This is a genomic window from Acinetobacter bereziniae (assembly GCF_016576965.1).
Classification (GTDB): domain Bacteria; phylum Pseudomonadota; class Gammaproteobacteria; order Pseudomonadales; family Moraxellaceae; genus Acinetobacter; species Acinetobacter bereziniae.
On record NZ_CP066119.1, the window covers coordinates 1 to 115,343 of the forward strand.

General features: G+C 38.3%; 97 protein-coding genes, 2 tRNA genes and 3 rRNA genes (1 of these 102 running past the window's edge). 58 read left to right on the top strand and 44 right to left on the bottom strand.

Translation table 11 applies throughout. The annotated features are described in order from the left end of the window. From dnaA to gyrB, 4 genes are all read left to right on the top strand, one after another. Positions 1 to 1,395: a chromosomal replication initiator protein DnaA gene (dnaA, locus tag I9192_RS00005; RefSeq protein ID WP_004823982.1), complete on the top strand. Its 1,395-nt coding sequence runs from the start codon at positions 1 to 3 to the stop codon at positions 1,393 to 1,395. Between the two features lie 110 nt (positions 1,396 to 1,505). Beyond that, positions 1,506 to 2,654, top strand: a complete 1,149-nt coding sequence (gene dnaN / locus I9192_RS00010; protein ID WP_004823980.1) for a DNA polymerase III subunit beta — start codon at positions 1,506 to 1,508, stop codon at positions 2,652 to 2,654. A 26-nt stretch (positions 2,655 to 2,680) separates the two neighbouring features. Then, a complete protein-coding gene (recF, locus tag I9192_RS00015; RefSeq protein ID WP_200150042.1) occupies positions 2,681 to 3,763 on the top strand; it encodes a DNA replication/repair protein RecF in 1,083 nt (360 codons plus the stop codon). A gap of 52 nt (positions 3,764 to 3,815) precedes the next feature. Then, entirely contained in the window at positions 3,816 to 6,284 is a 2,469-nt protein-coding gene (gyrB, locus tag I9192_RS00020) for a DNA topoisomerase (ATP-hydrolyzing) subunit B (protein WP_004823977.1), read from the top strand. A 162-nt stretch (positions 6,285 to 6,446) separates the two neighbouring features. Here the strand turns inward: gyrB and I9192_RS00025 are convergent, their stop codons facing one another. Continuing rightward, positions 6,447 to 7,454, bottom strand: coding sequence for a putative solute-binding protein (locus I9192_RS00025; RefSeq protein ID WP_004823975.1), 1,008 nt, complete (start codon positions 7,452 to 7,454; stop codon positions 6,447 to 6,449). A gap of 957 nt (positions 7,455 to 8,411) precedes the next feature. After that, positions 8,412 to 10,346: an ATP-binding cassette domain-containing protein gene (locus I9192_RS00030; protein ID WP_100884260.1), complete on the bottom strand. Its 1,935-nt coding sequence runs from the start codon at positions 10,344 to 10,346 to the stop codon at positions 8,412 to 8,414. A gap of 423 nt (positions 10,347 to 10,769) precedes the next feature. On the opposite strand from I9192_RS00030, the gene I9192_RS00035 reads away from it, so the two are divergent. After that, complete coding sequence (locus I9192_RS00035) at positions 10,770 to 11,774, top strand: putative solute-binding protein (protein ID WP_370469253.1); 1,005 nt, start codon at positions 10,770 to 10,772, stop codon at positions 11,772 to 11,774. 62 nt (positions 11,775 to 11,836) lie between these two features. Here I9192_RS00035 and tyrS read toward each other — a convergent pair whose 3' ends face one another. Then, positions 11,837 to 13,051 (bottom strand): tyrosine--tRNA ligase, encoded by a 1,215-nt coding sequence (gene tyrS, locus I9192_RS00040; protein WP_151714494.1) that lies wholly within the window; start codon positions 13,049 to 13,051, stop codon positions 11,837 to 11,839. An 82-nt stretch (positions 13,052 to 13,133) separates the two neighbouring features. Here tyrS and I9192_RS00045 point away from each other — a divergent pair, with 82 nt between their 5' ends. Next, complete coding sequence (locus I9192_RS00045) at positions 13,134 to 14,261, top strand: anhydro-N-acetylmuramic acid kinase (protein ID WP_010591402.1); 1,128 nt, start codon at positions 13,134 to 13,136, stop codon at positions 14,259 to 14,261. A 249-nt stretch (positions 14,262 to 14,510) separates the two neighbouring features. Further along, positions 14,511 to 15,353: an alpha/beta fold hydrolase gene (locus I9192_RS00050; RefSeq protein WP_200026450.1), complete on the top strand. Its 843-nt coding sequence runs from the start codon at positions 14,511 to 14,513 to the stop codon at positions 15,351 to 15,353. Between the two features lie 70 nt (positions 15,354 to 15,423). Here I9192_RS00050 and erpA read toward each other — a convergent pair whose 3' ends face one another. The 3 genes from erpA to I9192_RS00065 form a co-directional block, all read right to left on the bottom strand. Continuing rightward, positions 15,424 to 15,759: an iron-sulfur cluster insertion protein ErpA gene (gene erpA / locus I9192_RS00055; RefSeq protein WP_004823963.1), complete on the bottom strand. Its 336-nt coding sequence runs from the start codon at positions 15,757 to 15,759 to the stop codon at positions 15,424 to 15,426. Between the two features lie 129 nt (positions 15,760 to 15,888). Next, positions 15,889 to 16,893 carry a putative solute-binding protein gene (locus tag I9192_RS00060; RefSeq protein WP_004823961.1) on the bottom strand — a complete coding sequence of 335 codons (1,005 nt, stop codon included), beginning with the start codon at positions 16,891 to 16,893 and terminating at the stop codon, positions 15,889 to 15,891. Between the two features lie 333 nt (positions 16,894 to 17,226). Then, positions 17,227 to 17,682: a hypothetical protein gene (locus I9192_RS00065; RefSeq protein ID WP_009584738.1), complete on the bottom strand. Its 456-nt coding sequence runs from the start codon at positions 17,680 to 17,682 to the stop codon at positions 17,227 to 17,229. Positions 17,683 to 17,884: 202 nt separating this feature from the next. Between I9192_RS00065 and I9192_RS00070 the strand changes: the two genes are divergently transcribed. The 9 genes from I9192_RS00070 (at position 17,885) to I9192_RS00110 (ending at position 26,503) form a co-directional block, all read left to right on the top strand. Continuing rightward, positions 17,885 to 18,952 carry an alpha/beta hydrolase gene (locus I9192_RS00070; RefSeq protein ID WP_139420896.1) on the top strand — a complete coding sequence of 356 codons (1,068 nt, stop codon included), beginning with the start codon at positions 17,885 to 17,887 and terminating at the stop codon, positions 18,950 to 18,952. Positions 18,953 to 19,244: 292 nt separating this feature from the next. Then, positions 19,245 to 19,811 (top strand): peptidylprolyl isomerase, encoded by a 567-nt coding sequence (locus I9192_RS00075; protein ID WP_058971402.1) that lies wholly within the window; start codon positions 19,245 to 19,247, stop codon positions 19,809 to 19,811. Between the two features lie 423 nt (positions 19,812 to 20,234). Beyond that, positions 20,235 to 21,773 (top strand): 16S ribosomal RNA (locus tag I9192_RS00080). Between the two features lie 59 nt (positions 21,774 to 21,832). Beyond that, positions 21,833 to 21,909: transfer RNA gene (locus I9192_RS00085), tRNA-Ile, on the top strand. A gap of 44 nt (positions 21,910 to 21,953) precedes the next feature. Continuing rightward, positions 21,954 to 22,029: transfer RNA gene (locus tag I9192_RS00090), tRNA-Ala, on the top strand. Positions 22,030 to 22,386: 357 nt separating this feature from the next. Continuing rightward, positions 22,387 to 25,277: ribosomal RNA gene (locus I9192_RS00095) — 23S ribosomal RNA — on the top strand. Positions 25,278 to 25,447: 170 nt separating this feature from the next. Further along, a 5S ribosomal RNA gene (gene rrf / locus I9192_RS00100) occupies positions 25,448 to 25,562 on the top strand. The 16S, 23S and 5S rRNA genes sit together here with 2 tRNA genes alongside, the layout of an rRNA operon. A 132-nt stretch (positions 25,563 to 25,694) precedes the next feature. Then, positions 25,695 to 26,114, top strand: coding sequence for a hypothetical protein (locus tag I9192_RS00105; RefSeq protein WP_200150043.1), 420 nt, complete (start codon positions 25,695 to 25,697; stop codon positions 26,112 to 26,114). A 77-nt stretch (positions 26,115 to 26,191) separates the two neighbouring features. After that, complete coding sequence (locus I9192_RS00110) at positions 26,192 to 26,503, top strand: ankyrin repeat domain-containing protein (protein WP_005034797.1); 312 nt, start codon at positions 26,192 to 26,194, stop codon at positions 26,501 to 26,503. Between the two features lie 247 nt (positions 26,504 to 26,750). Here the strand turns inward: I9192_RS00110 and I9192_RS00115 are convergent, their stop codons facing one another. From I9192_RS00115 to tssH, 6 genes are read right to left on the bottom strand one after another with little or no spacing between them, the layout of a single operon-like run. Then, the gene (locus I9192_RS00115; protein WP_004832269.1) at positions 26,751 to 27,734 is read right to left on the bottom strand and encodes a M15 family metallopeptidase; all 984 of its coding nucleotides are present in this window, start codon (positions 27,732 to 27,734) and stop codon (positions 26,751 to 26,753) included. Next, positions 27,731 to 28,309, bottom strand: coding sequence for a hypothetical protein (locus I9192_RS00120; protein ID WP_005034793.1), 579 nt, complete (start codon positions 28,307 to 28,309; stop codon positions 27,731 to 27,733). Before I9192_RS00120 ends, I9192_RS00115 begins: the two co-directional genes overlap by 4 nt. A 10-nt stretch (positions 28,310 to 28,319) precedes the next feature. After that, positions 28,320 to 29,123 carry a type IVB secretion system protein IcmH/DotU gene (gene icmH, locus I9192_RS00125; RefSeq protein WP_004832265.1) on the bottom strand — a complete coding sequence of 268 codons (804 nt, stop codon included), beginning with the start codon at positions 29,121 to 29,123 and terminating at the stop codon, positions 28,320 to 28,322. Positions 29,124 to 29,135: 12 nt separating this feature from the next. Then, the gene (gene tssK, locus I9192_RS00130) at positions 29,136 to 30,500 is read right to left on the bottom strand and encodes a type VI secretion system baseplate subunit TssK (protein ID WP_004832262.1); all 1,365 of its coding nucleotides are present in this window, start codon (positions 30,498 to 30,500) and stop codon (positions 29,136 to 29,138) included. Positions 30,501 to 30,506: 6 nt separating this feature from the next. Further along, positions 30,507 to 31,616: a type VI secretion system protein TssA gene (tssA, locus tag I9192_RS00135; RefSeq protein WP_005034788.1), complete on the bottom strand. Its 1,110-nt coding sequence runs from the start codon at positions 31,614 to 31,616 to the stop codon at positions 30,507 to 30,509. Between the two features lie 17 nt (positions 31,617 to 31,633). Further along, positions 31,634 to 34,312, bottom strand: coding sequence for a type VI secretion system ATPase TssH (tssH, locus tag I9192_RS00140; RefSeq protein ID WP_005034785.1), 2,679 nt, complete (start codon positions 34,310 to 34,312; stop codon positions 31,634 to 31,636). A gap of 475 nt (positions 34,313 to 34,787) precedes the next feature. Here tssH and I9192_RS00145 point away from each other — a divergent pair, with 475 nt between their 5' ends. The 12 genes from I9192_RS00145 to I9192_RS00200 all read left to right on the top strand — a co-directional run bounded on the left by I9192_RS00145 (position 34,788) and on the right by I9192_RS00200 (position 48,579). After that, on the top strand, positions 34,788 to 35,330 hold the full coding sequence (locus I9192_RS00145) for a hypothetical protein (protein WP_227549028.1): 543 nt from the start codon (positions 34,788 to 34,790) through the stop codon (positions 35,328 to 35,330). Between the two features lie 30 nt (positions 35,331 to 35,360). Next, positions 35,361 to 35,870: a type VI secretion system contractile sheath small subunit gene (gene tssB, locus I9192_RS00150; protein WP_004832255.1), complete on the top strand. Its 510-nt coding sequence runs from the start codon at positions 35,361 to 35,363 to the stop codon at positions 35,868 to 35,870. Beyond that, positions 35,863 to 37,344 (top strand): type VI secretion system contractile sheath large subunit, encoded by a 1,482-nt coding sequence (tssC, locus tag I9192_RS00155; protein ID WP_004832253.1) that lies wholly within the window; start codon positions 35,863 to 35,865, stop codon positions 37,342 to 37,344. Before tssB ends, tssC begins: the two co-directional genes overlap by 8 nt. 47 nt (positions 37,345 to 37,391) lie before the next feature. Continuing rightward, positions 37,392 to 37,895, top strand: a complete 504-nt coding sequence (locus tag I9192_RS00160; RefSeq protein WP_004723558.1) for an Hcp family type VI secretion system effector — start codon at positions 37,392 to 37,394, stop codon at positions 37,893 to 37,895. Positions 37,896 to 37,960: 65 nt separating this feature from the next. Further along, positions 37,961 to 38,434: a type VI secretion system baseplate subunit TssE gene (tssE, locus tag I9192_RS00165; protein ID WP_004832251.1), complete on the top strand. Its 474-nt coding sequence runs from the start codon at positions 37,961 to 37,963 to the stop codon at positions 38,432 to 38,434. A gap of 15 nt (positions 38,435 to 38,449) precedes the next feature. After that, on the top strand, positions 38,450 to 40,258 hold the full coding sequence (tssF, locus tag I9192_RS00170; RefSeq protein WP_005034780.1) for a type VI secretion system baseplate subunit TssF: 1,809 nt from the start codon (positions 38,450 to 38,452) through the stop codon (positions 40,256 to 40,258). Beyond that, entirely contained in the window at positions 40,222 to 41,214 is a 993-nt protein-coding gene (gene tssG, locus I9192_RS00175) for a type VI secretion system baseplate subunit TssG (protein WP_004832247.1), read from the top strand. The genes tssF and tssG overlap by 37 nt, the downstream gene beginning before the upstream one ends. Continuing rightward, on the top strand, positions 41,215 to 42,600 hold the full coding sequence (locus I9192_RS00180; protein WP_200150044.1) for a hypothetical protein: 1,386 nt from the start codon (positions 41,215 to 41,217) through the stop codon (positions 42,598 to 42,600). It begins immediately after the preceding gene. A gap of 37 nt (positions 42,601 to 42,637) precedes the next feature. After that, a complete protein-coding gene (gene tssM, locus I9192_RS00185; protein WP_171067121.1) occupies positions 42,638 to 46,510 on the top strand; it encodes a type VI secretion system membrane subunit TssM in 3,873 nt (1,290 codons plus the stop codon). Between the two features lie 34 nt (positions 46,511 to 46,544). Continuing rightward, positions 46,545 to 47,504 (top strand): type VI secretion system-associated protein TagF, encoded by a 960-nt coding sequence (gene tagF, locus I9192_RS00190; protein WP_004832239.1) that lies wholly within the window; start codon positions 46,545 to 46,547, stop codon positions 47,502 to 47,504. 4 nt (positions 47,505 to 47,508) lie between these two features. Further along, on the top strand, positions 47,509 to 48,273 hold the full coding sequence (locus I9192_RS00195) for an OmpA family protein (protein WP_009584266.1): 765 nt from the start codon (positions 47,509 to 47,511) through the stop codon (positions 48,271 to 48,273). Between the two features lie 39 nt (positions 48,274 to 48,312). Further along, entirely contained in the window at positions 48,313 to 48,579 is a 267-nt protein-coding gene (locus I9192_RS00200; protein ID WP_004832234.1) for a PAAR domain-containing protein, read from the top strand. Between the two features lie 228 nt (positions 48,580 to 48,807). On the opposite strand, the gene I9192_RS00205 is transcribed toward I9192_RS00200, so the two are convergent. Beyond that, complete coding sequence (locus tag I9192_RS00205; RefSeq protein WP_005034773.1) at positions 48,808 to 49,350, bottom strand: NADPH-dependent FMN reductase; 543 nt, start codon at positions 49,348 to 49,350, stop codon at positions 48,808 to 48,810. 180 nt (positions 49,351 to 49,530) lie between these two features. Here I9192_RS00205 and I9192_RS00210 point away from each other — a divergent pair, with 180 nt between their 5' ends. Beyond that, positions 49,531 to 50,097 carry a phosphorylase family protein gene (locus I9192_RS00210; protein ID WP_005034771.1) on the top strand — a complete coding sequence of 189 codons (567 nt, stop codon included), beginning with the start codon at positions 49,531 to 49,533 and terminating at the stop codon, positions 50,095 to 50,097. Between the two features lie 103 nt (positions 50,098 to 50,200). Here the strand turns inward: I9192_RS00210 and I9192_RS00215 are convergent, their stop codons facing one another. From I9192_RS00215 to ubiG, 14 genes are all read right to left on the bottom strand, one after another. Next, positions 50,201 to 50,815, bottom strand: coding sequence for a TetR/AcrR family transcriptional regulator (locus tag I9192_RS00215; protein ID WP_004832227.1), 615 nt, complete (start codon positions 50,813 to 50,815; stop codon positions 50,201 to 50,203). Between the two features lie 499 nt (positions 50,816 to 51,314). Then, positions 51,315 to 52,112, bottom strand: coding sequence for an ATP-binding cassette domain-containing protein (locus tag I9192_RS00220; protein ID WP_005034769.1), 798 nt, complete (start codon positions 52,110 to 52,112; stop codon positions 51,315 to 51,317). Between the two features lie 9 nt (positions 52,113 to 52,121). After that, positions 52,122 to 52,943 (bottom strand): aliphatic sulfonate ABC transporter permease SsuC, encoded by an 822-nt coding sequence (gene ssuC / locus I9192_RS00225; RefSeq protein WP_005034767.1) that lies wholly within the window; start codon positions 52,941 to 52,943, stop codon positions 52,122 to 52,124. Next, the gene (ssuD, locus tag I9192_RS00230) at positions 52,940 to 54,109 is read right to left on the bottom strand and encodes an FMNH2-dependent alkanesulfonate monooxygenase (protein ID WP_005034766.1); all 1,170 of its coding nucleotides are present in this window, start codon (positions 54,107 to 54,109) and stop codon (positions 52,940 to 52,942) included. Before ssuD ends, ssuC begins: the two co-directional genes overlap by 4 nt. A gap of 28 nt (positions 54,110 to 54,137) precedes the next feature. Next, positions 54,138 to 55,070, bottom strand: coding sequence for a sulfonate ABC transporter substrate-binding protein (locus tag I9192_RS00235; protein WP_227561129.1), 933 nt, complete (start codon positions 55,068 to 55,070; stop codon positions 54,138 to 54,140). A gap of 93 nt (positions 55,071 to 55,163) precedes the next feature. Continuing rightward, positions 55,164 to 56,123: a sulfonate ABC transporter substrate-binding protein gene (locus I9192_RS00240; protein ID WP_005034761.1), complete on the bottom strand. Its 960-nt coding sequence runs from the start codon at positions 56,121 to 56,123 to the stop codon at positions 55,164 to 55,166. A gap of 329 nt (positions 56,124 to 56,452) precedes the next feature. Beyond that, positions 56,453 to 57,808, bottom strand: coding sequence for an amino-acid N-acetyltransferase (gene argA, locus I9192_RS00245; protein WP_005034759.1), 1,356 nt, complete (start codon positions 57,806 to 57,808; stop codon positions 56,453 to 56,455). A gap of 376 nt (positions 57,809 to 58,184) precedes the next feature. Continuing rightward, entirely contained in the window at positions 58,185 to 58,547 is a 363-nt protein-coding gene (locus I9192_RS00250) for an RcnB family protein (protein WP_005034758.1), read from the bottom strand. Positions 58,548 to 58,914: 367 nt separating this feature from the next. After that, the gene (locus I9192_RS00255; RefSeq protein ID WP_005034756.1) at positions 58,915 to 59,211 is read right to left on the bottom strand and encodes an RcnB family protein; all 297 of its coding nucleotides are present in this window, start codon (positions 59,209 to 59,211) and stop codon (positions 58,915 to 58,917) included. A 219-nt stretch (positions 59,212 to 59,430) separates the two neighbouring features. Continuing rightward, positions 59,431 to 59,826 carry an RcnB family protein gene (locus tag I9192_RS00260; RefSeq protein WP_004832208.1) on the bottom strand — a complete coding sequence of 132 codons (396 nt, stop codon included), beginning with the start codon at positions 59,824 to 59,826 and terminating at the stop codon, positions 59,431 to 59,433. A 279-nt stretch (positions 59,827 to 60,105) separates the two neighbouring features. Further along, positions 60,106 to 60,261, bottom strand: coding sequence for a hypothetical protein (locus tag I9192_RS00265; protein ID WP_004832203.1), 156 nt, complete (start codon positions 60,259 to 60,261; stop codon positions 60,106 to 60,108). 204 nt (positions 60,262 to 60,465) lie between these two features. Further along, complete coding sequence (locus I9192_RS00270; protein WP_004832201.1) at positions 60,466 to 61,212, bottom strand: YciK family oxidoreductase; 747 nt, start codon at positions 61,210 to 61,212, stop codon at positions 60,466 to 60,468. Positions 61,213 to 61,339: 127 nt separating this feature from the next. Next, positions 61,340 to 62,014, bottom strand: coding sequence for an HAD family hydrolase (locus tag I9192_RS00275; protein ID WP_167539474.1), 675 nt, complete (start codon positions 62,012 to 62,014; stop codon positions 61,340 to 61,342). After that, positions 62,011 to 62,724 carry a bifunctional 2-polyprenyl-6-hydroxyphenol methylase/3-demethylubiquinol 3-O-methyltransferase UbiG gene (ubiG, locus tag I9192_RS00280; protein WP_005034753.1) on the bottom strand — a complete coding sequence of 238 codons (714 nt, stop codon included), beginning with the start codon at positions 62,722 to 62,724 and terminating at the stop codon, positions 62,011 to 62,013. Before ubiG ends, I9192_RS00275 begins: the two co-directional genes overlap by 4 nt. 449 nt (positions 62,725 to 63,173) lie before the next feature. Between ubiG and I9192_RS00285 the strand changes: the two genes are divergently transcribed. Further along, a complete protein-coding gene (locus I9192_RS00285; protein ID WP_005034751.1) occupies positions 63,174 to 63,791 on the top strand; it encodes a thiol:disulfide interchange protein DsbA/DsbL in 618 nt (205 codons plus the stop codon). Positions 63,792 to 63,858: 67 nt separating this feature from the next. On the opposite strand, the gene I9192_RS00290 is transcribed toward I9192_RS00285, so the two are convergent. From I9192_RS00290 to I9192_RS00300, 3 genes are all read right to left on the bottom strand, one after another. Continuing rightward, positions 63,859 to 65,070 (bottom strand): MFS transporter, encoded by a 1,212-nt coding sequence (locus tag I9192_RS00290; RefSeq protein ID WP_005034750.1) that lies wholly within the window; start codon positions 65,068 to 65,070, stop codon positions 63,859 to 63,861. Between the two features lie 258 nt (positions 65,071 to 65,328). Further along, a complete protein-coding gene (locus I9192_RS00295; protein ID WP_005034749.1) occupies positions 65,329 to 65,910 on the bottom strand; it encodes a TetR/AcrR family transcriptional regulator in 582 nt (193 codons plus the stop codon). Between the two features lie 90 nt (positions 65,911 to 66,000). After that, positions 66,001 to 66,645, bottom strand: coding sequence for a TetR family transcriptional regulator (locus tag I9192_RS00300; RefSeq protein WP_004832185.1), 645 nt, complete (start codon positions 66,643 to 66,645; stop codon positions 66,001 to 66,003). A 174-nt stretch (positions 66,646 to 66,819) separates the two neighbouring features. Between I9192_RS00300 and I9192_RS00305 the strand changes: the two genes are divergently transcribed. Together I9192_RS00305 and I9192_RS00310 are read left to right on the top strand one after the other, a co-directional pair. Next, complete coding sequence (locus I9192_RS00305) at positions 66,820 to 67,842, top strand: flavin reductase family protein (RefSeq protein WP_005034748.1); 1,023 nt, start codon at positions 66,820 to 66,822, stop codon at positions 67,840 to 67,842. A 129-nt stretch (positions 67,843 to 67,971) separates the two neighbouring features. Then, complete coding sequence (locus tag I9192_RS00310; RefSeq protein WP_005034747.1) at positions 67,972 to 69,111, top strand: fatty acid desaturase family protein; 1,140 nt, start codon at positions 67,972 to 67,974, stop codon at positions 69,109 to 69,111. 119 nt (positions 69,112 to 69,230) lie between these two features. On the opposite strand, the gene I9192_RS00315 is transcribed toward I9192_RS00310, so the two are convergent. Then, positions 69,231 to 70,001, bottom strand: coding sequence for an AraC family transcriptional regulator (locus I9192_RS00315; protein WP_005034746.1), 771 nt, complete (start codon positions 69,999 to 70,001; stop codon positions 69,231 to 69,233). Positions 70,002 to 70,104: 103 nt separating this feature from the next. Here I9192_RS00315 and I9192_RS00320 point away from each other — a divergent pair, with 103 nt between their 5' ends. The 5 genes from I9192_RS00320 to I9192_RS00335 all read left to right on the top strand — a co-directional run bounded on the left by I9192_RS00320 (position 70,105) and on the right by I9192_RS00335 (position 75,044). Continuing rightward, the gene (locus I9192_RS00320) at positions 70,105 to 71,241 is read left to right on the top strand and encodes a Bcr/CflA family efflux MFS transporter (protein WP_005034745.1); all 1,137 of its coding nucleotides are present in this window, start codon (positions 70,105 to 70,107) and stop codon (positions 71,239 to 71,241) included. Positions 71,242 to 71,425: 184 nt separating this feature from the next. Continuing rightward, entirely contained in the window at positions 71,426 to 72,142 is a 717-nt protein-coding gene (gene rph, locus I9192_RS00325; protein WP_005034744.1) for a ribonuclease PH, read from the top strand. Positions 72,143 to 72,310: 168 nt separating this feature from the next. Beyond that, complete coding sequence (locus tag I9192_RS22440) at positions 72,311 to 72,439, top strand: hypothetical protein (RefSeq protein ID WP_257790579.1); 129 nt, start codon at positions 72,311 to 72,313, stop codon at positions 72,437 to 72,439. A 21-nt stretch (positions 72,440 to 72,460) separates the two neighbouring features. Next, positions 72,461 to 74,641, top strand: a complete 2,181-nt coding sequence (locus I9192_RS00330) for a phosphocholine-specific phospholipase C (RefSeq protein WP_005034742.1) — start codon at positions 72,461 to 72,463, stop codon at positions 74,639 to 74,641. A gap of 238 nt (positions 74,642 to 74,879) precedes the next feature. Beyond that, on the top strand, positions 74,880 to 75,044 hold the full coding sequence (locus I9192_RS00335) for an ABZJ_00068 family colistin stress protein (RefSeq protein WP_005034741.1): 165 nt from the start codon (positions 74,880 to 74,882) through the stop codon (positions 75,042 to 75,044). A gap of 8 nt (positions 75,045 to 75,052) precedes the next feature. Here the strand turns inward: I9192_RS00335 and I9192_RS00340 are convergent, their stop codons facing one another. The 3 genes from I9192_RS00340 to nadC form a co-directional block, all read right to left on the bottom strand. Continuing rightward, the gene (locus tag I9192_RS00340) at positions 75,053 to 76,927 is read right to left on the bottom strand and encodes an LTA synthase family protein (RefSeq protein ID WP_005034739.1); all 1,875 of its coding nucleotides are present in this window, start codon (positions 76,925 to 76,927) and stop codon (positions 75,053 to 75,055) included. Positions 76,928 to 77,099: 172 nt separating this feature from the next. Further along, entirely contained in the window at positions 77,100 to 78,263 is a 1,164-nt protein-coding gene (locus I9192_RS00345) for a tetratricopeptide repeat protein (RefSeq protein WP_005034738.1), read from the bottom strand. Between the two features lie 149 nt (positions 78,264 to 78,412). After that, positions 78,413 to 79,258, bottom strand: coding sequence for a carboxylating nicotinate-nucleotide diphosphorylase (nadC, locus tag I9192_RS00350; RefSeq protein ID WP_005034737.1), 846 nt, complete (start codon positions 79,256 to 79,258; stop codon positions 78,413 to 78,415). Positions 79,259 to 79,411: 153 nt separating this feature from the next. On the opposite strand from nadC, the gene ampD reads away from it, so the two are divergent. Both ampD and murJ read left to right on the top strand, forming a co-directional pair. Then, on the top strand, positions 79,412 to 79,999 hold the full coding sequence (gene ampD, locus I9192_RS00355; protein WP_005034734.1) for a 1,6-anhydro-N-acetylmuramyl-L-alanine amidase AmpD: 588 nt from the start codon (positions 79,412 to 79,414) through the stop codon (positions 79,997 to 79,999). A 75-nt stretch (positions 80,000 to 80,074) separates the two neighbouring features. Further along, on the top strand, positions 80,075 to 81,625 hold the full coding sequence (gene murJ / locus I9192_RS00360; RefSeq protein WP_171067104.1) for a murein biosynthesis integral membrane protein MurJ: 1,551 nt from the start codon (positions 80,075 to 80,077) through the stop codon (positions 81,623 to 81,625). A gap of 76 nt (positions 81,626 to 81,701) precedes the next feature. Here murJ and I9192_RS00365 read toward each other — a convergent pair whose 3' ends face one another. The 5 genes from I9192_RS00365 to I9192_RS00385 all read right to left on the bottom strand — a co-directional run bounded on the left by I9192_RS00365 (position 81,702) and on the right by I9192_RS00385 (position 87,086). Further along, positions 81,702 to 82,391 carry an FKBP-type peptidyl-prolyl cis-trans isomerase gene (locus I9192_RS00365; protein WP_005034729.1) on the bottom strand — a complete coding sequence of 230 codons (690 nt, stop codon included), beginning with the start codon at positions 82,389 to 82,391 and terminating at the stop codon, positions 81,702 to 81,704. A gap of 47 nt (positions 82,392 to 82,438) precedes the next feature. After that, positions 82,439 to 83,149, bottom strand: a complete 711-nt coding sequence (locus tag I9192_RS00370) for an FKBP-type peptidyl-prolyl cis-trans isomerase (RefSeq protein ID WP_058972003.1) — start codon at positions 83,147 to 83,149, stop codon at positions 82,439 to 82,441. Between the two features lie 189 nt (positions 83,150 to 83,338). Beyond that, positions 83,339 to 85,534: a polysaccharide biosynthesis tyrosine autokinase gene (locus I9192_RS00375; RefSeq protein WP_005034723.1), complete on the bottom strand. Its 2,196-nt coding sequence runs from the start codon at positions 85,532 to 85,534 to the stop codon at positions 83,339 to 83,341. A 21-nt stretch (positions 85,535 to 85,555) separates the two neighbouring features. Continuing rightward, positions 85,556 to 85,984: a low molecular weight protein-tyrosine-phosphatase gene (locus tag I9192_RS00380; RefSeq protein ID WP_005034721.1), complete on the bottom strand. Its 429-nt coding sequence runs from the start codon at positions 85,982 to 85,984 to the stop codon at positions 85,556 to 85,558. 1 nt (position 85,985) lies between these two features. Further along, positions 85,986 to 87,086 carry a polysaccharide biosynthesis/export family protein gene (locus I9192_RS00385; RefSeq protein ID WP_005034719.1) on the bottom strand — a complete coding sequence of 367 codons (1,101 nt, stop codon included), beginning with the start codon at positions 87,084 to 87,086 and terminating at the stop codon, positions 85,986 to 85,988. A 389-nt stretch (positions 87,087 to 87,475) separates the two neighbouring features. Between I9192_RS00385 and rfbB the strand changes: the two genes are divergently transcribed. From rfbB to galE, 16 genes are all read left to right on the top strand, one after another. Beyond that, positions 87,476 to 88,546, top strand: a complete 1,071-nt coding sequence (gene rfbB / locus I9192_RS00390) for a dTDP-glucose 4,6-dehydratase (protein ID WP_005034717.1) — start codon at positions 87,476 to 87,478, stop codon at positions 88,544 to 88,546. Positions 88,547 to 88,561: 15 nt separating this feature from the next. After that, complete coding sequence (gene rfbD, locus I9192_RS00395; RefSeq protein WP_010590917.1) at positions 88,562 to 89,470, top strand: dTDP-4-dehydrorhamnose reductase; 909 nt, start codon at positions 88,562 to 88,564, stop codon at positions 89,468 to 89,470. After that, positions 89,467 to 90,369: a glucose-1-phosphate thymidylyltransferase RfbA gene (gene rfbA / locus I9192_RS00400; RefSeq protein WP_005034713.1), complete on the top strand. Its 903-nt coding sequence runs from the start codon at positions 89,467 to 89,469 to the stop codon at positions 90,367 to 90,369. Before rfbD ends, rfbA begins: the two co-directional genes overlap by 4 nt. A gap of 36 nt (positions 90,370 to 90,405) precedes the next feature. Continuing rightward, complete coding sequence (rfbC, locus tag I9192_RS00405) at positions 90,406 to 90,978, top strand: dTDP-4-dehydrorhamnose 3,5-epimerase (RefSeq protein ID WP_005034711.1); 573 nt, start codon at positions 90,406 to 90,408, stop codon at positions 90,976 to 90,978. Positions 90,979 to 91,030: 52 nt separating this feature from the next. Continuing rightward, the gene (locus tag I9192_RS00410) at positions 91,031 to 92,293 is read left to right on the top strand and encodes a flippase (RefSeq protein WP_005034708.1); all 1,263 of its coding nucleotides are present in this window, start codon (positions 91,031 to 91,033) and stop codon (positions 92,291 to 92,293) included. Further along, the gene (gene wecB / locus I9192_RS00415; protein WP_005034706.1) at positions 92,290 to 93,426 is read left to right on the top strand and encodes a non-hydrolyzing UDP-N-acetylglucosamine 2-epimerase; all 1,137 of its coding nucleotides are present in this window, start codon (positions 92,290 to 92,292) and stop codon (positions 93,424 to 93,426) included. Before I9192_RS00410 ends, wecB begins: the two co-directional genes overlap by 4 nt. 10 nt (positions 93,427 to 93,436) lie before the next feature. Then, positions 93,437 to 94,483, top strand: coding sequence for a glycosyltransferase (locus I9192_RS00420; RefSeq protein ID WP_005034703.1), 1,047 nt, complete (start codon positions 93,437 to 93,439; stop codon positions 94,481 to 94,483). Positions 94,484 to 94,578: 95 nt separating this feature from the next. Beyond that, the gene (locus I9192_RS00425) at positions 94,579 to 95,418 is read left to right on the top strand and encodes a DUF707 domain-containing protein (protein WP_005034701.1); all 840 of its coding nucleotides are present in this window, start codon (positions 94,579 to 94,581) and stop codon (positions 95,416 to 95,418) included. A gap of 27 nt (positions 95,419 to 95,445) precedes the next feature. Then, positions 95,446 to 96,489 carry an EpsG family protein gene (locus I9192_RS00430; protein ID WP_005034698.1) on the top strand — a complete coding sequence of 348 codons (1,044 nt, stop codon included), beginning with the start codon at positions 95,446 to 95,448 and terminating at the stop codon, positions 96,487 to 96,489. Position 96,490: 1 nt separating this feature from the next. After that, positions 96,491 to 97,300, top strand: a complete 810-nt coding sequence (locus tag I9192_RS00435) for a beta-1,6-N-acetylglucosaminyltransferase (RefSeq protein ID WP_005034695.1) — start codon at positions 96,491 to 96,493, stop codon at positions 97,298 to 97,300. Positions 97,301 to 97,312: 12 nt separating this feature from the next. Beyond that, the gene (locus I9192_RS00440) at positions 97,313 to 98,143 is read left to right on the top strand and encodes a glycosyltransferase (RefSeq protein WP_010590919.1); all 831 of its coding nucleotides are present in this window, start codon (positions 97,313 to 97,315) and stop codon (positions 98,141 to 98,143) included. Positions 98,144 to 98,159: 16 nt separating this feature from the next. Next, complete coding sequence (locus I9192_RS00445; RefSeq protein WP_005034690.1) at positions 98,160 to 98,780, top strand: sugar transferase; 621 nt, start codon at positions 98,160 to 98,162, stop codon at positions 98,778 to 98,780. A gap of 24 nt (positions 98,781 to 98,804) precedes the next feature. Continuing rightward, positions 98,805 to 99,680, top strand: coding sequence for a UTP--glucose-1-phosphate uridylyltransferase GalU (gene galU / locus I9192_RS00450; protein WP_005034689.1), 876 nt, complete (start codon positions 98,805 to 98,807; stop codon positions 99,678 to 99,680). Positions 99,681 to 99,695: 15 nt separating this feature from the next. Then, entirely contained in the window at positions 99,696 to 100,955 is a 1,260-nt protein-coding gene (locus tag I9192_RS00455; protein WP_005034687.1) for a UDP binding domain-containing protein, read from the top strand. Between the two features lie 17 nt (positions 100,956 to 100,972). Next, positions 100,973 to 102,583, top strand: coding sequence for a glucose-6-phosphate isomerase (gene pgi, locus I9192_RS00460; protein WP_010590920.1), 1,611 nt, complete (start codon positions 100,973 to 100,975; stop codon positions 102,581 to 102,583). A 10-nt stretch (positions 102,584 to 102,593) separates the two neighbouring features. Beyond that, positions 102,594 to 103,613, top strand: coding sequence for a UDP-glucose 4-epimerase GalE (gene galE / locus I9192_RS00465; RefSeq protein WP_005034682.1), 1,020 nt, complete (start codon positions 102,594 to 102,596; stop codon positions 103,611 to 103,613). A 52-nt stretch (positions 103,614 to 103,665) separates the two neighbouring features. On the opposite strand, the gene I9192_RS00470 is transcribed toward galE, so the two are convergent. Further along, on the bottom strand, positions 103,666 to 105,036 hold the full coding sequence (locus I9192_RS00470) for a phosphohexomutase domain-containing protein (protein WP_010590921.1): 1,371 nt from the start codon (positions 105,034 to 105,036) through the stop codon (positions 103,666 to 103,668). 414 nt (positions 105,037 to 105,450) lie between these two features. On the opposite strand from I9192_RS00470, the gene I9192_RS00475 reads away from it, so the two are divergent. Genes I9192_RS00475 through I9192_RS00485 form a run of 3 tightly spaced genes read left to right on the top strand, consistent with a single transcriptional unit; the run spans position 105,451 to position 110,395 of the window. Continuing rightward, a complete protein-coding gene (locus tag I9192_RS00475; protein ID WP_005034677.1) occupies positions 105,451 to 107,004 on the top strand; it encodes a TolC family protein in 1,554 nt (517 codons plus the stop codon). Then, a complete protein-coding gene (locus tag I9192_RS00480) occupies positions 107,001 to 109,136 on the top strand; it encodes a type I secretion system permease/ATPase (RefSeq protein ID WP_005033558.1) in 2,136 nt (711 codons plus the stop codon). Before I9192_RS00475 ends, I9192_RS00480 begins: the two co-directional genes overlap by 4 nt. Further along, positions 109,133 to 110,395, top strand: a complete 1,263-nt coding sequence (locus tag I9192_RS00485) for an HlyD family type I secretion periplasmic adaptor subunit (RefSeq protein WP_005033560.1) — start codon at positions 109,133 to 109,135, stop codon at positions 110,393 to 110,395. The genes I9192_RS00480 and I9192_RS00485 overlap by 4 nt, the downstream gene beginning before the upstream one ends. Before the next feature lie 207 nt (positions 110,396 to 110,602). Here the strand turns inward: I9192_RS00485 and I9192_RS00490 are convergent, their stop codons facing one another. The 4 genes in view from I9192_RS00490 to I9192_RS00505 are tightly spaced (at most 26 nt apart) and all read right to left on the bottom strand, a layout consistent with a single transcriptional unit that may run on beyond the window. Then, positions 110,603 to 111,940, bottom strand: coding sequence for an MFS transporter (locus I9192_RS00490; RefSeq protein ID WP_005034674.1), 1,338 nt, complete (start codon positions 111,938 to 111,940; stop codon positions 110,603 to 110,605). A 26-nt stretch (positions 111,941 to 111,966) separates the two neighbouring features. Next, positions 111,967 to 113,424, bottom strand: coding sequence for an NAD-dependent succinate-semialdehyde dehydrogenase (locus I9192_RS00495; protein WP_200150045.1), 1,458 nt, complete (start codon positions 113,422 to 113,424; stop codon positions 111,967 to 111,969). Between the two features lie 6 nt (positions 113,425 to 113,430). Then, complete coding sequence (locus tag I9192_RS00500; protein WP_227567308.1) at positions 113,431 to 114,867, bottom strand: sigma-54 interaction domain-containing protein; 1,437 nt, start codon at positions 114,865 to 114,867, stop codon at positions 113,431 to 113,433. A 2-nt stretch (positions 114,868 to 114,869) separates the two neighbouring features. Continuing rightward, positions 114,870 to 115,343, bottom strand: the 3' end of a protein-coding gene (locus I9192_RS00505; protein ID WP_005034669.1) for an iron-containing alcohol dehydrogenase. Its footprint extends 681 nt past the window's final position; only the last 474 of its 1,155 coding nucleotides appear in the window; the start codon falls outside the window, past its right edge; its stop codon occupies positions 114,870 to 114,872.

The following is a 115,343-nucleotide window of genomic DNA, read 5'->3' on the forward strand; positions in this document are numbered from 1 at the left end:
ATGCTTTGGACGGACTGCTTAACTCGCTTGCGACAAGAGCTCTCTGATAATGTCTTTGCCATGTGGATTCGTCCGTTGGTTGCAGAAGAAGTCGAAGATACTTTAAAACTGTATGCACCTAATCCATATTGGACACGCTACATTCAAGAGCATCATTTAGAATTGATTTCAATCTTGGCAGAGCAATTATCTGAAGGTCGTATACGTAAAGTTGAAATTTTGGTTGATTCACGTCCAGGTGCAATCCTCTCTGCTGCTGAACAACCAGCAACGACTACTGCTGCTTTAGAACAACATACCAGCCCAACTATAGCATCGCCAAAAGTAAAAAAAGACAAAGAGCAAGACGTTGTTTCTGCAAAAAATGTGAAAAAGAGACAACTTAACCCATTGTTTAATTTTGCTTTATTTGTAGAGGGGCGTTCCAACCAAATGGCGGCAGAAACTTGTCGTAAAGTTTTGACTCAATTGGGTGAATCTCAGCATAATCCGCTGTTTCTTTATGGTCCAACAGGTCTCGGTAAAACACATTTAATGCAAGCGGTTGGAAATGCTTTATTACAGGCAAAACCAAATGCGCGCGTGATGTATATGACTGCTGAAAGTTTTGTCCAAGATTTTGTCAGCTCTTTGCAAAAAGGCAAGGTTGAGGAATTTAAAAAGAATTGTCGTTCTTTAGATTTATTATTGGTCGATGATATTCATCTATTGGCGGGTAAAGAAGCCAGTTTGGTTGAATTTTTCTATACATTCAATGCTTTATTAGATGAGTCTAAACAAATTATCTTAACTTCGGATCGCTATCCAAAAGAGTTAACAGAACTTGATCCACGTCTAGTCTCACGCTTTTCTTGGGGGTTGTCTGTTGGTGTAGAACCGCCTGATATCGAAACTCGAATCGAAATTTTACTGAAAAAAGCTGAAAGTAGTGGGATTGATCTCCCGCGAAATTGCGCATTGTTTATTGCTCAACAAGTGGTTGCCAATGTTCGTGAGCTTGAAGGCGCATTGAATAAAGTCGTCGCAATATCCCGTTTTAAAGGTGCTGCGATTGATTTGGAAGTGGTGCGTGAATCACTGAAAGACGTTTTGGCCATTCGTGCGCGGACGATCAGTACAGAAAATATTCAACGCGTGGTGAGTGAGTATTTCCGCATTCCATTGAAAGAATTAGTGGGTCCGAAAAGAACCCGTATTTATGCTCGACCGCGCCAATTGGCTATGGGCTTGGCTCGTGAATTAACTGGGGATAGCTTCCCGGAAATTGGTATGGCATTTGGTGGTCGCGATCATAGTACGGTCATGCATGCTTGTGAAAAAGTGCAGAGCTTACGTGATGAAGACCCAATTTTTAATGAGGATTATAAAAACCTCATGCGTCTGTTACAAAGCTAAAATTTGTACAAATTATACGCTTGCAATGCGGCATAAACTGCCGCATAGTACGTCATTAAAAAAATTTATTATCTGTCTTTTCTGTCAAATTTAGTTAGAGGATTTCCACCGTGCGTTTGAAAATCGCGAAAGAGAGCTTACTCAATGTTTTATCCCATGTGGTTGGAGCTGTTGAACGTCGCCATACTTTGAATATTCTTTCAAACGTGAAAATTCAAGCTACAAATCAAGCGCTTACCATTACTGGTTCAGACTTGGAAGTCGAGTTGGTTGCCAGCACAACCTTAGCGGATGGTGCATGTTTACAAGCTGGGGAAACAACTGTTCCTGCGCGTAAATTGGTGGATATCTGCAAATCCTTACCATCGGCTGCATTGATTGATTTACAGATTACTGAAGACCAGCGTTGTATTTTAAAATCAGGAAATAGCCGCTTTGTTTTGGGAACTTTGCCAGCAGAAGATTATCCATTATTGACCAATGAGCATAGTCAAGGCACACAAGTTCAAGTGACTGAACGTGAATTAAAGCGTTTATTTGAAAAAACCTCTTTTGCCATGGCTGTGCAAGATGTGCGTTTTTATCTGACTGGAACTTTATTGGAAATTGATGAAAATCAATTGCGTGCTGTGACGACTGATGGACACCGTTTGGCACTGTGCGAAACCTTAGCATCATCAACTGCAACCCAGTTGGTACAAGCGATTGTTCCACGTAAAGCGGTAGGGGAACTACAACGCCTTCTCAGCATCGAAGATGAACAATTGACCTTGTTGATTGGTCGCGAACTGTTGAATGTGACCATTCAAACACCAAGCCGTGATAAAGAGCAAGGTGACATTACTGTACGTTTCACGACAAAATTAATCGATGGTAAGTTCCCAGACTATCGTCGTGTGATTCCGCGTGGTGGCGATAAAGTGGTTCATATCCCGCATGATGTGTTCAAGCAATCATTACAACGTGTTGCGATTTTAAGTAATGAGAAATTACGTGGTGTGTTTTTGAATTTTAATGCAGATTCTTTGCAATTGCGTGCAAACAACCCTGAACAAGATGAGGCGATTGAGGATCTAGCCATTCAATACGCCAATGCACCTATGGAAATGTCATTTAATGCGCAATATATTTTAGATGTATTGAGTGTTTTAGATGGTGATGATGTTGCGATGACCATGTCTGAAGCAAATCAGTCGGTATTGGTTCAAGATCCAACCCAATCCAATCAAACCTATGTTGTCATGCCAATGCGTGTTTAATTGATTTATTTTTTAAATCATTTGTTATGCATATTACGCGTTTAAATATACAACGTGTTCGAAATCTTAAGACGGTTGCTCTCCAAGAGTTGCAACCGTTTAATGTTTTTTATGGACAAAATGGATCTGGAAAAACCTCGATTTTAGAAGCCATTCATCTATTGGCAACTGGACGTTCCTTTCGAACTCATATTCCTAAAAATTACATTCAAAACAATCAAGCTGATGCGATTGTCTTTGCGCAATCTATGACTGAAAAAATCGGTATGCAGAAACTACAGAGTGGTGAGCAACTGATTAAAGTCAATGGCGATACTGTGGCAACACAAGGGCAACTTGCCAAAATTCTACCTTTGCAACTGATTGATCCTTTAAGTACCGATATCATTGACCATGGCGCAAAGCCACGGCGACAATTGCTTGATTGGTTGATGTTTCACGTGGAACCAGATTTTTATCATGCATGGCAATATTATTCGCGAGCTTTGAAACAACGCAATACGTTGCTGAAATCGCAACGCAATCTGTCTTTGCAAGATTTGGAACCGTGGAACAAAATGCTCAGTGATTATGGTGAAATGTTGCATTCTCAGCGCGTCGAAATAGTTGATCGTTGGAAACAATATTTACAAGAAGATTTGGCGCAATTACTTCCAGATTTAAGCATTGATATGGAGTATAACACAGGGTTCCATGTGGAACATGGCTTAGCCAATGACCTCATTCAATATCATCAAAAAGATGTTGATCGTCGCTATACTGAATACGGTCCGCACCGTGCTGACATCCGACTAAAAACCTCAATGGGGGATGCTGATGTGGTACTGTCCAGAGGGCAAAAAAAGTTACTCATAATGGCGTTAAAACTCTCACAAATTGCCATGTTACATGCCTGTAATAAGGAAACTGTGGTATTATTAGATGATGTAACAGCAGAATTAGATTTAAGTGCACAACAACGTTTAATTGAGCGATTGAGCCAACTTGGTAGTCAAGTTTTTATTACCACACTAGACCATGAATCAGTAAAAAAACATTTGCATGATTTGTCTATTTCCTACCAGTTATTTCAGGTGGATCAAGGTCAGGTAAGTGTTGTTGCAACATGATTTTAGATTTTAACCAATTTTGGAAAGACCTATTTTTCACTAGGGAGAAACCATGAGTTCAGAAGATCAAATCGCTTCTCAGACAGAACAAACCAATGAAAAGGCTTATGATTCCTCTAGTATCAAAGTATTACGTGGTCTAGATGCAGTTCGTAAACGTCCAGGTATGTATATTGGTGATACTGATGATGGTTCAGGTTTACACCATATGGTTTTCGAAGTCGTCGATAATGCGATTGATGAAGCCTTAGCAGGTCACTGTGATGAAATTTTAGTGACGATTCATGAAGATGAATCTGTCAGTGTTGCAGATAATGGGCGTGGTATTCCTACTGATATTCATCCAGAGGAAGGTGTTTCTGCGGCAGAAGTAATTCTGACCATTCTACACGCTGGCGGTAAGTTTGATGATAACAGCTATAAAGTATCAGGTGGTTTGCATGGTGTAGGTGTTTCGGTCGTAAATGCACTATCGAGCAAACTTGAATTAACGATCCACCGTGCTGGGCATATTCACCAACAAGAATACAAACATGGTGATCCTGTATATCCCTTGAAAGTGATCGGTGATATTGAAACAACAGGAACCACTGTGCGTTTCTGGCCAAGTGCAGAAACCTTCAGTCAAACGATTTTTAATGTGGATATTTTGGCACGTCGTTTACGTGAGCTGTCATTCTTAAATGCTGGTGTACGTATTGTTCTTCGTGACGAACGTGTCGCTTTAGAGCATATCTTCGATTTTGAAGGTGGTTTATCTGAATTTGTAAAATACATCAATCAAGGTAAAACGCATCTGAATGAAATCTTCCATTTTACTACGCAAGCTGAAAATGGAATTGGTGTTGAAGTCGCATTACAGTGGAACGATACTTATCAGGAAAATGTGCGTTGTTTCACCAATAACATTCCACAAAAAGATGGTGGAACGCATTTGGCTGGTTTCCGTGCAGCATTAACACGTGGCTTAAACAGCTACATGGAAAATGAAAACTTACTCAAAAAAGAGAAAGTTGCCGTAACTGGTGATGATGCTCGTGAAGGCTTAACAGCAATCGTTTCAGTGAAAGTGCCTGACCCTAAGTTTTCATCACAAACCAAGGAAAAATTGGTATCAAGTGAAGTAAAACCTGCGGTAGAACAGGCAATGAACAAGGCTTTCTCTGAATACTTGTTGGAGAATCCTCAAGCAGCCAAATCGATTGCAGGAAAAATTATTGATGCTGCACGTGCGCGTGATGCGGCGCGTAAAGCACGTGAAATGACGCGTCGTAAAAGTGCGCTTGATATTGCTGGTTTACCAGGTAAATTGGCAGATTGCCAAGAAAAAGATCCAGCACTTTCTGAATTATACTTGGTCGAGGGTGACTCTGCGGGCGGTTCTGCAAAGCAGGGACGTAATCGTAAGATGCAAGCCATTCTTCCATTAAAGGGTAAAATTCTCAATGTCGAGCGTGCTCGATTCGACAAGATGATTTCATCTCAAGAAGTGGGAACGCTGATTACTGCACTAGGATGTGGTATTGGGCGTGAAGAATATAATCCAGACAAATTACGCTATCATAAAATCATTATCATGACCGATGCGGACGTGGATGGTTCACATATTCGTACCTTGCTGCTGACTTTCTTCTTCCGTCAAATGCCTGAGCTTGTAGAACGTGGTTATATCTACATTGCGCAGCCTCCATTGTATAAGTTGAAGAAAGGTAAACAAGAGCAATACATCAAAGATGATGAAGCGCTTGAAACTTATCTGATTTCCAATGCAATTGATGAGTTAGAGTTGCACGTAAGTGCAGATGCACCTGCTATTCGTGGTGTGGCACTGGAAAAAGTGATCTCAGATTATCAAACTTCACAAAAAAGCTTGAATCGTTTAACGCTACGTTATCCAGCAACTTTGCTGGATGGTTTGTTAAGTTTAGATGCTTATAAACTTGATCAAAATCATGATCAAAATTATGTACAGCAATGGGCGGAAAAGCTTCAATCTGCTATTGGTGCAGCTCAACCAAGCCTTCGTCCTGAGTTGAGTCTAGAGGCATTCGATAAAGACAATGCTGACGGAACTAAAACGACAGTTTATTTCCCACGTATTACCGTATATGTGCATAACTTACCGCATAGCTATTTATTAGATGCAGGTTTATTGGCATCGAGTGAATATAAACGTTTATTGCAAAATTCTAAGAGCTGGTTCAGTTTGTTGGAAGATGGCGCTTATTTGCAAAAAGGTGAGCGTAAAATCAACGTTTCAACCTTCCACCAAGTGTGGCAACACATCTTAAGTGACTCTCGTCGCGGCATGATGATCCAACGCTATAAAGGTTTGGGTGAAATGAATGCGGAGCAGCTTTGGGAAACCACAATGGATCCTGAAAACCGTAATATGCTTCAAGTGACGATTGATGATGCAATTGAAGCAGATCGTATGTTTGCGTGTTTGATGGGTGATGACGTAGAACCACGTCGTGCTTTCATTGAAGAAAATGCACTCAATGCTGATATTGATGCTTAATTGAAGAAATGCAGTGCAAAAAAAAGGGAATAAACTTTGGTTTGTTCCCTTTTTTTGTGATTAATAATTTAAATATATGATTCTAAATTTAAAAAGAGAGCAATAAAAAACCAGTTTATGAAAACTGGTTTTTTATTGTAAATATTGAAATACTCAATTGTATTATTCACCGCCAAGGGTACATTCAAAGTTGGCTTTATCTACTGAACAGCGTGCTTTTTTCAGTACTGACATCATACCTGCATCATAAATACCTTGTTTAGTCAGTTCTAAACGACCGTCACGCATTAACTTTTGATATTTAAGTTTATCTTCAGCCGTTAAATTCATCTTGTATTTTGCTGGAATGGTTGCTTCTAAACGGTTAATCATTGCGAAGCTTTTTGGCAAGTTTTTCACAAAATAATCGCGAGATTTTTGACCAAAACCAGCTGGGAATTTCTCTGGGCGAATAACAAAGTCAGCAGTTACTTGTAGAACTGGGAAGTTAAACATCGCCCCATTTGCACCTAAACCTTTTTGAATTTCAAGTGGTTTATAAGCATATGCAGGCGCACCAACCATATCAACTTGACCATTGTTGAATTTAGCAACAAAGTTAGTGATATCTGATGGTACTGCTTGTGCACCTACGCGCTGTACCAAGATTTTTTGTGCATTATCATAGCTCAATACCGCAAACTTTTTACCAGCAGCTTTTTCGATTGAGTTGATGTTTTTATCACGTACGAAAATAAATGCTGAACCTAATGGTGCGATCCCTGCAACTTCGTATTTTTTACCACCTAGGGTTGTGGTCATTTTTGCTGCATTACGTGCATCTAAAGCAAAAGTAATGGCTTTTTGTGCAATCGCATTACTTGGTACACCACCAATTGAATCGATTGAACCTACAAATTTATTATATTGACGTGCGCGCATTGCGGTCATAAACACGCCATCACATTTACCCGCTTTAAAATCGTTATCAGCAACAGCCTCATCTTGTTTAGGGATAAGATTAATATCTGCCCCCCAACTTTTTGCTGTCAATGCCCATTCTTGAGCCATCTGGAACGATTCACCAGATTTACCCAATAAGTCGAATACACAAACATCAATAGCAGCTTGAGATGCTGAGCTCACTCCAAGTAAAGAAGTAGCGGCAATAGCGAATGCAATTTTTTTCATATTTTCGTCCTGATCTATTTGTTCATCTTGAGGAACTTTCCTTAAGCGCAATATTAATCAGCTTTGTTTGAAAAAAATAGAGTATTTACTCCATTTATTTTTATTTTTTTGATAATTATTGTGAACTAGTTGGTTCATTTTATTACATATCCTTCATTTTCATAATTAAATCAAATTTTTAAGTAAGTGGTACTGCTTTTATTACAAATTGTTTGTATGTAACAAGATTGTGTAATTTTCACTATTTTTTACTCAATTTAACTTTTTTTAAAGATTAGATACACATTAAAAAAGCGACGAATAGACAAATTTTATACTTGAATTGTGACTGATTCTTGATCAAAATATTGTTGATAAGTCTGTGGGTAATTTTGGATTTCAAACGAATTTTGACTACAGAAAGTACAAACTTTAATGCTCAAATACCATAAAAATCTTAAAAAATGGACTGTGAAAATTTTTCAACAAACAGTAATTAAATCTTAGTTATCCACAATTGTTTAATCAGAAACGCTTAAATTTGAACAAGATTATCAGGAAAACACTCTATTTCTTAATTTTGTAGTAATTCTAATATGTTCCACGCTTGTTTTTTAAATTATAAATAAAAGTTATGTATCTTTTTGAGAGATTTTAGAGGCTTTGACTTAAAAAATTATTCCAAAATGGACTGGGTATTTTGCATATTAAAAATTGATCAGATCTGATCAGAAGCATCAGTTATGTTAAATGTGCATCAAGAACACATTAAAAATGGCTTTGATCGTTGAAAATCAAAAAAAGAATTGTCGTGGGAATAAAAAGGAATGAGATTGGGCGATGTTGCAGTGAACCATGAAGGATTTCATCAAAGATTTATTGCATGATTAAAATTTTATTTTAAGTTATTGATTTATTTGTGTTTTTGTAAATAAAACTAGAGGTGGATGCCTCCACCTCTAGCTGATTCAAAAAGCATTATTCGAAAGAACTTTCTAATGTTTCAAGTTCCATCATTAACTCTAGCATTTGCTCTTCAGCTTGTTCTAGCTTTGTTTTGAGTTCAGTCTGTTCATTCATTAATTTGAGTAAATCATCTTTACGATTTGCTTCATAAAGTACTGAATCTGCTAAAGATTCCTCAATTTCAACAAGTCTAGGCTGAATTTTGCCAATTTGGCTTTCAATTTTCTCTATATTCTTGCGAATCGGGCGGCTCAGTTCACGTTGGCGTGCGGCTTCTTTCCGTTGAGCTTCCTTGTCGACTTTAGAGATGCTGGTTTTTTCAACGACTTGAGACTGAATAGGGGCACTTGGTTTTTGACCATTTTTCATCATATCAATACGTGCTTGGCGTAACCATGCTGCATAATCTTGTAAATCACCGTCAAATTCTTTGCTTTCACCTGCATGAACCAAGATCAGTTCATCACATACTGACGCAATTAATTGACGTTCGTGTGAAACCAGAACCACAGCACCTTCAAAATCTTGTAGCGCCATAGTTAAAGCATGACGCATATCTAAATCTAAATGGTTGGTTGGTTCATCAAGGATGAGCACATTGGGACGTAACCAAACAATGAGTGCTAACGCCAGACGGGCACGTTCACCACCTGAGAAACTTTCACTAGGAGTGTCCATACGTTCGCCACTGAATCCAAAGCTGCCTAAAAATGAGCGTAAGGTGGCTTCACTAATTTTCGGATCTGCGATTCGTGCAAGTTGCAGCATTGGACTTGCATTGCCATCTAAAGCATCCATTTGATGCTGTGCAAAATATCCAATATTTAATAATTCAGAATCTTTGCGGACGCCTTGTATAAGCGCTAAATCACCTACCAGAGATTTAATTAGCGTCGATTTACCCGCACCGTTCATACCTAATAAACCGATACGGCTGGTAGGCGTGATCTGTAAATTAACATTGGTCACAATTAGTTTATCACCATAACCAATATCTGCATGTTCCAATGTAAGTAGCGGAGAACTCATTTTGCTGGGTTCTCGGAAACTAAACGTAAATGGATTATCGACATGCGCAGGTGCGAGTTCCTGCATTCGTTCCAGTTGTTTAATACGGCTTTGAGCTTGTCGTGCTTTGGTGGCTTTGGCTTTAAAACGATCAATAAATTTTTGTAGATGTGCTTTGGCTTCTTGTTGCTTTTCGAAAGCTTGCTGCTGTTGTGCTAAGCGTTCCGCGCGCGTAGTTTCAAAAGTAGAGTAATTGCCTGTATATAAGGTCAAGATCTGATTTTCAATATGTAAAATATGATCCGTAATAGCATCTAAGAAATCTCGGTCATGTGAAATTAAAATCAGTGTGCCTTCATATGCTTTTAACCAATCTTCTAACCAAAGAATTGCATCTAAATCTAAATGGTTGGTTGGTTCATCGAGTAAAAGTAAATCTGAACGACTCATCAATGTACGCGCTAAATTTAAGCGCATACGCCATCCACCTGAAAAGCTCGACACTAAAAGTTCAGATTGATGCTCAAAAAAACCTAGTCCAGCCATCAATTGTGATGCTTTAGAAGATGCTGTATAACCGTGAATTTCTTCAAAACGGCTATATAGGTGTGCGAGCTCATCATTACTTAGGTTTTCTGGATGATTTAATTGATCTTGAATTTGCCAATATTCTTCATCGCCAGACAACACAAAATCGATGGCTTTCATATCGAGCGCTTTGATCTCTTGAGCCATATGGGCAACAGTCCAAATATTTGGGCGAGTCAGACTGCCACTATCAGATTCAATACCACCGAGTAATGCTGAGAAAAGGGTGGATTTACCTGCACCATTGACACCCGTTAAACCAATTTTCCAACCAGGATGAAGTTGCATTGACGCTTTTTGAAATAAAATGCGTCCACCGCGACGAATTGAAAGTTGATCTAACTGAATCATAAGAAGCTGACTGTTGCCTATTGGATGCGATATATTAAAGGATAAATCCCAGAGTTCAAAAAATGTATTGAATAAAACCGAAAACAAATTGGTTTTAGGGTGACAAATCACAAAAAGAGAAGTGAATCTGACAGCATACTTCTTCATGTTGCTTGGATTACAACAGCGGAATGTTAATTTTTAGTATATTTTAACAATATTAAAATTTTATATATTTGATATTAATAATTGAATTTTAATTCGTTTTATTTTGAAGCTAATGCTAGTGCTAACTTTCCGATCAAAAAATGATAAAAATGCTTAAATTTTGTGTAGTATGTATCACATTATTATTTATTAAATGTGTATTAAAGCAATTTATTGTGGACAGAATTGTTTACATAAATTGCAATTTATCTGTAAATAAATATGGAAGTTTAGATGATGAATAAGGCTAGATATTTACTTCTTATTGTTTCTATTTTTCTGTCACCTTGGGCACAAGCCAAGCAAAATGTTTGTGTCTTCGATTTGTTGGGAAAGGCAGGTGAGTCTTATAAATTGATGGAAGAATGGGCTTTGGCAGCAAAAGCATGGGGTGCAGACGTCAATTTAACGGTATATCAGTCAGAAGAAATGGTGGATAAAAACTTTAAGACCAATAAGTGTGATGCTGCTGCCATGACCACTATGCGCTCACGTGAGTACAATAAATTTGGGGGTTCAATTGATGCTTTAGGTGGAATTCCCAACAATGAAATTGCCAAAAAAGCGATTAATTATGCTTTGGATAAACGCAATGCCAAGCGATTGGTATCTGAAAAAAATGGCATTAAATATGAATTGGTCGCGATCACACCTATTGGGATCGCCTATATTTTTGTTCGTGATCGTTCAATCAATACCCTAGAAAAGGGTAAAGGGAAAAAATTTGCTTATCTGCATTACGATATTGCACAAAAGATTGCTGTTGAACGGGTTGGGGCGATTGGTGTGCCTTCTGATATTTTTAATTTTGTTAAAAGATTTAATGATGGTGAAGTAGATGCCATTGCTTCACCAGCTTATGCTTTCAAGCCGTTAGAAATTTATAAGGGTATAGGGGCGAATGGGGCAATGTTTACTTATCCCGTAGTCAATGTGACGGCTGACTTAATTATTAAGTCCGATCAATTTCCTGATGGTTTCGGTATGAAGTCTCGAGAATGGTCAGTTAAACAATTGAACAGTTCTTTTAAAAAAATAGAAAAAATGGAAGCTGAAATTCCTGCAAAATATAAATTAAATGTGAGCAAAGACGATGCACTTCGTTATCAGAAATTGTTACGTGATGGACGCATAGAACTGACCAAAAGAGGGATTTACGATCCTGTAATGATGTCTGTATTAAAAAGGGCACGTTGTACTGTGGATCGTACCAATTTTGAGTGTTCGCTAGCAGGAGAATAAAAGTTGCTGGAGACAAAAAAGCCATCAATATTGATGGCTTTTCAAAGCAATTTTAACTGTAATTAGTCAATGAAAGTCACTTTGGCAATGGCTTTCTTACTGGCTTGAATCACTAGAGTCACATTTTCTTTCACTGTAAAACTAGCATCGACAACTTGCCAATCTACTTTAACTGCTCCACGTGAAACAGCATCTTTAGATTGAGCTGAATTTTTAGTTAAACCCGCCGCGCGTAAAATGGAAACAATCGAAATTTCTCCATTGTACTCGCCACGTGAAATGGTTACCTCTGGTGTACCTTCAGGTAATTCACCTTCAGTAATTAAGTTACCTGCACCTTTGTGGGCATGTTCAGCAGCTTCTGCACCATGGAATCGCTCAACCAATTCAAGTGCAAGAATTTTCTTGATTTCTTGAGGATTGCGCCCATCTGCCATTTCTTTGAGAAGAACTTCAATCTCATCCATAGACTTAAAGCTAAGTAACTCAAAATAGCGTTCAATCAAGCTATCAGGCATAGACAGCACTTTTTGGTACATTGCACCCGGCGCATCAAAGACACCAATATAGTTGCCCAAGGATTTAGACATCTTGTTGACGCCATCTAAACCTTCAAGAATAGGCACAGTGATACACACTTGAGCCTCTTGATCATAACGCCCTTGTAAGGTACGACCCATAAGGAGGTTAAATGTTTGGTCTGTTCCACCCAGCTCTACATCAGCTTCAAGTGCGATCGAATCATACCCTTGTACCAATGGGTACAAGAATTCATGAATGGCGATCGGTTGGTGACTGTTATAGCGTTTTGTAAAGTCATCACGCTCTAACATACGTGCAACGGTCTGCTGTGAAGCCAATTGAATCAAATCAGCAGCAGTTTTTGTTGCAAACCATTCAGAGTTAAAACGAACTTTGGTTTTATTTGGATCAAGAATTTTAAATACTTGTTCTTGGTAAGTTTTTGCATTCTCTAAAACTTGCTCACGTGAAAGTGGTGGGCGAGTTGCACTTTTACCTGTTGGATCACCAATCATCGCAGTATAGTCACCAATCAAGAACGTGACATCATGTCCAAGATCTTGAAAAGCTTTTAACTTATTAATTAAAACTGTATGACCCAAATGTAAATCTGGTGCAGTTGGATCAAAGCCTGCTTTAATTTTTAAAGGACGATTTTCTTTCAGTTTCTTCAGAAGATCTTCTTCAGAAATAATTTCATGAGTGCCTCGGCGAATGAGGGCAAGTTGTTCTTCAGCCGGCAGGAAATTTGACATTACAAAAACCCAAATACTTCAGTTAGACTATTTGTGCGATATACTAACATTTTTTCAGCATAATGCAGGCGAAGAATATCTCATGACAACAATCTATATTGGCGTAATGACTGGAACCAGCATGGACGGCGTCGATTTTGTTGCAGCTTCATTTGATCCTTTACATGTTCATGCCACACTTACCGTCGCTTTTGATCCTGATTTAAGGGATGAATTGATGGCTTTGACTTTACCCGATGATAATGAAATTGATCGAATGGGTAAGGCCGATGTGGCGCTTGCAACCATGATTGGAAATGGTATTAATCAACTAATACAAGAAAATAACTTAGATAGAAGCCAGATCAAAGCTATTGGCTCACATGGGCAGACAATTCGACATCGTCCAGAACATGGCTTTACCTTACAAATTGGCGATCCGAATATCATCACTGAGATTACCCAGATTCCTGTAATTTCAGATTTTAGACGTCGAGATATGGCAGCAGGTGGGCAAGGTGCACCATTGGTTCCTGCATTTCATCAGGCATTGTTCCAACATGCAACGATTCATCGTGTGATTCTCAACCTAGGTGGAATCGCCAATGTCAGTATGTTGCCTGCGGGGAATGAACAAGGTGTTTATGGGTTCGATACAGGACCTGCCAATATTCTCATGGATGCATGGTGTCATCGTTATACTGGGCAACCTTATGATGAAAATGGCAATTGGGCAGCTTATGGTCAACCGATTCGTTCCTTGTTGGATCGTTTGCAGTCACATGAATATTTTTCCAAAGAACCCCCTAAAAGTACAGGTCGTGAAGACTTCAATTTAGAGTGGTTGGATGAGCAAATTTCCGATTGGCGTAATGATTTAGAATATGATGAATTAGAAGATACGCCTGAAAATGTCCAAGCGACATTAATGAAACTGACCACGCGTGCAATCAAAAAAGCCATCTATCGTTCACCTTTAGATACTGGTGAAGTCTATGTTTGTGGTGGTGGTGCATATAACTCCCATTTGTTAGAACAACTTCGTTGGCGTCTGCGTAAACATAATTGGTCTGTGCAATCGACTTCTGCCTTGGGCTTAGCACCAACATGGGTCGAAGCAACGGCTTTTGCGTGGTTAGCAATGCGTTTTGATCAGCAGTTGAGTGGAAATTTACCTGCAGTGACGGGTGCAAAAGGTTATCGTGTTTTGGGAACGATTACTGCTGTTTAAGGTTTATCATCAGTAAGGTGCGCGTTTCACCTTACTGATATGAGATTTAGATGAAAAAATATAGGTCTATGACAATGTTTTCAAAAACTTGCCGATAAATTTAAGCATCATTTATCTGTAGTAAAACCCTAAGAACAGAATTTTTGTCGAACAATCATCGACCTGTTTAGCGTCAAGAATGTCCTGTACTGCTGTTAAAAAATCGTGAGTAAACTTTCAAGATCAGTAAAAATAAAATTTGAGATGCGCATGAGCTTAGCAATAGAAAAACAACGTATTGAGTCTTTTCAAAGAGAAGGTTTAACCTTTGATGTGATTGATTCAGGTCCTTTAGATGGACAGATTTTTGTGTTATTACATGGTTTTCCTGAAACCAATAAAAGTTGGACTGAAACCGCTGAGATCTTAAATGAACAAGGCTATCGAACTTTTGCTATTAATCAGCGTGGATATAGTCTTGGGGCGCAACCAGAAAATCGTCGGGACTATCGAAGTGCAGAGTTGGTGGAAGATGTAAATGCTTTATTAGAAATGATCCAGCAACCTGTATATTTGGTCGGACATGACTGGGGTGCTGTCGTAGCTTGGGAGGTTGCCCAGCATTATCCTGAAAAAATTAAACATCTCATTACGGTTTCAGTTCCACATAAAGCCGCATTTATGCGAGCAATGCTGAGCAGTAATCAACTATTAAAATCATATTATATTGGATTATTTCAACTGCCGAAGATTCCCGAGCTGTTGTTTGAAAAAGTCCCAAAATTAGGCTTAGGTCTATTAAAAGATTCAGGAATGACTACGAAACAACTTGAAGATTTTCAACAGGACATGGTGGCTGAACAACGTTTAAGCTATGCATTAAATTGGTATCGAGGACTTCCATTTAGTTCAAACCGCCATCTTACTCAACCGATTCGCGTTCCAACTTTGTTTATTTGGGGCAAACATGATTCAGCAGTAAGTGCAAAAAGTGTCGAATTGAATCATCGTTATATTGCTGCACCTTATAGAGAAATTATTATGGATGCAACACATTGGATTCCTGTTCAAAATGCCAAAGCATTGAGTCAGTATATTTTAGAAACGATTTAATATTGATGTTCTAACCATAAAAATGCCCTCACAAGAAGAGGGCATGATTTGATTCAAAATATGCTTTGAATTAAATGGAGAATGATGAACCACAGCCACATGTGGTTGTTGCATTTGGATTTTCAACAATAAAGCGAGAGCCTTCTAGACCTTCAACATAATCTACTTTTGAGCCAACAAGATATTGGTAACTCAACGAGTCAACTAACATTTTTACATCGCCGTTGATAAATTCTGCATCATCTTCGTTCATGCTTTCAGCAAAATTAAATCCATAAGAAAAACCAGAACAGCCGCCACCCGTTACATAGACACGTAACATCAAATCTTGATTACCTTCGCTATCACGAAGTTGGCGAACTTTATTTGCAGCATTGTCGGTCAGCTCAAGTGCTTGGGCGGTCATGATATTGTTCCTCATATTTCGAATGGCTTAAACAAAAAGACCATATATTCAGTATAACATACTCAATATATGGTCAGTGAGTGAACTTTAAAGTAAATTCAGACTAAATTTATCGGATTTAATCTAGATTTATTTATAGTTCTCATCTTGTAGGGCACACTCAAAGTTTTTAGGGTCATTTTTACAACGGAATTGCCAAAGAATTTTCATCATTTGCTTATTGTAAACACCTTGCTTGGTTAAGCTGATACGCGACTCACGCATTAACTTTTGATACCCTGGTTTATCGCCTTCAGGCACCTGCATCCAGTATTTAGCAGGAATATCTGCCTTCATCTTACCAATAATACTGTTGGCACGAGGAAGCTGAGTTTTAATCCAATCACGAGACTTTTGACCATAACCAGCTGGGAATTTATCAGGGCGAATAATAATATTTCCAGTCACTTGTAAAAGTGGATAATTAACAATCGCACCTTTACTGCCTAGACCTTTATGTAACTCTAGTGGTTTAAATACAGCGGCAGGTGCACCAATAATATCAACCTGCCCATTGTTAAACTTACTCCCAAAATTGGTTACATCGGCGCTTACAGCTTGAGCACCAATTTGTTGAACCATAATCTTTTGGGCTTGGTCATAGTCAAGAACTGCAATTTTTTTCCCTGCTGCTTTGGCAACAGTATTGATGTTACGGTCATTGACCATGAGGAAAGCATCACCAACAGGAATTACCCCGACCACTTCATACTTTCCATTGGTCATGTATTTGGCAAAATTTGGACTAGCAAGTCCTTGCATGATTTTTACCGCAAGATTAAGGTCAGGAATCGCACCTATGGCATCTAAAGAGCCTGTAAAGCTATTAAATTGACGACCACGCATTCCCGTAATACTGACAGCATCACATTTACCAGCTTTAAAATCTTCAGCAATGACGGCTTCATTAGAATTTACTTTTAATTCAAGATCTGCACCCCAGTTTTTCGCTGCAAGTTGATAATCTTTCATTAATGTAAAAACGTCGCCATTTTTACCAACCAAATCAAACACACACATGACTTGTTTTGCTTGAGTAGTAGAGACAGCAGCCAAAAGACCTGTAGCAACAATGAGGGCATGAGACCATTTCATTATTTTTTTCCTTTCCATGATCAATATTATTCATGTCCAACCAAACTGGACTTTTTATCAAGAATTTAATTCAGGATATGATTTATTACACAATCAAATATTCCACTCAATTCATTCATTTCCATGGTCATAATTTGAGTGAAAGTATCATTTGACATTAGCCAAATCATTGCCTGAAATGAATGAAATCACAATGACTTAAATGACAAAATTTCAAATCAGAATATAAACCTGATCATTTGGCAAATGGTCTTGTAAAACCTTGATTTTTGTTTTTCAAAGCTTCATTGCATTTGCTAAATTGACAATAGCATTGAGGTGTAGTTTGAACCCTTAGTCTTTATTGTTGTCACGCCCTCGACGATCATCACGTTTTTTATCACGTTGATTTTGTCGGTCGTGCTGTTGCCATTGTTTTGGGTCAGCTCTATTGTCCCAGCGACGATCATGATTAGATTTGTTATTCCACTCTTGTCGACGTTGTTCCCAATGCTGTTTTCTCATTTGATCACGTTTTGCTTGTTCATATTGCCAACGTTGTCGATCATGCTGAGCTTGGCGCCGTTCTTGTTCAATCCGCATTTGTTGTATACGATAGGCACGCTCACGTTCCCAACGCTGACGGTCATTGTTGCGGTCATATCTTGAATCATAGCGTGGAGTATAGCCATAATCACGATAAATCGGTTGTCCATAACCGCGTGTGTCATAACCCTCATCGGGAAATGCAACACAACCCACAGCAATAATAGATGTTATGAGCGAAACAAATAATGCTTTGATAGCCATAAGTTGTCTCCGTGTAACAATCAAAATAGCAAAAAAAAACTGAGATATAGCAAAATAGTCAATGACAAGTCATTTTAGTCAGATTAGCGTATTTAAAATTTATATTTGTATATCGATGACGAGACTTGTATAAGATTATAGTCAGTCAATTCCTGATCATGTAGAAAATATGAAGAATTTGGACATTTAAGGAAGAAACATAATGGTTGCTTTTCAACGTAATATTCATGAGTTAGTCGAAAAGGGGCAAGGTTCAGCGGGGCGTGCTGTAGATCGTTTACCGACATTTGCACAAGAGTCTTTAAGCAAGTTATTGGGATATCCTTACCAATTCCCTCAATTGGACAGCTTTACCAAATGTTTAATGGCTGCTCAACTCAAGCAAGGTAAAGTAGGCTTTATTGGTGCAAATGTAGAACGCTCTAGAAAGCAGTTTGAATCACAAATGCAATCTATTACCAATAAACCTACCCATGTTCAGTTTGTAGAAGATATTCGTTTACCATTACAAAGTGGTAGTGTTTATGCGCGCCATTATCATCCCGCACCAAATAAAAAATTACCAATGCTTGTTTTTTACCATGGCGGTGGTTTTGTCGTGGGGAGTGTTGATACCCATGATGAAGTGTGTCGATTAATTGCAGCACATGCAAAAGTTCAAGTTTTAAGTATTGAATATCCACTCGCTCCAGAAGTTGGACCTCGCGAATTGATCCAGTCATGTGAAGATGCTCTGGCTTGGGTATATCAAAATCGCCGTCAATTTAAAATCCTAAAAAGTCGAATTGCGGTTGGTGGAGATAGTGCAGGTGGCAATATTAGTGCAGTCGTGGCACAACGAACAGTAAACTCAGTATATGCACCACAAGCTCAATTTTTAATTTATCCTGCAGTTGATTTTAAGAGTCGACATCCGTCCTTCTTTGCTTATAAAGATGGTTTGGTTTTAACAGGTTCTGATATTGATTATGTGACAGACTATTACGTCACACGTTTTAATGTTGCCTTGGATGATCCAATCATTTCACCAACCAATGGTCCTCTCAAGAAACTTGCACCAGCCTTTGTGATCACAGCAGGGCATGATGTATTGCATGATGAAGGTAAAATTTACGCCTACAAACTCAGACAAAATGGTGTCAAAGTTCATTACCATGATTATGAAGATCAAACTCACGGTTTTATCAACCTAACACCAGTATCACGAAAAGCAAAAAAATACGTCATTGAAATGAGTAAAGAGTTTCGTAAATTTTGGGATAAACAATAAAGCCGATCGCATATTGAGTATCAACAACTATTGTTTCACGTGAAACAATAGTTGTTGATCAAAAAACAATCAAGCTAAGTAGAAAGCAAAATACATAAGATAGCTAAGCTGACCATATATAAAGATACTGAATATAAAGATGCTGAGACCATTTAAACAATTCGAACTTCAACTTTATCTCTACAGATTAATGTAGAGTATTGGTAAAGGTGGTGAAATGTCATTTTTCAATCATATAAAAGCACACTAATATAAGCGCAAACTTATCAAATCAATTTAAGGAAAAAAGACAATGATTAAGAAAATCGGTATGGGTGTTGCTTTGGGCATTCTTATGCAACCCGTATTTGCCAATACAGATATGCAAATCAAAACCAACTTGGGCAACATCAATATTGAACTATATGATGATCAAGCTCCAATTTCCGTTAAGAATTTTAAGAGCTATGTAAATAGTCAATTCTATAATGGCACCATTTTCCATCGCGTTATTCCTGGCTTTATGATCCAAGGCGGTGGCTTCGATAGTAATATGAAAGAGAAAGTAACACAGGCGCCGATTCAAAACGAATCGAGTAATGGTTTAAAGAACCTTCGTGGCACTTTAGCAATGGCGAGAACCAATGCACCAAATTCAGCAACCAGTCAATTCTTTATTAACGTTGCAAATAACGACTTTTTAAATAAATCTGCGGGTAACCTAGGTTACGCCGTGTTTGGTAAAGTTACTCAAGGACTCGATATCGTAGATAAAATAGTGCAAACCCCTACAGCAACAGTCGGGATGTATCAAGATGTACCTAAACAAGCTGTAAAAATCATCAGTATTCAAACCATAAAGAGCAATGTCAAAAAATAATTAAAAAATAAAGCAGAAATATTTTGGTCATATTTCTGCTTTATTATTAAAAGCTTACGCCACAATAAGTCTAAAAATGAACCAAAATAGTGCATAAAAATACAACACTCAATAAAACAATCAGTTAAAAGCACTTGCTTGTGTAAGAAATTGCCCTATAATGAGCTCATCCCGACGCGATACAGCAAACAAACTTAGCTTAGAGGGTTAAGTTGTTGAATGTTTATTGCGTCTTATTTGTCACTGACGAAGTGGTAAATTGATCATTAAGAGAATATGAAGAACAACTTGTGTGGATTTTTACTGATTGATTAATCGAAATATTATCATTGATTGATTGGTTTAAATTACTCGAAGTTTATTTGAGAGAATTTGTCAGTACATTGATGAGCCAGAATTGTGACCTTAAGTCACTAATGATTTTAACTGAAGAGTTTGATCATGGCTCAGATTGAACGCTGGCGGCAGGCTTAACACATGCAAGTCGAGCGGGGGAGATTGCTTCGGTAATTGACCTAGCGGCGGACGGGTGAGTAATACTTAGGAATCTGCCTATTAATGGGGGACAACATCTCGAAAGGGATGCTAATACCGCATACGCCCTACGGGGGAAAGCAGGGGATCACTTGTGACCTTGCGTTAATAGATGAGCCTAAGTCGGATTAGCTAGTTGGTGGGGTAAAGGCCTACCAAGGCGACGATCTGTAGCGGGTCTGAGAGGATGATCCGCCACACTGGGACTGAGACACGGCCCAGACTCCTACGGGAGGCAGCAGTGGGGAATATTGGACAATGGGGGGAACCCTGATCCAGCCATGCCGCGTGTGTGAAGAAGGCCTTATGGTTGTAAAGCACTTTAAGCGAGGAGGAGGCTCTTTTGGTTAATACCCAAGATGAGTGGACGTTACTCGCAGAATAAGCACCGGCTAACTCTGTGCCAGCAGCCGCGGTAATACAGAGGGTGCGAGCGTTAATCGGATTTACTGGGCGTAAAGCGTGCGTAGGCGGCTTTTTAAGTCGGATGTGAAATCCCCGAGCTTAACTTGGGAATTGCATTCGATACTGGGAAGCTAGAGTATGGGAGAGGATGGTAGAATTCCAGGTGTAGCGGTGAAATGCGTAGAGATCTGGAGGAATACCGATGGCGAAGGCAGCCATCTGGCCTAATACTGACGCTGAGGTACGAAAGCATGGGGAGCAAACAGGATTAGATACCCTGGTAGTCCATGCCGTAAACGATGTCTACTAGCCGTTGGGGTCTTTGAGACTTTAGTGGCGCAGCTAACGCGATAAGTAGACCGCCTGGGGAGTACGGTCGCAAGACTAAAACTCAAATGAATTGACGGGGGCCCGCACAAGCGGTGGAGCATGTGGTTTAATTCGATGCAACGCGAAGAACCTTACCTGGTCTTGACATAGTAAGAACTTTCCAGAGATGGATTGGTGCCTTCGGGAACTTACATACAGGTGCTGCATGGCTGTCGTCAGCTCGTGTCGTGAGATGTTGGGTTAAGTCCCGCAACGAGCGCAACCCTTTTCCTTACTTGCCAGCATTTCGGATGGGAACTTTAAGGATACTGCCAGTGACAAACTGGAGGAAGGCGGGGACGACGTCAAGTCATCATGGCCCTTACGACCAGGGCTACACACGTGCTACAATGGTCGGTACAAAGGGTTGCTACCTAGCGATAGGATGCTAATCTCAAAAAGCCGATCGTAGTCCGGATTGGAGTCTGCAACTCGACTCCATGAAGTCGGAATCGCTAGTAATCGCGGATCAGAATGCCGCGGTGAATACGTTCCCGGGCCTTGTACACACCGCCCGTCACACCATGGGAGTTTGTTGCACCAGAAGTAGGTAGTCTAACCGTAAGGAGGACGCTTACCACGGTGTGGCCGATGACTGGGGTGAAGTCGTAACAAGGTAGCCGTAGGGGAACCTGCGGCTGGATCACCTCCTTAACGAAAGATTGACGATTGGTAAGAATCCACAACAAGTTGTTCTTCATTGATGTATCTGAGGGTCTGTAGCTCAGTTGGTTAGAGCACACGCTTGATAAGCGTGGGGTCACAAGTTCAAGTCTTGTCAGACCCACCAAGTCTACTGAACACAGAAGAGCAGATATATTAAGATCTTAAGCTGGGGACTTAGCTTAGTTGGTAGAGCGCCTGCTTTGCACGCAGGAGGTCAGGAGTTCGACTCTCCTAGTCTCCACCACTACTACGCAGTTACCTGATTAAAAAAGATTGATTATAGAAATTAATGAACTGAAGTTTATAGAGTTTATTAACTTCTGTGATTTATCACAGTGAACTACTTGCTGACGAGGCGGTAGTGAATCATTAACAGAATATATTTGAGTTGAAATAATTGTTTAACTCGTTTTATGAAGCTTAACAAGCAATTGTTAAAGCGGAATGAAATGAGAACTAGCGATAAAACTGAATCAAGCGTTTTGGTATATGAATTAAATTGAAGCTGTACAGTGATTAAGTTCACAAGCAACAAATAGAAGTGGTTAAATCCACATTGTTGATCCTCCTTGTAGGGATTAACGACTGTTTGGGGTTGTATAGTCAAGTAATTAAGTGCATGTGGTGGATGCCTTGGCAGTCAGAGGCGATGAAAGACGTAATAGCCTGCGATAAGCTTCGGGGAGGCGGCAAATATCCTGTGATCCGGAGATTTCTGAATGGGGAAACCCACTTACCATAAGGTAGGTATCGCATGATGAATACATAGTCATGCGAGGCGAACGAGGGGAAGTGAAACATCTCAGTACCCTTAGGAAAAGAAATCAATTGAGATTCCCTCAGTAGCGGCGAGCGAACGGGGATCAGCCCATTAAGTTATATGTGTATTAGCGGAAAGCTCTGGGAAGTGCTACCGTAGAGGGTGATAGTCCCGTACACGAAAGTGCACATATAATGATGACGAGTAGGGCGAGGCACGTGAAACCTTGTCTGAATATGGGGGGACCATCCTCCAAGGCTAAATACTCCTGACTGACCGATAGTGAACCAGTACCGTGAGGGAAAGGCGAAAAGAACCCCTGTGAGGGGAGTGAAATAGATCCTGAAACCGCATGCATACAAGCAGTGGGAGCCGACTTGTTCGGTGACTGCGTACCTTTTGTATAATGGGTCAGCGACTTATATTCAGTAGCAAGGTTAACCGTATAGGGGAGCCGTAGAGAAATCGAGTCTTAATAGGGCGTTTAGTTGCTGGGTATAGACCCGAAACCGGGTGATCTATCCATGAGCAGGTTGAAGGTTGGGTAACACTAACTGGAGGACCGAACCCACTGTCGTTGAAAAGCCAGGGGATGACTTGTGGATAGGGGTGAAAGGCTAATCAAACTCGGTGATAGCTGGTTCTCCCCGAAAGCTATTTAGGTAGCGCCTCGGACGAATACCATAGGGGGTAGAGCACTGTTTCGGCTAGGGGGTCATCCCGACTTACCAAACCGATGCAAACTCCGAATACCTATGAGTACTATCCGGGAGACAGACTGCGGGTGCTAACGTCCGTAGTCAAGAGGAAAACAATCCAGACCGCCAGCTAAGGCCCCAAAATTATAGTTAAGTGGGAAACGATGTGGGAAGGCATAGACAGCTAGGAGGTTGGCTTAGAAGCAGCCACCCTTTAAAGAAAGCGTAATAGCTCACTAGTCGAGTCGGCCTGCGCGGAAGATGTAACGGGGCTAAAACTATATGCCGAAGCTGCGGATGTATACATTGTATACGTGGTAGGGGAGCGTTCTGTAAGCCGATGAAGGTGTGTTGAGAAGCATGCTGGAGGTATCAGAAGTGCGAATGCTGACGTGAGTAACGACAAAACGGGTGAAAAACCCGTTCGCTGAAAGACCAAGGGTTCCAGTCCAACGTTAATCGGGGCTGGGTGAGTCGACCCCTAAGGCGAGGCCGAGAGGCGTAGTCGATGGGAAATTGGTTAATATTCCAATACTTCTGTGTAATGCGATGAGAGGACGGAGAAAGTTAAGTCAGCCTGGCGTTGGTTGTCCAGGTGGAAGGTTGTAGGCATGCATCTTAGGCAAATCCGGGGTGCTCTATGCTGAGAACTGATAGCAAGCGAGTTTACTCGTGAAGTGGCTGATACTATGCTTCCAGGAAAAGTCTCTAAGCTTCAGTTACACAGGAATCGTACCCGAAACCGACACAGGTGGTCAGGTCGAGTAGACCAAAGCGCTTGAGAGAACTCTGCTGAAGGAACTAGGCAAAATGGTACCGTAACTTCGGGAGAAGGTACGCTGCTGACGGTGATAGGACTTGCTCCTTGAGCTATTGGCAGCCACAGAAACCAGGCCCCTGCAACTGTTTATTAAAAACATAGCACTCTGCAAACACGAAAGTGGACGTATAGGGTGTGATGCCTGCCCGGTGCTGGAAGGTTAATTGATGGGGTTAGCGTAAGCGAAGCTCTTGATCGAAGCCCCAGTAAACGGCGGCCGTAACTATAACGGTCCTAAGGTAGCGAAATTCCTTGTCGGGTAAGTTCCGACCTGCACGAATGGCATAATGATGGGGGCGCTGTCTCCAGCAGAGGCTCAGTGAAATCGAAATCGCCGTGAAGATGCGGTGTACCCGCGGCTAGACGGAAAGACCCCGTGAACCTTTACTGCAGCTTGACATTGAACTTTGATCTTACTTGTGTAGGATAGGTGGGAGGCTTAGAAGTAGCGACGCCAGTTGCTATGGAGCCATCCTTGAAATACCACCCTGGTAATATTGAGGTTCTAACTCTGTCCCGTTATCCGGGACGAGGACCATGTCTGGTGGGTAGTTTGACTGGGGCGGTCTCCTCCTAAAGAGTAACGGAGGAGTACGAAGGTGCGCTCAGCGTGGTCGGAAATCACGCGTAGAGTATAAAGGCAAAAGCGCGCTTAACTGCGAGACCCACAAGTCGAGCAGGTACGAAAGTAGGTCTTAGTGATCCGGTGGTTCTGTATGGAAGGGCCATCGCTCAACGGATAAAAGGTACTCTGGGGATAACAGGCTGATACCGCCCAAGAGTTCATATCGACGGCGGTGTTTGGCACCTCGATGTCGGCTCATCTCATCCTGGGGCTGAAGCAGGTCCCAAGGGTATGGCTGTTCGCCATTTAAAGAGGTACGCGAGCTGGGTTTAGAACGTCGTGAGACAGTTCGGTCCCTATCTACCGTGGGCGTTGGAAATTTGAGAGGATCTGCTCCTAGTACGAGAGGACCAGAGTGGACGAACCTCTGGTGTACCGGTTGTGACGCCAGTCGCATCGCCGGGTAGCTATGTTCGGAAGGGATAACCGCTGAAAGCATCTAAGCGGGAAGCCTACCTCAAGATAAGATTTCCCTAGGACTTTATGTCCTCTAAAGAGCCGTTGAAGACTACGACGTTGATAGGTTGGATGTGGAAGTGCGGTGACGCATGAAGCTGACCAATACTAATTGCTCGTGAGGCTTGACTATACAACACCCAAGCAGTTGTATGTGAAGCATCATTTGATTCATAAAAGATCAAAGAAACTTGATTTAGTTGTAAAGCTAGTTACAATAACCAACTCAAATGTTCTTCTGTTAAACTCATTTGGAACAAAGTAAGGCATACCCATAAGACCCGAAAAAGTCCATAACAGTTTGCTGGCGACAATAGCAAGAGTGAACCACCTGATCCCTTCCCGAACTCAGAAGTGAAACCTCTTAGCGCTGATGGTAGTGTGGGGTTACCCATGTGAGAGTAAGTCATCGCCAGCTTTTAATTCTTAAAACACCCTCAACTAAAATGTTGAGGGTGTTTTTTTATGTGAAATGGAAATACATCTATCCTATTTATAAGCTTTCTATTAAAATTATTAAGAATAATTATTACAAATTAAGGGAAATCATATGGGATATTCTATTCATATTGAGCAGATTGATTCTGAACCACAAAATAAAATTACATTAGATAAATGGCTAGAATATATAGAAAATGATCCTGAAATGGATCGTAACGACCAAATTGAAATTATTGGTCCTGAAAATGAGGTTTTAAGTTTTAAAATTGAAGGATTATGTATATGGAAGGGCTATTCTAAATATCCAGAGGGGGTAAATGTTTATTTTTCTCCGTCTAAAAATAGTATTAGCGTGAAAAATCCAGATCGTGAAATTCTAGTAAAAATGTATAAAATTGCACAGTATTTTAAAGCAAGTGTTCGTGGTGATGGCGATGAGATATATAATGAAAAGGGCGAAGAAATTCAAAATACAGCACCACAAATACATCAAAATTTAAACACACAAAAGTGGTGGAAATTTTGGTAATCCTTTCAGAATAATTTAAATTTGATGTTGTCATTTAAAATTTTGCGGGTAATAATTCAGTCAAATAGGATCTTTTTATGAAACTGAACTCATTCTCTCCCATTCCTAATGATGATGAAGAACTTTATCTTCCTGAACTGGTGTATGCTGCTTCACTTGGCGATATTGAACAAGTCGAACAGCTTTTATCACAAGGGATTGATGCCAATCAAATGGATGAAGAAGGTTATAGTGCATTACAAGCCGCAGCCGAAAATAATCATTTAGACATTTTGAAGTTATTAGTGAGTCAGGGTGCTGATGTCCACTATAAAGCACAATTTACAGCCTTGGAACTGGCAGAAATGGCGAATAATAAAGAAATAGTCGAATATTTAAAGAAACTATAAATCAAAAAAATGGTATGGCTATAAAAAGAAAACCCCATCATCCTGATGGGGTTTTCTTCGTATTGGTGTGTTAGATCTGACTCCTGTCGAATCTCACGTTCCTGATGCTCAGACACTTGGTTATTGTTGTTTTGTCTGGGAAACTTCCTGTTCCCTATGACCATAGAATATAAAATTGATCACTAATCGTATAGATGACAATCGCTGTGATTGTTGTAAGCAATTTCCTACAACAATAAAATTTTCATTAATTGACCTCAATATTATTTGCCATGAGACCTTTACCTTGTGCTTCTGCAATTAAGCGTTCAGCAGATTCACGGTTTTTACGTAGCCCAGGCATTCGGAATTCAGTATGACCATAGTCATGAATTCTTGTCCAACGACCACCCCAGGTTAAACCTACTGATTCAGCGACAACACCATACAGTTGATAACCTTTCCAAGCCCATGGATCACGTTCAGAAATCACTACTTTGCCATCACGTTTAAAGGCTACATCAGCAGCTAAACCAAATTGATGATAACTTTGATAGGCTTTGGCTAAAGTGGTTGCTGTATTGCCCGATAAACGTGTTTGACGTTCAGGGCTACGATAACCTTCTAAAAGAACCATTTCATAACCGTGACGTTCTTTCATGATTTTAAAGACCATCAGCAAACGTTGCTTATAACTTGGATGCATTTTGTCCCATTTACGGTCAACCATTGCCGTATCAAAACTGCTTCTCTGATCCCCAACTCCTTCGTTATCAATCGCTGATGGATTCACACTTGGGAATTGATGATTTGGAAGTGGATTTTCTCTCTCTAGGATTTGAGCTTGCACAATTGCGGCATCAATTAAGCTGTCATCAACAGCAGGCGGAGGGCTTAAGACCTCACCATTAAGCAATGCATAGATTTGTGGATCTGTCTGTCTTAAGTATTCTGCTTCTACTTTTGTCGGGTCAATGGGTCGAGTAAAGGCAAAAACTAAAATACTGGAAAGCAGAAAAAAACCTGCAATCAAAATCCACCATTGTTGTAAATGCCAATGGGTCTGAGTTTGATGTGCAGAAGCTGCTTGGTTCATTTGCTCTGCGAAATGTTTTGCAGATGCTAGTTTTTTCTTACCCTGTGGTAGCAGTGCTTTTAAATAGTCTAAAGTTTTGTTTCTGATCTCATAAGACATTAAAAAAGTAAGACCAATCACCAAAAAGAGAAAACAAATAACAACAAACAAAATCATGGTTTGTTTTCTATCTCTTTTCTTTCTATGGTCATTTTGACAGTCGCTTCAGGAGAGATCTCTTGAACTTCTTCCTTTTTCGCTGGAGCTTCTTTTTCAGCTGCTTTTGCCTCAACTTTCGGTTTGGCTGTTGCAGCGGCTACAGGTTTTGCAGGTACAACTGGTGGTTTAGATGCTACTGCAGGAGCAGGCTTCACTTCTGGTTTGAGCATTTGTTCAAATGGTGAGCCGCTCTTTGGAACTGGTTGAGGTACAGGCTTATTTTCATGTTTGAAAATTTGATTAAAGTCTTTCTCATTAATATGTTGTTTATAAGCACCAGCGCTTTCATCATGTTGATTGTTTGTAGCTTCTTCAGTATGCGCTTGTACATCTTGTTCTTGTACAGCGGATGTTGTTTCAACTGAGTCAGTTAAAGTTTCAGGCTGGTTAAAATTGATAAAAATAAAGAAAAAGATCGCTGAAAGGATGATCCCGGTTAATAAGCCAAGTAAAAAGATTGATGATTTTCCCCAAGTTTTTTTAACAGGCTTACTTTGTAATATACGAATAGATGTTTGCTTTTCTTGTGTCATAATTTTACCGTCAAGGCAATAGAATCGTGATATGCGCTTGTTCTGCTGGCGCTGCAATTACATTATTAAATTTTGCAAGCGAAGCATCTTCATTCTTATTCAACATAATTTTTAATCCTGCAAAAGCAAGCACTGCAAATAACAACAGGAAAATTAGAATCCAAACAAAAGGTAATTCTCGATGAATAATATTTTTGATCTGATCAGGTAGCGCAGCAAAAGGTGAAAAAGCAGCTTTTTTACCTTTTAAGTAATCAATTTCATCACCGACTCGTGCGACTAAGTGATTCAAACTCTCAATAGATTCAATACGATACTTACCTTGAAAACCGAGCAATAAGCAATAATGATAAACTTCGAGTGATGCGAGTCTTTCTTTACCACGGGCACGAATCAGCTCTAAAAACTCAAAAAAACGATAACCCGCCAGTTGTGAACCGAACAGGGTCAACTGTAATGGGCTGATTAACCAATGATTTTGTAGATTGAAAAAAGAAGGATCTTGTTGGGTAACAATCGTTTCATCAAGTAAAGCGCAATAGGCATACTTTGCGTCTTGAATATCTTCTGCTGAAAACTGTAGTTTCTTGGCTTGATGTTCGAAGCGATTGAGTAAATCTAAAATCTTCTCTTTAAAGCGATCAGCATTTTCAGGAACGTACTGATTTCTTAATAAAAAGACGATATAAAAACCGTCGTGCAAAAGATCAACCAAATTGGTTGCTTGTGTATTTTTAGTCGGTTGAGGTAAAGAACCTGCCCCAATTTGTCCATCATCAAACAGTGAAGGGGCGATATTATTGTTCTGACTCATTTGCTCATCCTCTTAACCGTTCATCACTGCGATCAGCTCAATACTGATATCTTGGAAACCTGCTGGTACATAAATACAAATGGTTTCAGAATCAAGCATACGCTGATACATCTCGTGGTGTGGCTCAATTTCGAAATAGCTCACCCCTGATCGTACTGGAATGGCCGTTGGAATTTGTACCAAATGATGAATTGGAATTGCAGGAAGTGCTGCAACAACACGTTGTTCTACATCTACCGTATTACCAACTTTGAAACGTAAAGGTACGATTTGAATCAATTCGTGTGTCTGCATCATACCACTTGAGACTGCGATATAAAGTCTTGATTCTTTAGTAATTTTATCGGTTTCTAAACTGCCTACCCAATACGATGGACGAATTTCTTTCAATGCGATACTGATATAACGACTTGAAATAATCGTATCTAACAGTTCACGTAAGATTTTATCTAATTGAGTAAAACTATCTTGCAGGTTGTGATGTTGATATTGTGGTAAATGCTCAACTTCATATGCGGTAGAGAAGGTGAGCAATGAACCTGTTAAACGTAACAACTCAAAGAACAATTTCTCAGGATGAATTTGAGGATTTTGCAAAAGATGGTTTAATGTTGCATGAGCAGTATTGAGTGCATTCACCAACCAGAAAGACACAATATCTCCCGATCTAAACTCGATCAGTTTCTGTTCATTTTCACGGTTATTGGTTTGAATCATTTTGATTTTGGCACGAACAACATTTAAAGTTCGTTTCAAATTCGCCAACAGGGTTTCATTCGACTGAATATGTAAAATTGGCGGAATATATTTTGAATCAATTTCAAAATTACCTGAACTATGACGTTTGATTTTTCCAATCGCTAAATACAAAAAGCCATCTAAATCCTGATTCGGATCAGCTTGAATATCAAAAAGTTTGAATTCAGTACGACGTCTCAGAAAAGTAATTTCAGCAGGTGTTGCATCTGTAAACAGATCATGTGTTTCATTCAAATAAGAATGATAGCGCGCAGGTTGCTTATCCTGATCATCTGAAATGTTTTTCTTATTGGGTTGTAAGATCGGCAATGCTAAATAAATGAGCATTTCACCACGCAAATTCAATTCATCCAATAAGATCGGTTGTGGCAAAAGATCTTTAGCTGGTGCTTGATAAATCTCGCCATCCTGCCAAATCATATCAATGTGTTCTAAAGCCAGTACATGTGTACCCAATTGAGTTTCGTCAAAACGAAGATTTTTAATCCCATAAGGATAGGGAATAGTAGAACGAACGGTATGATTTAAACGTTGTTCTTGATAGGTATCTTGTAGTTGGAAATGCTGTGGTCTTAAAAATAAACCTTCACCCCAAAGAACTTTTTCAGCTTTAAACATATTGGATTACCACTCAGAAGATTCATTATTTTGGTTGACGCCCAGTAATTCTTGAATAGAATCAAGGGGATTATCATTTTTAATGACTTGAGTTAACCATTCGTGTAAAGGCATTTGACTCCATTTAATGGTTTTTTGCAGCATATAACTTACAGGGCTATGTGGTTCATTGGTTTGAAAATAATCAGCAATATCTTGTAAAACACGCATTGCCTGTTCACGGTTCTGTAAGTGACTTTGTGGTTGTGGCTGAAAACTTTGTGTTTGAACAACTGGAGCTGCATAGGACTCTGTAGCTGATGCAATTGGTATTTGAACTTGAGTATCTGTATTTTCCATAGGCGCTGTATTGGTGTTGCTGCCAAAAGATTCTGCTTTATAGATTTTTTTTAGATTCATTTGAATATTTTCAAGTTGAGAATCTACATTGGCAAAACTTGGCGCTTCCAACTCCATCAAAGAATCGAGCACTTGTTTAATGATATTCCAATGCTGCAAAATTTCCTGAAATTGCTGATAATTTTGATATTGAAATGTCCGAGATGTATTGAATAAAGCTTGGTTGAATTGGTCTAATTCTAGCGATGCTTCCACACTGTCAGAATCTTCAGCTTGCTTACGACGCACATTTTGTAAATGTAAAAATTTTTCGTATTGGGCAAGTGAGTAGAATGGTTGAATGTTGATGAGTGGAACATTCTTGATCAAGCCGGGTAATTGTGTTGTGAAGCCTTGTAGCAACCCGAGACGTTGATCTAAATCATCATCTTCAATTTCAGGATGGAGCTTTAACCAGAATTGCTCTAAGACGCGATGGCTCAGCTCTAGTCCTTTAATTAAACCTTCAAAACCATATAGATTTGTCCAAGCTTCGGTCAGCCAAGTCAGTAAACGGATATCCTTAGTTTTATCTGTTAATAATTGAACAGATTTTTCAGCAACAAATGACCAATCCGCTTGCTTAGGTTCAGAGATCCAATCCCCCTGATCTAATAGTGGATCATCATGTGTTCGTGCTTTTTTTATTTCATGAAACTCATTGGAAAAAGATAAATCTTCTCCACATGGATGTTCATCTGAAATAGGTTTTAGTAAGGTATCTAAATTAATATCCATTCTCTATACTCGTGAATTTAAGCTTCCACAACCTTTGGCTTCTTACTCGATTTCTTCTTTGCAGATTTGGCTTGTGGATCTAAAAGGTAAATAATTTCATCATCTTTGGTGTCGATATGAATCAATTTAGGAATTTTTTGTTCTGCTAGCGCAACCAGCATTTCTGTTGCTAATGCAGGTAAGACAGAAGCATTTAAAATATTGTCAACATTACGCGCACCACTATCCACCTCTGTGCAACGACTGAGAATTAACTCGATCAAATCATCGCTATATGTCACTTTGGTTTCGTATTGTTTTTCGAGTCGTGCAGTAATTTTGCCAATTTTATGTTCAATAATTCTGACCAGAAGATCATCATGTAATGGGAAATATGGCACAATCCGCATACGACCCAAAAATGCAGGTTTAAATTGCTTATATAAACTTGGCTTAAGTTGCTCGGTAAGCTCTTCAGCGCTTGGCCACTCTTCTACAGGCTGATTTAAACATGCCTGCATAATGGCGTTTGAACCTGTATTTGAGGTCAACAAAATCGTGGTATTTTTAAAATCAATAACTCTACCTTCACCGTCTTCAAGTGTTCCTTTGTCGAAAACTTGGTAGAACAATTCTTGAACATCGCTATGCGCTTTTTCAATCTCGTCCAGTAAAACAACACTATAAGGATTACGTCTAACAGCTTCCGTTAATACACCACCTTGACCATAACCTACATACCCTGGAGGTGCACCTTTGAGAGAGGAAACAGTATGTGCTTCTTGGTATTCAGACATATTGATGGTGATTAAATGCGATTCACCACCATAAAGCTCATTGGCAAGTGCTAAGGCGGTTTCCGTTTTACCGACACCACTTGGACCAACTAGCATGAAGACACCTTGTGGTTTATTCGGATCTTCTAAGCGTGCTTTCGATGTTTTAATCCCTTGAACCAGCTGATGTAATGCATAATCTTGTCCCATTACACGTTGTTCGAGTTTTTCTTCCAAGCTGAGAATTTGTTTAATTTCATCATTGACCATTTTCCCAACAGGAATACCAGTCCAATCTGAAATAATTTCATTGATGATTTGTGCATTTACACGTTCAAAAACCAGAGGTTCTTGACCTTGCAGTTCAGCTAAGTTGTTACGAAGTTTTAGGATTTCATCTTTATGTGATGCTTGTTCCGTATCGGTACCGCTTTCTAATACTTTGATTTGCTGAATTAAATCCAATTCAGCTTGCCATTGTTGTTCTGTTTCTTGAATTTCTTGCTCAAGTGTATCTAAAGATCGTTTAAGTTGTGCTAAGCGTTCTTCATGAATTGACTCATGCTTATGCTCATTTTCAATGATATTGAATTCTAAATTTAAATTATGTTGTTGAGCTTTGAGTTGATCCAATTTCACAGGTTGGGCATTTTGTGTGAGTGCAACTCGTGCAGCCGCTGTATCTAATACACTAATGGCTTTATCTGGGAGTTGACGCCCACTGATATAACGGTGTGATGAATGTACAGCGGTAACAATGGCTTCATCATCAATACGTAAGTTAAAGTGATTTGCCATCACAGGAATCATGGCACGTAACATATCGATAGCCACTTCTTCGGTTGGTTCTTCAACTTTAACCACTTGGAAGCGACGACTCAAAGCGGCATCTTTTTCAAAATACTGCTTATATTCCGCCCATGTTGTTGCTGCAATTGTTCTTAATTCACCACGCGCCAATGCAGGTTTTAACAAGTTTGCTGCATCATTTTGACCTGCTTGACCACCAGCACCAATCATGGTGTGAGCTTCATCAATAAACAGGATAATTGGGTGAGCTGATTGTTGCACTTCTTGGATAACTTGTTTTAATCGGTTTTCAAACTCACCTTTGACGCTTGCACCAGCTTGTAACAAGCCCATATCTAAAGAATGCAGTTGAACATTTTTAAGCGCATCGGGAACTTGGTTTTGTGAAATTTTAAGTGCTAGACCTTCAACTACAGCAGTTTTACCGACACCAGGCTCACCTGTTAAGATGGGATTGTTTTGACGACGACGCATCAAAATATCCAGCATCAAACGGATTTCGTATTCACGACCAATAACAGGGTCTATTCCACCTTTTTGAGCCTTTTCAGTGAGGTTAATAGTGAACTGATCCAGTGCCGGCGTTTTTTTAAGTGAGGCTGAATGATCACCTGAATTTACTTCAGATTTGGCTTCTTTTTCTGTGGTATTCACGGGAACATTTTCGTTACTGTTCACGCAAATTTCCAAGAATTTATGCTTCATCATATCAATCGGGAAAAGATCAAATAAGCTTGAAGCTCGAATTGCAATTTGATAGAGGTCCGAGGCAGTAAGTAACGCAACAAGTAAGTGTCCACTGCGAATCACTGAATCTTGTTCAGCTGAAGCAAGCAACCATGCTTGTTCCAGAAGTCGAACAATTGATTTTGAAAAGATTGGCGTTCGGGTATTGCCTTTCGGAAGCTGAGAAATGCATTCTAACAAATCACTTAACAATGCATCTTTTGAAATTTTGCATTTGTTTAGTAATATTTCAAGATCATTGCCATGCTGCTCAAGTAATTTGACAAAAAAATGTTCAATTTCAATTTCAAAATTTTGATGATTTACACATAGATTGGCGGATTGTTCTAAAGCTGTACGTGAAGATGCAGATAACTTTTTAATCAAAACTTTTAAATCGGTCATTTTTGTCTCTCTCAAAAACTTTACTTTGGCACAAAGTCAGTTTTTAATTTTCTAGCCTATCAATTTGGCATTTAAATTAGTATATTAAAATCAAATGTTTAATATTTTTTTAAAAATCTCAAGAAATATTTTACAGAAAAAAAAACTTTTGTGAAGATAAGATATTATTGATATTATCCAAACGCTTTAAAAAACTTTTTTTATCAATCGTTTAAAATGTTGATACGAAATTTCACTTGACTAAAAGTGTTTTTTTTAGTTTTATTTCTAAGATTTTAAACGAAGTTGCTTTAATTATATATATTTATAAAACATCAAAAGTAAATCTATTGAATAACTGAATCAAGTGAATTGAGGTTAGATTTTGAAGAATTATATCCCGTACATTTTAGTTCTTGGAGCATCATTTGCGAGCACATTTGTTAGCGCAAACGATGAGATCAAACTAAAAAGATCATGTATCAAAGACTATCCAATGGTTGAAGGCGAGACGAATCCTGAGCTTCTGGGGATTTATGCGCAATTGTGTGATAAGAAGAACAAAGACTATAAAAACAAACTGTTGGTCTCAGCTGCGGAGAAATTCCAACAGCTTGGGAAAAATGAAAAAGCGCTTCAAATTGTCAGTTATTTAGAAACTTTGAATATTCAAAGCAATGAGTTGACTGATGTTAAGTTCCTTGCTGGTCTTGGTTTGGCTTCAGATGCGCTAACCAAGATGCGTACCAGTGAAATGCGTTACTTGACAGAAGCCAAAACTTATCCAGTTGCGAAAAGTTTTACAGATGCTGTTCGACAAGCAATGCCTGCAGCAGTTTTGGTTGAAAAAAATCAGGAAACTGCGCCGAGTGTAGAGCGTAGTTCTCGCCCTCAGAAAGTGAGCCGTCCTCAGAAAGTGAACCGTACTTCGCCGACACGTTCTGCACCTTCTTCATCTAAGCCTGCATCATCTAAACCCGCTGCTACTCCAGCAAAACCGAAGCCGACACCAGCAGCTAGACCGAATTTCCCAACATAATTTATTTGCTCAAATTAATGGATAAAAAAAATGTCAAAACGTGAAAGTGTACAGAAAAAATTACAGCGAATCAGACCACCACGTGTTCAGCTGACTTATGATGTTGAAGTGGGTGATGGCAAGGAAGTTAAAGAATTACCATTTGTTGTTGGTGTGCTCGGCGATTTCTCTGCAGCTTCTGAGTTAGAAAGAACCAAGTTAAAAGACAAGAAATTTATCAATGTTGACTTAGAAAACATTGATGAAGTGATGGAATCATTATCTCCACGTGCAGCCTTCCAAGTTGAAAATACTTTGACTGAAGAAGGTGGTCGCATGTCAGTTGATTTAACATTTAAGTCAATGGAAGATTTTCGCCCTGAACAAGTTGTACAGCAAGTTGAACCACTTAAAAAGTTGGTTGAAGCGCGTGAGCGTTTAACAGACTTGAGAAATAAGATTTCTAACAGTGAGCGTTTGGAAGACTTGCTTGATGAGGTTTTACAAAATACGGATCAGATTCGTAAATTAAGTGCTGAGGCGGGTCCAGAAAATGAGTAATTTACAAACCAATACTGTACAAGATACAGCTGTAGAAGAAGTAAGTTTACTTGATTCTATTGTGGAGCGTAGCCGAATTGCACGTAATGACGAAGAACATGATCGTGCGAAAAGCTTAATTAGCGAATTGGCGAAAGAAGTCATGGCAGGAACAATTACTGTTTCTGAAAACATGTCTTTGTCTATTGATAAGCGTATTGCTGAAATTGATGCACTTATTTCGACACAACTTAGCAAAATCATGCACAACGAGCAGTTTCAAAAAATTGAATCGACTTGGCGTGGTTTGTACTATTTTTGCCAAGAGTCACCGTCTAATCCGTTGATCAAAATTCGTATGTTAAACACGACGAAAAAAGAGTTGATCAAAGACTTCCAAGGTGCAACAGATTTCGATCAAAGTACATTGTTTAAAAAAGTGTATGAAGAAGAATATGGTTCATTTGGTGGCGCACCTTATGCTACTTTGATTGGTGACTTTGAGTTCGATCGTACACCATCAGATATGTATTTGTTAGAACAAATTTCACATGTTGCAGCAGCATCACATGCACCATTCATTTCTGCTGCAAGCAGCAATATGTTAGGTCTTGAATCATTCACTGATATTGATCGTCCGCGTGATGTTTCAAAAGTGTTTGAAACAGCTGAATATGTGCAATGGCGTTCATTCCGTGAAAGCGATGATGCGCGTTATGTTGCATTGACCATGCCACGTGTTTTAGGACGCTTGCCTTATGATCCTAAAGAGGGATGGGCAACTGAAGGCTTTAACTTCGTTGAAGAAGTTTCAGGTCAAAATCACGATGAATATTTATGGATGAATGCAGCTTATGCGTTCGGTACACGTTTGACCAATGCCTTTGACTTGCATGGCTGGTGTGCGGCTATTCGTGGTGTAGAAGGTGGCGGTATGGTCGAAGGCTTACCAGTGCATACCTTTAAAACCAATGATGGTGAAGTGGTATTTAAATGCCCAACAGAAATTGCTATCACTGATCGTCGTGAAAAAGAATTAAGTGATTTGGGCTTTATTCCACTGGTGCATTGTAAGAATACAGACTATGCAGCATTCTTTGGTGCACAGTCTACGCAGAAGCCGAAAAAATATGACAGTGATACTGCGAATGCAAACTCATCACTTTCTAGCCAAATCCAATACATCATGGCAGTTTCTCGAATTGCACATTATCTAAAAGCAATGATGCGAGATAAAGTCGGAAGTTTTGCATCGGCTGGAAACGTAGAAGCATTTTTAAATGAATGGCTATCACAATATGTATTGCTTGATGATGGCGCGTCTCAAGAAGCAAAAGCACAGTATCCACTGCGTGAAGCTTCTGTAAAAGTTGTAGAGAATCCTGCAGAGCCAGGGCACTACAAGTCTGTGGTCTTTTTAAGACCGCATTTCCAGCTAGATGAGTTGTCAGTTTCTCTGCGACTTGTCACTGAGTTACCTCAGTCCTCGAATTAAAATAGAGCGTGGCTAAATAATAACTTTAAAAAATAAGGGTAAATCTAATGAAAGACATATACGTTCAATTTCAAGGCAAGTACAAAGTTGATGGTGAGTCACGTGATTCTGAGCACAAGAACTGGCTAGAAGTTAATTCTTGGTCTCACAACATCCGTCAACCAAAATCTGCTACTTCTTCAAGCGTTGGTGGTCATACTGCTGAACGTGTAGAACATTCAGACATGCTTTTCGTTAAAGATTTGGATGCGACTAGTCCAAAACTTTGGGAAGCTTGTTCTGCTGGTTATACTTTTGACGAAGTTCAAATTGATTTTTACCGTGCAAACGGTGACAAACGTATCAAGTACCTCCAAATCAAATTGAAGCATGTTCTTGTTTCAAGTGTAACACCTACTGTAAATGAAGAAGGTGTTCCAACTGAAGCATTTGGTTTGAAATATGCTGCAGTTGAGTGGACTTATAATCAACAAGATATTAACGGTTCTGCTAAAGGTGCCGTTACTAAGAAATGGTCTCTTTCTAACAATACAGCATCTTACGCTGCTTAATTGTTGGTCGAGACAGATAGGGACTGCACAGTCCCTATCTGTTTCATATCATTAGAATATCAGTTATGAACTTAGATCAACTTTATCCCTATGGGTTTCGGTCTACACTCTTTGATCGTTTGATTGTTGAAGATGATTATGTAAAAGGGCTTTCCATACACGAGCTAAGAGAGTCTGTTGCTCATGATTTGGAAGATTTGTTAAATACCCGAATCGCTAAACTAGATGTGGATATTGATGATTATGCTTTAGCCAAAAAATCGATTGTACAGTTTGGAATTATTGATTTTGTCGGGCTTTCAACTGCAAATCCCACAGATCGAGATGTTATTTGCCAGTCCATTGAGCAGTCGATCGCTGCACATGAACCACGATTAAAACAGATTAAAGTAGAAATGCAGCTAGATGATCAGAATGTTGGTTCTTTATGCTTAAGCATTCAAGCCTATTTAAATATTCATCCGCTTTATGAACCTGTAATTTTTGATGCCTTACTCAAGCCAACAACACAGCAATATGTAATCTCTGCCAGATCTTAAAAATGTAGGTATGTCGTGATAGAAGAACTTTTACCGTATTATGAAAAGCAACTACAAGAATTTGGTCAGCAGTCACGTGCATTTGCAGATAAATATCCTAAAATTGCGCAAAGATTATCTTTAAACCAAGAACAAATTGATGATCCTCATATTGAGCGCCTGATTCAGGCTTTTTCTTTAATTGCAGCACGTATTGATAAAAAATTAGCCGATAGTTATGACATATTTACTCGCTCATTATTTGAAGTGATGTTCCCGCAGTATTTGCGACATTTTCCTGCCTGTTCTGTGGTGAGCTTTGAAGATTTAAATAAACAAAAACAATTAACAGATGTTCATATTATTCCTAAAGGAACAACTTTAAAATCAAGAAGTTTTAAAGGAGTCCAATGCGAATTTAATACCAGCACTGAAGTGAAACTACTTCCCATCCAGCTGGAAAGTTTAAGTTTTCAAACCACGCCAAGTGCGCATATTCATTTGAATCAAAATGCGACACTTAGTTTAAAATTTGAGCTATTAAATCCATGTAAAAATTGGTTGAAAAATGAAAAGCTTCCTATTTATTTAGATGCGATTTCTAACTTTCCATTGCAAGTTTTAGATCATATTTTTCATCAGGATACCAGCTTTAGTCTGCGTATCAATAAAAAAGTTACAGCAATAAATAATCCTTTTGAAGTGATGGGATTCCGTGAAGATGAAAGTCTATTACCTATAGATCAACATACTCATCATGCCTATCGTTTGTTGATCGAATACTTTTGTTTTCCAGAAAAATTTAGTTATCTGAATGTAAATTTAGATTTTTTAAAATTATTAAAAGATGAAAATTTAACTTTTGAAATTCAAATTCATTTGAAGCTGAATTTAAACGATCAAGCCATTATTCGAAATTATTCAGAATTGAATGTGGCGAATTTTAAATTATTTACCAGCCCAGTGGTCAACCTATTTGAAAAACAGGCTGAACCGCAAAAAATCAATCATAAAAACTTAGAATACCCTCTCATCACAGATGCGCACCATCCTGAATTTTATCAAGTGTATTCAATACTTGAAATGAATTTGATTCGTGAAAAAAGTAATCAGGATCAAGTGGTTTATCCTATTTTACCTTTCTTCGCAATGAGTCATTATCATGGTGAAGATATTCAGTTTTTTTATGCCTTAAATCCGACTGTTTTACAAAATCAATATGTGGAAACAGGCTATTCAATTATTTCAAAACAACTCGAGCCTCAGAGTATTAAGTCGGATTTTGTCAGTTGCAGATTACTTTGTTCAAACCGTGAATTGCCGTATGAAGCTTTAGGTCAATCGAATAATGTTTTGAATTTGAATGACAGTACAGTTGCTCGCCGTGCTTTGATATTAAAAAGACCAACTGAGCCTTATCAATTTGAAATGAATAAAAATGAACAATGGCGGATTATTTCACATCTTTCTTTAAATACGCTGGCGTTAATGAAAGGGGATGCCGTCAGTCATATCAAAGAGTTACTTGAACTTTATAACTTACCAAAATCGAAAGAAAATCATTTGATTATTGATGCGATTAAACAGATCGAATTTGAAATTACCCATAAACTTGTTGAAGCAAAACCTTTCCCGATGTTTGTACGTGGCGTTAAGGTATTGATGGATGTGGATGTTCAAGTTTTCCGTGGACATAGTCTCTATATTTTCAGTGAATTGATTAGTCATATTTTCAATTTAAAAGTACAAATGAACAGCTTTGTTGATGTTTTTGTGAGAGATTTAAATACAAAACAGGAGTTATACCAATGCGTACAGAACGTTGGTGGCAAGAAGCTTCTGTAGTTGACGAGCTTTTCAAAACCCCTACAGCTTTTGAATTTGTGCAGTCAACCCGATTATTTAGACATGCACCCACCATCACCACTTTAAAAAGTTGGTCAGATGATTTTCTTTTTGAAAGTTCACTAAATCTAAATTTCCCCAAGCATGAGATTGAATCCTTAGAACAAGTTGAGGATAAGATCCATATGACCAATTTGGTAGTAGGTTTAACGGGTATGCAGGGTGCAATGCCTTATACCTATACCAATAAAGTCAAGCAAGCACCTCGTAAACAACGTGTCGAGGTACAAAAGTTCTTAGGGCTATTTAACCATAAACTTACAGCCCAATTTGTCGATGCAAGTCTGAGTTATAACCTGCCTGTACGTTATGAAATTGAAAAAGAAAATAATTACTTAGAAATTTTACATGCGTTAAATGGATATATTCGAACACAGCATCAGCAAGATGATTTAGACGATTATTTTGCTGAGTTTTCAGGATTGATGCAGGGACAAAACAATACTGCACATGCGTTGAAAACGATGTTGACCTGTGTCTTTAATCATCCTGTTGAAGTCAAAGAATATATTACTGAGAAGTTTAAGCTAGGCGATGAGCAGAGAACCAAATTAGGGGGCAAACAACCCTTTCTTTTGGGGGTAAATACTTTTTGTGGGGAAACTATTCGACAAATAGATGGAAAAATAGAAATTCAAATTGGTCCATTAACTCATGCTCAATATTTAGAGTTTTTACCGAAGAAGAAGTTAAGTAAAAAATTAAAAAAAATACTTCAGAGTTGGTGTAGTCCAACCTTATTGGTTGATTTGCGGTTGGTGCTTGCTAAAGAAGAAGTTCAGCCTTTGCAGTTGAGTTCAACAGCACAAGTCGGTTTGGCACAAGGTGCTTTTGTGATGCCGAAGATGCAAAGTGATAATGATGAAACCTGTTATGCGCTGATTGGAGCTTCATAAATGATTAAAATAATTTTAGCAACATTGATCAGTGTCATTTTACTGGTCTCAGCAATTGTCGTATTTTATTGGCGTGATATTAAATACAATCCAAGTGGACAGGATTTTGTCATTTTCTTTGGACTAATCCCTGCTGCAATTACATTGTTGCTTGTGACACCGATGTTGCTGAAGAAGTTCTATCAAAGTCGTCAAGACAAGAAAGAGCAGCAAAAACTTGAACAAGAGCAACGCTCAGAACAGCAAAATATCGTTGAAACGCCAGATGCAGAAATTGAATGGGTAAATTTAAAGGTCTATTCAACAACCAGTTTAAGTGCAATGGGTGAAAATGAAGTTCATATTGAGCAGCTGCAAGATGTGGTCAGCCCCCAACTTGATCAAGCACTCATCAATAGTTATGGTTTACCCATCTTATCATTGCGTATACAAACACTTGAAGAACAAGAAGAAGATTCATCAAGTTTATCGGGTCGTCAGAAACGGATCACAGCCTTAATTCAGCAACAGCTTGAACAGAATACCGACATGCTTCACCAAATTGCGGAGCATTTAAAGAATTCAGCACTGTTCTATGATGCTAAACTTGCACATGAATATCGTATGCATCCTGCCTGGATTAACCCGCATCAAGAATATGAAGATGAACCTGTAGAACAACAGGTTGCAGAAGCTGTACCACAATTGAATCGCTTCAATATTCATCTTATTTTGCCTGAAAATTTATTTCACACATGGGATGAAAACTCAGGTGCAGAATTGATTCAACAGTATTTTACAGAGCTTGGTATCATTGATCAGCAGTTTCATACTGAATATCATTACTGGGGGGAAACAACGGCATATCATGATTGGATGAAATTGCTGAAAAGAACACAATCATTAGATGCAGAAGTTTCGTTATTTATTGTAGTTGATTCTGAAATTGATCAAGAAACCATTGATGATCGAACATGGATGACAGAAAAATATATTCCTTCTGAATATATCAGTACCTGTTGTATGACCAATGAAAAGGTTGAATTGCAAAATTTACAGCCAACAAAGTATATTCGAATTGCACTAAATTCTGATCAGGCATCTAGGTCCTTAAAAGAGTTGAATTTGGCTCAAGTAGAACAATTTGAACAAGAACAACCTTTTGTTTTGGTTTTAGATGATCCTAAAGAGGTCAAACTGTTAAAAAGATTAGAACAGAATTTTGCAGAAACACCGATTGAAGCACATCACTATCTTTATTGTAAAAGTAGTTTAGGTCATACCCAATCATTAGCCAAAGTTTTTGGTTTTATGTTGGGTCTGCACCTTAAAGATGAGTTGTATGGCTATGTTTATAGTGCTGAACATCAGCAAACCCAAGTAATTGTTGGGACTGAGTTTGCATAGAGATTACAGACAAATTTAGAAAGAAATCGAGAAAATGATACAAACAATTTTAAGCTATGCATGGCAATACATCACAAATCCAAAGCTTGTGATTGCGCTTTCAATCCTTGTTGCGATAATTTCTTCGTACAGTGTGGTACCACGTCAGTATTTCTTTATGATGCTCGCTGCCTATATCCTTGGGTTGGTGATTTACGGAATTTACTGGTTGATTCAACGCCGTAAGCATGCTGAACAAGGTGAAGCTTTGGCTGAAGCCATTGAGCAAGACAACACAGCTGAATACGGAAAACAAAAAGACAAAGAAGAATTAAACCTGATCAACCAACAGATGAAAGAATCGATCCAATTGATTCGTAAATCTAAATTGGGTGACAAAAGCGGAAACGCTGCCCTTTATGAATTACCGTGGTATATGGTGATTGGTAACCCTGCCGCGGGGAAAAGTTCAGCAATTTATCATTCTGGTTTGAAATTCCCATTCGAAGAAACCCATCAAAAAGTGGTGTCTTCAGGGCTCAGTGGTACGCGAAACTGTGATTGGTTCTTCTCTACAGAAGGAGTGTTGCTCGATACCGCAGGGCGCTATTCTGTATATTCAGAAGATCATTCAGAATGGTTAGGTTTTTTAAATATTCTGAAAAAGAATCGCTCAAAAGCACCGATCAATGGATTGATTGTGATTGTAAGTGTGGCTGAATTGGTCAGTCAAAGCCCTGAAAAATCAATTAAATTAGCGAAAAGTTTAAGAGCGCGGATCCAAGACTTAACTGAACGCTTAGAGATCTTTGCGCCAGTGTATCTGGTTTTCTCTAAAATGGATTTGATCGCAGGCTTCACCGAGTTTTTTGAATGCTATGAGGCAGCAGAATTTGATCAAGTCTGGGGTGCGACTTTACCTTATGATCCAGAATCATCACAAAATGCAGCTGAACACTTCGAGAAACACTACAACATTTTATATGATGGCTTAAAAGGCGTAAGTACAACCCATTTAAGTCGCCGTCATGCACAAAATATTTCTCCAAGTGTGATGACTTTCCCGCTTGAATTTAAGACGTTAAAACCTGTATTAAAAACTTTTATCGGGACATTGTTTGAAGAAAATCCATACCAGTTTAAACCTGTATTCCGTGGTTTCTATTTCACCAGTGCTTTACAAGAGGGTGTGATTGAAAGTCCAATGACAGAACAAATCGTTGATGATTTTCAACTGGCTAAGATCCCCAACAGTGAACATGGTATTCCACAAAATTCAATCTCTCAGAATCATGGTTATTTCTTAAAGGGTTTATTCTCAGAAGTTATTCTGAAAGATAAGAATTTAGTTAAACAACATATTAATCCAAATACAAAACGTAAGCGCTACTTGGCATTTATCGCATCATTATTGGGTGTGTCGATTATTTTAGGCTTATGGGTTTGGTCTTATCGAAATAACCAGCAATTAATTGCAGATGTACAAGCAGATCTCAATAAAGTTGTTCAAATGGAACAAACCACAGGTCAAGAGCTTTCAACCCAAATTGATGCTTTACTGATTTTGCAACAACGGTTAGAGCAGCTAGATGACTTTGATCAGCATCGCCCTTTAAAATTCTCGTTTGGTTTATATCAAGGCAATGAGTTAAAAGAAAAATTAAAAGCGGAGTATTTAAAAGGGGTGAGACAGATTGTCTTAGCGCCGAGTCAGCAAAACATTGCGCAGTATTTGCAACGTGTTAAAGGCAATGAGCAAACACTCAAGCAAAATCATGTTAATGTGGAAATTAAACAAACCTCTTCTACACAGATTGCATCAGAGCCTTCAGACACAAATCCGCAAGATGCTTATAATGCATTGAAAGCTTATCTTATGATGAGTAATCCACAATATATGGACGCAAGTCATTTAAGTGATCAAGTTACCCGCTTCTGGCGTTCGTGGTTAGATGCCAACCGTGGACAAATGCCGCGTGGAGAAATGATTCAAAAAGCTGAAAAAATCTTGAGCTATTCAATGACATTAGCCAATGATAAAAAGTTCCCAGTTTTAGAGTCAGATGCTCAGCTCGTGGATCAAACTCGTCAAGTATTGCTCTCAGTGGTTCGAGGAATGCCAGCACGTGATCGTGTTTATAACGAAATCAAAATGCGTGCAGCCGTACGTTATCCTGCTGTCACTGTGGCACAAATTGTGGGTGAAACCAATCGTAACGTGATGTTGGGTGGTTATGCTTTACCAGGAATATTCACCCAGAAAGCTTGGGATGAATATGTTGACAAAGCCATTGAAGAAGCTGCAAACAAACCAACAGATACCAAAGATTGGGTATTGAATAGTACTCAGTCTGACGATTTAACATTTAGTGGCAGTCCAGATCAAATTCGTAAACAGCTGACGCAACTGTATAAACAAGAATATATTGCAGAATGGAAAAAGTTTATTAACGCTACCCATTATGCAAAAGGTCCTGATTTTGTTCAGCAAGCGAAGATCATGGATGTGTTGGGTGAACCACAAAACTCTCCAATCCGAACTTATATTGATCGTGTCGCGAAAGAAACCAGCTGGGATAACCCTGTGGTTCAAGCAGAGCTTGCCGCACCACAAACAGGTTTTGTTGCTTGGTTCAAACGTAAAGTACTCGGTCAGGGTAAATCGGATGAAATCCAACGCGCGTCTAACCAGACACAAGGACAAATTTCTCAACAGTTCCAAGTGTTCTATCAATTGGTACGTAAGCGTGATGATTTACAAGACAAATCCTTGCTCGACGACTATTTACAGAACATGGCTCAAGTGAGAAGTAAACTGAATGACCTTCGTAGCGCGGGTGATTTTGGTCCAAGTGCTTTGGCTTTAGCGAAACAAACAATCAATGATCAAAGTTCAGTCTTTAATGCGACCCAAAAAGTTGTCGATGAAAAACTCACAGTAGGCTTGGGCGAGCTAGATCAGCAAATGGTTCAAAAGCTTTTGGTTAGCCCACTGACGCAATCGTTCGATAGCTTATTGACCCCAGCACAAGATGAGATCAACAAACTTTGGACCTTACAAGCGTACCAACCATTTAGTCAAACACTTTCGCAAAAAGTTCCGTTTAATTCATCAGGAACAATTCAAGCGACCAGTAATGAAATTAGCCAAATTTTTGGTGACAACGGAAGTATTTCCAAGTTTGTTAAAGAGACGCTAGACCCATTCGTGATTCGTCGTGGTTATACCTTATCTTCAAAAACTTGGAAGAATATGGGTGTGGGGCTGAACCCAGAATTTGTGATGAATTTTGAGCAATATACTACACCGATCAATGGTGCATCAGCTGGTGCGGCAGGCGGTGGTGCCCCAGCAGCCAACCAATCAAACTTCCAGTTCTATCCAATTCCAAATAACAAATTGTTGTCTTATAGCATTGATATTGATGGACAGCGTTTAGTTTATGAAAATGGTATTCAACAATGGGTGAACTTTATGTGGCCAAATCCTGGAGCAATTCCGGGTGCGCGCATCACAGCAATTGATTTAGATGGTCAAACTCATACGATCTTTGAAGAACCAGGCGAGTATGGTATCAACAAATTAATTGACAGTGCACAACGTAAGCCACTCAATGGTAGTTTTGAAATGACATGGACCAGCAAACAAAACAGTGATTTGTTTGTGAAACTTCAGTTCCGTTTGATTAGTGGTAATGCTTCTAACCCAATTGGTTCAAATCGTGGTTATGTGGGCTTAAAACTGGTAGATCGAGTCACTAGCCCTAAAGCGGCATTGGTGGTTGCAGCACAGCAAGCACCTGCAACAGCATCTAATCCACAAGCTTCATCGCCATTTGGTGGCGCAGCATCATCGGCAGCAGCGCCTAAACCGCAGGCGCCTGCAGCAAATGCAGCACCGCAGCCTGCAACAAATGGGGGAGCTCAATGATCTTAGGGAACGATTTAGTGCGAGGGATGAAAGTATGCAAACATTAAAGTCTACACCATTGTATTATGGAAAATGCCCTGCGCGCGGTGACTTTTTAAAAACCAAAGGGCAATATGCATTGATCCAAGTGATTGATCAATGGATTACTGAAGCACTAGAAATGGCGATGCGGGAAGAAAATTTTAATGAAGCCTATCAATCTTTAGCACCATTAGATTTCTTTATTGCCAATCCGAAAGAAAAAATGTTTCTTGCCGCCAATATGGTGACCAGTGAAGACAGTTCAGGGCGCCAGTTTCCAATGGTTTTGAGCCAATTATTGGAAATTGAAAATCCTTTTCAAAACTTATTGTATGCGCCGTTTAAATATAAACCTGTACTGATTGATCTTTTTCAAAAGAATCGCATGTTTAGAACCATAACTGATCCTGAGTTATTGGTGAATAAACTCGGTTTGATTGATCGCGAGGTTCAGGTACTGTCTGAGCTAAAAACACAAGACTTCTTCGAACATCATACAATGCATTCATTTGCGCAAATGATGAAGATCACGCCTTATGAATTGGCGCAAAGTATGCTGGGCTTGGGTTTATTGCTGCAACCTGTACTGAAACATGGCACCAGTAAATTATCAAAAGTATTAATTTTACCCATCAATAACCAAAGTTATTGCTATGAAATTGCTGCATTTTGGGTCAATTTAATTGGACGTTTCTTGGAAAAAAACAATACAGAGATTTTGATCGGTATTTTGCACCAAGAGTCACCGATTTTATTGTTTGGATTCCAAGGTGCTGACATTACTGCATTAAGTAATATTTTTACTCAAAATATGCAAAATGATCATTGGGTGTCTTTGGTACAACCATTATGGATTGATGCTTATCTTGAACAGAATGCAGGTCTTGCAGCGCTTGAGCAATCGCTCTGCCAGCGTCAATTAAGTTTAACGCAAGGTATGAAAATTTTTCGGCAAACCTTTATAGATGAATAATGATATGAAGAATCAAAAAGTAAAAATATTGAAAAAATTTGCGATTATTTCGAGCTTATTTTATTCACTACAGGTATTTGCTGCACCGATCGTGGTTGAGGGTGTTGTACCCAATGATATGACCAAACAAGCGATTTTAGCCAAGTTAAAAGCGGTATATGGTAATGATCAGGTGGTTGATAAAATTCAAATTCGTCCTGTATCTGCGCCGAATGGCTGGAGCGATTCAGTGACCCGAGTCATCACACCGGATCTAAAAAAAATTAGCCAAGGTAAGCTTTCGGTACGAGGTACGCAAGTTGAACTGATGGGGAAAATGGGTGTTCAAACTGATATTCAACCTACCACCACATTATTTCAGTCATTGGTTCAACCGCCTTACCGACTCAATGCACAAATTACCGTGAATGCTGCGGAGCAATCGGTTATTGATAATGCATTAAAAAATCGAATTATTGAATTTGAATCTGGTAAAGCAGTTTTGACTCCAGCAGGTACACAAATCTTAGACGAGATGGTGGTTGCATTAAATAAGGTTCAGGGTAAGAATGTTAAGATTGTTGGGCATACTGATAGTCAGGGTGATCCACAAAAAAACCAAGCATTAAGCTTGCAACGTGCTGAAGCTGTAAAACAATATTTAACCACTAAAGGTATTGCACCAACTCGCCTAAGTACTGCAGGATTAGGTTCGACTAAACCTGTTGCTGACAATGCAACGGATGAGGGGCGTAGAAAGAACCGCCGTATTGAGTTTGATGTTTTATAAAATGCTTTCTGAATAACAAAACAATAAAAGGTAAAATTTATGGCACTTCCATATATTACATTAGGATCTCCAACCACAGGTGGTGGAAAAATCATTTCTGCCCAATCATCTTTTTTGATTGATGGAAAGGCAATTGCCTGTGTCGGAGACAAAGCAACATGCCCTAAGCATAAGTGTGTAGCTACGATTGTGGCAGGTGATAATCATATGTTGGTGATGGGCAAGGCTGCGGCACAACACAATTCACCTTTATCATGTGGTTGTAAATGTATTGGTGATCAATCATTAACAGTTGGGCAGAATTAACGATTCTTCAGGGATAAAAAAAGCCCCATCATCCTGACGGGGCTTTTTCGTATTGGTTCGTTAGGTAAACTCCTGTTCTACCTCACTTCCTGATGCTCAGACCGATTATTGTTGTTTTGTGTCTGGGAAACTTCCTGTTCCCTATGACTCTAGAATAGATAAATTCTTTAGATCGTCCAAGTCGTAAAATCAAACAATCATTGTAAGCTAAAGCGTACATTAATCACTTTAAACATTGGCATATTGAATCAATTTATTGACTACAGATTTTACAGCTTTCTGATCAAATTCATTACCTTTAAAAATTTCAGCTTTACCACGTTGACCAATATCACGAATTTCGATGACAGCATTGGAGTCGACCATACCAATAAAGGCACATACCTGTTTAATTTGATCAATAGAACGAGAGCCGTTGGTTCCACCATAACTCACAAACGCTGCAGGTTTGCTTTGCCATTCCTTATATACATAGTCAATTGCATTTTTCAGTACAGGGCTGTATCCATGATTATATTCTGGGGTAATGAAAATGAAGGCATCTCCCGAAGCGACTTTTTTTGCCCATTCCTGCTGCTTAGGTTGGTCATAAATACCAGATGCAGGTGAGTTTTTCCCTGCAAAGAAAGGCAAATCCCATTCTTTTAAATCTACGATTTCAACATTTAAAGTATTAAATTCAAGTTTGTTAATTTCTTTGTGTAGCCATTCTGCAACTTTGATTGCAACACGACCTTCTCGAATACTGCCCACAATGATTTGGATATTCATTTATTGTCATCTCTATTTATGTATTTCATCATTATTATGAACAATCAAAATGTAGAGTATCGTAGTGATTTGTATATGATTTTAAATTGAATGTGGTGGGCAGATTGTTTTAAAAAAGAATTAAATTGATCTAGGATAAAATTTCAATTTTAATAAGTAAAATTTTAATTTTGAACAGTGATGAAAGATAATTTAGCATTAATCATGGCTTTACCCAATGAATCTAAAGGTTTGTTTGAACAAGCAGGAATTCCCATTCACTATAGTGGAATTGGCAAAATCAATGCAGCATTCACAGCTTATGATGTCATTCAAAAAACAGGTTGCAAAACCATATTGAACCTCGGAAGTGCAGGAAGCTCAACTTTTAATGCCCATGAATTGATCGAAGTAAAAACCTTTGTACAGCGAGATATGGATGTTTCTCCACTCGGCTTTGAAGTGGGTGTGACGCCAATGGATCAGCATTTTCCTCAAGAAATTCATTTAGACTGTTATTTTCCTCATTTATCAAAAGGCATTTGTGGTACAGGGGATAGTTTTGAAACAGGGCAGCCAAAGGTCAATTGTAATTTAGTTGATATGGAAGGTTATGCATTGGCGAAAGTATGTAAAAAGCTCAACGTGCGATTAATTTCCGTGAAGTATATTACCGATGGTGCCAACGATACTGCGCATTTAGATTGGGAAGAAAATTTATTATTAGGCGCACAGAAATTATTAAAACTTTATCAGTCTTTAGATTAGAAAAACAACAAATTGAATATCTTTAGAATTTCAATTTAAGTTCAGGCGACCATAGGGAACTATGGTCGTTTGCCAAAATAACCAATATTGTTATATTGGATGATTAATTACGCGGTAAAACACCATATAAAGTCATGTGAATCGTATGTTCGATTGCACGTTGACACATACTTTTATTGCGTAAAGTTTTACCTGTAACCATTTCGATTTGAGTACTGAAATCAGCATAGTTTTGAGTCAATGCCCAAATATTGATAATCAGTAATTCAGCATCAATCTGATCTGAGATTTTACCTTGAGTTTGCCAATTCAAAATGACCTTCGCTTTGCGTTTAAATAACTTTTTAAGCGGACCTTTGAGGATGGATAAAATATGTGGCGCACCTTGAATTACTTCTAAGGCAAAAAGCTTAGAGGCTTTGGGCTGAGTTCTTGAGATTTCGATCTTTGTCATAATGTAATGTGACAAAGCCTCAGCTGGTTCCAATTCCGATTCAAGCGATTGTAATGGTGCTAACCATTTCTGCATCACGGTAGTCAGGACTTCAACGTATAAAGCTTCTTTATTTTCATAGTAATAGAAAATATTCGACTTATGCATATCTGCTAACTGCGCAATTTCGTCTAGGCTTGCACCGTTGAAACCATAGACAGAAAACACATCAAGTGCAGCACTAAGTAACTGCTGCCGTTTTTGAGCACTCTTTTTTTGTTCCATCGCATCTTTAAATCAAATAAATGATTATTAAATTGTACGGTAAAATGTTTGATTTGTGCACAGAAAGCAACATTATTTTGGTATATTTCTGATAAATAATTATGAAGTTTTATTATTAAATCAATCGTAATTCACTATTATCTAAAATTGCACTAAACTAGAGCAAAATTAATATAAAAATTATGTCAGTTATGGCTTATTATTTAAATTTTGTGACATTTTTTAGTATAAGGCTATTTTTTGAGTCACTTACAAAATAATGAACCATGAATGCTGTTATTTAATTTTAATTTAAGAAAGTCATTTTGATTTAAAAGCACTCGATTATATTTGAATGAAAAATCTCTACGGATGATTTTATTTATTTAATAATGAAGTTTTCGCCGATAAAAATGGATAAAACTTCGGTATATTGATAAAAATATAGGATTCAATCTGGAATAAGGGCACGAACTTTTATGCCCTTATATTTTATAGATAAATTTTCAGCACGCTATTTTTAAGTCGCAAGCACCGCAGCAAGCACTTGTTGTTCAAGCTCAGCAAAGGCAACTCCTTTTTGACGTGGGCGGGCTAAATCAACTTGAAACTGTTGTGCGATATGCCCTTTATCCAAAAGAATAATACGGTCTGCCAATTGCACAGCCTCACTGACATCATGGGTGACCAGAATAGTAGTAAATCCTTGTTCTAACCACAGTTTTTCGATCAGGCTTTGCATTTCTAGGCGTGTTAATGCATCCAAAGCTCCCAAAGGTTCATCAAGAAGCAATACTCGTGGTGTGTGCGACAAGGCACGTGCAAGTGCTGTTCGTTGACGTTGTCCACCTGAAAGTTGAGAAGGCCATAATCCAGACTTTTCTTTTAACCCGACTTTTTCTAATAATTGCTCAGCTTTGGGAAATTGATCTTTGGTGAGACCCAATTGCACATTTTTTAAAATGTTTTTCCAAGGTAAAAGACGCGGGTCTTGAAACATCACCCGGATATCATCTGCAATAATACCTTCACGGAAATTCAACAATGACTTAAATTTAATTTCACCGTAACTCGGTTGTTCTAAATCAGCAATTAAACGCAAGAGTGTACTTTTACCACAGCCACTGCGCCCTACGATCGCAACAAACTCTCCTGCTTCAATATGTAAGTCTAAATCTTCAAGAACTTTAACTTCACCATAGTACTTATGCAGGTGTTCAATCGAAATTTCTGCGCCAATTTTTGTCTGATCTTGTTCAATAATGTCTGGGTTTGGAAGAAGATCATTGGCATATTGGCTTATACTTAAATCGGTCATTTTAAGCTCCTATTTCTGATAACCTGCGTGCCAACGCAATAGATATTTTTCTAAGAATTGTGCGAATACATCGGCAAGCTTGCCGAGAAGGGCATACAGTAAAATACCGACAAGGACGATGTCTGTTTGTAGAAACTCACGGGCATTCATGGTCATATAACCAATTCCAGATTGAGCAGAAATAGTTTCTGCAACAATAAGTAAGACCCAAACTAAGCCCAATGAAAAGCGTAAACCAACCAAAATGGATGGCATTGCGCCTGGTAAAATAATTTCTTTATACAATTGCCAGTGATTTAAACCATAGCTTTTCCCCATCTCAATTAACTGAGGATCGACTGAGCGAATGCCATGATAGGTATTGATATAAATAGGGAAAAATACACCAACAGCCACTAGAAATAATTTTGCAGATTCATCAATACCGAACCATAAAATCACAAGCGGTATGAGTGCTAAAGCAGGAATATTTCGAATCATTTGCAAGGTCGTATCAAGTAGATTGGATGCAACTTTCGAAGAGCCATTGAGTAAGCCTAAAATCAGACCTAAGCCACCCCCAACCAATAGCCCGAGTAAGGCACGTCCTGCACTCACTTTGACATGTTGCCAAAGTTCACCGCTGACCAATAATGTCCAAAATGCCGATACAACAGCTGTAGGTGCTGGAAGAACACGACTTTCAAGTAAGCCAGTTTTCGAGGCGATTTGCCAAATGACAATGAGTAAAATTGGAACAATCCAAGGCAGCAAGCGCTGCCCAAATTGCTTTGTTCCACGTGAAACGATATGACTTTCCTTGTTAGGGTTCCGCTTGGCTATGGCATTCATGCGAGCTCCTTTAAGGGCTTTTTATTTTCCTCAGGTGTGTAGTTGTTGGCAACAATTTCCCCAAATGGTCCAGTTAAATTTGGTTGGGTGAGTTTTTTACGTGTTTCCAATGGAAGCAATGGGAATACCAACTCAGCAAAACGAATGGATTCTTCCAAATGCGGATAGCCAGAAAAGATAAATGTGTTGATACCCAAGTCTGCATATTCTTGGATACGGTCTGCAACTGTTTGTGGATCGCCCACCAATGCTGTACCTGCACCACCACGAACCAATCCAACACCTGCCCAAAGGTTTGGAGAAACTTCAAGTTTGCTACGATCACCATTGTGTAGTTCTGCCATGCGACGCTGACCGACAGAATCCATTTGTTTAAATTTCTTTTGAGCAGCTGCGATGGTTGCATCATCGACATACTGAATCAGTTCATTGGCTGCTTGCCATGCTTGTTCATTGGTTTCACGAACAATCACATGTAAACGGATACCATAACTTAACTGGCGTCCTTTGGCTTCAGCACGTGCTTTAACCACTGCAATTTTTTCTTTTACCGCAGCAGGTGGTTCACCCCAAGTTAAATAAGTATCGACTTGCTCAGCTGCCAATTCGATGGCGTCTTCAGAAGAGCCACCAAACCAAAGCGGTGGGTAAGGGGCTTGAATAGGAGGATAAAGCAGTTTGGCATCATCAACATTCAGGCGTTCACCATGAAATGTAAAAGATTCACCCGTATGTGAACGCTTTAAAATTTCACGCCAAATGGTGGTGTACTCCGCTGCTGTTTTATAGCGTGTAGCATGATCTTCATATAAACCATCACCTTTTAATTCTTGTTCATCACCACCTGTAACGAGGTTAAGTAGAACACGACCATTGGATAAACGGTCAAAAGTAGCCGCCATACGTGCTGCGAGGGCAGGTGTGGTTACACCTGGGCGCAAAGCAACCAAGAATTTTAAATTTTTAGTGGCATCAATTAAGCTTGCTGCCGTGATCCATGGATCTTCACATGAACGACCTGTTGGAATAAGTACACCTTCATAACCCAAATTATCGACTGCAACAGCAATTTGTTTCATATAGGCATGATCGACTTGTCGTGCGCCTTTGCTGGTTCCTAAATAACGACTGTCACCGTGAGTGGGAATAAACCAGAAGATTTTCATATCATGCATCCTTAAAAAAATTCAAATACTATTTCGCAGTCCAAACAGCTTGTTTAATCTCTATGCTATTTGGAATAATTTTGAGTTCGCTAAAGCGATTTGCGAGTTGTTGTTGGTCTGAAATCACTTTGGCTGAAAGTGGAGCAGCACCTGAGGGGCGAGGGCGTCGATCAATAAAAGTCTGACTGACTTGTGGTTTTAAGCCCGTGCTTTGACCAATTGATTGTGCGGTGGCAACACGGTTGGTCTGCACCCATTTATCTGCAACATTAATTTGTTGGATAATGCCTTTGACTGCTTGAGGATATTTTTTTAAAAATTCAGGTGACGCCAAGTAAAAAGTATAATTCGGACTTAAACCTTGCCCTGAAGCAAGTACACGGGCTTGATCTTCAATCTGCGCAGAAGCAAAGAATGGGTCCCAAATCGCCCAAGCATCGACGGCTCCTTTTTGGAAAGCGGCGCGTGCATCAGCAGGAGTGAGCCAAATGGGTTGAATATCCGACCATTGCAAGCCAGCTTTACGTACAGCTTGAACCAGTAAATAGTGAGCGCTCGAACCTTTTTGTAGTGCAATACGCTTACCTTTTAATTCGCCGAGTTTGGTTATTTTTGAGCTTTTCGGTACTAAAATTGCCGAAGCCAACGGTTTGGCCGCTTCATAGGCAATATAATACAAAGGCTTATTGGCTGCTTGTGCGTAGACTGGTGGCGTATCTCCTGTGACACCTACATCCAGTGAACCAACGGCAAGAGCTTCAAGAATCTGTGGTCCTGCTGGAAATTCACTCCAAGAAATCTTGGCATTGGGAAATTCCTTTTCATAGAGTTTCTGTTGTTTGGCAATTGCAAAGTTAATCGAACTTTTTTGAAAACCAATACGCAATTCTTTCACTGTTGGGTCGATTGCCCACACCGAAGTTGACCCAAGCATTGCACTACAGATCAACATTGTTGTCATTGCATGTGTAGGAGCATTGAACCATGATGATGTTTTGTGTTGTACAAAGTGTTGGGTCATTTTGATGTCCTCATTACATCGCATTGTGCGAAATTAGTGGGCTAATACAGCCGCTTGAATATTGATTTTGTTTGGAATAAGTTTTTGTTGATAAAAAGCATCAGCGACATCTTGTTGCTTTTTCACCACATCATTAGAAATCGGACTTACCCCAAAACCCATCCGTGAAATGGATGTATTGAGTACATCAAGCGGTAAGCCTGTTGGTTTTTCTAAAAGTTTTGCTGCATCAGTTTGATGTTGAGATACCCATTGTGTGGTGGTGTTCAATTCATTCACCACGACCTTTAAAACATCGGGGTGTTGTTCTGCAAATTTACGATCAGCCAAATAAAATTGATGGTTATTCACCACATTTTGACCAGTAGCAATCACTTTTGCATTGAGCTGTTTTTCAGCAGCAGCAAAGAACGGATCCCAAATAACCCACGCATCGACTGCACCTTTTTCAAAAGCAGCACGTGCATCGGCAGGCGGTAAGTAGACCACTTGGATATCATCCAATTTTAAGTGATTTGCCTCCAATACTTTGAGTAAAAGGTAATGTACGTTAGAGCCTTTGTTCAGGACCACACGTTTACCTTTGAGGTCTTGTACCGATTGAATAGGTGAATCTTTAGGGACAATCAGTGCCTCAGCCAAAGGTGCAGCAGGCTGATTGGCAACGTAGACCAGATTGGAATTTGCCGCTTGAGCAAAAATAGGAGGTGCTTCACCTGATTCGCCAAAAGATACGCTCCCCACATTTAAACCTTCTAGCAATTGTGGACCAGCAGGAAACTCAACCCATTTGACATTGACCCCTTTTTCTTTAAGTGCTTTATCTAGGTCACCACGAGCTTTGATAATCGGCAATACACCATATTTTTGAAAACCAATATTTAAAGTCGTGCTTTCTTGTGGTTTAGAACATCCAGTCAGCATCATGATGGTGGCAAGGCTTGCACTTAGAAAGGAGATTTTTTTCCATGAAGGTTGAAATAAGTGCGCCATGAGTCACGATGCCTGTGTAATGTAAAAAGAATGAGCATCAGCTTAAAAGGCTTTGTATTTTCAAAAAAATAAGTTTTTGATGATTGCTAATGAAAAAAAAAGATAAATGATTAAATGCTAAAGTTATCGTTAAATTAGAAATATAAAATTAATATTCTATAAAAATAGAAAGTTATAAGAATATGAAAAGTATAAATTTATTGTTTTTATTTAGATTAGGAATATAGATTCCATGATCATGCATAAGCAAAACATCTCAGTCATGGAATCTATTTAGATAAGTTTAGATGTAAATGTGATAATTCATAGAACTCAGTTTGTTTTGAGGATCAGGCAATCCGTTTTTTAAATACCATTGAATTACGTTGATAGTTATATAGGGCTTGCCGCGCTTCTGGTAAGTCATCCACATTCGCCAAGTCAAAACCATGCTCTAAGAACCAGTGTGCTGTTCGTGTAGTGAGAACAAACAGTTGTTGAATGCTTTGCTGGCGTGCATGTTCTTCTAGGAAATGGAGAATTTGACTGCCTCGATTCGATTTACGATAGCCAGGATGGACAGCAACGCAGGCGATTTCAGCGGAGCTTACTTCATCATTTGAAGCAGGAATTGGGTAGAGTGCGGCACACGCTAAAATTGTACCGTCTCGCTCGATGACAGCAAATTTATCAATTTCAGTTTCAAGTCGTTCGCGTGAACGATAGACCAAAATCCCTTCTTCTTCTAATGGGCGTAATAAATTGATTAAACCACCTACGTCACCGATATTTGCCATACGCACTTCTTCATAATGTGCATCTGTGATCATGGTGCCATGCCCATCTCGGGTAAAGAGTTCTTCAATTAAAGCGCCATCATATGCATATGAAAGGAGGTGCACGCGATTGACCCCTTTTAAGGATGCCTGTTTGGCATTGTGTAAATGCAATGCAATTTCAAAATTTGAATCTTGATATTTTTCAATGTGTCTATCAAGTTGGTGTGGGGTAATTTCACGTTTTAATTGACCGTACTCATCCATCAAGCCTTGTTGACTACCCAAGAAAATCAACTTATCCGCTTGCATGTGAATGGCGGTTTTTGTTGCCACTTCTTCTGCGAGTAAATTAAACACTTCACCAGTGGTTGAATAGCCTGTTGGACCTAATAGCACAATATTTTGATTGTCTAGATGACGTTGAATCGCCTCAGTATCAATGGTTCGAACCTCACCAGTGAGCTGAAAATCAATCCCATCTCGAATACCGTAAGGTTTTGCCGTCACGAAGTTACCCGATACAACATCAATGCGAGCACCAAACATCGGTGAGTTGGCGAGCCCCATAGACAATAAGGCTTCAATTTGTAGTCGAATCGAACCTACAGCACTCATCACACAGGGTAAAGAAGCACGTGTGGTAATGCGACGATTGATATGAATCGGACTCTGAATTTTATTTTGGAGCAAATTTGCATTGATTTGCGGGCGCGCGCCGTGGACCAAAATGAGTCGGATACCTAGTGAATGCAATAGTGCAATATCATGAATAATATGCTGAAAATTTGGATGTTCAACGGCTTCACCACCAAACATCAATACAAAGGTCTTGCCCCGATGGGCATTGATATAAGGTGCAGAATGACGAAACCAATGCACATATTCTTGCGCTATGCTTTGCGTTGTTTCTGGATTGTCAGTTTGCATACCTATCTCAGTATTGTTGATTGCTATATGATGATTCTAAACAAAAATAACTGAGAAATAATAGTCAAAATAAAAAAAGCACTCGAACGTGGGAGGACGAGTGCAAAAGGGTTATTCATTTCACAATTAAATCTTGAATATAAGATGAAAGTTCACATATTAAAAAGGAAGTGATTGACATTGCATTTGAAGCTCCGGTATCAACACATTTCCTTTCGATCTATGGATAAACTTAATCCTGAAATATAGAGAAATAATGAAGATATCCATGAAAATATGTAGTTGAAAGCATTGTTAATTCAATAGAATTGTCATGTATTTCTCAAAATATTAAAAAAACCCAAGCACAGTTGGGTTTTAGTTTATGTTAAAAATATCAGCCGATGACACGAATAATGCGATGATTTTTTTGGTTTACCAATACATAGTCGCCATTGATTCTATACCACTGTTGATACTTTCCTGGTTTGGATAAATGACGATAGTTTTTATAGTTGACGTGATAACGAGAAGAGCCAAATTGAGAAGGTAAATACTGACCTGAACGCCAATGACGGCTTGGAATAACGGTATTGCCATAATGCTTATTGTTGTTCCAACGATGATCATTTCGATGATCCCAACGCTGTTGTTCATAACGGTGCTGTTGATCTCGATGGTCTACATGTGGGGCTGCCATAGCTGAAGTGGTTATCAGTGCCGCCATCGAAAGTGTGATCGTGGTTAAAATGCTTTTCATTTGATTCACCTGAATTTAACTTGTGTCCTTTGATGCTTTCAAATTACGCAAAAATTAGAGATAAATGGTGAGGATGATTTAGTTGAATTGTGAAATGTATGAAGATTTGATGAAGGCAGCCAATATCCTTATTTTTCTCGGTCCTTAGAAATCTCAAAGTCGTATCTCTGCTGTGGAAATCGACAAAATGAGAGGCTTGATACGCAAAACGATCAATTGCTCAATGAGCTTGAAAATAAAACGAACAATCTGAAGTTAATTTTAATAAAAAAACCCTCCTTGGGAAAAGGAGGGTGAGGAAGGCGTTGAGTTTTAACGGATGGATAAAGCAAACAGAATAGGGACTGTGCTTTTGATCATTTTAATATTAACGGATGACTCGAATAATATGGTGGGTACGTTCGTTCACAAGTACATAACGACCATCAACTTTATACCAACGCTCAAATTTGGCTGGTTTGTGAAGGTTTTTATAAACACGATAATCATTCACATAGTAATGATTGTCATGGTAGCGTTCAGGTAAAATTACACCTTCTCGCCATTCAAATTTTTCATGACTAGCCATAGGGCGATGATCACGACCATGATCCCAATCTGCCATTGCTGAGGTTGCGATTAAGGCACTGAGAGAGAGCGTGATTGCGCTGATAACTTTTTTCATTTGAATTGACCTTATAAAACGGATGATCTATCCGATGATTCAAAATTACTCCCGAATTTGAGATAAAAAATGGAGAAATATCATTGAATTGTGAATTTGCATGCAAGTTCTATAAATTATTCTCATCGCTTGTAAAAGCAGAAATTGAGCAAAAAAAAAGCTCAAACGAAAAAGGTGTTTGAGCTTATGAAATTTAAATATTGATCAGTGTTACACAGACTACATACCACGGATACTCACAATATTATTGTTATCAGAATCAACTAGGATATAGTCATTATTAATTTTATACCATTGTTGATTACGTGAGGGTTTTGGTAGATTCTCATCCTTATAATCAACTTTATAGCTGTTTCCTCTGTAATGTTGTGGCATTACATAACCCATTTGCCATTTATGTTGCTGTAAACGCTTTACACCACGTTCTTCTCGCTCCCGACGTTGCTCTTGAATATTATCATCGTCATTCCCACGAAAATTACGCCCACGCTCACCGCGATCACGCTTACCTTGGTCATAACCATGGTCATTGTCAAAATGAGGACCTGCAATGGTAATTTGAGTCGTCAGCAGTGTTGATAGAGAGACTGCGATGATCGCTAAAATCTTTTTCATAATCATCCTCGCTTATCCAGTGTGTTTATTTTGACCTCACTACTGTACTGCTAAATTGCAGAGAAACTGTGAAGAAAATTCAGTTTTTCATTAAAAAATACAGACATAATCAAAACATATTTCTGAAAAAGTGAAAAGGGTTATCGTAATGCTTTGAACCACAAACGCTCATGTACTTTTCTTTAGTGCACATTTTATGATTAAAAAAATGTAAATATTTATAAATATTGTTTTTAGCTGAGTTGAAGCGTAGCGCTAACTCAGCTTTGATCAAACGGTCTAGTACCATTGGTCATTCATATCCTTGAGACAATTGATCGCTTTGATAATATTTTCTGCTTGATAAGCATCATCCAGTGCTTGAATAAAATCATTTGGCAGTTGTAATTGTTCGATTGAACGGATGATCTCTACTTTATATTTTAAATCAGTCATGATTCATTCCTCTCCAGATCTGGTTTTGTTGAGGAAAACTATAAAGGACCTTATGTAATTTGAAAAACTGGATATAATTATATTTTTAATTGAATAAATCGATTTAAATTGTTTTCTAAATCTAAACTTTGATGATGTTTATAAAAAATTCACTCAACAATATTTTCCCCTCACTGATCAAAAACGCGGTGAGGGGAAAATCAATCAGTCTTGTGCGTCGATACTTTCGCCATTTAATGAAAGACTGTCATCACCCATCAAGTAAAGATATGCTGGCATAATCGATTCTGGTGACGGTAGCACTTTTGGATCTTCATCAGGATAGGCTTTGGCACGCATTGCCGTACGTGTACCACCGGGATTAATACAGTTATAGCGAATATTCGGATAAGTATTTTCTTTGGCAAAAATTTTACTCACCGCTTCAATCGCTATTTTTGATACCGAATAAGCACCCCATTGTGCACGTGCTTCTCGTCCAACACCTGAGCTTGCAAAGACCACCGAGGCATGTTCAGATTTTTGTAATAAAGGCAGGAGTTCTTGGGTCAAAACAAAAGGAGCACGTAAATTCACTGCCATCACATCATCCCAAACTTCTTCGGGATAGTTTGCCAGTTCCACACGTTCGCCTAAGATACCCGCATTATGTAAAATACCGTCTAAACGTCCAAATTGCTGTTCAAGCGTATCAACCAAAAGTTCGTAATCTCGAGCGGAAGCAGTTGAGAGTTGTAAAGGTAAAATCGCCGGCTGCGGCGCACCTAATGATTCAATTTCATCATAAATGACTTCAAGTTTATTGAGCGTACGACCATGTAAAACGACAGTGGCACCGTGTAAGGCATAGCTGAGTGCTGCTGCACGCCCAATACCGTCTCCCGCACCCGTAATCAGGATAATTTTATCCTTCAATAAATCTGGGCGAGGTTGATATTCTGAATATTTCATGGGAGACCTCCTATAGTTGTTATGATGTGATTTGAGTTTCAATATAAAAACATTGAAACATCATATTCAAGATGTTTCAGTGCCTTTTTATTATCTTGTTAGAACAATTAAAGAATTTTTAACAATTCTAAATGTTGACAAGTTTCTTGATAACTTGATGTAATTCATCAACATTATCCACAATACAATCCGCTTGCCAAGCACCTAAATCATCTTTGTACTGTAATGGTAAATAACCATAAGCAGCAAGGATGGTATACATCTGCGCATTTCGTCCAGCATCAATATCACGAGGATGATCGCCTACATAAATGCATTGTTCTGGGGCAATTTCAATCTGTTTTGCAGCTAAATACATTGGCTCAGGGTCAGGTTTAGTCTGTTTCACATCTTCGGGGCAAACCAATACAGCACAACGCTCAGTTAAATTGAGTGCTTGAAGTAACGACTCACTAAGCCATCGAGGCTTATTGGTCACAATACCCCAAGGAATCTCATTGCTTTCCAACTCCGCTAAAAGCGGATACATACCTGCAAAGAGATCTGTATCAACGGCAATGTCTGCACCATATAAATCCAAAAAATGTTGGCGATGAGCGAGAAAAACCGGGTCATCAACTTCAAGTTCTGGATAAACCAGTTTGACCATCGCACGCGCGCCTTCGGAAACTTGAGTGCGAATCAAATCTGCATCGACGACAGCACGTCCTTCATTTCGGCACATGTCTTGGATGATACGAATAAAATCTGCGGCAGTATCAATCAAGGTGCCGTCTAAATCAAAAAGAACAGCTTGCATCAGACACCTTCATTCACGGTATATACCATATAGTTCACGTCTACATTTGCTGCGAGCCAATAGTGTTTGGTGAGCGGGTTGTAATGTAAACCTGTCATATCTTTAAGTGTTAAGCCAGATTGACGAATGTCATGAGCCAGTTCTGAAGGCTTAATGAATTTGTGATAGTCATGCGTGCCTTTTTTCAATAGACGTAAGACATATTCTGCGCCAATAATCGCAAATAAATACGATTTTGGGTTACGGTTAATGGTGGAGAAAAACACATGACCATTGGGCTTAACTAATTTTTGACATGCTTGAATAATCGAAGCAGGATCAGGCACATGCTCCAGCATTTCCATACAGGTCACAATATCGTACTGACCTGCTTGCTCTTCAGCCAGTTGTTCTACAGGGATTTGTCGATATTCAATATTATAAACATTTTCCTGTTCTGCATGTAAACGTGCCACATTGAGTGGCGCTGCACCCATATCGATACCCAAAACATCTGCACCACGACGAGCCATGCTTTCAGCCAAAATGCCGCCACCACAACCAACATCGAGGATCTTCTTGCCAGTAAGACCATTGGCATGTTCGTCAATCCAATTTAAACGTAATGGATTGATTTGATGTAAGGGTCTGAACTCAGAGTGCTGATCCCACCATAAAGCAGCTAATGCTTCAAATTTAGCAATTTCTTGTGGATCAACATTAAGTTGCGACATGTTCGTCACCTCTAAGTGAATTGTTTTAATCAAAAATTAAGTTCAGTTATGTTAGGGTCTGTTGAGATTTGATACCTTGGTTGTACTTTAGGCTAAAATTTATTCAAACAGATATGTAACCGAGTTAAGGGCTATTCCCTTACCGAGTTCCATAGCGAGGTTTGGGTGATCTTTGCCAAAAGTCTTGGAAACAATGGTATGTTTTGACATGACTCGGTGATGAATAATTTATTTAGCATAACTAAATTTCATTATGAATGCCTTGTATGACTAAAAAATACCGATTGTTGAAACCATAGATTCATTCTCGACAGACCCTAGTGTAACCATAAATCCGAAAAAAGCGATGAATCGTGTAAAAAACTTCACAGAAGGAAAACGATTTTCTCATATTTGTTTTATAGTGAATGCATAAGCTATACAAGACGACTTAGAGGACAATAAAGTCAATGAAAAAATTTATTTTAGGTGGCATGACCGCAATGGTGATGGCATTTTCTGCAAACACCATGGCCGCTGATTTTGTTGCAGGCAAAGATTATACCGTTGTTCAAAATCCTGGAAAGGTTGCAGTACCAGGTAAAATTGAAGTACGTGAATTTTTTTGGTACGGATGCCCACATTGCTTCAAATTAGAACCACATATGCAAACGTGGTTAAAGAAGATTCCTAAGGATGTTAACTTTATTCGTACACCTGCTGCGATGAATCCATTATGGGAACAAGGTGCACGTGCATACTATGTCAGTGAAGCACTAGGTGTACGCAAACGTACACATTTGCCTTTGTTCCATACTAACTTTTCAGGTAATCAACAAGTTCTCCAAAAAGATGCCTTTGCTAAATTCTTTACGCGATATGGCGTACCTGAAGCAAAATTCAACAGCATGTATAGTTCATTTGCGATCACAGCAAAAATTGCTGAATCAAACCAGTTGGCACAACAATATCAACTTTCTGGTGTACCGGCAGTTGTGGTCAACGGTAAATATGTGGTTCAAGGTGAAGATGCTAAAGTGACACAAGTTGTTGACTATCTTGTAAATAAAGAACGTACAGGAAAATAAGCCTGATCAGTTCAGAAACCCGCAAATGTTTGCGGGTTTTTTTATATCTAAAGTGTTTAGACGATGTTTAAGCCAGTTTTCGTTGACCGCTTTTAAAAGCATGTTGATGACTCAAACTCACAATCAATAGCGAAACAATAAGCAAACCCAACATATAATGTGGGAAGGTTGAAGCCCCTGTGTGATTCAAGATTATGCCACCGAGCCATCCACCAGCTGCGACTGCTAAATTAAAAACAGTGACCAACATCGATTGTGCAACATCGGCATCTTCCTGAGCAGCATCGGCAAGTGCAGTTTGTAATAGCGTTGGTGCTCCACCAAACGCTACTCCCCAAATTGCGATACAAACCACAATGATCAGCGCATCATGACTCAAAATAAGCAATATCGTACTTAGAGCAAAAACAATCAAACTGATTATGGTGAGCTTTCTTAAATGTCGATCTATCCATAATCCCACCAACCAAATACCAAGAATAGAAGAGACCCCAAACAGCATCAGTATAAGATCAAGGTGTTGGCTTAAATCCACAGACGTTAAAAAAGGAGCGATATAGGTATAGAGAATATTGTGTGCCAAAATCCAAAATAGTAAGACAGTCAGAATCGGCAAAATCCCAGCACTGAAAAATACTTGTGAAATCGACTTATTGTGTTGCTGGGGCTGACTTTGAAAGTCTGGAATCATGGCACGTACCCAAATGATTAGGATCAGTGCGAGTACAGACATTGCCCAAAAGACCTGATTCCAGCCAAACAAATGACCAAACCATGTTGCTAAGGGTACACCCAGAGAAAGCGCTAAAGGCTGACCGACACTGGCAATCGCCAATGCTTTACCTTGTAGATGAAAAGGAACTAAGCGCCGTGCATAACCTGCCAGTAGTCCCCAAATCACACCTGCTGACATACCTGCAAAAAAGCGCGCCACCAAGATAAAATAATAGTGCATTGAAATTGCGGTGAGACTATTAAAGATCAATAAACCTGTAATTGCATATAAAAATAAAGGGCGCCTGTTCCAGTCTCGTGTCAAGGTGATGACAGGGATTGCGGCAATCACAGACCCTAAGGCATAAAGCGTAATAAATTGACCTGCTTGAGCTTCTGTGATTGCCAGTCCCTGACTGATTTGTGGTAGTAATCCAGCAGGTAAGGTTTCTGTCATGATGGCGAGAAAGCCTGCTAAGGTAAAAGCAAGCAATTGCAATACAGGTAACTTTTCAACAGTTTTGTTGGGTGATGGCTGCTTTTGAGATTTTTGATGATCAGACATGGGGGATTTCCTGTGCTGTGATAAGGTGGCATGCCTGTCTAGTCCATTGAGCTTGTAATGGGTTTGTTGTGATCTCCCTTGCATGATCAATAGATATTGATAAATTAAATTTATTCATATGGTTGGGTGTGAAAATTTTCATCATATTTAATCCTTGTTATAGCAACATCACTGTGTTGTTGTCTTTTTATTGGAATGATTGTTCCAAAAAGATTGAAATAAAAAGCCAAAATCTTGAAAGCATTTTGACTTGTCGAATTAGAGAGATAACATTGTTATATCAATGACATGTTGTAAAATTTTTTGTCTTTCTGCTAAATCACTACCTTTACCCAGTATTCGCATTCCTTGAATGGTATTGACCAAAAAATAAGCCAATGCTTTTGGATTTTTATCAATTGAAATCTCACCGCTATGTTGTCCATCAACAATGATCTGTGCTAAAGCTTGCTGAAGACGTTGAAAATTATGTTGTACTTGCTGAGCAACATCTGAGTCATGTGCAGCAAGTTCTAAAGCAGCATTGGCAACCAAACAGCCTTTCTGTTGTGGATCTTTTAATTCATCCTCAAGAATTGAAAGCAATAATTGATGTATGCGTTCTTGAACAGACGCATCTCCAGTCAGTTTTTGAATATTTGCAGTAGTGATTGCCTGATAACGTTTTAATGCTTCTTGATAAAGTGTATGTTTATTTTCAAAGGTATTGTATAAGCTGCTGCGTGACAGCCCTGTACCATCTACAAGGTCTTGTACAGAAGTTGCAGCATAGCCTTTTTGCCAAAAGACTTGCATGGCAGCATCGGCAATTTCATCTGGTTCAAATTCTTTGTTACGCATAGAATGTTTTTATTGGAACGATTGTTCCAATAAGTTTTGCACTAACTTAAGCCAGTGTCAACCTTCGTCTAGAAATTTAAGTGAGGGTGTTTAAGATGCTTTGACTTCCCAATTTTCAATCCCTTTGAAAATTAAGTGGATTTGAGTCACAGCTTGCTTTTTTAACACCATTTTCTGTAATTCAAGTTCGATACCTGAATACTGGCGAGACAGGCTAATCCAAGACATTGCCCAAGTAAAAGATAGATTAATCAGAATGTTGGTGATGACTTTTAAATCACTCTCATCTCGAAAATTATCAATCACTTCAAATTTTTTTAAATCACTGGCAAGATCATCATTCAAAAAATCGATTTCGCGTGAAATGGCACGACGAACAATTTCTGAACCACCCCAACGTTCTGAAATCATAAAAATCCACTGTTGGGGACTACTGTCTACAGCTTCAAAGAATAGTTCCATACTGGTTTTGGTCTTGGCTTCTGGATGAGCAAGTCCTTTGCCCAATTGATGTAACACGTTTTTAAGGTATAAGGACACTTGATCGACCAACTCTTTACCTAACTCATCCATATCTTGAAAATGGCGGTAAAACGCTGTTGGTACCAAACCTACTTCACGGGCAACTTCTCTTAAACTGATACTCGAAAATGAACGACCCGATGTGCTTAAGGTTAAAGCAGCATCAAGTAAAGCCTGACGGCTCTGTTGTTTACGTTCATCGCGTATCGACATTTGGATATCCAAAGATTTTTGTTGTGATGAGTCTATCAAAAATAAAAACAAATTAAACGACGAATGTCAGTGTACAGGTGTTGACTGAATTAAAAAAATGATTATAGTGTACATATGTTCACTAAAAGAACGTTTGTTCACTCAATAAATAGCAAGCACAAAGAGGAACGTCACATGAGTAGCTATATGCAGTATCAGCCAGAATGGGTTCGTGAGGATTTTGTCGATTTTATCGCAGAAAAAATCAATCCTATTTGGGCTTGGAAAAAGGTCAAAGCCACAGTGGTTAAAACACGTGCGTTGAGCACTGACTTTTATCAAATTCAATTACGACCAAATCGTAATTTTAAACATCAGCAATTTAAAGCAGGTCAAAGTGTTTTAGTCACTGTAGAAATTGCAGGTGTACGTCAACAACGCAGTTATTCTGTCGTGAAATTTTTGAATAATGGCGACATTATTATCGCTGTTAAGCAACAAGGTAAGGTTTCTACTGCATTAAGCCAGTTGGCTTTTGGACGTGTGGTTGAACTGTCTCAACCTCAAGGTGATTTTGTTTTAGACCAAGATCATACCCCATTATTATTGGTGGCTTCTGGGAGTGGAATCACCGCAATTTACTCGCTGTTGCTTGAAGCATTGACTGATTCAAATCGTCCTGTAGATCTGATTTATTTTAGTCGGGATGAAGCATATCATGCAGATTTGGAACAGCTTTTTCAGCAATACCCACAGTTTAATTATCATTACATCAATACAGTTCAGCAAAAACAGCATTTAAACATCAAGCTATTGCAAAGTTTAGTTACTGATTTTCAGCAACGTCAAACTTATGCCTGCGGTGCGAATGCCATGATGCAAAGCATCAATCAAATTTATCAGGATTTGAATATTACAGCGCGCTTAAAACAGGAATATTTCCAGATTGCAGTAGACGAAAGCCTAGAAGCACAACCAATCGTTTTTTTACGCTCACAACAAGAGTTTGAAGCGCGTTCTAACCTTCTTGAGAGTGCTGAATATGCCGGGTTAAAACCAACCCATGGTTGCCGTATGGGGATTTGCAATACCTGTACATGTACTAAAGTGAGTGGTTCAACCAAGAATATACTCACGGGTGAAACTGACCATGACAGCAACACTCAAATTAAATTGTGTATCAGTCAGGCCGTTAGTCCTGTGGTCATTAATCTGTAAATTAAAGTAATCATTTAAATAAATTTAAATAAATTTAAGCAACTTCTTGCTCTGTTGAAGCTAGGTGTAGGAAGTTGTACCCAAAATTCAGCGAAAGCTTCTAAAAATGAAGCGCTGAGGAGTAAAACAATGAATATGTCAGTCAATTTTCCAAACAGTAAATCGAAACATTTAAACCCTGAACAAACAGCAGAGTTTGGTCGTCGGGTGGATGAAATCCGCCGTGAAGTGATGGAAAGCTTGGGGGAACAAGATGCCAAGTATATTTATAAAATCCGAAATTTTGTGCGTTATAGTGAAATAGCATCCCGTGGAATGTTGATGTTTGGGGGTTGGATTCCACCAGTTTGGGTCATTGGCACAGGGTTGTTGGGTATTTCCAAGATCGTTGAAAACATGGAACTTGGACATAATGTCATGCACGGACAATTCGACTGGTTAAATGATCCAAGTTTGAATGGGGCAAACTATGACTGGGATACCATGGCAACAGGTGATGATTGGAAATATACCCATAATTATGTGCATCATACCTATACCAATATTGTCGGGAAAGACCATGATGTTGGCTATGGGTTACTCCGAGTCAGTGAGTCACAAAAGTGGGAACCGCGCTTTTTATTCAATATCCCATTGGCGATTCAATTGATGGTATTTTTTGAATGGTATGTCGGTGTACAGAATCTGCATTTAGAAGATGCTTTGGTTTACAAAACCAAAACGTGGAAACAAGTTTGGGCAGATGCTACAAAATTTCGTAAAAAAGCGCGCCGTCAGATTTTAAAAGATTACGTGTTTTTTCCATTGATCGCAGGACCAAATGCTTTACCTGTTTTGGCAGGGAATGCGATTGCCAATGTGATTCGTAGCCTATGGTCTTCAGCAGTGATCTTCAATGGTCATTTCACTGAGGATGCCGAAACCTTTGAAGCGGATAATGTTGAAAATGAAACACGTGCAGAATGGTATTTACGCCAGATTCGTGGTTCGAGCAATTTTACTGGAACCGATTGGTTGCATATTTTAAGTGGTAATTTAAGTCATCAGATTGAACATCATCTATTTCCAGATATGCCTGCGAACCGTTATGCGGAAGTTGCTCCTAAAATTAAGGCGTTATGTGCAGAATATGACATCAATTATAATGAAGCGAATTTCTTTAAACAGTTTGGTAGTGTGTGGGTACGTTTAGCGAAATGTTCTTTACCTAATCACTGGACCACAAGCATTAGTCAATCAGTGCAGAAAGTGAAAGGGATTTTTGCTTAGATTTTATCTTACAAAGCCCTTTTGTGGTGGCGAAAGTCCAAAAGAACCTTGTTGAGAGCGACAAGGTTCTTTTGTTTAAAATATAAAAACTCAACTTTAAAATTCAGCTTTGGGTCCAATCATGACTGATCTTTTTTAATCAACATCCTTGGTGATTTCCCCGAGATTCTTTTAAAAAAGGCGATAAAGGCACTCTCACAGGAAAAACCTAAGTGATGGCTGATCACGGATATTTTTTCATTTTTAGATAATAATTCTATCGCTTTCAGAAAACGCCATTGTTGTCGCCATTGCTGATAATTCAAACCTGTTTCGCGTAAAAAAATTCTGCCAATGGTTTTTTCACTGAGTCCAACCAGATCTGCAAATACATTTAAATGCGGTAATAGCTCAGTACCTAAAAATTTTCTTAATCGACGATCAGTTGGAAATTGTAGAATAACCGATACTGATGGTGCAGTTTCAATTTCATTCAATCCAACATTAAATAAATCCAAAAAAGGTCGTTTGCTCCAGTCCGTATCAAAATCAGCGAAAGCGATTCTCTCCAATATTTCTTTTAATAAAGCACTAACTTGCAAGACTTTGACTTCTTTAGGAAGTACTGGGTATTGAACGGTATTAATATATACCGAGCGATAGCCAGTCACTTGGCTCATTTCAGCACGATGAGTTGTGTCTGGTGGAATCCATGCGATATGTGCAGGGGGCAGGATACATAGCTGACCAGATAAGGTAATTCTAATGCTGCCACTGTTGGTAAATAGCAGTTGTCCCATTTTGTGGGCATGTTCTCCCGAATCATGTCGAGCAATTTCCGAAGCAATACCGATCACATTTAATCCGAGTTGATCGGGATTAAAATCAGCATCCGCTGCTAACCATGCCATTGTTTGTCCGATTTTATAAATAATATGTCTTTTATGATTATATCTCTCAAAATTTGATTTTGTTATTTTTCTCGATGGTTCAATTCAACGTATTCAAAAGAAAATGTTAAAGAAATCTATATTTTATTTACTGGCTGTTTTGATGATGTTTCCCCAAGTTGTTGAGACGATCTACAGCCCAGCACTGCCTCATATTGCACATGGATTCCATATAAGTTCTGAAAAGGCGAGTCAAACGATCTCTTTATATTTCATTGCCTTTGCGTTGGGTATCGTCTTTTGGGGGCAGATGTGTGACATTTTAGGAAGACGAAAATCGATATTGGGTGGATTATTGATTTATGCGATTGCCTCGATTGCTGCGATTTTATGTCGTACTTTTGATGATCTAATCATTGCCAGAATGTTCTCGGCATTTGGCGCTGCTGTGGGTTCCATCGGAACACAAACCATTATTCGAGATACTTTCAAAGGCAAGGAGCTGGTCAAGATTTTTTCCATTATTGGTATTCTACTTGCGCTTAGCCCAGCTCTAGGTATGGTATTTGGTGCATTCATCACAACATGGTGGGGATATCAAGGTGTATTTCTAGGTTTAGCGCTATTTTCAATCCTGCTTATGTGTTGGTGTGTATTTGAGCTCCCTGAGACGCTTGTTAAAAACAATAAAAAAGTTCCTATTCTTCATATTCTTATTGCCATGCTTAAAGATAATGAGATTTGGAAAAACGCATTTTTGGTTGCACTTTTTAATATCAATCTTTTTGCTTACTATCAGTTGTCTCCTTTCTATTTTCAAATATTAGAAGCCTCATCATGGGTGTTTGGATTGAGCGGTCTGTGTTTGACCTTAGGCGCCATTTTTGGCGCATTACTGAATAAATCTTTGCTTAATAAAAATGTAAATCCCCATACTTTGGTGTCCATTGCGGCATTGATTGCGATTTTGGGGAGTATTTTGATCTGTATCACTCTAGCCATCAAGAGTTGGTTATTTATTTTTCCTGTACTGTTGATCATGGTTGCATATGGGCTTGCCATCCCTAATCTTCTTGCGACAGCACTTAAACACTATGCTGAATGTTTAGGTACAGCAGGCGCACTGTTGGGCTTGATGTATTATTTATTATTAGGTGGGGGATTAGTTTTGGCTGGTTGGGGACAAAATTTGGCAGCAGTATTATTGATTTGTAGTGTGGCGACTTTATGCATAAATTTATTTCGGCATCGTGATGTATGAAAACTTTCACATTGATCCAATTATTTTTAAGATGATGCTCCGTCGCATGCAAGTGGTTTGGACCAATCTGTCAGTCAGCAACGTAGACTCAGCAATTTCAAAAACCACCATCTTGTAACAAAACCAACACTAGAGTATCTGTTATACTTAGCCGCATTATTTCTGAATCCAATAAGGACACACTATGCGTATCGACCAACGTGCATTAGATCAATTACGTGAAGTTAAAATTACTCGTAACTACACACGTTATGCGGAAGGTTCTGTATTGGTTGAATTTGGTCATACAAAAGTGCTGTGTACTGCAAGTATTGACAATTCAGTACCTCGTTTCTTAAAAGGACAAGGACAAGGTTGGGTAACTGCTGAGTATGGCATGTTGCCACGTTCTACCCATACCCGTAGTGATCGTGAAGCGGCTCGTGGAAAGCAATCAGGGCGTACTCAAGAAATTCAACGTTTGATTGGTCGTAGCTTACGTGCAATGGTTGACTTGAAAAAGTTGGGTGAGAATACGATTACAATTGACTGTGATGTGATTCAAGCGGATGGTGGGACACGTACTGCTTCAATTACTGGTGCTGCGGTTGCATTGATTGATGCGATGAATGTGTTGTTAGAAAAGAAAAAAATCAAACAAGACCCACTAAAAGGCTTGGTCGCTGCAATTTCAGTCGGGATTTATCAAGATGAAGTGTTACTTGATCTTTGTTATGAAGAAGATTCTAACTGTCAAACTGACTTGAATGTAGTGATGACTCAAGCGGGTGAATTTATTGAAATTCAAGGTACAGCAGAAGATAAACCTTTTACCCGTGCTCAATCCAATGCAATGTTAGAAATGGCTGAAAAAGGAATCCAAGAGTTGGTCAAAAAGCAGCAAGAAGCCTTGGGTTGGTAATTCCTTCATCATCTAAATTGCTATAAATCTAACGCATCTTCGGATGCGTTTTTTTATGTGAAAAATATAGTGGTGTATTTTGATCGTCATGAAATTGCCATTAAAACTTCACCCTATTGTCATTGGGATCATATTGACTATGGCTACATTTATTTCATGGATAGGACAATGCGAAATTTCCTCTTGATTGCAGTGACGAGTCTGAGTGTACTGCTCAGTGCTTGTAATGATGATAACAACGAAACATCAACGACGAATCCGCCAGCACCCACTTGTAAAGTACATTGCGCACCATAATAAAAATATAAGGAAATAGACATGAAACGTCGTGATTTTTTAATCAATTCTACAAAAACAATCTTTGGTACAGCCGCTTTAGCTAGCTTTCCAGCCAGCATTCAAAAAGCCTTAGCGATTGATGCCAAAGTCGAAACAGGCACAATTAAAGATGTAAAGCATGTCATCATTTTGACTCAAGAAAACCGCTCATTTGATAATTATTTTGGAACATTCAAAGGCGTTCGAGGCTTTGGTGATCGTTTTACGATTCCACTATCAGACAACCGCAAAGTTTGGGAACAATACGACAAAGATAAAAATAAAATTTTTCCTTACCATTTAGATAGTACTCGTGGCAATGCACAACGTGTCAGTGGTACACCCCATTCATGGACTGATGGTCAGTTTGCTTGGAACCATGGGCGTATGGGCAACTGGGTGCAATATAAACAGCCTCAATCAATGGGATATTACAAACAGAAAGAAGTTGAATTTCAGTTTTCACTTGCCAATGCCTTTACCTTATGTGATGCATACCATTGCGCCATGCACACAGGTACGAACTCTAACCGTATGTTCTTATGGACGGGTTCGAATGGTCCTAAAGCTGCGGGTGTGGCAAGTGTGGTGAATGATTTGGATAGTATTGGTCCATCAACCACGGGCTATGATTGGACGACCTATCCTGAGCGTTTACAACAAGCAGGTATAACTTGGAAAGTTTATCAAAATATGCCAGATAACTTTACCGACAATCCTTTGGCTGGATTTAAGCAATATCGTCGTGCCAATGAGTTGTCAGGTAAACCCGTCAATAATAGTACCGTTTGTCCAGCCTACGATCCTACAATTGATGCAACACAGCCTTTGTATAAAGGGATTGCCAATACCATGCCTGATGGTGGATTTCTGGGTTCCTTTAAAGAAGATATTGCCAAAGGTCAATTGCCACAAGTGAGTTGGATGGTCGCTCCTGCAACCTACAGTGAACATCCTGGACCATCAAGCCCTGTTCAAGGTGCTTGGTATATTCAAGAAGTGCTAAATGCGTTGACCGAAAATCCTGCAATTTGGAGTCAAACCGTTTTATTGGTGAATTTTGATGAAAATGATGGATTCTTTGATCATGTTCCTTCACCAAGTGCGCCATCTAAAGACAGTTCAGGTCAAATGCAAGGTAAAACCACATTGACCGATGAACAAATTTCTTATGAATATGCAACACATGCAAAAGCTTCAGCTGGGCAACCAAACTTTACTGACCCAAAAATCAGTAATGGTGTTGGGGTATATGGTCCGGGAATTCGTGTGCCGATGTATGTGATATCGCCGTGGAGTCGTGGAGGTTGGGTGAATTCACAGGTTTTTGATCACTCTTCGGTGATCCGATTCTTGGAACAGCGTTTTGGGGTAGAAGAACCCAATATTAGTCCATATCGCAGGGCAGTATGTGGAGATTTGACAACAGCATTTGATTTTAAGAATCCAAATACACTTGCGATTGAAGAATTGATGGGTAAGAAAACCAAAAGTGAAGCGGATGCAATTCGAAATGCACAGGCTTTATTGCCTCAAGTTTCACGCCCTTTGAGTCAGGTTTACCCAGTTCAAGAGATCGGAACACGTTTATCCCGTGCATTACCTTACATTTTACATAGCAGTGCGAAAGTCGATTTGGCGGCAAAAACAGTCAAATTAATGTTTTCTAATACCGGAACACACGCAGCAGTATTCCATGTTTATGATCAGTTGAATCTTGAAGCAATCCCTCGCCGTTATATGGTTGAAGCAGGAAAGCAGTTGGATGACGTATGGAACACCACCACTGGAAAATATGATTTGTGGGTATTGGGACCTAACGGTTTTCACCGTGGTTTTGCTGGAGATTTGACTAAATCTGCACAGGTTGAGTCGTTGGCAGAAGTGCGGGTGTGTGTTGAAGAGTGTGATCCAAAGATCTATCTAAAAGTTCGTCATGATGCAAGTAAACCTGCAAAACTGATGGTAAAAGCCAATGCCTATCTGCCGAATAAAACGTGGAATATTGAAACAGCATCAACGGAAAAGGAATTGAACTGGAATATGTCTGATTTTGGTGGTTGGTATGATTTTACTGTCACGATCGAGGGCGACAGTTCCTTTAAACGCCGTTTTGCTGGACGTATTGAAACGGGTAAAGACTCTTTCTCTGATCCATATATGGGATTTATCGAGTCTTAATCTTTCAGTATTTGATTGTTCAGCTTGAAATAAGGTGCGTTTTGCACCTTATTTTTTGAGTTGATCAAAGACCACATTATTTGCGCAAAATTACATGTTTAAGCTTCCAATCATCTATTTACTTCAATAGATACATAAATCAGCACAATGTCCTATGTTTTATCTACAGAGTCTTCAAGGGTTTTGAAACAAGTCTTTTTAGAATAGGTGAAATTTTATTGAGTTGTTGGGGCATTTTATGAAAATTCTGATTTTTCTATTTGCAGTGATTACTTTTATGTTGATGGCAGGAGATCCTCGCCGGGAGGATTTTGAAAGCAAAGAATTTGAAGTCAAAAACAATGATCAACAACAGCAGATTGAACAAAAAGTTGATCAGAAAGATTCAGCAGAATCTTCCTGAACCAACCATTAGCTTTCAGCTTTCGATTTTAAAATCTGGTAAGTAAAGTTCTTGCCATTCAAGACATCCATATTCATGTCTTTGTACTGCTGTAAAATCTCAGCTTGATTAAATTCACAAGATTTTTGTGTCTGTATACCTGTTTGATGAACAGTGCGATAACAAGAGCTGACATTGTTCACAAAGCGATAATAGGGTGAAAGGGGAACATGTGCTGCTTCAAGCACTTTAGGTGCAAGGAAGTGTGCAGCAACAAAAGGTCCTTTAAATTGCTTTCGGTCAATAGGAAAGTTTGCCCATACAGCAAGTGGTGTTTCAAAGAAACGCACATCTTTCTTTTCAGCTTTTTCTTGTTCAGATTTAAAAAAGCCATATTCATCATATACTTTTTGTAAATTTGGCAAATGATCACCAAAGAATATGACAATCGTAGGACGCTCAAGCTGTTTGACATTTTCAATCAGCATTTTCAATTTATCATCTGCACGCTGCATCCCTGTTAAATAGGTATTCAGTGCACGTTTACTGTTATCGCTGATGCCGTCTTTGGTGATTTTAAAATGGTCTTTACCAAAACGATCATCGCTATACATCGGATGGTTTTCAACACTGATCGCATAGATAAATTGCGGTTTATCTGTATTCTTCAGTTGATTTTCAATACTGCTATAAATCAAATCATCTGTTGCCCAACCTGCAGCATTGATATATTTGGCACGGTCAGCCATGTTGATCATATTTTCAATCGAGGTAAAACGGTTGAAACCTAGATTTTGATAAACAGCGCTACGGTTATAAAAATATTTACCATTATTATGCATAGCTGTTGTTTCATAACCTAAGCTATTTAAATACATCGGCAATGAGTAGGTTGGGCGTTTGAGCTTTGATACATAAGCCAATTCATTGTGATTTAAATAGGTATTTAAACTGGTCAATACTTCAAATTCAACATTGGCAGTACCACCCCCAAAGCTTGGAGAAAGTACAGTAGAAACCTGATTTTTATTGATTGTTGGGGTGATATTCCGAGGAATGCTTTTGTCTAATTTTGTAGCATCCCAATGCGACTCACTCATGACAAAAATAATATTGGGCAGTTGTTGCTGAGACTGATCCTCGGATTCTAGATTCGATGTTGTCGCTTGTTGATTCTCATCCATCATCGGTTGATAAAGCGTCGCCACTTTTTCTTCAGGAATCACTTCAGTTTGGAATATTTTATTGTTTAAGCCATCCACGGTCTTAGAAAAGAAGAATGTTGGAAATCCCAAATATCGAATAGTTAAATGATCACCAATCCAATCACCACGTGTATTGGGTAAGTATTGTGCATACTGACAAATCGAATTTTTTGCAGCATTGGCGCAGGATTCACTAAAATTATTTTTAAAATTAGCAGTAATAAAAAATCCAAGAATCGCAAAAGATAGAATGCTATTGGTTAAGAGTAAGGGTTTACTACCTAATTTTTCTTTACGGTATAAAAATACAAACAATGCAATAAACACCGCGATAGCAGCAAAAACAGCAATTTTTAATAAGATGGGGGAAGCAATAAAGGTTTCTTTAAATAATAAAAAATCACTAGGGACTAAGCTGGCTGAAAGATATTGCTCTTTTTTAATGTTGATAAAACTGAGTAAAAAAATAATAAATTGGCTCAGTAAAATCGTTGCAAAGGTTTTTCTTAAAATTAAATAGAATAAGCTGATGAAAGCATAATTCAGTAAGATAGAAAAAGCATATTTATACAGGCGTGGCTTTAGATAGATGTCACGTAATTGAAAGAAACGCGTGATATCTTCTTGGTATAAGAAAAAAGCAAATACTGATAAAAAAGCGACAAGTAAAAACAAAACTTGTTGTTTCAACGTCTTCATCGGCCTAATTTTAGCAAAGTCTTGGAGAGCCAAAAATTATAGGCTGATTCAGGCAATTATTCTATGTAAAAACTGTCTATTTTGTAAGCAAATTAAACTTTTTAACTAAAATTTTGACTGAGTTAACCAAGATAAAAGCCCAAAGAAATGACTCATTTTTTGGGCTTAAGATTTAACGGCTTACTCGTTGTATTGCTTCATTATAAGTCTCACTTGGCTTGTATTGATTTGCCAATTGATAATGATGTTTGGCTTGGGCAAAATCCTGGTTATTTTCATAGATTTTACCCATATTATAATGAGAATACGCTTTGGTATTGTCATTGGTCGCCAAAGCAATCGCTTTTTGATTTGCCCATAATGCTTCTGAGGCACGATTGAGTTTTTGATAGGCCACGGCAAGATTACTATAGGTTTGGCCAACATTCGGATTGTAGTCAATTGATTGTTGATAGAGCATGGCTGCTTGTTCAATCTGATTATTTTTATAAGCTTTATCTGCATTTAGGTTGAGCGTTTTAGCTCGCTTCTGTGCATCAGTAGAAACAGGAACTATATTTACCCGTGTAGTTTGATTTTGATAATTCGAGATGCTTGAACCAACTTGACTGGCATTCACGGTGGTTCCAGAAATACGGTTGATGTCTTGAATTTCGCCTTCTGGGCTAATTCGGAAGACAGTCCATAAATTCCCGGTTTGACCTGTCGGGATATAATAGGAACGAATCAGCGACTCTCCTGCATAGACCATGACTTTGGCTTGGCTATTGGATAGATTGTTTGTGTTGGGTCGATCACGATCTGAAAAATCATGCACTGAATAAACGTAATATTGACCTTCAAGACGTTGATCAATGGTGACGGTTTCTGGACCATAAGAGTCAGTATCATCGACATCTAGATTTGCTGATAAGCCTTGTTTACTGTCCCAGTAAACATGCTGATTTTTATAACTTAAATGTGAATCAAGATCCAAAGGATTTTTGCCCCAGTTCAGGACAATACGCATACTGTTTAAATCTTTAAGCACAGGGCTGAGTGCATAGGTCATACCATCACATGGGCATTTTGCCACAAGTGTTGAATAACCTGATTTTTTGATAATCAGTAAATTATCAGCGCCGTCTGCACCATTGCTATTGACTGTACTTCGTCCATCGACATTGGTAGAGCTTGAGGCAGAGTGTTCACCATTCTTTTGTAAAATCACTTCGGCATTGGCAATATTTTGATCTTTGACGGTTGCACTTAACACATGAACATTGACGGTGTCTGCATGGCTGAAAATCGGAATCGCTAAAGCGAGGAGTGATGAAGATAGAATATGATTTTTCATTGTTTATCTCTTATCTATACAGATGATTTATTGATTATTTAAAGTATATTGAGCATAAAAGTAGCTGATTATTTATTCACTGATCGTTATATTTTGTAATAAAAAAAGCAGTACCGTGGTACTGCTTGATCAAGAGATATTCCGAGTATTTAGCCATTAAAACGCATTGATAAATCAATAGCTTTAACATCTTTAGTTAAGACACCCATTGAAATATAGTCCACACCGGTTTGCGCCACTTCAGTTAAAGTCTCTAAGGTGATATTGCCTGAAGCCTCTAATTTACAACGTCCCGCAACATGCTTAACTGCATCGATCATTTGCTGTTGGCTAAAGTTATCTAACATCACAATGTCAGCTTGAGCTTCAAGGGCTTGATTCAGTTCATCCCATGTTTCAACTTCAACTTCAACGGGCTTGTTGGGTGCAATTTGACGTGCTTTGGCGATCGCCTGTGCAATTCCACCTGCTGCCATGATATGGTTTTCTTTAATTAAGAAAGCATCAAATAAGCCCAAACGATGATTTTGTCCACCTCCTACACCCACCGCATATTTTTGTGCAATGCGTAAACCGGGTAGGGTTTTGCGTGTATCCAAAAGTTTGGTTGCTGTGCCTTCCAGATATTTTACATATGCTGCAGTTTTAGTTGCGACAGCAGATAAAGTCTGAACAAAATTCAATGCTGGGCGTTCCACTGTCAGTAAACTACGTGCAGAACCTGCCAATTGATAGATCGTTTCATTGGCTTTGACGACATCGCCATCATTTTTCAACCAAGTGATTTTTACTGTTGGATCGTAGGCTTTAATCAAGGCATTCACCCAAGGTTGCCCAGCAAGAACCATGTCTTCACGTGAAATAATCGTTGCTGTTGCTTGCTCATCTTCTGGCGTGAGTAGGGCGGTGATATCCGCATCGCCAATATCTTCTTGGAGTGCTTGTTGAATATTAATTTGAATCGATTGTTCAAGCAAAGCTTCAGGTATGCTCATGGATATCCCTATTGTTGTCGCCCTTAAAAACTGAGCGATATATTAGCATTGTCATTGCAAGTTTGAAGAAGTTTTTATTTTATATGGATGAGAGTACACTAAAATATTGAAATTCGCTTTGTTGAAAATAAACAAGCCCTGTAGGAATAAGATATGCAATCGGCATCAAGGTTTCAGGTCGTAAATGGTCAATTGATTGGCGCAAGACAAGTTCCATCTCCAAATTATAATCAACGTCCCGAAAATACTGAGATTCAGCTGATTGTCATTCATAATATCAGTTTGCCGCCATCACAGTTCGGTGGTGGATATATCGAACAATTTTTTCAAAATCAATTAGATTGGTCAATTCATCCTTATTTTCAAACCATTCAAGGGATGCAAGTTTCTACCCACTTATTGATATTAAGAACAGGCGAGATTATCCAGTTTGTTAATTTTAATGATCGTGCTTGGCATGCAGGACGTTCATCATATTTGGGGAAAGTGGAGTGTAATGACTATTCCATTGGCATTGAATTGGAAGGCAGTGACGATCTCGACTTTGAAGAAGTGCAATATCAACAGCTCGTTGATGTGGTAGCTGCTTTGCAACAAGCTTATCCGAAGACTGATCATCATTTAGCAGGGCATTCAGATATTGCCCCAGGTCGGAAAACAGATCCTGGAACACACTTTGAATGGCAACGTTTTCGGGAAGATTTGACACAGAAAAAATTCAGTATCGAAAAAGATGGCTAAAATAGATTTCTGTTTATGATTTAACAACGCAATTTTGAGAATATTTAATTACAATAGCGACTTTATTTTAACTAGGTGAATACGATGGCGCTGTGGCGATCCACCTTTATTGTTAGTGCAATGACCATGCTGTCTCGAGTCTTGGGTTTGGTACGAGACATGGTCCTACTCAATGTCTTTGGTGCAGGTAAAGATTTTGACACATTCGTTGTTGCCTTTCGTATTCCCAATTTTTTCAGGCGATTATTTGCTGAAGGGGCTTTTTCTCAAGCATTTATTCCAGTCCTCACTGAATATAAAACTACAAAACTGCATGCTGAAGTGCAAATTTTGATTAGTCGAGTGTTTGGTTGTTTGTTAATGGTGATGTCATTATTAACGCTAATCAGTATGATTATTGCACCTGTCATTTTGTATGTTTACGCACCTGGCTTCCACAGTGACCCTGCTAAATTTGACCTTGCTGTCGATATGTTTCGTTTGACGATTCCATATCTGATGTTTATGTCATTGACCGCTTTTGCCAGCAGTATTTTAAACAGTTACGGTTCTTTTGCTTCACCTGCGTTCTCACCTGTGCTGCTCAACGTTGCGATGATTGCAGGGGCTTGGTGGTTAACACCTTATATGGCAGAGCCGATTATGGCCTTAGGTTGGGCTGTGGTTGCAGCAGGGGTTTTACAACTTGCGATACAAATTCCTGAACTTTGGAAGAAAAAATTACTGATTCCACCTAAAGTTGATTTTAAACATGAGGGTGTGGACCGAATCTTAAAGCTGATGTTACCTGCTTTATTTGGGGTCTCGGTGACGCAGATTAACTTGTTACTGAATACAATCTGGGCATCGTTTATGCAAGATGGTTCTGTATCTTGGTTATATAGCGCAGAGCGTATGACTGAATTGCCTCTAGGGCTGATCGGTGTGGCGATTGGTACCGTGATTCTTCCTTCGCTTTCGGTGAGTAAAGCTGAACAAGATCAAGCCAAGTTCCGTAGAATGTTAGATTGGGCTGCACGTGTGATTGTTCTGGTGGGTGTTCCTGCCAGTATTGCATTATTTATGCTGTCTACCCCAATTATTCAAGCACTTTTCCAGCATGGTGCTTTCGATGCACGTGATACACAGATGACTGCATTGGCTTTGCAATGTATGAGTGGCGGTGTATTGGCATTTATGTTGATTAAAGTCTTTGCACCAGGTTTCTATGCGATTCAGGATACCAAAACCCCTGTACGCGTTGGACTAATGGCCGTTGCTGCTAATGCCATTTTAAATATTATCTTTATTGGTATTTTTAAATTAATTAATTGGCAAGCAGAGCATATGGCTTTAGCGATTGCATCATCTGGTTCAGCTTTGGTGAATGCCGGGATGTTGTATTTTTATTTGCATAAAAAAGACATTTTCCGTTTTGGCGCACATTGGAAAAAACTTTTCATTCAGTTTGCGATTGCCAATATCGCCATGATCGCAGCGTTATGGTGCGCTTTAACTTGGTATGATGGTAGCGTTTCTCAATGGATCCGGATTCTTGAAGTAGTGGGTTTATGTCTGGTCGGCGTAATTGCTTATGCTGTTGCTTTACTTGCATCGGGGTTTAGACCAAGACATTTAAAGCATTAACGATAAGATTGATGCTTATTAGAAATAAAAAACATCGCAGATTAAGCGATGTTTTTTAATATTTATACTGAAGAAACTAAGGTAACACTTTCAACAGTTCTACATCAAAGATTAAGGTACTGTCTGGTCCAATCGCATCACCTGCACCCATGTCTCCATAGGCGAGTTTTGCTGGAATAAAGAAGCGATATTTAGCACCTTCTTTCATCAATTGTAACCCTTCAGTCCAGCCTTGAATGACTTGGCTGACTTGGAATTCAACAGCTTCATTGCGTGCAAACGAACTATCAAATACAGTGCCATCCAGTAAGCGACCTTCATAATTGACAGATACTTTAGACTTTGCTGAAGGTGATTTTCCAGTTCCTTGTTGCAAGATACTGTACTGTAAACCACTTGGGCGTGTAATCACCCCTGCTTTTTTTGCATTTTCAGCAAGAAATTTTTCACCGAGTTGCGCATTTTCATCAGCCGCTTTTTTAAATTCTAGTAACTGTTTAGCTTCAGTCTGCTGTTTATATTGCGCTAATGCTTTGGCCATTTCTTCATCGGTCAATGCAGCTTTTTGACCTGTAGATCCTTCTTTAATCCCTTGAATAAAGGCATCTAAATTGATCTGTTTAAGTGTATCAGCATTGCTACGCCCCATGACATAACCATAGCTGTAGCCAAGTTGATCTTGCTGAGTGCTTTTATTGTTAATGGGTGTAGCAAAAGCAACGCTACTTAGTAAACTCATACTGAGTGCAATCAGTGTCTTTTTCATAATTAAAAATCCAAAAAAGGAGAGTAAACCTCTCCTTTTTTTAAACGTTATTTCACTTGAATCAGTTCAACATCAAAAATGAGTGTACTGTTTGGAGGAATCGTTCCAGGCACACCTTGCTCACCATACGCCAATTTTGCAGGAATATACAAGGTCGCTTTACCGCCTTCTTTCATCAGTTGTAAACCTTCAGTCCACCCTGGAATCACTTGGTTTAAAGGAAACTCAACGGGTTGACCACGGTCATAAGAGCTATCAAACACTTTACCGTCTAAAAGTTGACCTTTGTAATGCACTGTGACTTGTGAAGTCGCAGATGGCTGTTTGCCTGTGCCTTCTTTGGTGATTTTATATTGCAATCCTGAAGCAGTTGTTTTAACACCTTCTTTCTTTGCATTTTCTGCTAAGAAAGCATCACTTGATGCATTAGACTGTTTCGTTTGTTGCAATTGCTTTTGTTGCATTTCTTTTTGAAACTCAACATAGGCCTTTTGTAGTTCTTCATCGGTATAGGCTCGTTGCTTTTTCGCATGACCATCACGAATACCATTGATAAAGGTATTGACATCAACTTCTGGAGGAGTTTGGCTGGCAACTTCATAACCAAGCGCATAACTGATTTTTTCTACAGGTTTTGCGTCTTTTGACATTGAATGACTACTGTTTACATCAGCAGGGTGTTGAGATGCATAATAAACAGGAACAAGTGCAGCACCACCTAAGATTACAGCGATTGCGATGGGTAAGGCTTTACTCATAAAAATTTCCAAATTTTAATCTTTTAACAAGTTCATTTACAGATGAACATAAACTGCTCAAGCATATAACTTCTTTAGTCTAAACGATATAGTTATCTGAGCTGAACAACTAAAAATATACAGTTATATTGCCCATTGACCCAGCATAAAAAAACCAGAATGAATCTGGCTTTTTTGTCTTATTTAAAATTAATCATCTTTAGTAGATGTATAAGCATAAGCGTAATTATAGCCATAATTACCACCAGCTGTGGCTTGAACATCGTTGAGAATAATCCCATTCACTTTGCTTCCTGCCTGTTCAAAGCGATTCACAGTCAGCTCCAACTCTTTCATCTGTGTTTTGGCATAGCGCGCAACCACCAAGTTGACACCTGCAAATTGTGAAATGATGATACCGTCCGTCACCGCCAAGATCGGTGGTGTATCAATAATAATATGATCATATTGCTGAGACAGTAGTGAAAGCAATTCACTAAAACGCGGTGAACTCAGCATTTCAGCTGCATTACCTTGATTTTTACCACGAGGCAGAAAATCTAGATGACTTACAGTGCTTGAATGGACAATACATTGTTCTAAAGAACTTTGATTGGTTAGATATTCAGTTAAACCTGGCGCCGTATCATGGTCAAAGTATTTATGTAAATAACCACGACGAATATCGGCATCAATCAAAAGGACTTTTTTATTACCTTGCGCAAAAATTGCGGCAAGGTTGGTTGAGATAAAGGATTTACCAATTTCTGGTGCAGGTCCTGAAATCGCAATGATATTATTTTTAGCGTTGTTCAATGCAAAATGGATGGTTGTACGAATACTGCGTAAACTTTCAATTGCAATGTCTTCACTATTCTTAACTGCAAGGATCGGAATCGACTTTTTCTTTTTCAGCAATTGTACTCGGCTTTCCTGAATCGGAGAGCGGGGCACAGTTGCATAAACCGGTAAATCAAGTTCATTTTCGATACGAGAAGAATCTTTAATGCCCGATGCAAGCATATTACGAAGTAGAGCAATCAGTACACCAATAAAACCACCTACAAAAATAGAAAGAATCAGTACAATCAATTTTTTAGGCTTAATTGGTTTTACAGGTTCGACAGCGGTATCAATAATACGGACATTACCAATTTCACCTGCTTTTACAATTTTTAATTGCTGATAGCTGTTTAATAAAGAGGTGTAAAGTTCAGTATTGACTTTAACATCACGATACAGTTGTAAGTACAGACGTTGTGTTTCAGGCAAACGTTTAATCGCTTGATTCAACTCAGTCGATTTTTTTTGAATTGCCGCAAGTTGTGCGTTGATCTCGGTCATCAGCGGATGATCAGGGGTGTATTTGGCCGAGTATTCCGCTTGCTTTTGCTTTAACTCAATACGCATTTTTTCCAATTCAACATTTTGCTTTAACATCAACTCTGATTCTTGAGTGACATCAACGGTGTTGTATTGTTCACGAAATTTATTAAATTTAATTTCGGATTCTTCAAGCTGTTGCTTTAGTTCTGGCAATTGCTGATCAAGGAAACTTAAGGTTTGTTTAGATTCTAGGGTTTTACGTTCAATATTTTGTTGATGGTAAACATTAAGGATATGATTTAACACTTGAGTAATATGTTGCTGATCTCCACCACTGTAACTTAGTCCAATCACCCCCGTCATTTTACCTTTTTCTGCAACAGAATAGCTTTCTTGCATCAGTTTCACAGCAGAAGGAAGTGCAAATTTAGTAATTGTAAAATCTTGCTGGAACGGTGTTGAGCTATTGATTTGGATAGACCACAGACCTTTGCTGTCTTGAGTTTGATTAAGCTGATTAAGAGTGCCTTTAAACACAACTTGATCTTGATAACTTAGATTAAACTGATTTTTATCGATAAAATGTAATGTTAGCTTTTTATCATAATAATATTGTGGAACATCAAACTTTAAAATAGAAAAACTAGATTGATTTTTCTTAAAATCAACAGTTTGAGCAGTATAAGTGAGTTTTGTTTTGTCTTTAGAAATTAATCGATGTAAAAAAGTATCAGCATTGTCTTGGATTTGAATATCTAGATTTAAATCTTTGATGACTTTTCCAAGTACCAGACGTGAATTTAAGATCTCAATTTCAGCATCGGCAGGAGATTTTTGTCCTAAACCGCCCGCTACATCTTTAAGTTCACCCATAAGCGCTGCTGATGCGGCACTTTTACCATCTTCCACTTGTACCATTGCATCTGTGGAGTAAACTGGGGAGGTGACACGTAAATAAAGTAGCGCACAGATCAAACTTAAAATGATACAAAGCGCAATCACTTTCCATTGGGCGATTAAAGAGAAAAACAACTCTTTTAAGTCAATCGTATCATCATTAGTTTTTGAATTTTGATTCATAGGTAAACAACTAATTAAAATTTATAGATGTGATTGCCAATCTTTGGCATAGGCTTGGATATTTTTACATGTTTCATCAAAAAAAGCTTGATCATGTTGGTAAGGATCAGGCACATTTTGACCTTGCCAATGTCCTAGACGAAACACTTTACCTTTAGCAAATGGCCATTTTTGTTCAATATGTTGAGACTGATTTTTACTCATCACCAAGATCAAATCTGCTTTTTTGATTAGTTCTGCATTAATTTGTCGTGCAATATGACTACGCATATCAATACTTAAAGCATCCATACAAGCAATGGCTTTATCATCTGCACTATGTCCAACCATTGCGGAAAGACCAGCAGACTCAATACTTAAATTAGGGTGACTCTGCTTTAAAAAAAACTCTGCCATTGGGCTTCGACAAATATTGCCAATACAGACCACCAGTATATTTTGGATTTGCATCTTATTTACCCAGTTGGTCAAAGCTATATAAAGCACTTGAAAATGGAATAATTTGATTCATGATACGTTGCCAACGGGTTAAACCTGTAGCATCAATATAAACGATATCATTTTTTTGCATAGCAAATTGATTGGCTAAAGCCAAATTACCTAAACTACTTAAGTTAAGATGATAAATAGTCGATTGCTTGGTATTTAAGTCAGTACGCATGACATAAATTCGTGCGGCACTTGCTGAATAAGGACTAATGCCTTCACTTTCACCAAGTACATCACTCAAGGTCATGCCTTGATCACGTAAAGTCAGTGCTTGGCTTCGACTGGACTCACCCATCACATAAAGTTTTTGATCTTGTTTGGTATGGACGAAAATGGTGTCATTCGGTTGAATCAACAACTGATGTAGAGACAGTCCCTGTTTCTCTAACTGAATGGTATTTAAATTATAAGTTTGACCATTTCGAATCAGTTGAATATTTGTGGTATCACCTGTTTTAGTGTCTATACCACCGGCTTGACCTAATGCAGTATAGATACTGATCGGTTGGTCATTTAAAGTATATTGTCCACTACGCATGACTTGACCATTAACAAAATAACGACGCCCTTCATAAGACAGTACACGCACAACCACATCTGGATGTTTTAAATATTTTGCAAACTGATTGTGTAAAAAACGATTAGTTTCCGCTAAAGTTTTGCCTGCAATACGTACAGAACCTACTAAAGGGAGTTGAACATTGCCGTTTGAGTCAATTGGATAGCCTACAGCCTTGATGTTGGTTGCATCTTGAATAGGAGGTGTAATTTCAGGATATGCCCAAAGCTGAATAGAAAGAACATCCCCTGAACTTAAACGATAAGTATTTTGTTGATGATGAAACAATGAAGCAAGGTCGCTAGATTGGGCTTGATTGGTAATATTTAGACTTGGAATGGTGGTTTGGGTTAATTGAACAACTGAGAGTTCTGCACCTTGATCTGTTTTATATTGCCCTTGTTCTGGTAAATCATAGGTTTGAAGCCCTGAAGTGATTGCACAACCAGAAAATGAAATCGATATGGCTAAAATAGTCAACAGTGATGTGTACGGATACTTCACATTCAAAACCCTTATTTTATATTGCGTTGTTACTTAGAATTAAATCTTGAAGATGGATTGTAAGCTAAAAAACACAGGTTGGGTATCTTCTTATATCGCTGTAATTGTATTAAAACCGAAAAAGAACTGTGTTGAGTTGTATCTTTGCAATGATTTTTGAATATAGAAAGAATAAAGTGTCCCATACTAATCTTGAATGGCATGATATAGCGGCTAAATTACTTTGGATAAAAGCTTTTCATATATGATTTTAACTTGAGTTTAGATATAATCTTTACAGTTGTAAATGTGAGTAAAAGCACGCTTTGTGATCATACTTATATTGCATGAGTGAATGATATTGAAATACTTTAACGATATATTTATTAAAACGATTTGCAGGATTTTTTATGAGAGTTTTGGTGACTGGTGGTGCGGGTTTTATTGGATCAGCAGTGGTGCGACATATTATAAAAAACACCCAAAGTGAAGTGCTTAATATAGATAAATTAACCTATGCGGGTAATCTTGAGTCATTAAAAGAAATAGATACAGAACGTCGTTACCAATTCCAACAAATTGATATTTGCGATACAGAAAAATTAACGCAAGCTTTTGAAGTGTTTAAGCCTGATGTAGTCATGCATTTAGCGGCTGAGTCTCATGTGGATCGTTCGATTGATGGGCCAGCAGAGTTTATTAGTACGAATATCGTTGGGACCTATACACTTTTAGAAGTCGCTCGTAAATATTGGTTAACATTGTCCCAAGAACAAAAACAGACCTTTAGATTTCACCATATTTCAACGGATGAAGTATATGGTGATTTGGAAAATACAAGTGATCTTTTTACAGAGACAACCTCATATGCACCAAGCTCACCCTATTCTGCAAGTAAAGCCAGTTCAGATCATTTAGTTCGAGCATGGCAGAGAACTTATGGCTTACCCACCATTGTCACCAATTGCTCCAATAATTATGGTCCTTATCACTTTCCTGAAAAATTGATTCCATTGGTGATTTTAAATGCTTTAGATGGTAAAGCTTTACCTATCTATGGCAAGGGTGATCAAATTCGTGATTGGTTATTTGTCGAAGATCACGCGCGCGCACTCTATAAAGTTGTTACCGAAGGTGTGGTAGGTGAGACTTATAATATTGGTGGACACAATGAAAAACAAAATATTGAAGTGGTCAAAACGATTTGTAAAATTTTGGATGAGTTAAAACCGCAAATAAATAACCGACCTTACGAAACATTGATTACCTTTGTAAAAGATCGTCCTGGGCATGACTTACGTTATGCGATTGATGCAAGTAAGATTAAGCAAGATTTAGGCTGGGTTCCTGAGGAAAGTTTTGAAACAGGCATTCGTAAAACAGTTGAATGGTATTTGTCTAATCAGGATTGGGTTGAAAATGTTCAAAGTGGTGAATATAAAAATTGGGTCAAGCAACAATATCAATCTGAAAATGATTAAGCTTTGAATACTATGATGAAGATTTTATTACTTGGAAAAAATGGGCAGGTTGGCTGGGAGTTGCAACGTGCCTTACAGCCAGTAGGTCTAGTCATTGCTCTTGACCGCACGATTAATAAAAATGGTTTATGTGGCGATCTAGCAAATTTTGATCAAATTAAAAATGTATTTGAAAAAGTTCAACCAGATATCGTAGTCAATGCTGCCGCATATACAGCTGTTGATCAAGCTGAATCAGATCAAGAAAATGCTGATCTGATTAACCATCTTGCTGTTAAAAAACTTGCTGAACTTTGTGTAAAAGAAAAGGCGTTGCTGATCCATTATTCGACGGATTATGTGTTTAATGGTAAGGGAGGAACAGCATGGTCTGAAAATGATCAATCTGAGCCTGTAAATCTTTATGGACAAACTAAACGATTGGGTGAAATTGCTATTGAAAAAAGTGGGTGCGCATATATCAACTTTAGAACATGTTGGGTATATGGCTCACATGGTAATAATTTTATCAAAACCATGTTGAAATTAGCATCAAGTCGTGAAGAGTTAAATATTATCGATGATCAAATAGGTGCTCCAACAGGAGCTGCCTTGATTGCTGATGTTACTTGTCAAGCTTTGAAATATTACTTACTGGCTGGTTTAGATCAACAAAAACAGTTACATGGTCACTATCATCTTGCGCCTACAGGTCAATGTTCATGGTATGAATATGCGCAGTTTATTTTTGATTTTGCAAAACAAAAAGGTCAAAATTTAGTAATTCAAAAAGTCAATCCGATTGAAACATCGGCATATCCAACACCTGCAAGACGTCCATTAAATTCGCGTTTAAATACCATGAAACTACAAACAAATTTTAAAATACATCTACCCGAATGGAAGTTAGGTGTAGCACAAGTTTTAGAGGAAATAATTAAATGAGCCAAATAAAACGTAAAGGTATTATTCTTGCTGGTGGGTCTGGAACACGTTTGTATCCGATCACAATGGGTACATCAAAACAGCTCCTTCCAATTTATGATAAACCGATGATTTACTATCCCTTATCAGTGTTGATGTTGGCTGGAATTAATGAAGTTCTTATTATTTCAACACCAGAAGATTTACCTAATTTTGAAAAGTTATTAGGTACGGGAGAAGAGTTGGGAATAACACTTTCTTATAAAGTACAGCCTTCACCAGACGGCTTAGCTCAGGCTTTTATTTTAGGTGAAGATTTCATTGGTAATGACAATGTTTGTCTTATCCTCGGAGATAATATCTTTTATGGACAAAGCTTTGGAGCACAGTTAAAACGGGCTTCTGAACGACAAACTGGGGCAACTGTGTTTGGATATTATGTTAATGATCCTGAACGTTTTGGTGTGGTTGACTTTGACTCAACCGGCAAAGCGCTAAGCATAGAAGAAAAACCAAAACAACCTAAATCAAATTATGCAGTTACTGGACTTTATTTTTATGACAATAAGGTGGTTGAAATTGCAAAAAATATTAAACCATCACATCGTGGTGAGTTAGAGATAACTGATGTAAATAATGTCTATTTACAACAAGAAGGGCTCAATGTTGAACTACTTGGTCGAGGATTTGCTTGGTTGGATACAGGTACACATGAGTCGTTACTTGAAGCAAGTCAATTTGTTCAAACAGTTGAGCATCGCCAAGGACTGAAAATTGCGTGCTTAGAAGAAATTGCTTTTAATAATGGTTGGATTGATGCTGAACAGTTATTCAATAGAGCAACTTTTTTTAAGAAGACAGGTTATGGTCAATATTTGTTAAAATTGTACCAAGAACACCAAAAGAAATCAAAAGATTAATTTGTAATCAAGCTTAAAGCCTGGGTAGAGAACTAAATGAATGTAATTGAAACAAAAATTAAAGGCCTTTTAATACTTGAACCTAAAGTGTTTGGGGATGACCGTGGTTGGTTTATGGAAAGCTTTAATCAGAAAGCTTTTGAACTCATACTCCAAGAGCGCGGTTTAAATATTCCTCAGTTTGTTCAAGACAATCATTCTTTATCTCAAAAAGGTGTATTGAGAGGTCTTCATTATCAACTTGACCCATATGCACAGGGTAAGCTTGTACGGGTAGTTCAAGGGCGTGCTTGGGATGTGGCTGTTGATATTCGAGAAGGCTCAGAAACGTATGGGCAATGGGTTGGTGTTGAACTTTCGGGTGAAAATCATAAGCAATTTTGGATTCCTGAAGGTTTTGCACATGGTTTTATTGCATTAGAGGACAATACTCAATTTTTATATAAAACCACAAATTATTATAATAAAAAAAGTGAGAGAGGAATTGTATGGAATGATCCAGCTATTGCGATTGAATGGCCAATAGGTGACATTGATAATATTTTAGTAAGTAATAAGGATGCCGAGGTATCTACACTTAATATTATGAAAGGATTAAGATTAAGTTAGTTGCTTTTAAAATCATATTAAACATGTAAAGAGATTGAGATGAGTTACAACGTTGTTAGCTAAATTTAATAAATTAATACATAACGAAGAGAAAAGAAGATTTTTAGGTAACTTCTTTTCCCTAGCAATGTTGCAGGGTCTAAACTATATTTTACCCCTTTTGACCCTACCATATCTTGTGCGAGTTTTAGGTGCGGAAAACTTTGGTTTATTAGCTTTTGCAACAGCAATAATAGGTTATTTTATTGTTTTAACGGATTATGGTTTCAACTTTACTGCAACAAGAGAAGTTACACTTCATCGCGATGACAAAGATAAATTAAGTGAAATTTTTAGTTCAGTAATGACTATAAAATTTATACTTTTTATTGTTTCATTATTTATACTTACAATTTTAATTATAATATTTAATAAGTTTAGTGTTGACCCTTGGTTATACTATCTAACATTTGGAACAGTACTAGGGCAAATTCTATTTCCTGTATGGTTTTTTCAGGGTATAGAGCAAATGCGCTATATTACTATTATAAACATCATATCCAAAGTATTTTTTACTATTACTATTTTTATTTTGGTTAAACAGAGTTCTGATTATTTATTGGTTCCATTATTGACTTCACTTGGAGCGATATGTGCAGGAATTTATTCTTTATTTTTGGTTTATAAAAAGTTTGATATTGAATTCAAGATTCAAAAAATAAATATTGTGATCAGTTATTTGCAGGGTGGATCAAATTTATTTTATACATCATTACTTGGAAATTTACTAATCTCATCTGGAACAGTTGTTTTGTCTTTTGTATCAACAAACACAATAGTTGGATATTATTCGGCAGCGGAAAGATTATTTAGAGCAATAGTGGGTTTATTTGCCCCAATTACACAAGCACTTTATCCTATAAGTTGTAGAAAAGTTATGTATGAAGAAACAGCAAGATTATATATAAGAAAAGTCGCTTTAATTATTGGTGGAATGGCACTATTTATAGGAGTAACAGTTGCTATTTTTTCCGAAAAAATAATCGCCTTGGTGTACGGTATAGCCTTTCAGCCTTATAGCTATATTTTGGCAGTTATGATGATATGGTTGTTTTTTGGAGTGATCAATAACATTATTGGCATACAATATTTATCTGCGTCAAGAAAAGATAAATTTTATACATTTTCATTCATTGTGGCTGGACTGATTACAGTATTCTTGAATTTAGTATTAATTCCACATTTATTGATCAATGGTGTGATAGTTTCAATGATTGTAGGTGAAGTGCTTCTAACTATTTGTATGTTGGCATTGATTTATAGGTTTAAATTATGAAAAAGATTCTCATTGTTTTTGGTACACGCCCAGAAGCGATTAAAATGGCTCCATTAGTTAAAGAGTTCAAAAAAAATAATAATTTTGAAACGAAAGTTTGTGTGACTGCTCAGCATAGACAAATGTTGGATCAAGTCTTAGAGATTTTTGATATTGTTCCTGAGTATGATTTGAATATCATGAAAAAAGGTCAGGATCTGTATGATATTACAGCAAATGTTTTAGTAGGAATAAGAGAGGTTTTAGGGGATTTCAAGCCAGATATAGTATTTGTGCATGGCGATACCTCTACAACATTTTCAACTAGTTTAGCAGCTTTCTACTCTAAGATTAAAGTTGGTCATATTGAAGCAGGTTTAAGAACTTTTGACATTTATTCTCCATGGCCCGAGGAGGGAAATCGCCAATTGACAGGAGTTTTATCAACTTACCATTTTGCGCCGACTTTACAAAGTAAAAATAATCTATTAAGAGAAGGGAAACAAAATGAAAATATTTATGTGACAGGAAATACTGTTATTGATGCTTTGAAATATGTCTTGCGAAGAATTGAACATCAACCAACTTTAAAGCAGAAAATTAAATCAAATATTTGCAATCAATATAGATTAGATGAAACACGAAAGATTATTTTAGTCACAGGACATAGGCGTGAAAATTTTGGTCAAGGGTTTGTTAATATTTGTGAAGGTTTAAAGGAATTAGCCCAGAATAATCCTAATATTGATATTGTATATCCGGTCCATTTAAATCCAAATGTTCAAAAACCTGTCAATGAAATTTTATCTGATATTGAAAATATTTATTTGATTAAACCATTACAGTATGAAGAGTTCATTTTTCTAATGAATCAAGCATATTTTATTATTACGGATAGTGGTGGTATTCAAGAGGAAGCTCCATCACTTGGAAAACCAGTGTTAGTGATGCGTGATACGACTGAACGTCCAGAAGCACTTGAAGCTGGCACAGTTAAATTGATAGGTTGTGATAAAGTAACTTTAGTGATTGAAGCCCAAAAACTACTTCATGACAATGAGGAATATGAAAAAATGGCACGTGCTTATAATCCATATGGTGATGGGAATTCATGTTCTAGAATCGTCGAAATTTATACAGAATTAAGTAAATGAGATTAGTGCCGTGATATTATTTCTAAGTAAATTTCCACAAACTGAATCAGAATATCGTGATGGTTTTTTTCAGAGGGTAGCGAGTATCGATCAGTTTTATCAAAAAGATGAGCGAATTTATTTAGATATAAGTTTGTTTCATAATTGGAAAAAAAAAGCTTCAAAAAATGGCTTAAGAATAGATGTTTCTTGTAATATATTGTTGCACTTTTTTTATATACTAAATTGTTTTAATAAATCTTCATTTGTATATATACAATCAATTTATAATGCAATATATTCTATTTTTTTTATTTTAATATTTAATAAGTTCTTTGTTCTAGATCTTCATGGAGTTGTTCCTGAAGAGTTAATGATGAAGAATAAGAAAATTCATACATTAGTTGCTGGATTTATAGAGCGTGTATTGTTTAAAAAGATAAACGTGTGTATTGCTGTAACTAATAAAATGGTGACACATTATAAGAAAAAATATCCATCAAGTAGTTGTCAATTTATTGTATATGCAATTATTCCTAGTCATTTAAAGAGAAAAGAAATTAATGATAATGATTATTTGTCTGATAAGATAGAAATAATATACAGTGGAAATACACAAATTTGGCAAAATATAGATCTTATGCTTGAAGCGATAAAGAAGAATTTAGATGATAAGTTTAGATTTACAATATTGACTGGAGAGCCTAATCAGATTTTAAAAAAATTAAAAGAGTTTCAGATAGACCATAACCAATTATTAGTAAAATCAGTAAAACCTAATGAATTGGAAGATTACTATAGGAAAAGCCATTATGGTTTTGTTTTAAGAAATGATATTTTAGTGAATCAAGTAGCTTGTCCGACAAAAATTATTGAATATTTAACCTACGGTATTATACCTATCGTACTCTCAGAAAAAATAGGTGATTTTGAGGATTATGGCTATGAATATATCATGTTGGATGAATTGAATAATCAATTACCTTTACGAAAAAGTATGAAGAACTTAGCAGTTATTCAAGAGATATTTGATAAAAATGATTACGATCTAAAAGCTGAGATCTATAAATTTTTTTAAATATTAATTGTATGAGAACGATTTTATGTGATTTTTTATCATGATATAATATTAATTCATCTTTTTGAATTAAAATTTGATGTTAGGTAGGTTTTATGAGTTTGTCGATAAGATTGTTTAATAAAATACATCATTTTATTTTAGGTTTGAATAGGATTAATAAACAAAAAAAATTCTTGACAAATGAGGTTCCTAAAAAGTTTGTGATAGACTCATCTATTGGGAAAAAGAAAATTTTACTCATAGGCATTTATTTAACAGATTATCCAAACCAAGCTATTCATTTGATGGAGCAATTTTCTAAATCAAATGAGCATACTGTTGATCAAAAATGGGTCGCAATTGGTGGTAATGAAGTTCCAGAAGAGTTGAAATCATCGACAATTTTACATTTGAAAGAAAAAACACCGAAATTTAAACTTTTAAATCAAATTTTTTCAGGTATTAAGCTAAATACATATGATTATTTGATAGTTACTGATGATGATATTGTTGTTCATGATCAGTTTTTAGATGTGTATATTGATATAGTGGATAGATATAACCTAAAAATTGCTCAACCTTCTAGGACAAGGCATAGCTTTAATATTCATAAAATTGTTTTACAAAATAGAAATACCATTGCAAGAGTTACTAATTTTGTAGAAATTGGTCCTATTTTTTCATTTCATTCCTCAATATTTCAATATGTTCTACCATTTCCTGACGGTGCTGAAATGGGATGGGGATTAGATTATATTTGGCCGAAAATCGCTGAAAAATATAAATTTAAAATAGGTATTGTTGATGAAGTTGCTGTAGATCATAGCTATAGACCTCAAAGCAAAACTTATTCTAATCATAAGAGTTTTGATGAGATGAATAAACTTTTATGCCAATATAATCATAATTATGAAGAAAGGAAAAAGACAATTGAAAAAATTCTTTTTAAATAAGCTGAAATTATTGTGAGTACTCTATAAATGCTATTAATTCGTAGGCATAGACTATTATTAATTTCTTTCATCTTCTTAGCTTTTATTGTCACTTTTCGCGGTAAAACTAGGGATACAATAGTTTATAAATATGTATATGAAAATTTAGAGTATATGAATTTAGGTTCAGTTAGTGGATTTTATTCAAACTCAGGTATGGAAATAGGTTATGGGTATTTAAGCTATATAGTTTCTATTTTGTTTGATGATTATCGTGTGGTTTTTTTTATAATTTCTTTTTCAATTTTATATTGTTTGTATAAGGTGTCATTGTATCTTAGGATTAATATAATAGTATTTTTTTTAGTATATATAACGAATTATTACTTTGTCATGCAACAGTTTATGCAAATAAGACAAGGGCTTTCAACGGCACTTGTTTTCTATGGAGCATTACTTTTTTTTAATAAAAAGTATTACTCTAGTTTAGGGTTGTTTATTATAGCCTGCTTATTTCATCAAACAGCTTTTGCATTTGTTTTCTTTTTTATTGGATATTTACTGACAAAATCTTTTTTTGAAAGATATAGAGGTAATTTATTGGTTTATATAAGCATAATTATAGGTGTTATTCTAGTTTGTAAGTCTATATTGTTTATTATTCCGGATTATTTTGTACGTGTAGCATCTTATACAGATAGTGATTATTCGGAGGTTTTAAGCCCTTTCCGTTTAACCTCATTAAGATTCTATTTATTATTCATTTTTTTCCAAATATTTCTTTGTTTTTTCTTTAAAAATAAACCCCAAGATAATTTGTATAAAAATGAAAGTCTTTTTCTAGTTTTTTTGTTAGTGACCTATGCTGTAGGATTGGGTATTCGTATAGGATTCAATGATTTTGCAATTTTAAGCACCCGTCTCTCAGAGTTTTTTTTGTTTGCTGAGATTTTTTTAACTAGTTTTATTTTTTCATATAAAAGAACGGATATAAAGTTTTTAATTTTGTTTGTACTTTATTTGATTGCTCAGATTTTTATTTTAGTAAATCAACTTGATTATGTATTTATTGATTATTTTAAGGAAATCTAGTATGTTAGCTAAAAATGCTTTCTTGGTTCTTGCCCATAAGCCAATCGAACATATTTATAATTATGCAAAAGAACGTCATGATTCTAATTTTTATATACATATTGATAAAAAAACTGATATTAAATTAATTAAAACTAAAGAGCTAAATAATGTCTTTTTTTTAAATGAAAATGAGAGGGTTGATATAACATGGGCTGGCTTTTCTATGGTGAAGGCGACTTTAAATTTAATTAATTTTGCTCTAAGGCATGATCAAGAAAATTCCTTTTTTCATTTAATTAGTGGTGATGATGTAATTCTTGGAAAAAAATTAGAGTGGAATAATTCAGATATTTATATTGAATGTCATGTTTCCAAAAAACATCAATATAGAATGCGTTTTAATATGCTGCATGCAGATACGAAATATCAGCGAACATTATTAGGAAAATTAATAACACAGTTTTATAAGAAATTGGATAGTATATTGCCAACGAGTGAAACTTTCTATTTTGGAAGTCAATGGTTTTCGATTCGCAGAAATGAATTGCAAATATTAACTGCGTCTATTACCACAGAGGATCTAGAATACTTTAGAAAGAAACTTTGCCCTGATGAACATTTTTTTCAATATTTAATTGCAAAAAATGAAATGCTACATAAGGTTTCTAGTTTTGGTAATAAACGTTTTATTAAATTTGATATTAATTTTCAACATGGATCTAGTCCAATATTTTTAACTGTAAGGCAGTTGATGGAAGCCCAAAAAGAAAATTATTGGTTTGCAAGAAAAGTCGAATTTCAAGAAATGCAAAAATTTTCTCTAAATTAAATGAAGTACAGTATGGAATTTTCATTATTATTATCACTTTACTTTAAGGAAAGCCCTGTATCTTTAAATCAGTGCTTTCAAAGCGTTTGGACTAATCAAAAAACTCATCCCAACGAAATAGTTTTAGTATTAGATGGTCCAATTGGAGATGAGTTAATACAATGTCTTTTATTTTGGCAAAGAGAACTTGGTAATATTTTAAAAGTTATTGCGCTAGAGCAAAACATTGGTCTTGGTAGAGCTTTAAACGAAGGCTTAAAGCATTGTTCAAATGAATGGGTTCTTCGTATGGATACAGATGATATTTGTACTCCTGATCGATTTGAAAAGCAGATTGAATTTATAAATAATAATCCAAATGTTGTTTTGTTTGGTGGACAAGTTTTAGAGTTTGAAAATGAACCAAATGATTCTCAAGCTTTAAAAGCTGTACCAACATCAAATGACGAAATTCAAAAATTTGCGCAAAAGCGTTGTCCTTTCAATCATATGACTGTAGCATATAAGAAGTCTATAATCAATGAATTAGGTGGGTATCAACATCATTTATATATGGAAGATTACAATCTCTGGTTACGTGTCATTGGTGCTGGTTATGTGGTAGCAAATTTGCCTGATATTGTACTTTATGCGCGTGTAGGTAATGGTATGCATGCACGTCGTAAAGGTTTAGAATATATTAAAAGTGAAAAACAATTACTAAATTTAAAAAAACAACTTAAGTTGCAGAATCCAATTCATGCTAATATGCTATTTTTAATAAGATCAGCATTTAGGCTGATACCTAGTTCACTGTTAGGAAAAATTTATAATACTTTTCTGCGGAAAAAAGTTAAAAAATAGAGTGGTAAATTAAGTAATGAAACGATTGGTAGATATAGTTATATCATTGACGGCATTAATAATTTTGTCGCCTATTTTTTTATTTGTTGCCTACAAAGTGCGCAAAAACCTAGGCTCTCCGATCTTTTTCTATCAAGAACGCCCAGGTAAGAACGGTAAACTTTTTAAAATGATGAAGTTTCGTTCGATGAAAGATGCAAATGATGCTCATGGTAACCCATTACCTGATGAGCAACGTATCACGCCTTTTGGACAAAAACTACGCTCAACCAGTTTAGATGAAATGCCTCAACTGATTAATGTGCTCAAAGGGGATATGAGCGTCGTTGGTCCTAGACCAATGCTGAAAGAGTTTGTTGAACTTTACTCACCTGAACAAGCACGTCGTTTAGAAGTTCGTCCTGGTATGACAGGACTTGCTCAAATTAGTGGTCGTAATGAATTGGACTATGAAGAACGTTTTAAATGCGATGTTTGGTATGTCGACAACCAAAGCTTATTAGTCGATTTTAAAATTATGTTTAAAACTGTTTCTGTTATGACCAATCGTGAGGGGATTAATGCTCCTGGTCATGTTGGTCCTTCTCTTTTTAAAGGGAATGAAACAGAAGCAAAAAATGATGAAGTAAAGTCTTAAGTTAATATATTGAAGTTTTAAGTTATGATCAAAAAAGCCATTCTCCCTGTTGCTGGTTTAGGAACACGTTTTTTACCTGCAAGCAAATCTATTCCTAAAGAAATGGTGACTGTGGTTGATCGCCCTGCCATTGAGTATGTGGTCAAAGAAGCTGTGGCAGCAGGTATTGAACAAATTATTTTGGTGACGCATTCTTCAAAAGCATCTATAGAAAATTATTTTGATCGTAATTTTGAGCTTGAAACAACATTAGAAAACAAGAAAAAAATAGATTTACTCAAAGAAATTACTGAAATTTTACCGAGCAATGTCAGCGTGGTTAGCGTCAGACAGCCTCAACCATTGGGTTTAGGTCACGCTGTGTTATGTGCAAAATCTGTAGTTGGTGATGAAGATTTTGCTGTGTTATTACCAGATGTGTTAGTCAAAGAAAATAGCGCTGAAAATGATCTTGCACGTATGATTCAACGCTTTAACTCATCGAAAGCATCACAAATTATGGTTGAAGCTGTGCCTGATCATTTGGTAGATCAATATGGTATTGTAGATGTTGAAGCCTCGCCTGAAGAAGGTGAAAGTGTTGTGATGCAAGGTATTGTAGAGAAGCCTGCAGTTGGTACTGCACCTTCAAATCTATCTGTTGTGGGACGTTATGTACTGCCTGCTAAAATTATGCAGTTACTTGAACAAACGCCAAAAGGTGCAGGAAACGAAATCCAACTGACCGATGCGATCGCAGCATTACAAAAAATAGAAAATGTAGAAGCCTATCGAATGAAAGGTCAAACTTTTGATTGTGGTAGTAAAATTGGTTATTTAAAAGCTGTATTGCACTATGGTGTAGAACATCCAAAACTCGGTGACGAATTCAAACAACTCATCAAAGAACTGAATTTATAAAATATTGGGTATGATATGAATATTTGTGTATTTGGCACAACACTTCAAGCTGGCGTTCTCGCTGGCTTGTTTGCTGAATATGGGCATCATGTGTATTGGTGCCCTCAAGTAGGCGTTGAAAAACAGTCCTCAGTTCATTACCAAGATGAAGATTTAAATCAGCTGATTCAAAAACAAATTAAAAATCATGCCATTGAATTGGTTGGGGTAAAGCAACTCCAACTACACAGTGAAGTTTTTTTATTTAGTTTTAACCCGTCTGAATTTGATCAAGCCAAAAAATTAGCTGAAGAACTCAAGCGAAGCCCCATCATACATCCAAAGTTAATGATTAATGGTTCAACCTTTGGTTTGGAGGGGACAGAAACACTGAAAGAAATTTTGGTTGCCGATCATTGGGCGTATTTGCCAGATACGATTCAAGAAGGTAATGCAATTCAAAGTTTTACTGGACTAAAGCAGGTGATCATTGGTGTCGATCATGTGGCGACCCAACCAATTGTAAAAGAGTTGTTAAGACCATTTTTCCAATTAAAACACCAATATCTTTTTATGCCATTTTTAGATGCTGAATTTACCAAACTGAGTATTTCGGGCATGTTAGCAACACGTATCAGCTATATGAATGATATGGCGCAAGTGGCAGAAAAACTCAATATTGATATTCAAAATGTAAAACAAGGTTTAGCTGCGGATAATCGAATTGGTGCGAGCTATCTCTCTTCTGGTGTAGGTTTTGGTGGTGAGAATTTTTCTCATGATATTTTAACCCTCACAGGCACGGTTGCAGGTTCTGGAATAAAGAGCCAATTACTTGATCAGGTTTGGAATATCAATGAACAGCAAAAGGAAATTTTGTTTCGCAAGCTGTGGAATTATTACCAAGGGCAACTAACAGGTAAAATTGTTGCGATTTGGGGTGCGTCATTTAAAGAAAATACCTCAAGTATCGAAAACTCTCCAATTCATGCCATGCTTGCTGCACTTTGGGCACAAGGTGCAATTGTTCAACTCCATGACCCACAAGCATTAGAGCGAGTATCTGCTCTCTATGGTGAGCGCAGTGATTTAATCTTGTGCCATGATCAATATCAAGCCGTCGAAAATGCACATGCCTTATGCCTATTAACCGCTTGGAAGCAATATTGGAGTCCAGATTACACTCAACTTGTGCAGAAAATGGCGCATCCATTTATTCTAGATGGACGTAATATCTGGGATCCAGAATTTGTCAAAGGACAAGGTTTTGCTTATCAAGGTGTGGGGCGCGTATGATAACGTCGATATTAGAGATGGATCAAAGTCAGCAAAGCGTTCAACAATTACGTTTAACCGATTTGTTTCAGCAAGACCCACAGCGTTTTGAAAAATTTTCGGTTCATTTTGATCAACTCAGTTTTGATTATAGTAAGCATCGTATTGATCAAGCGGCATTTGAAGCTTTAATTAAATTTGCAGATTCGAAGCAACTGAGTGCATGGATTAAGCGCTTATTTACAGAAGAACAGATTAATTACACTGAAGGTCGGGCGGCAATGCATTGGGCATTGCGTTTACCTAAACATGATCAAGATTACCCTAAATTAGCTCAAGCTGTGCATCAACAACTTGATCGCATGTTTCAGCTTGTTGAAAAAGTGCATGCAGGGCAATGTCGTGGTTCAACGGGTGAAGTGATTCAAGATGTTGTCAACATCGGTGTGGGTGGATCAGACCTTGGACCCCTTATGGTCAGCCATGCCTTATCCGATTATAAAGTTACTACAGCTAAACCATTAAAAGTCCATTTCGTCTCGACGATGGATGGAAGTCAGCTTTCTGAACTGTTGCATCAACTGCGCCCTGAAACGACTTTATTTATTATTTCTTCAAAATCTTTTGGGACGATTGATACCTTATCCAATGCACAGACTGTGCGCCAATGGTTAGAAAAAGCATTAGGTCATCAAAAAAGTGTCGTGCAGCATCATTTTATTGGGGTTTCAACCAAACCTGAAAAAATGACTGAATGGGGCATTGCAGCAGAAAACCAATTCCTGCTTTGGGATTGGGTCGGTGGACGTTATTCATTGTGGTCATGTATCGGATTACCGATTGCTTTGCAAATCGGTGTCGAAGGTTTTAAACAGCTTTTGGCGGGTGCTTATGCGATTGACCAACATTTTCAAAAGACACCATTTCAACACAATATTCCAGTCTTGATGGGGCTGTTGGGTGTTTGGAACAATAATTTTCTGGATATCCAAACCCATGCGGTATTGCCCTATGATGGGCGATTGAAATATTTTGCATCCTATTTGCAACAGCTCGAAATGGAGTCGAATGGTAAATCCATTCAACGCAACAATCAAAAAGTTGAGCTAAAAACATGTCCGATCGTATGGGGTGAAGTTGGACCCAATGCGCAACATGCATTTTATCAGTTGCTCCATCAAGGAACGCATGCGGTGAGTTGTGATTTCATCGCACCTGTACAGCGCTACAATGCTAACCAATTTACCTATGCTGAAAATGCAGAAGCATTGATTGAACAACATCATTTGGCTTTATCTAATTGTTTGGCTCAATCACGGTTATTGGCTTTTGGTAATCAGGCTTTAAATGCAGATGAGTTGGAGAGTTTACCTGAATATAAACAATATGAAGGCAATCAACCCAGCTCTACACTTTTATTACAAGAACTCAGTCCTTATAGTCTTGGAATGTTGATTGCCTTGTACGAACATAAAGTCTTTGTACAGTCGGTCATGTGGAATATCAATCCATTTGATCAGTGGGGCGTTGAAAAAGGGAAAGAAATTGCCAATCAATTGCTTCCAATTCTGAGTGGAAAAGAAAAAGACTTTTCTCAACTAGATGCTTCGACACAAGGCTTAATCAAGATATTACTAGGTAAAGAATAGAGAAAAACGTATGGCGAATATTTTGGTCACAGGTGGGGCGGGTTATATAGGCTCACATACGTGCTTGGAACTTCTAGAAGCAGGACATGATGTGGTTGTGCTTGATAATTTGTCGAATAGTTCAGAAGAATCACTCAAGCGGGTACAAGAACTTACTGGCAAACGCTTGGAGTTTATCCAAGGTGATATTCGTGATCCACATGATTTAGACCAAGCATTTGCTTCACATAAAATTGATGCTGTGATTCATTTTGCAGGCTTAAAGGCAGTGGGAGAAAGTCAACAAATTCCATTGAGTTATTTTGACCATAACATTGCAGGATCAATACAGTTGGCGCAAGCCATGGAAAGAGCAGGGGTTTTTAATCTCGTTTTTAGCTCATCAGCAACAGTTTATGATGAAGCCAATATATCTCCTTTAGATGAAACTATGCCAACAGGTATGCCTTCTAATAACTATGGTTACACCAAACTGATTGTTGAGCAATTATTGCAGAAATTAGCCATTGCAGACTCACGTTGGTCGATTGCTTTGTTACGTTATTTTAATCCTGTGGGTGCACATAAAAGTGGCCGTATTGGAGAAGATCCGCAAGGGATTCCAAATAATTTAATGCCTTATGTCACTCAGGTTGCTGTGGGACGTCGTGAAAAACTGTCGATCTATGGTGATGACTATGACACGATTGATGGGACAGGGGTTCGCGACTATATCCATGTGGTTGATTTAGCCAATGCTCACTTGTGTGCGCTAAATAATCGTTTAAATGCCAAAGGTTGTCGTGCTTGGAACATTGGCACAGGCAACGGTTGTTCTGTACTTGAAGTGAAGAATACTTTCGAAAAAGTGAATGGCGTTCCCGTCGCTTATGAAATTGCACCGCGCCGTTCGGGAGATGTAGCAACATCATTCGCCAACAATGCACGAGCTGTTACAGAACTCGGTTGGACAGCAAAATATACCCTCGAAGATATGTTAGCAGACAGTTGGAACTGGCAAAAACAAAATCCAACAGGTTACCAATCATAAGCTTGTAAAAGGAAAATAGGCGCATTGAGCGCCTATTTTTATGATGAAAAAACTAAGCCTGAATCAACTGGGTTAATTCATCTACATAATCCTGCATTGGTTTAGGATTACGATCTGCACGGCTTTCAATATTCAAACGTAAGAGCGGTTCAGTGTTTGATGCACGTACATTTAAACGCCATGCACCAAAATCAAGGCTCACCCCATCTGTTTGATCAATGGCTGGATTCAAATCAGCAAAATGGTCAAAAATCTTTTGAATGGTGTCTTGAGTATCTTTCACTTTAAAGTTGATTTCACCACTACATGGGAATTTCGCAATCATATCTTCAACAAGGCTTGAAAGTGATTGCTGTGTATCAGATAGCACTGAAATCGCCAATAACCATGGAATCATTCCGCTGTCGCAGTAAGCAAAGTCACGGAAATAGTGGTGCGCACTCATTTCTCCACCATAGACCGCATTATGTTCACGCATGACATCTTTAATGAATGCATGTCCAGATTTGGATTGGACAGGTGTTCCTTGATACTGATTGACGATATCTAAAGTATTCCAAACCAGACGAGGGTCGTGGACAATTTTTTCGCCTGATTGTTTTAATAAGAACGCTTGTGCCAATAGACCGACGATATAGTAACCTTCGATAAACTGACCTTTTTCATCAAATAAGAAGCAACGATCAAAGTCGCCATCCCATGCAATCCCCATATCCGCATGGTGGATTAAAACCGCATTACGAGTGCTGTCACGATTTTCGACCAAAATTGGATTAGGAATACCATTTGGGAATGTACCATCTGGATGATTATGGATTTTGATAAATTCAACAGGGATGTTTAATGCTTTGAATTTCTCTTCAATGGCATCAACTACATGCCCAGCAGCGCCATTGCCTGCATTCATCACCAATTTGAGTGGGCGAATTTTTGCTGGGTCAATATAGGTGAGTAAGTGTTCAATAAATTCAGGCAGAATATTGTATTTTTGCGTTGAACCTTTTTTCTCAACTTCAATGAACTGTTCGGATTCAGCCAAGGCTTGAATATCTTTTAAGCCAGTATCTGCACTAATCGGACGGGCATTTTCACGAACCAGTTTCATCCCATTATAGTCCATAGGATTATGGCTGGCTGTGACTTCAATTCCACCCTGTACATCGAGATGAAAAGCACCAAAATAAACTTCTTCAGTTCCCGTCATCCCCAAATCAAGTACATCTACACCAGCATCATTTAAACCGCGAATCGTCGCTTGTTTTAAATCTTCGCTCGTTAAGCGAACATCACAACCCACGACGACAGTTTTTGGTTGATAGATTTGCCCATAAGCACGACCGACTTGATAAGCGATTTCTTCATTGAGTTCTGTACCAAGTTTGCCTCGGATGTCATAGGCTTTAAAACAAGTCAGTTTATTCATGTCCATCTTTCTATTGTATAAGCTTGGGTTTAAGTGAAACACCATTTTAACCTCAAAGTAAGTAAAAAATGAGATGAGAAGATGTAATTTTAGGTTGATTTATAAAATTGAAATTTTTTATGTTTTTCTTGTTCATTTTAAAAATATTTTAAGTATGGTTGTTTATTTTTTGATTCATGATTTTTGATGGATAAAAAATTAATATTTATTAAATTGATAATTCATGTGATAAATATCACAATTATTGGACTTACTTTTTGAAATTTAAACTCTTTTCTTAACAAAGTTAGCCAATAAAAAATGAAATATATATTTGCTTGAATTTTAGAATGTGTAGAATAGCAATCGAGTAAGGAAATAATTCAAAATAATTCAATGCCGATAATTACAAGCATGATTAGGTGCCATTCAGGAATGTTAATCACTCACAAACCCATAATTTTTTTAAAAAGCTTGGGTGCAATCAGTCTATGTGTTCTGATTCAGAACAATAGCCATGCACAAGACACCCGCTATTTAAAAGGCATCAAGGAAAGTGTATCGAGTTTAATCAAACCTAAAGATGACTCCTCCTTTCGTACCGTGCAACTTAAACAACTCGCTGACTTTGAATACCAACCCGAGCAAAGCACAGCGAGCCCTTTGCCCGTGGTCAAACCCTATCTGGGGCAAAAGGCGTCTTTAAATAATCTTTATCTGGAAAATCCACCAACTGCCCAGCAATATGCAGTACCCACACGGACCTTAAGCCTTGAAGAAGCCGTGCAAATCGCTGTCAAACGCAATCCCAATATTGCCCAAACCATTTCTACTTTGGCTTCCCAAAACGCCAATATTGATGTCGCCAAGGCACAATACTATCCACAATTAAAAGCTGGCATGAATACTGGTGACTTCACCTCAAATGATAAAGGGCGGCAGTTATATTCTGTTGAAGCCAATCAATTGCTCTATGATTTTGGCAAAGTCAAAAGCAGTGTCACCACACAACAAAATAAATTGGCGGTTGAACAAGCCAATGTCTTGATCAGTATTGATGAAATCTCTACCCAGACGGCTCGAGATATTTTAGGTTTATTGAGATATCGTAATATTATAAAAATCGCCCAAGATCAATTTAATGGGGTCAGTCGCTTACATGAGATTGCACGTTTAAGAGCAGAAGCGGGCATCAGCAGTCATGCAGACCCTGTGCAAGCGCAAAGTTATGTTGAATATTCTCGTTCCTACCTGATTACCCAGCAGAATTTTCTTAAACAGCAAGAACAAAAGTTACGCACTTTATTGGGTTTTGATGTCAGCCAAATTGAGTTCAATATTCCTGATGAATTCGTCAAGCAATCGGGGCTATATGACGACCCCGAAGTCAATACCATCCCCAGTATGATTGCCGCAAAGGCTGAAATTGATGTGGCACAAAGCCAAAAGAAACAAACTCAACTCAGTGTCTATCCGACCATTTCTTTGGTGGGTGCGGTGACCAAAGCATTGAATGGTCAAAATCCCAATACTGGAATTGAGAATGATACCGACAGTTCGATTGGGGTACAGATGTCGAGTAATTTCTATCAAGGCGGTGCAGTGGGTTCACAGGTTAAAGCAGCAAATTATGCTGAACAAGCGGCACGTGCCAAGCTGAATGCCACCTATCTCAATATTATGGATCAAGCCCAAATTGCCCGTGAAAGTATTGAAAACACCGATAAACAAATTTGGGTATTGATGGACCGAGAACGCTCAACCGCCAAAACCCGAGAGCTGTATGAAGAACAATACAAACTCGGCAAACGTTCGATTTTAGATTTACTCAGTTCAGAACAATCGTACCAAAGTTCAAGGATTGAAAGAGAAGCAGCACGATTTGATATCTATGACACGATTGCATTATTTATCAATGTAACCGGAAAGAGTAGACATGCTTATCATTTAAATAATATTCAAATTCAGGGGTTTGAAGTTCAGCCATGAATAATAATAGATTAAATTATCAACCCTGGTTACAAGCCATTATCGCGGTTGCACAACATTATCGTATTCAACCCTCAGAAGAACAAATTCGTCTGCAACTGGATTGGAATAAATATCACAATCTTGATGACATGCTGGCACTGATTACCCGTCAAGTTGGCTTAAATATACGTCAAGCTGACTTTAGCACGGATGTTCTCAATCCATGGCGCTTGCCGGTGGTGGTTGAGCTGAATGATGGTCAGGTGGCGGTGATTGAGAAAGTAGATGCTGCTGGAAATGTCAGCCTACAACTCAGTGGTGATCAAGGGCTGTCACAAAGCTTCAGTGTGCAGCAACTACAAGCCCATGCCAAGCGCGTCTATATATTTAGACCTGAAACCTCTGTACCGGATGCGCGTGTTGATGAATACATTAAGCCTTATGAAAAAAGCTGGTTCTGGGACATTGTTTTAAAAGACTGGAAACGCTATACCGACATCATGGTAGCTTCAATGATTGCCAATATTTTGGCATTGGCGACCATTATCTTCTCCATGCAAGTTTACGACCGTGTGGTGCCGTCTCAATCCATTCCGACCTTGTGGGTGCTTGCAGGTGGCGTACTGATCGCTGCAATCTTTGAATTTGTTCTGCGAATTGCACGGGTCTATTTATCCGATATTATCGGTAAACGTGCCGACTTAAAGATTTCAGATCGGGTATTTGGTCATGCACTGCGCATTCGCAATAAAGACCGAGCACGTTCAACAGGCTCTTTTATTTCGCAGATTCGCGAACTAGAAGGGGTCCGTGAATTGGTCACCTCAACCACCATCAGTGCAATTGCCGACCTTCCTTTTTTCTTCCTGTTCTTGGTGATTTTTTGGATGATTGGAGGCAACATTTTCTGGGTGATGTTGCTGGTGGTGCCGCTGATGATTGTTCCGGGCTTTTTGGTACAAAAGAAATTGGCACAATTGGCAACTGAAGGTATGCGTGAATCGGCAATTCGTAATGCGATTTTGGTTGAAGCGGTGCAAGGCATCGAAGATATCAAACTACTGCGTGCTGAAGCCCGATTCCAAAATCAATGGAATCACATGAATGAAGTCTCAGCAGATGTCAGCATGCGTCAACGAAAAATTGTCGGTTGGTTAAATGCATGGACACAGAAGATCCAGGGCTTGACCTATGCCATTGTGGTGTTGGTCGGTTGTTTTGCAGTGATGAAAGGTGACATGACCACGGGTGCATTGGTGGCGTGTTCGATTCTCTCTTCACGGATGCTGGCACCCATTTCTCAAGTGACGGGTGTGCTTGGGCGTTGGCAACAAGCCAAAGTAGCAAAGAATGGTTTAGATGAGTTGATGCAAAAACCGGTTGACCGCCCTGAGCGTGCTCAATTGATTCAGCGTAAAGTGCTGTTAGGGGATTATGATTTTAAAGGGGTGGTGTTTAAATACACTGAAGATGACCCACGTCCGACCTTGGTCATACCGCAACTCAAAATTGCGGTCGGAGAAAAGGTGGCGATTCTGGGACGCAATGGTGCAGGAAAATCGAGCCTTTTACAATTACTTGCTGGGATGCAACTGCCTGTACAGGGCAAAATTAGTCTGGATGGTGTCGATCAATCCTTGCTTGATCCTGATGATATTCGCCGAGATATGGCACTGCTCAATCAAAATGCCCATTTATTCTTTGGGACCATCCGAGAAAACTTAACCTTGGGTGCGCCCTTGGCAACCGATGAAGAAATCGTGCGTGCTTTGCAAATCACCAATGCACTGGAAATCGTAGAGCAGAAAAAAGAAGGCTTGGACCATACCATTCTTGAGGGAGGTGTGGGCTTTTCAGGTGGACAAAAACAAGCACTGTTGCTGACCCGGTTGCTGTTGAGAAACCCGAATATTGTGTTGTTGGATGAACCCACTGCCTCGATTGATGATGTCTCTGAAAAAGTCTTGATTCAACATCTTAAACAATGGCTGGGTCATCGCACTTTGGTGGTGGCCACCCATCGCCCTGCAGTATTACAACTGGTGGATCGGATTATTGTGGTACATGAAGGAAAGATCATTAAAGATGGACCAAGAGATGCCATTTTAAATCCTCAACATCAACCGAATGCGGGAGGTGCTTCAGCATGAGCCAAGAACAAAATCCGCAAAAGATTGAACTGCAAAGCACGACAGCTGTTGACTCCGATGATCGTGAGACGAGCGATCTACTCAAGCGTCCTAGTAATCCCTCAGCACTCAAGTTTTCAGAACCACCCTTGCCTAAATCCAGTTTTATTATTTGGATCGTGGCAGTGGGCTTATTGGCATTCTTGATTTGGGCATGCGTTTTTAAATTGGAAGAAGTTTCAACGGGCACAGGTAAAGTAATTCCTTCGTCCAAAGAGCAAATTATTCAATCCTTAGATGGTGGGGTGCTCACCAGTTTGGATGTCAAAGAAGGTGATATTGTACAAAAAGGACAAACTCTTGCTCAGATTGACCCCACTCGATTTGAGTCACAAGTCGGAGAAAGCCAGACTAAATTACTGGCAACCCAAGCCACCGCTGCACGTTTAGAGGCGGAAGTGAACGGTACACCGCTACGCTTCCCTAAAGATGTATTGGCAGTACCAGCCTTGGTTCGAGAGGAAACGGCACTGTATACCTCTCGTCGTGCCAATTTGGATGAGTCCATCACGGGGTTAAAACATGCCTTGGCTTTGGTGCAAAATGAATTGCAAATGACTCAACCATTGGTCGCCAAAGGTGCGGCATCCGAGGTTGAAGTATTACGTCTAAAACGAGATATCAATAACTTTGAAAATCAGATCAATGACAAGCGTAATGACTACTATGTAAAGTCACGCGAAGAGTTGGCGAAAGCCAATGCAGATATTCAATCGTTACAGCAAATCGTGGCAGGTCGAAATGACTCAGTCAAACGTTCCACCTTTAAAGCGCCTGTCCGTGGTGTGGTCAAAGAAATTGCCGTGACCACGATTGGTGGGGTGGTACCGCAAAATGGCAAGTTGATGACCATTGTTCCGATTGATGAGCAGTTATTGATTGAAGCACGAATTTCCCCACGAGATATTGCATTTATTCATCCGGGGCAGCCGGCTTTAGTGAAAATCACGGCCTATGACTACTCTATTTATGGTGGTTTGGAAGGTAAAGTGACGGTGATTTCACCGGATACTATCCGTGATGAGGTGAAACAAGATCAGTTTTACTATCGCGTCTATATTCGAACCAATAAAGATAAACTGGTGAATAAGGCAGGTAAATCTTTTTCGATTACGCCGGGTATGGTGGCTACAGTGGATATTCGCACAGGTCAGAAAACCATTATTGAATACTTGTTGAAACCATTCAATAAAGCCAAAGAAGCATTAAGAGAGCGTTAATTTTTAGATCATCAAGCATGGATTGAAATACATCAATGGAAATAAAAAACCAATCTACGGATTGGTTTTTTATTGGTGTCTATATTAGACATTGGTGCTGAATAGCGTCGATTTCAGAAAGTTGAAACAAATAAAATTAGGTGTATTCCTTTAACACATTAAACTTTCCTTGTTGGAAAATTTAATGTGTTTGAGCCATGCTTTAAACTATTTCACATCTTTTAAATCAATGCCTTTCGATTCTTTTAGGCTTGCTACAGCAAGTACTGAAATGAATGAAACGATCGCGATATAAATTTCGATAGGCAATGTTGCATCATAAGTCTTAAATAAATATGCACAAATGATCGGTGCCATTGAACCTGCTAAGATTGATGCAAATTGATAAGAAAAAGATACACCTAAATAGCGCATTTTGGTTGGGAATAATTCCGCCAATGTTGCAGATTCAGGGGCGTATGCCATCGCTTGGAACAATAGACCAATACACATCATCACAAAAATCGTGCCGTAATTGCCTGTGCTAATTGCTGAGAAATAGAAGAATACCCAGATGATTAACCCGATATTTCCAGCCATCATGGTTGGCTTACGTCCAATTTTGTCAGATAAATAGCCACTGAAAAGCATGGTGAAGAAGTGGAAAACATTGGCTGCCAGCAGAATCATCAGCACTGTTTTATATTCAATACCGACTTTCAGGGTGAGGAAAGTGATGGTGAATACCACGATCATATAGTAAGAGGTATTTTCACCTAAACGGAGTAATAATCCAGACGCTAAACGTTTTGGATAAGTGGTGACCAATTCTTTAAAATTAGAAGAATTATCTTGTTTTTCCTCAGCTTGTTTCAGTGCTTCTTGGAAAATAGGGGCATCTTCCACACTACGACGAATCCAATAACCAATAAAAATAATAATGGTTGAAAGCCAAAACGCGACACGCCATCCCCAGCTCAAGAAATCCTCATTGGAGAGAATCATCGACAGTGCCAAAATCACCAAGCTTGCTAAAATATTTCCAGCGCTTACGGCAGACTGTGGGAAGCTTGCCCAAAATCCACGTTGATGATTTGGACTATGTTCACCCACCAATAAGATTGCACCGCCCCATTCTCCACCGACTGCAAAACCTTGGATAAAACGCAGGACAATCAATAACACAGGTGCCATATAGCCAATGCTGTTATAACCGGGTAAGCATCCCATCAAAAATGTGGAAGCACCCACTAAAAATAGACTCAGTTGTAACAGCTTTTTACGTCCATATTTATCACCAAAATGACCAAATACTAGACCACCTAAAGGGCGTGCAATAAAACCAATCGCATAGGTTGCAAAGGCAGCAATAATCCCGTCTAGCGTGGTTCCTGCATTTGGGAAAAATAAATGACCAAACACTAAAGTACTGGCAATACCATAAATATAAAATTCATACCATTCAGCGACAGTCCCTGCCATGGAGGCGCCGACCACCTTTTTAATATTCGGTGGAGCGCTGTCACTTGCAAGCGGTGTAGAAGTATTTCCTGATACTTGTTCCATTCCATCATGTCCTTATTTAATTAAAGTTAAGCTTTAAAATTACCCAAGCATAAATATTTCAATTCGGTATATTCATCCAAACCATGTTTTGAGCCTTCGCGTCCAAGTCCCGAAGCTTTAACTCCTCCAAAAGGGGCTTCCGTGGTAGAAATTAAACCAGTATTAATTCCAACCATGCCATATTGCAGCACTTCGGCAACGCTAAATGTGCGTTGAAGATTTTCAGTAAAAATATAGGCAGCCAGACCAAATTCAGTGTTATTGGCACGCTGAATTACGTCTTGTTCATTTTCAAATTTAAAAATTGGAGCGAGAGGGGCAAAAGTCTCTTCCCTAAAACACAGCATGTTGTCTTGCGCATTGGCGATAATGGTTGGCTCAAAGTATTGCGTCCCTAGTGTGGAAACTTGACCGCCATAAACCAATTCACCACCTAAGCTGATTGCATCTTCAATATGTTGCTGAATTTTTTCTACCGCTTTTTGATTGATGAGTGGTCCTAGATCTGTATCAGAATCTAACCCATTACCAAGTTTTAACTGAGAGACTTTATCTTTGAGTTTGAGAATAAATTGATCGTAAATACTGCTATGTACAAAGATGCGATTACTACAAACACACGTTTGCCCTGCATTTCGAAATTTACTGTCAATGGTTCCCTGTACGGCATTGTCTAAATCTGCATCTGCAAAGACGATGAGAGGTGCATTTCCACCTAATTCCAGTGAGAGTTTTTTAATGGTTGGTGCACATTGTTCCATCAATAAAGCGCCAACAGGCGTTGAACCTGTAAAACTTAATTTTTGTACGATTGGACTCTGTGTCAACGGGGCAACAATTTCTTTTGAATGACCTGTCACAACATTTAAAACACCTTTGGGAATACCAGCTTGCTCAGCAAGATAAGCGAGCGCAAGTGCAGTTAAAGGTGTTTCTTGAGCAGGTTTGACAATGATACTGCAACCCGCAGCCAATGCTGGTGCTACTTTACGTGTGATCATGGCAGCAGGGAAGTTCCATGGTGTAATGGCGACACATACCCCCACAGGTTCACGGAAAGTGAGTAAACGCTTGTCTTGACTCGGTGCAGGAATCGTTTCGCCATACATACGACGACCTTCTTCAGCAAACCATTCAATAAAACTCGCAGCATAAACAATCTCGCCTTCAGCTTCTTTGAGCGGCTTACCTTGCTCAAGCGTCATGATGCTGGCAAGTTCTTGTTTGTGTTCAATGATGAGTGCAAACCATTTTTTTAAGAGGTCAGAACGGTATTTGACGGACTGCTTTTTCCAATCCAGATATGCTTCTTGAGCAAAAATAATGGTTTGCTCAACCTGTGCCACAGTAAGCGCAGGAATTTGTGCAATCACTTGACCTGTCGCTGGATTTTGTACATCGATATGACGTTGATCAGTTGAGTTGATCCAATCACCATTGACATAGGCCTGTTGTTTAAAGATTGATAAAGAAGCAATATCCATATTGGTTTACTCTTGATAAAGTTGCTGATAACGCTGTCGTTTTTTAACCAATGTTGATTGGTCAATACCTAAAGCTTGGGCTGCCTTTTGTGTGGTTTTAAACACAGCAAGGGCTTGGGAAATGATCTTGAACTCAAAATCATCCACTTGTTTTTTAAGGGTTTCTGCTGAGTTCGAAAGGGGCGTATTGAACTGGGATTCACCATGTAAAGCGCACTGTATATCTTCAGGAATGTCTTCAGGCAAAATGGTGGACGACTCGCTCAGTACAACAGTTTGCTCAACAAAATTAGTCAGCTCTCGAATGTTTCCTGGCCATGAATAGGCTTTTACCAAGTCGATCACTTCTGCCGAGTAGCGTTTGTTGGTGTGATATTTCTTATTGAAATTTGCCAAATACAGTTCTAACAATGGTTCAATTTCAGAGATACGATTTTTTAAATCTTCTAATTTTAATGAGGTGACGCAAAGGCGGTAATAAAGATCTCGTCTAAATTTACCTTGCTCAACCAGTTTTAATAAATCGTGATGCGTTGCAGAGATAATACGAACATCAGTGTAGACATATTCAAAACCACCGACTGGAATAAAACGATTATCTTCAATAACTTTGAGTAATTTTGCTTGCAGTGCCAAAGGTAAGTCGCCAACTTCATCCAAAAATAAAGTACCGCCGTTGACGACTTCAAATAAACCTTTTTTACCTTTTTGCAAGGCACCTGTAAAAGCACCAGGCACATAGCCAAATAATTCAGATTCCAGTAAACCATCTGGCATGGTGGCACAGTTAATTTCTAAGAAGGGCTGATCTTTTCGTGGGCTGTTTTTATGAATAAAACGTGCCAGTACAGTTTTCCCTGTACCTGTGTTGCCCTGAATGAGAATTTTAATATCTGAATGTGCGATACGTTTCGCTCGATTGAAGGTCTTATTGGTACTGTCGCTTAAGTTGGTCAGATAGTTGTCATTCAGCTTGCGTGTTGAATATTTCTTTTGTGTATTGCGAATATCTTCGAGTTCTTTTTGATCTTTTTGCGCTTGAAGTAGAACTGTAATATCACGAACTGACGTGATGACTGCAATGAGTTGATTTTCCTGATCAAATACAGGATGTCCTGTGACCAGTAGTTCAGTCTGGTTTTGTAAGGACTGTAAAATGGTGGTTTTTTGATGAGTTTGAATCACGTCCATAGAGACTGAACGTGAAAAAACCCCTTGATTGACCAAGTCTTGGATCGGATGATCGATTAAATCTTCTCGATTTAAATGTGTCAGCTTTAAATAGGCATCATTAACAAATAAAGTTGTGCCCAGATGATCGGTGATATATACACCGTCATCTAAGGCATTCATGATCGATGTTAATATTTGATAAGAAATATCCGCATCTTTAGAATTGTTTGCAAGAAGATTGACCCAAGTCATGGCAAGAAACTCATTCATTATTAATAAGCTTCATAATAAATGTTTTCGATTTCTTGCTGTGTTAAACGTCGAGGATTATTGCGGAGTAATCTTTCGACTTTAATCGCTTCCGCAGCCAGTTCTGGAATCACTGACTCAGGAATATTGAAATTTCGAAGACCTTTTGGAATATTGACCATCTCACAAATATTATGTAAACGGCTAATCACACGATCGGCAATTTGAAGATCATTCAGCCCTGTTGTCGGTTCATTAAAGCATTCAGCAATCACTTTAAATTTGTCCAAACAGGCGATGCGGTTGTATTCCATGACGAAAGGCAACAATAAGGCATTACTGACACCATGTGCCATATGGAAACGCCCACCTAAAGGATATGCGAGTGCATGCACTGCACCAACGCCAGCATTACCAAAGGACAAACCTGCCATTAAGCTGGCATTTGCCATATCTTCATGGGCTTGTAAGTCATCTGGATTGGCATAGGCTTTGGG

Excerpts from the sequence above, each read along its gene's own strand:
- I9192_RS00470 (WP_010590921.1), bottom strand. The coding sequence starts at position 105,036 with ATGAATAAACTGACTTGTTTTAAAGCCTATGACATCCGAGGCAAACTT.
- I9192_RS00440 (WP_010590919.1), top strand. The coding sequence starts at position 97,313 with ATGGAATTTTCATTATTATTATCACTTTACTTTAAGGAAAGCCCTGTA.
- I9192_RS00065 (WP_009584738.1), bottom strand. The coding sequence starts at position 17,682 with ATGGCTATCAAAGCATTATTTGTTTCGCTCATAACATCTATTATTGCT.
- I9192_RS00285 (WP_005034751.1), top strand. The coding sequence starts at position 63,174 with ATGAAAAAATTTATTTTAGGTGGCATGACCGCAATGGTGATGGCATTT.
- I9192_RS00105 (WP_200150043.1), top strand. The coding sequence starts at position 25,695 with ATGGGATATTCTATTCATATTGAGCAGATTGATTCTGAACCACAAAAT.
- rfbB (WP_005034717.1), top strand. The coding sequence starts at position 87,476 with ATGAGAGTTTTGGTGACTGGTGGTGCGGGTTTTATTGGATCAGCAGTG.
- I9192_RS00025 (WP_004823975.1), bottom strand. The coding sequence starts at position 7,454 with ATGAAAAAAATTGCATTCGCTATTGCCGCTACTTCTTTACTTGGAGTG.
- I9192_RS00115 (WP_004832269.1), bottom strand. The coding sequence starts at position 27,734 with ATGATTTTGTTTGTTGTTATTTGTTTTCTCTTTTTGGTGATTGGTCTT.
- I9192_RS00435 (WP_005034695.1), top strand. The coding sequence starts at position 96,491 with ATGTTAGCTAAAAATGCTTTCTTGGTTCTTGCCCATAAGCCAATCGAA.
- tyrS (WP_151714494.1), bottom strand. The coding sequence starts at position 13,051 with ATGTCAAATTTCCTGCCGGCTGAAGAACAACTTGCCCTCATTCGCCGA.
- I9192_RS00235 (WP_227561129.1), bottom strand. The coding sequence starts at position 55,070 with ATGACAACAATGTTGATCTGTAGTGCAATGCTTGGGTCAACTTCGGTG.
- tssE (WP_004832251.1), top strand. The coding sequence starts at position 37,961 with ATGAACTTAGATCAACTTTATCCCTATGGGTTTCGGTCTACACTCTTT.
- rph (WP_005034744.1), top strand. The coding sequence starts at position 71,426 with ATGCGTATCGACCAACGTGCATTAGATCAATTACGTGAAGTTAAAATT.
- I9192_RS00485 (WP_005033560.1), top strand. The coding sequence starts at position 109,133 with ATGAGCCAAGAACAAAATCCGCAAAAGATTGAACTGCAAAGCACGACA.
- I9192_RS00475 (WP_005034677.1), top strand. The coding sequence starts at position 105,451 with ATGTTAATCACTCACAAACCCATAATTTTTTTAAAAAGCTTGGGTGCA.
- I9192_RS22440 (WP_257790579.1), top strand. The coding sequence starts at position 72,311 with ATGCGAAATTTCCTCTTGATTGCAGTGACGAGTCTGAGTGTACTGCTC.
- I9192_RS00265 (WP_004832203.1), bottom strand. The coding sequence starts at position 60,261 with ATGACTGATTTAAAATATAAAGTAGAGATCATCCGTTCAATCGAACAA.
- argA (WP_005034759.1), bottom strand. The coding sequence starts at position 57,808 with ATGCAAACTGACAATCCAGAAACAACGCAAAGCATAGCGCAAGAATAT.
- I9192_RS00335 (WP_005034741.1), top strand. The coding sequence starts at position 74,880 with ATGAAAATTCTGATTTTTCTATTTGCAGTGATTACTTTTATGTTGATG.
- tssA (WP_005034788.1), bottom strand. The coding sequence starts at position 31,616 with ATGGATATTAATTTAGATACCTTACTAAAACCTATTTCAGATGAACAT.
- I9192_RS00425 (WP_005034701.1), top strand. The coding sequence starts at position 94,579 with ATGAGTTTGTCGATAAGATTGTTTAATAAAATACATCATTTTATTTTA.
- I9192_RS00160 (WP_004723558.1), top strand. The coding sequence starts at position 37,392 with ATGAAAGACATATACGTTCAATTTCAAGGCAAGTACAAAGTTGATGGT.
- I9192_RS00305 (WP_005034748.1), top strand. The coding sequence starts at position 66,820 with ATGAGTAGCTATATGCAGTATCAGCCAGAATGGGTTCGTGAGGATTTT.
- I9192_RS00250 (WP_005034758.1), bottom strand. The coding sequence starts at position 58,547 with ATGAAAAGCATTTTAACCACGATCACACTTTCGATGGCGGCACTGATA.
- tssB (WP_004832255.1), top strand. The coding sequence starts at position 35,361 with ATGTCAAAACGTGAAAGTGTACAGAAAAAATTACAGCGAATCAGACCA.
- dnaA (WP_004823982.1), top strand. The coding sequence starts at position 1 with ATGCTTTGGACGGACTGCTTAACTCGCTTGCGACAAGAGCTCTCTGAT.
- recF (WP_200150042.1), top strand. The coding sequence starts at position 2,681 with ATGCATATTACGCGTTTAAATATACAACGTGTTCGAAATCTTAAGACG.
- I9192_RS00490 (WP_005034674.1), bottom strand. The coding sequence starts at position 111,940 with ATGGAACAAGTATCAGGAAATACTTCTACACCGCTTGCAAGTGACAGC.
- I9192_RS00320 (WP_005034745.1), top strand. The coding sequence starts at position 70,105 with ATGTTAAAGAAATCTATATTTTATTTACTGGCTGTTTTGATGATGTTT.
- I9192_RS00370 (WP_058972003.1), bottom strand. The coding sequence starts at position 83,149 with ATGAGTAAAGCCTTACCCATCGCAATCGCTGTAATCTTAGGTGGTGCT.
- I9192_RS00070 (WP_139420896.1), top strand. The coding sequence starts at position 17,885 with ATGGTTGCTTTTCAACGTAATATTCATGAGTTAGTCGAAAAGGGGCAA.
- I9192_RS00445 (WP_005034690.1), top strand. The coding sequence starts at position 98,160 with ATGAAACGATTGGTAGATATAGTTATATCATTGACGGCATTAATAATT.
- pgi (WP_010590920.1), top strand. The coding sequence starts at position 100,973 with ATGGATCAAAGTCAGCAAAGCGTTCAACAATTACGTTTAACCGATTTG.
- I9192_RS00330 (WP_005034742.1), top strand. The coding sequence starts at position 72,461 with ATGAAACGTCGTGATTTTTTAATCAATTCTACAAAAACAATCTTTGGT.
- rfbA (WP_005034713.1), top strand. The coding sequence starts at position 89,467 with ATGAGCCAAATAAAACGTAAAGGTATTATTCTTGCTGGTGGGTCTGGA.
- I9192_RS00255 (WP_005034756.1), bottom strand. The coding sequence starts at position 59,211 with ATGAAAAAAGTTATCAGCGCAATCACGCTCTCTCTCAGTGCCTTAATC.
- I9192_RS00300 (WP_004832185.1), bottom strand. The coding sequence starts at position 66,645 with ATGTCGATACGCGATGAACGTAAACAACAGAGCCGTCAGGCTTTACTT.
- I9192_RS00045 (WP_010591402.1), top strand. The coding sequence starts at position 13,134 with ATGACAACAATCTATATTGGCGTAATGACTGGAACCAGCATGGACGGC.
- I9192_RS00340 (WP_005034739.1), bottom strand. The coding sequence starts at position 76,927 with ATGAAGACGTTGAAACAACAAGTTTTGTTTTTACTTGTCGCTTTTTTA.
- I9192_RS00210 (WP_005034771.1), top strand. The coding sequence starts at position 49,531 with ATGAAAGATAATTTAGCATTAATCATGGCTTTACCCAATGAATCTAAA.
- ubiG (WP_005034753.1), bottom strand. The coding sequence starts at position 62,724 with ATGTCGCAACTTAATGTTGATCCACAAGAAATTGCTAAATTTGAAGCA.
- I9192_RS00195 (WP_009584266.1), top strand. The coding sequence starts at position 47,509 with ATGAAGAATCAAAAAGTAAAAATATTGAAAAAATTTGCGATTATTTCG.
- I9192_RS00035 (WP_370469253.1), top strand. The coding sequence starts at position 10,770 with ATGAATAAGGCTAGATATTTACTTCTTATTGTTTCTATTTTTCTGTCA.
- nadC (WP_005034737.1), bottom strand. The coding sequence starts at position 79,258 with ATGAGCATACCTGAAGCTTTGCTTGAACAATCGATTCAAATTAATATT.
- I9192_RS00030 (WP_100884260.1), bottom strand. The coding sequence starts at position 10,346 with ATGATTCAGTTAGATCAACTTTCAATTCGTCGCGGTGGACGCATTTTA.
- I9192_RS00060 (WP_004823961.1), bottom strand. The coding sequence starts at position 16,893 with ATGAAATGGTCTCATGCCCTCATTGTTGCTACAGGTCTTTTGGCTGCT.
- I9192_RS00180 (WP_200150044.1), top strand. The coding sequence starts at position 41,215 with ATGATTAAAATAATTTTAGCAACATTGATCAGTGTCATTTTACTGGTC.
- I9192_RS00480 (WP_005033558.1), top strand. The coding sequence starts at position 107,001 with ATGAATAATAATAGATTAAATTATCAACCCTGGTTACAAGCCATTATC.
- I9192_RS00215 (WP_004832227.1), bottom strand. The coding sequence starts at position 50,815 with ATGGAACAAAAAAAGAGTGCTCAAAAACGGCAGCAGTTACTTAGTGCT.
- I9192_RS00455 (WP_005034687.1), top strand. The coding sequence starts at position 99,696 with ATGAATATTTGTGTATTTGGCACAACACTTCAAGCTGGCGTTCTCGCT.
- I9192_RS00110 (WP_005034797.1), top strand. The coding sequence starts at position 26,192 with ATGAAACTGAACTCATTCTCTCCCATTCCTAATGATGATGAAGAACTT.
- tagF (WP_004832239.1), top strand. The coding sequence starts at position 46,545 with ATGCAAACATTAAAGTCTACACCATTGTATTATGGAAAATGCCCTGCG.
- I9192_RS00380 (WP_005034721.1), bottom strand. The coding sequence starts at position 85,984 with ATGCAAATCCAAAATATACTGGTGGTCTGTATTGGCAATATTTGTCGA.
- erpA (WP_004823963.1), bottom strand. The coding sequence starts at position 15,759 with ATGACCGCCCAAGCACTTGAGCTGACCGACAATGCTGCAAATAAAGTT.
- rfbC (WP_005034711.1), top strand. The coding sequence starts at position 90,406 with ATGAATGTAATTGAAACAAAAATTAAAGGCCTTTTAATACTTGAACCT.
- I9192_RS00430 (WP_005034698.1), top strand. The coding sequence starts at position 95,446 with ATGCTATTAATTCGTAGGCATAGACTATTATTAATTTCTTTCATCTTC.
- ampD (WP_005034734.1), top strand. The coding sequence starts at position 79,412 with ATGCAATCGGCATCAAGGTTTCAGGTCGTAAATGGTCAATTGATTGGC.
- galE (WP_005034682.1), top strand. The coding sequence starts at position 102,594 with ATGGCGAATATTTTGGTCACAGGTGGGGCGGGTTATATAGGCTCACAT.
- icmH (WP_004832265.1), bottom strand. The coding sequence starts at position 29,123 with ATGAGTCAGAACAATAATATCGCCCCTTCACTGTTTGATGATGGACAA.
- galU (WP_005034689.1), top strand. The coding sequence starts at position 98,805 with ATGATCAAAAAAGCCATTCTCCCTGTTGCTGGTTTAGGAACACGTTTT.
- tssH (WP_005034785.1), bottom strand. The coding sequence starts at position 34,312 with ATGACCGATTTAAAAGTTTTGATTAAAAAGTTATCTGCATCTTCACGT.
- I9192_RS00345 (WP_005034738.1), bottom strand. The coding sequence starts at position 78,263 with ATGAAAAATCATATTCTATCTTCATCACTCCTCGCTTTAGCGATTCCG.
- ssuD (WP_005034766.1), bottom strand. The coding sequence starts at position 54,109 with ATGAAAATCTTCTGGTTTATTCCCACTCACGGTGACAGTCGTTATTTA.
- tssK (WP_004832262.1), bottom strand. The coding sequence starts at position 30,500 with ATGTTTAAAGCTGAAAAAGTTCTTTGGGGTGAAGGTTTATTTTTAAGA.
- I9192_RS00050 (WP_200026450.1), top strand. The coding sequence starts at position 14,511 with ATGAGCTTAGCAATAGAAAAACAACGTATTGAGTCTTTTCAAAGAGAA.
- I9192_RS00375 (WP_005034723.1), bottom strand. The coding sequence starts at position 85,534 with ATGAATCAAAATTCAAAAACTAATGATGATACGATTGACTTAAAAGAG.
- I9192_RS00500 (WP_227567308.1), bottom strand. The coding sequence starts at position 114,867 with ATGAATGAGTTTCTTGCCATGACTTGGGTCAATCTTCTTGCAAACAAT.
- tssC (WP_004832253.1), top strand. The coding sequence starts at position 35,863 with ATGAGTAATTTACAAACCAATACTGTACAAGATACAGCTGTAGAAGAA.
- I9192_RS00205 (WP_005034773.1), bottom strand. The coding sequence starts at position 49,350 with ATGAATATCCAAATCATTGTGGGCAGTATTCGAGAAGGTCGTGTTGCA.
- I9192_RS00075 (WP_058971402.1), top strand. The coding sequence starts at position 19,245 with ATGATTAAGAAAATCGGTATGGGTGTTGCTTTGGGCATTCTTATGCAA.
- I9192_RS00240 (WP_005034761.1), bottom strand. The coding sequence starts at position 56,123 with ATGGCGCACTTATTTCAACCTTCATGGAAAAAAATCTCCTTTCTAAGT.
- I9192_RS00295 (WP_005034749.1), bottom strand. The coding sequence starts at position 65,910 with ATGCGTAACAAAGAATTTGAACCAGATGAAATTGCCGATGCTGCCATG.
- I9192_RS00315 (WP_005034746.1), bottom strand. The coding sequence starts at position 70,001 with ATGGCATGGTTAGCAGCGGATGCTGATTTTAATCCCGATCAACTCGGA.
- I9192_RS00220 (WP_005034769.1), bottom strand. The coding sequence starts at position 52,112 with ATGACCGATTTAAGTATAAGCCAATATGCCAATGATCTTCTTCCAAAC.
- tssG (WP_004832247.1), top strand. The coding sequence starts at position 40,222 with ATGCGTACAGAACGTTGGTGGCAAGAAGCTTCTGTAGTTGACGAGCTT.
- ssuC (WP_005034767.1), bottom strand. The coding sequence starts at position 52,943 with ATGAATGCCATAGCCAAGCGGAACCCTAACAAGGAAAGTCATATCGTT.
- I9192_RS00290 (WP_005034750.1), bottom strand. The coding sequence starts at position 65,070 with ATGTCTGATCATCAAAAATCTCAAAAGCAGCCATCACCCAACAAAACT.
- I9192_RS00495 (WP_200150045.1), bottom strand. The coding sequence starts at position 113,424 with ATGGATATTGCTTCTTTATCAATCTTTAAACAACAGGCCTATGTCAAT.
- I9192_RS00145 (WP_227549028.1), top strand. The coding sequence starts at position 34,788 with ATGGTTGAAGGCGAGACGAATCCTGAGCTTCTGGGGATTTATGCGCAA.
- gyrB (WP_004823977.1), top strand. The coding sequence starts at position 3,816 with ATGAGTTCAGAAGATCAAATCGCTTCTCAGACAGAACAAACCAATGAA.
- I9192_RS00260 (WP_004832208.1), bottom strand. The coding sequence starts at position 59,826 with ATGAAAAAGATTTTAGCGATCATCGCAGTCTCTCTATCAACACTGCTG.
- I9192_RS00310 (WP_005034747.1), top strand. The coding sequence starts at position 67,972 with ATGAATATGTCAGTCAATTTTCCAAACAGTAAATCGAAACATTTAAAC.
- I9192_RS00120 (WP_005034793.1), bottom strand. The coding sequence starts at position 28,309 with ATGACACAAGAAAAGCAAACATCTATTCGTATATTACAAAGTAAGCCT.
- I9192_RS00200 (WP_004832234.1), top strand. The coding sequence starts at position 48,313 with ATGGCACTTCCATATATTACATTAGGATCTCCAACCACAGGTGGTGGA.
- I9192_RS00270 (WP_004832201.1), bottom strand. The coding sequence starts at position 61,212 with ATGAAATATTCAGAATATCAACCTCGCCCAGATTTATTGAAGGATAAA.
- rfbD (WP_010590917.1), top strand. The coding sequence starts at position 88,562 with ATGAAGATTTTATTACTTGGAAAAAATGGGCAGGTTGGCTGGGAGTTG.
- I9192_RS00365 (WP_005034729.1), bottom strand. The coding sequence starts at position 82,391 with ATGAAAAAGACACTGATTGCACTCAGTATGAGTTTACTAAGTAGCGTT.
- wecB (WP_005034706.1), top strand. The coding sequence starts at position 92,290 with ATGAAAAAGATTCTCATTGTTTTTGGTACACGCCCAGAAGCGATTAAA.